109 protein-coding genes, 3 tRNA genes and 1 pseudogene (2 of these 113 only partly in view) are annotated in these 113707 nt (G+C 72.2%); 60 read left to right on the top strand and 53 right to left on the bottom strand.

The window, feature by feature from the left end:
* The 3 genes from HD601_RS11720 to HD601_RS11710 form a co-directional block, all read left to right on the top strand.
* A protein-coding gene (locus tag HD601_RS11720; protein ID WP_184822052.1) for a S8 family serine peptidase crosses the window boundary here: on the top strand, positions 1 to 539 show its 3' portion. The gene continues 3280 nt to the left of window position 1, outside the view; only the last 539 of its 3819 coding nucleotides appear in the window; the start codon falls outside the window, past its left edge; the stop codon is at positions 537 to 539.
* 68 nt (positions 540 to 607) lie between these two features.
* On the top strand, positions 608 to 1168 hold the full coding sequence (locus tag HD601_RS11715; protein ID WP_184822050.1) for a TetR/AcrR family transcriptional regulator: 561 nt from the start codon (positions 608 to 610) through the stop codon (positions 1166 to 1168).
* Positions 1165 to 2364: an MFS transporter gene (locus HD601_RS11710; protein ID WP_184822048.1), complete on the top strand. Its 1200-nt coding sequence runs from the start codon at positions 1165 to 1167 to the stop codon at positions 2362 to 2364. Before HD601_RS11715 ends, HD601_RS11710 begins: the two co-directional genes overlap by 4 nt.
* A 315-nt stretch (positions 2365 to 2679) precedes the next feature.
* On the opposite strand, the gene HD601_RS11705 is transcribed toward HD601_RS11710, so the two are convergent.
* From HD601_RS11705 to HD601_RS11685, 5 genes are all read right to left on the bottom strand, one after another.
* Positions 2680 to 3684 (bottom strand): PHP domain-containing protein, encoded by a 1005-nt coding sequence (locus HD601_RS11705; RefSeq protein ID WP_184829723.1) that lies wholly within the window; start codon positions 3682 to 3684, stop codon positions 2680 to 2682.
* 49 nt (positions 3685 to 3733) lie between these two features.
* Positions 3734 to 4483 (bottom strand): NPCBM/NEW2 domain-containing protein, encoded by a 750-nt coding sequence (locus tag HD601_RS35645; RefSeq protein ID WP_184822046.1) that lies wholly within the window; start codon positions 4481 to 4483, stop codon positions 3734 to 3736.
* Positions 4484 to 4574: 91 nt separating this feature from the next.
* Positions 4575 to 5462 (bottom strand): arginase family protein, encoded by an 888-nt coding sequence (locus HD601_RS11695; protein ID WP_184822044.1) that lies wholly within the window; start codon positions 5460 to 5462, stop codon positions 4575 to 4577.
* Position 5463: 1 nt separating this feature from the next.
* Positions 5464 to 6168, bottom strand: a complete 705-nt coding sequence (locus HD601_RS11690; RefSeq protein ID WP_184822042.1) for a VOC family protein — start codon at positions 6166 to 6168, stop codon at positions 5464 to 5466.
* Between the two features lie 208 nt (positions 6169 to 6376).
* On the bottom strand, positions 6377 to 7642 hold the full coding sequence (locus HD601_RS11685; RefSeq protein ID WP_184822040.1) for an MFS transporter: 1266 nt from the start codon (positions 7640 to 7642) through the stop codon (positions 6377 to 6379).
* Positions 7643 to 7740: 98 nt separating this feature from the next.
* On the opposite strand from HD601_RS11685, the gene HD601_RS11680 reads away from it, so the two are divergent.
* The 4 genes from HD601_RS11680 to HD601_RS11665 all read left to right on the top strand — a co-directional run bounded on the left by HD601_RS11680 (position 7741) and on the right by HD601_RS11665 (position 9772).
* The gene (locus tag HD601_RS11680; protein WP_184822038.1) at positions 7741 to 8295 is read left to right on the top strand and encodes a CGNR zinc finger domain-containing protein; all 555 of its coding nucleotides are present in this window, start codon (positions 7741 to 7743) and stop codon (positions 8293 to 8295) included.
* Between the two features lie 28 nt (positions 8296 to 8323).
* Positions 8324 to 8773, top strand: a complete 450-nt coding sequence (locus HD601_RS11675) for a DUF6597 domain-containing transcriptional factor (protein WP_184822036.1) — start codon at positions 8324 to 8326, stop codon at positions 8771 to 8773.
* Complete coding sequence (locus HD601_RS34735) at positions 8677 to 9240, top strand: helix-turn-helix domain-containing protein (protein WP_343076498.1); 564 nt, start codon at positions 8677 to 8679, stop codon at positions 9238 to 9240. Before HD601_RS11675 ends, HD601_RS34735 begins: the two co-directional genes overlap by 97 nt.
* 73 nt (positions 9241 to 9313) lie before the next feature.
* Positions 9314 to 9772 carry an SRPBCC family protein gene (locus tag HD601_RS11665; protein ID WP_184822032.1) on the top strand — a complete coding sequence of 153 codons (459 nt, stop codon included), beginning with the start codon at positions 9314 to 9316 and terminating at the stop codon, positions 9770 to 9772.
* On the opposite strand, the gene HD601_RS11660 is transcribed toward HD601_RS11665, so the two are convergent.
* Positions 9732 to 11105, bottom strand: a complete 1374-nt coding sequence (locus HD601_RS11660) for a M14 family zinc carboxypeptidase (RefSeq protein ID WP_184822030.1) — start codon at positions 11103 to 11105, stop codon at positions 9732 to 9734. The genes HD601_RS11665 and HD601_RS11660 overlap by 41 nt on opposite strands.
* A 159-nt stretch (positions 11106 to 11264) precedes the next feature.
* On the opposite strand from HD601_RS11660, the gene HD601_RS11655 reads away from it, so the two are divergent.
* The 7 genes from HD601_RS11655 (at position 11265) to HD601_RS11625 (ending at position 20781) form a co-directional block, all read left to right on the top strand.
* The gene (locus tag HD601_RS11655) at positions 11265 to 12158 is read left to right on the top strand and encodes a DUF4190 domain-containing protein (protein WP_184822028.1); all 894 of its coding nucleotides are present in this window, start codon (positions 11265 to 11267) and stop codon (positions 12156 to 12158) included.
* 76 nt (positions 12159 to 12234) lie between these two features.
* Entirely contained in the window at positions 12235 to 13623 is a 1389-nt protein-coding gene (locus tag HD601_RS11650; protein WP_343076402.1) for a diaminobutyrate--2-oxoglutarate transaminase family protein, read from the top strand.
* The gene (locus HD601_RS11645) at positions 13620 to 15197 is read left to right on the top strand and encodes a pyridoxal-dependent decarboxylase (protein ID WP_184822026.1); all 1578 of its coding nucleotides are present in this window, start codon (positions 13620 to 13622) and stop codon (positions 15195 to 15197) included. The genes HD601_RS11650 and HD601_RS11645 overlap by 4 nt, the downstream gene beginning before the upstream one ends.
* A 4-nt stretch (positions 15198 to 15201) precedes the next feature.
* A complete protein-coding gene (locus HD601_RS11640; protein ID WP_184822025.1) occupies positions 15202 to 16986 on the top strand; it encodes an IucA/IucC family protein in 1785 nt (594 codons plus the stop codon).
* A gap of 105 nt (positions 16987 to 17091) precedes the next feature.
* The gene (locus HD601_RS11635; protein ID WP_184822023.1) at positions 17092 to 17700 is read left to right on the top strand and encodes a GNAT family N-acetyltransferase; all 609 of its coding nucleotides are present in this window, start codon (positions 17092 to 17094) and stop codon (positions 17698 to 17700) included.
* Positions 17697 to 19019 carry a SidA/IucD/PvdA family monooxygenase gene (locus tag HD601_RS11630; RefSeq protein WP_184822021.1) on the top strand — a complete coding sequence of 441 codons (1323 nt, stop codon included), beginning with the start codon at positions 17697 to 17699 and terminating at the stop codon, positions 19017 to 19019. The genes HD601_RS11635 and HD601_RS11630 overlap by 4 nt, the downstream gene beginning before the upstream one ends.
* On the top strand, positions 19006 to 20781 hold the full coding sequence (locus HD601_RS11625; RefSeq protein ID WP_184822019.1) for an IucA/IucC family protein: 1776 nt from the start codon (positions 19006 to 19008) through the stop codon (positions 20779 to 20781). The genes HD601_RS11630 and HD601_RS11625 overlap by 14 nt, the downstream gene beginning before the upstream one ends.
* A 150-nt stretch (positions 20782 to 20931) precedes the next feature.
* Here the strand turns inward: HD601_RS11625 and HD601_RS11620 are convergent, their stop codons facing one another.
* The 3 genes from HD601_RS11620 to HD601_RS11610 are packed head-to-tail and all read right to left on the bottom strand — an operon-like array spanning position 20932 to position 22859.
* Positions 20932 to 21555, bottom strand: coding sequence for a hypothetical protein (locus HD601_RS11620; RefSeq protein ID WP_184822017.1), 624 nt, complete (start codon positions 21553 to 21555; stop codon positions 20932 to 20934).
* A gap of 37 nt (positions 21556 to 21592) precedes the next feature.
* Positions 21593 to 22222: an MBL fold metallo-hydrolase gene (locus HD601_RS11615; RefSeq protein ID WP_184822015.1), complete on the bottom strand. Its 630-nt coding sequence runs from the start codon at positions 22220 to 22222 to the stop codon at positions 21593 to 21595.
* A 10-nt stretch (positions 22223 to 22232) separates the two neighbouring features.
* Entirely contained in the window at positions 22233 to 22859 is a 627-nt protein-coding gene (locus HD601_RS11610) for a cob(I)yrinic acid a,c-diamide adenosyltransferase (RefSeq protein ID WP_184822013.1), read from the bottom strand.
* A gap of 33 nt (positions 22860 to 22892) precedes the next feature.
* On the opposite strand from HD601_RS11610, the gene HD601_RS11605 reads away from it, so the two are divergent.
* Positions 22893 to 23636, top strand: a complete 744-nt coding sequence (locus tag HD601_RS11605) for an ABC transporter permease (RefSeq protein WP_184822011.1) — start codon at positions 22893 to 22895, stop codon at positions 23634 to 23636.
* 223 nt (positions 23637 to 23859) lie between these two features.
* Here HD601_RS11605 and HD601_RS11600 read toward each other — a convergent pair whose 3' ends face one another.
* Entirely contained in the window at positions 23860 to 24210 is a 351-nt protein-coding gene (locus HD601_RS11600) for a metallopeptidase family protein (RefSeq protein WP_184822009.1), read from the bottom strand.
* 68 nt (positions 24211 to 24278) lie between these two features.
* Here HD601_RS11600 and HD601_RS11595 point away from each other — a divergent pair, with 68 nt between their 5' ends.
* From HD601_RS11595 to HD601_RS11585, 3 genes are all read left to right on the top strand, one after another.
* Positions 24279 to 25808, top strand: coding sequence for a metallophosphoesterase (locus HD601_RS11595; RefSeq protein ID WP_184822007.1), 1530 nt, complete (start codon positions 24279 to 24281; stop codon positions 25806 to 25808).
* Between the two features lie 69 nt (positions 25809 to 25877).
* Positions 25878 to 25950, top strand: a tRNA-Glu gene (locus tag HD601_RS11590).
* A gap of 56 nt (positions 25951 to 26006) precedes the next feature.
* Positions 26007 to 26084, top strand: a tRNA-Asp gene (locus HD601_RS11585).
* Positions 26085 to 26139: 55 nt separating this feature from the next.
* Here the strand turns inward: HD601_RS11585 and HD601_RS11580 are convergent.
* Complete coding sequence (locus HD601_RS11580) at positions 26140 to 26661, bottom strand: GNAT family N-acetyltransferase (RefSeq protein ID WP_221440847.1); 522 nt, start codon at positions 26659 to 26661, stop codon at positions 26140 to 26142.
* 87 nt (positions 26662 to 26748) lie between these two features.
* Here HD601_RS11580 and HD601_RS11575 point away from each other — a divergent pair, with 87 nt between their 5' ends.
* Positions 26749 to 27702 (top strand): NAD(P)-dependent alcohol dehydrogenase, encoded by a 954-nt coding sequence (locus HD601_RS11575; RefSeq protein ID WP_184822003.1) that lies wholly within the window; start codon positions 26749 to 26751, stop codon positions 27700 to 27702.
* A gap of 9 nt (positions 27703 to 27711) precedes the next feature.
* Here the strand turns inward: HD601_RS11575 and HD601_RS11570 are convergent, their stop codons facing one another.
* Positions 27712 to 28455, bottom strand: coding sequence for a helix-turn-helix domain-containing protein (locus HD601_RS11570; protein WP_184822002.1), 744 nt, complete (start codon positions 28453 to 28455; stop codon positions 27712 to 27714).
* An 80-nt stretch (positions 28456 to 28535) separates the two neighbouring features.
* Positions 28536 to 29483: a GlxA family transcriptional regulator gene (locus HD601_RS11565; protein WP_184822000.1), complete on the bottom strand. Its 948-nt coding sequence runs from the start codon at positions 29481 to 29483 to the stop codon at positions 28536 to 28538.
* Positions 29484 to 29717: 234 nt separating this feature from the next.
* On the opposite strand from HD601_RS11565, the gene HD601_RS11560 reads away from it, so the two are divergent.
* Positions 29718 to 30587: a saccharopine dehydrogenase family protein gene (locus tag HD601_RS11560; protein ID WP_221441573.1), complete on the top strand. Its 870-nt coding sequence runs from the start codon at positions 29718 to 29720 to the stop codon at positions 30585 to 30587.
* Between the two features lie 136 nt (positions 30588 to 30723).
* On the opposite strand, the gene HD601_RS11555 is transcribed toward HD601_RS11560, so the two are convergent.
* Positions 30724 to 32148 carry an MFS transporter gene (locus tag HD601_RS11555; RefSeq protein ID WP_184821998.1) on the bottom strand — a complete coding sequence of 475 codons (1425 nt, stop codon included), beginning with the start codon at positions 32146 to 32148 and terminating at the stop codon, positions 30724 to 30726.
* 164 nt (positions 32149 to 32312) lie between these two features.
* The gene (locus HD601_RS11550; RefSeq protein ID WP_184821995.1) at positions 32313 to 32711 is read right to left on the bottom strand and encodes a VOC family protein; all 399 of its coding nucleotides are present in this window, start codon (positions 32709 to 32711) and stop codon (positions 32313 to 32315) included.
* A 213-nt stretch (positions 32712 to 32924) separates the two neighbouring features.
* Between HD601_RS11550 and HD601_RS11545 the strand changes: the two genes are divergently transcribed.
* Both HD601_RS11545 and HD601_RS11540 read left to right on the top strand, forming a co-directional pair.
* Complete coding sequence (locus HD601_RS11545; protein WP_221440846.1) at positions 32925 to 33551, top strand: TetR/AcrR family transcriptional regulator C-terminal domain-containing protein; 627 nt, start codon at positions 32925 to 32927, stop codon at positions 33549 to 33551.
* Between the two features lie 64 nt (positions 33552 to 33615).
* On the top strand, positions 33616 to 34083 hold the full coding sequence (locus HD601_RS11540; protein ID WP_184821993.1) for a transcriptional repressor: 468 nt from the start codon (positions 33616 to 33618) through the stop codon (positions 34081 to 34083).
* Between the two features lie 15 nt (positions 34084 to 34098).
* Here HD601_RS11540 and HD601_RS11535 read toward each other — a convergent pair whose 3' ends face one another.
* Together HD601_RS11535 and HD601_RS11530 are read right to left on the bottom strand one after the other, a co-directional pair.
* Entirely contained in the window at positions 34099 to 34851 is a 753-nt protein-coding gene (locus HD601_RS11535; protein WP_184821991.1) for an endonuclease/exonuclease/phosphatase family protein, read from the bottom strand.
* A 16-nt stretch (positions 34852 to 34867) separates the two neighbouring features.
* The gene (locus tag HD601_RS11530) at positions 34868 to 35644 is read right to left on the bottom strand and encodes a DUF72 domain-containing protein (RefSeq protein WP_184821989.1); all 777 of its coding nucleotides are present in this window, start codon (positions 35642 to 35644) and stop codon (positions 34868 to 34870) included.
* A gap of 39 nt (positions 35645 to 35683) precedes the next feature.
* On the opposite strand from HD601_RS11530, the gene HD601_RS11525 reads away from it, so the two are divergent.
* Together HD601_RS11525 and HD601_RS11520 are read left to right on the top strand one after the other, a co-directional pair.
* Positions 35684 to 36853, top strand: coding sequence for an allantoate amidohydrolase (locus HD601_RS11525; RefSeq protein ID WP_221440844.1), 1170 nt, complete (start codon positions 35684 to 35686; stop codon positions 36851 to 36853).
* A complete protein-coding gene (locus HD601_RS11520) occupies positions 36850 to 38175 on the top strand; it encodes a formimidoylglutamate deiminase (protein ID WP_184821986.1) in 1326 nt (441 codons plus the stop codon). The genes HD601_RS11525 and HD601_RS11520 overlap by 4 nt, the downstream gene beginning before the upstream one ends.
* Before the next feature lie 10 nt (positions 38176 to 38185).
* On the opposite strand, the gene HD601_RS11515 is transcribed toward HD601_RS11520, so the two are convergent.
* Together HD601_RS11515 and HD601_RS11510 are read right to left on the bottom strand one after the other, a co-directional pair.
* Positions 38186 to 39547, bottom strand: a complete 1362-nt coding sequence (locus HD601_RS11515; protein ID WP_343076401.1) for an FtsX-like permease family protein — start codon at positions 39545 to 39547, stop codon at positions 38186 to 38188.
* A gap of 2 nt (positions 39548 to 39549) precedes the next feature.
* Entirely contained in the window at positions 39550 to 40329 is a 780-nt protein-coding gene (locus tag HD601_RS11510) for an ABC transporter ATP-binding protein (protein WP_184821985.1), read from the bottom strand.
* Positions 40330 to 40496: 167 nt separating this feature from the next.
* Between HD601_RS11510 and HD601_RS11505 the strand changes: the two genes are divergently transcribed.
* From HD601_RS11505 to HD601_RS11480, 6 genes are all read left to right on the top strand, one after another.
* Positions 40497 to 41048: a hypothetical protein gene (locus HD601_RS11505; RefSeq protein WP_184821983.1), complete on the top strand. Its 552-nt coding sequence runs from the start codon at positions 40497 to 40499 to the stop codon at positions 41046 to 41048.
* Positions 41049 to 41133: 85 nt separating this feature from the next.
* On the top strand, positions 41134 to 41880 hold the full coding sequence (locus HD601_RS11500) for a YcnI family copper-binding membrane protein (RefSeq protein WP_184821981.1): 747 nt from the start codon (positions 41134 to 41136) through the stop codon (positions 41878 to 41880).
* Complete coding sequence (locus HD601_RS11495; protein WP_184821979.1) at positions 41873 to 42532, top strand: copper resistance CopC family protein; 660 nt, start codon at positions 41873 to 41875, stop codon at positions 42530 to 42532. The genes HD601_RS11500 and HD601_RS11495 overlap by 8 nt, the downstream gene beginning before the upstream one ends.
* Complete coding sequence (locus HD601_RS11490) at positions 42532 to 44538, top strand: bifunctional copper resistance protein CopD/cytochrome c oxidase assembly protein (protein WP_184821977.1); 2007 nt, start codon at positions 42532 to 42534, stop codon at positions 44536 to 44538. The genes HD601_RS11495 and HD601_RS11490 overlap by 1 nt, the downstream gene beginning before the upstream one ends.
* A gap of 196 nt (positions 44539 to 44734) precedes the next feature.
* Positions 44735 to 44807: transfer RNA gene (locus HD601_RS11485), tRNA-Phe, on the top strand.
* Positions 44808 to 44936: 129 nt separating this feature from the next.
* Positions 44937 to 45368, top strand: coding sequence for a hypothetical protein (locus tag HD601_RS11480; protein WP_184821975.1), 432 nt, complete (start codon positions 44937 to 44939; stop codon positions 45366 to 45368).
* A gap of 73 nt (positions 45369 to 45441) precedes the next feature.
* On the opposite strand, the gene HD601_RS34730 is transcribed toward HD601_RS11480, so the two are convergent.
* On the bottom strand, positions 45442 to 46161 hold the full coding sequence (locus HD601_RS34730; RefSeq protein ID WP_184821973.1) for an LPXTG cell wall anchor domain-containing protein: 720 nt from the start codon (positions 46159 to 46161) through the stop codon (positions 45442 to 45444).
* Between the two features lie 99 nt (positions 46162 to 46260).
* Complete coding sequence (locus tag HD601_RS11470) at positions 46261 to 47157, bottom strand: alpha/beta fold hydrolase (protein ID WP_184821971.1); 897 nt, start codon at positions 47155 to 47157, stop codon at positions 46261 to 46263.
* Between the two features lie 77 nt (positions 47158 to 47234).
* Between HD601_RS11470 and HD601_RS11465 the strand changes: the two genes are divergently transcribed.
* Entirely contained in the window at positions 47235 to 48299 is a 1065-nt protein-coding gene (locus HD601_RS11465; protein ID WP_184821969.1) for an aldo/keto reductase, read from the top strand.
* 428 nt (positions 48300 to 48727) lie between these two features.
* On the opposite strand, the gene HD601_RS11460 is transcribed toward HD601_RS11465, so the two are convergent.
* Positions 48728 to 48949, bottom strand: coding sequence for a BldC family transcriptional regulator (locus HD601_RS11460; RefSeq protein ID WP_026874431.1), 222 nt, complete (start codon positions 48947 to 48949; stop codon positions 48728 to 48730).
* Between the two features lie 192 nt (positions 48950 to 49141).
* Entirely contained in the window at positions 49142 to 50944 is a 1803-nt protein-coding gene (locus HD601_RS11455) for a DHA2 family efflux MFS transporter permease subunit (protein ID WP_221440840.1), read from the bottom strand.
* Positions 50945 to 51034: 90 nt separating this feature from the next.
* Between HD601_RS11455 and HD601_RS11450 the strand changes: the two genes are divergently transcribed.
* On the top strand, positions 51035 to 52129 hold the full coding sequence (locus HD601_RS11450; RefSeq protein WP_184821967.1) for a Glu/Leu/Phe/Val dehydrogenase: 1095 nt from the start codon (positions 51035 to 51037) through the stop codon (positions 52127 to 52129).
* Positions 52130 to 52274: 145 nt separating this feature from the next.
* Positions 52275 to 52496 carry a DUF3073 domain-containing protein gene (locus tag HD601_RS11445; RefSeq protein ID WP_184821965.1) on the top strand — a complete coding sequence of 74 codons (222 nt, stop codon included), beginning with the start codon at positions 52275 to 52277 and terminating at the stop codon, positions 52494 to 52496.
* Between the two features lie 94 nt (positions 52497 to 52590).
* Here HD601_RS11445 and purM read toward each other — a convergent pair whose 3' ends face one another.
* Positions 52591 to 53661 (bottom strand): phosphoribosylformylglycinamidine cyclo-ligase, encoded by a 1071-nt coding sequence (purM, locus tag HD601_RS11440; protein ID WP_184821962.1) that lies wholly within the window; start codon positions 53659 to 53661, stop codon positions 52591 to 52593.
* Between the two features lie 146 nt (positions 53662 to 53807).
* Between purM and HD601_RS35640 the strand changes: the two genes are divergently transcribed.
* Entirely contained in the window at positions 53808 to 54776 is a 969-nt protein-coding gene (locus HD601_RS35640; RefSeq protein ID WP_184821960.1) for a GNAT family N-acetyltransferase, read from the top strand.
* 72 nt (positions 54777 to 54848) lie between these two features.
* Here the strand turns inward: HD601_RS35640 and HD601_RS11430 are convergent, their stop codons facing one another.
* Entirely contained in the window at positions 54849 to 55739 is an 891-nt protein-coding gene (locus HD601_RS11430; protein ID WP_221440839.1) for an SH3 domain-containing protein, read from the bottom strand.
* Positions 55740 to 55911: 172 nt separating this feature from the next.
* A complete protein-coding gene (purF, locus tag HD601_RS11425) occupies positions 55912 to 57444 on the bottom strand; it encodes an amidophosphoribosyltransferase (protein ID WP_246400993.1) in 1533 nt (510 codons plus the stop codon).
* Positions 57445 to 57580: 136 nt separating this feature from the next.
* Here purF and HD601_RS11420 point away from each other — a divergent pair, with 136 nt between their 5' ends.
* Positions 57581 to 58414, top strand: coding sequence for an SDR family oxidoreductase (locus HD601_RS11420; protein ID WP_184821956.1), 834 nt, complete (start codon positions 57581 to 57583; stop codon positions 58412 to 58414).
* 20 nt (positions 58415 to 58434) lie between these two features.
* On the opposite strand, the gene HD601_RS11415 is transcribed toward HD601_RS11420, so the two are convergent.
* The 5 genes from HD601_RS11415 to HD601_RS11395 all read right to left on the bottom strand — a co-directional run bounded on the left by HD601_RS11415 (position 58435) and on the right by HD601_RS11395 (position 66153).
* The gene (locus HD601_RS11415; protein ID WP_184821954.1) at positions 58435 to 58863 is read right to left on the bottom strand and encodes a hypothetical protein; all 429 of its coding nucleotides are present in this window, start codon (positions 58861 to 58863) and stop codon (positions 58435 to 58437) included.
* A gap of 174 nt (positions 58864 to 59037) precedes the next feature.
* Positions 59038 to 59577: a DUF1697 domain-containing protein gene (locus HD601_RS11410; RefSeq protein ID WP_184821952.1), complete on the bottom strand. Its 540-nt coding sequence runs from the start codon at positions 59575 to 59577 to the stop codon at positions 59038 to 59040.
* Between the two features lie 2 nt (positions 59578 to 59579).
* Positions 59580 to 60917, bottom strand: a complete 1338-nt coding sequence (locus tag HD601_RS11405; protein ID WP_184821950.1) for a dipeptidase — start codon at positions 60915 to 60917, stop codon at positions 59580 to 59582.
* A 169-nt stretch (positions 60918 to 61086) separates the two neighbouring features.
* Positions 61087 to 63693 (bottom strand): ExeM/NucH family extracellular endonuclease, encoded by a 2607-nt coding sequence (locus tag HD601_RS11400; protein WP_184821948.1) that lies wholly within the window; start codon positions 63691 to 63693, stop codon positions 61087 to 61089.
* Positions 63694 to 63807: 114 nt separating this feature from the next.
* The gene (locus HD601_RS11395; protein ID WP_221440837.1) at positions 63808 to 66153 is read right to left on the bottom strand and encodes a 5'-nucleotidase C-terminal domain-containing protein; all 2346 of its coding nucleotides are present in this window, start codon (positions 66151 to 66153) and stop codon (positions 63808 to 63810) included.
* A gap of 165 nt (positions 66154 to 66318) precedes the next feature.
* Here HD601_RS11395 and HD601_RS11390 point away from each other — a divergent pair, with 165 nt between their 5' ends.
* Complete coding sequence (locus tag HD601_RS11390) at positions 66319 to 66894, top strand: hypothetical protein (RefSeq protein ID WP_184821946.1); 576 nt, start codon at positions 66319 to 66321, stop codon at positions 66892 to 66894.
* Positions 66888 to 67826 carry a hypothetical protein gene (locus HD601_RS11385; protein WP_184821944.1) on the top strand — a complete coding sequence of 313 codons (939 nt, stop codon included), beginning with the start codon at positions 66888 to 66890 and terminating at the stop codon, positions 67824 to 67826. Before HD601_RS11390 ends, HD601_RS11385 begins: the two co-directional genes overlap by 7 nt.
* Positions 67827 to 68230: 404 nt before the next feature.
* On the opposite strand, the gene HD601_RS11380 is transcribed toward HD601_RS11385, so the two are convergent.
* Complete coding sequence (locus tag HD601_RS11380; protein WP_184821942.1) at positions 68231 to 69241, bottom strand: LacI family DNA-binding transcriptional regulator; 1011 nt, start codon at positions 69239 to 69241, stop codon at positions 68231 to 68233.
* Between the two features lie 114 nt (positions 69242 to 69355).
* Between HD601_RS11380 and rhaI the strand changes: the two genes are divergently transcribed.
* The 10 genes from rhaI to HD601_RS11330 all read left to right on the top strand — a co-directional run bounded on the left by rhaI (position 69356) and on the right by HD601_RS11330 (position 79471).
* Positions 69356 to 70522 carry an L-rhamnose isomerase gene (rhaI, locus tag HD601_RS11375; RefSeq protein WP_184821939.1) on the top strand — a complete coding sequence of 389 codons (1167 nt, stop codon included), beginning with the start codon at positions 69356 to 69358 and terminating at the stop codon, positions 70520 to 70522.
* Positions 70523 to 70524: 2 nt separating this feature from the next.
* Entirely contained in the window at positions 70525 to 70887 is a 363-nt protein-coding gene (locus HD601_RS11370; RefSeq protein WP_184821937.1) for an L-rhamnose mutarotase, read from the top strand.
* On the top strand, positions 70884 to 72920 hold the full coding sequence (locus HD601_RS11365) for a bifunctional aldolase/short-chain dehydrogenase (RefSeq protein ID WP_184821935.1): 2037 nt from the start codon (positions 70884 to 70886) through the stop codon (positions 72918 to 72920). Before HD601_RS11370 ends, HD601_RS11365 begins: the two co-directional genes overlap by 4 nt.
* Positions 72917 to 74353: a rhamnulokinase gene (locus tag HD601_RS11360; RefSeq protein WP_184821933.1), complete on the top strand. Its 1437-nt coding sequence runs from the start codon at positions 72917 to 72919 to the stop codon at positions 74351 to 74353. The genes HD601_RS11365 and HD601_RS11360 overlap by 4 nt, the downstream gene beginning before the upstream one ends.
* 4 nt (positions 74354 to 74357) lie before the next feature.
* Positions 74358 to 74657 (top strand): nitroreductase/quinone reductase family protein, encoded by a 300-nt coding sequence (locus HD601_RS11355; protein WP_184821931.1) that lies wholly within the window; start codon positions 74358 to 74360, stop codon positions 74655 to 74657.
* Between the two features lie 13 nt (positions 74658 to 74670).
* Positions 74671 to 76023, top strand: coding sequence for a serine hydrolase (locus HD601_RS11350; protein ID WP_184829708.1), 1353 nt, complete (start codon positions 74671 to 74673; stop codon positions 76021 to 76023).
* Positions 76024 to 76112: 89 nt separating this feature from the next.
* Positions 76113 to 77798, top strand: a complete 1686-nt coding sequence (locus HD601_RS11345) for a sodium:solute symporter family protein (protein WP_184821929.1) — start codon at positions 76113 to 76115, stop codon at positions 77796 to 77798.
* A gap of 14 nt (positions 77799 to 77812) precedes the next feature.
* Positions 77813 to 78094 (top strand): hypothetical protein, encoded by a 282-nt coding sequence (locus tag HD601_RS11340; protein ID WP_184821927.1) that lies wholly within the window; start codon positions 77813 to 77815, stop codon positions 78092 to 78094.
* A gap of 56 nt (positions 78095 to 78150) precedes the next feature.
* Positions 78151 to 78681, top strand: coding sequence for a sigma-70 family RNA polymerase sigma factor (locus HD601_RS11335; RefSeq protein WP_221440833.1), 531 nt, complete (start codon positions 78151 to 78153; stop codon positions 78679 to 78681).
* Positions 78674 to 79471 (top strand): anti-sigma factor family protein, encoded by a 798-nt coding sequence (locus tag HD601_RS11330; RefSeq protein WP_184821925.1) that lies wholly within the window; start codon positions 78674 to 78676, stop codon positions 79469 to 79471. The genes HD601_RS11335 and HD601_RS11330 overlap by 8 nt, the downstream gene beginning before the upstream one ends.
* Here the strand turns inward: HD601_RS11330 and HD601_RS11325 are convergent, their stop codons facing one another.
* The 7 genes from HD601_RS11325 to HD601_RS11295 form a co-directional block, all read right to left on the bottom strand.
* Positions 79472 to 80437, bottom strand: a complete 966-nt coding sequence (locus tag HD601_RS11325; protein ID WP_221440832.1) for a DUF916 domain-containing protein — start codon at positions 80435 to 80437, stop codon at positions 79472 to 79474.
* 82 nt (positions 80438 to 80519) lie between these two features.
* Positions 80520 to 81866, bottom strand: a complete 1347-nt coding sequence (locus HD601_RS11320) for a hypothetical protein (RefSeq protein ID WP_184821923.1) — start codon at positions 81864 to 81866, stop codon at positions 80520 to 80522.
* A gap of 117 nt (positions 81867 to 81983) precedes the next feature.
* Entirely contained in the window at positions 81984 to 82778 is a 795-nt protein-coding gene (locus tag HD601_RS11315) for a sterol carrier family protein (protein WP_184821921.1), read from the bottom strand.
* A gap of 25 nt (positions 82779 to 82803) precedes the next feature.
* The gene (locus HD601_RS11310) at positions 82804 to 83964 is read right to left on the bottom strand and encodes an AAA family ATPase (protein WP_184821919.1); all 1161 of its coding nucleotides are present in this window, start codon (positions 83962 to 83964) and stop codon (positions 82804 to 82806) included.
* A gap of 2 nt (positions 83965 to 83966) precedes the next feature.
* On the bottom strand, positions 83967 to 84398 hold the full coding sequence (locus tag HD601_RS11305) for a PIN domain-containing protein (protein WP_184821917.1): 432 nt from the start codon (positions 84396 to 84398) through the stop codon (positions 83967 to 83969).
* Positions 84395 to 84655: a type II toxin-antitoxin system Phd/YefM family antitoxin gene (locus HD601_RS11300; RefSeq protein WP_184821915.1), complete on the bottom strand. Its 261-nt coding sequence runs from the start codon at positions 84653 to 84655 to the stop codon at positions 84395 to 84397. Before HD601_RS11300 ends, HD601_RS11305 begins: the two co-directional genes overlap by 4 nt.
* Positions 84656 to 84696: 41 nt before the next feature.
* Complete coding sequence (locus tag HD601_RS11295; protein ID WP_184821913.1) at positions 84697 to 85329, bottom strand: TetR/AcrR family transcriptional regulator; 633 nt, start codon at positions 85327 to 85329, stop codon at positions 84697 to 84699.
* 70 nt (positions 85330 to 85399) lie between these two features.
* Between HD601_RS11295 and HD601_RS11290 the strand changes: the two genes are divergently transcribed.
* The 3 genes from HD601_RS11290 to HD601_RS11280 are packed head-to-tail and all read left to right on the top strand — an operon-like array spanning position 85400 to position 87818.
* Positions 85400 to 85825 carry a VOC family protein gene (locus tag HD601_RS11290; RefSeq protein ID WP_184821912.1) on the top strand — a complete coding sequence of 142 codons (426 nt, stop codon included), beginning with the start codon at positions 85400 to 85402 and terminating at the stop codon, positions 85823 to 85825.
* 32 nt (positions 85826 to 85857) lie between these two features.
* Complete coding sequence (locus tag HD601_RS11285; protein ID WP_184821911.1) at positions 85858 to 86451, top strand: ArsR/SmtB family transcription factor; 594 nt, start codon at positions 85858 to 85860, stop codon at positions 86449 to 86451.
* On the top strand, positions 86448 to 87818 hold the full coding sequence (locus tag HD601_RS11280; RefSeq protein ID WP_184821910.1) for an MFS transporter: 1371 nt from the start codon (positions 86448 to 86450) through the stop codon (positions 87816 to 87818). The genes HD601_RS11285 and HD601_RS11280 overlap by 4 nt, the downstream gene beginning before the upstream one ends.
* Here the strand turns inward: HD601_RS11280 and purL are convergent.
* The 4 genes from purL to HD601_RS11260 all read right to left on the bottom strand — a co-directional run bounded on the left by purL (position 87782) and on the right by HD601_RS11260 (position 91537).
* Positions 87782 to 90034, bottom strand: coding sequence for a phosphoribosylformylglycinamidine synthase subunit PurL (gene purL, locus HD601_RS11275; RefSeq protein WP_184821909.1), 2253 nt, complete (start codon positions 90032 to 90034; stop codon positions 87782 to 87784). The two genes, HD601_RS11280 and purL, sit on opposite strands and share 37 nt — an antisense overlap.
* Complete coding sequence (gene purQ / locus HD601_RS11270; RefSeq protein WP_184821908.1) at positions 90031 to 90702, bottom strand: phosphoribosylformylglycinamidine synthase subunit PurQ; 672 nt, start codon at positions 90700 to 90702, stop codon at positions 90031 to 90033. The genes purL and purQ overlap by 4 nt, the downstream gene beginning before the upstream one ends.
* A complete protein-coding gene (purS, locus tag HD601_RS11265) occupies positions 90702 to 90953 on the bottom strand; it encodes a phosphoribosylformylglycinamidine synthase subunit PurS (protein ID WP_184821907.1) in 252 nt (83 codons plus the stop codon). Before purS ends, purQ begins: the two co-directional genes overlap by 1 nt.
* Positions 90954 to 91027: 74 nt before the next feature.
* The gene (locus HD601_RS11260; RefSeq protein ID WP_184821905.1) at positions 91028 to 91537 is read right to left on the bottom strand and encodes a winged helix-turn-helix domain-containing protein; all 510 of its coding nucleotides are present in this window, start codon (positions 91535 to 91537) and stop codon (positions 91028 to 91030) included.
* Positions 91538 to 91878: 341 nt separating this feature from the next.
* Between HD601_RS11260 and HD601_RS11255 the strand changes: the two genes are divergently transcribed.
* A complete protein-coding gene (locus HD601_RS11255) occupies positions 91879 to 96207 on the top strand; it encodes a carboxypeptidase regulatory-like domain-containing protein (RefSeq protein ID WP_184821903.1) in 4329 nt (1442 codons plus the stop codon).
* Between the two features lie 124 nt (positions 96208 to 96331).
* On the opposite strand, the gene HD601_RS11250 is transcribed toward HD601_RS11255, so the two are convergent.
* On the bottom strand, positions 96332 to 96472 hold the full coding sequence (locus HD601_RS11250; protein ID WP_184821901.1) for a hypothetical protein: 141 nt from the start codon (positions 96470 to 96472) through the stop codon (positions 96332 to 96334).
* A 374-nt stretch (positions 96473 to 96846) separates the two neighbouring features.
* Positions 96847 to 98280 carry an adenylosuccinate lyase gene (gene purB, locus HD601_RS11245; protein ID WP_184821899.1) on the bottom strand — a complete coding sequence of 478 codons (1434 nt, stop codon included), beginning with the start codon at positions 98278 to 98280 and terminating at the stop codon, positions 96847 to 96849.
* A 144-nt stretch (positions 98281 to 98424) separates the two neighbouring features.
* Here purB and HD601_RS11240 point away from each other — a divergent pair, with 144 nt between their 5' ends.
* Positions 98425 to 98568: a GPGG-motif small membrane protein gene (locus tag HD601_RS11240; protein ID WP_184821897.1), complete on the top strand. Its 144-nt coding sequence runs from the start codon at positions 98425 to 98427 to the stop codon at positions 98566 to 98568.
* 34 nt (positions 98569 to 98602) lie between these two features.
* Here HD601_RS11240 and HD601_RS11235 read toward each other — a convergent pair whose 3' ends face one another.
* The gene (locus tag HD601_RS11235) at positions 98603 to 99253 is read right to left on the bottom strand and encodes a TetR/AcrR family transcriptional regulator (protein WP_184821895.1); all 651 of its coding nucleotides are present in this window, start codon (positions 99251 to 99253) and stop codon (positions 98603 to 98605) included.
* A gap of 68 nt (positions 99254 to 99321) precedes the next feature.
* Between HD601_RS11235 and HD601_RS11230 the strand changes: the two genes are divergently transcribed.
* From HD601_RS11230 to HD601_RS11210, 5 genes are all read left to right on the top strand, one after another.
* Complete coding sequence (locus tag HD601_RS11230) at positions 99322 to 99510, top strand: hypothetical protein (RefSeq protein ID WP_184821893.1); 189 nt, start codon at positions 99322 to 99324, stop codon at positions 99508 to 99510.
* 1 nt (position 99511) lies between these two features.
* On the top strand, positions 99512 to 100219 hold the full coding sequence (locus tag HD601_RS11225; RefSeq protein WP_184821891.1) for a GAP family protein: 708 nt from the start codon (positions 99512 to 99514) through the stop codon (positions 100217 to 100219).
* A gap of 2 nt (positions 100220 to 100221) precedes the next feature.
* Positions 100222 to 100377, top strand: coding sequence for a ribbon-helix-helix domain-containing protein (locus HD601_RS11220; RefSeq protein WP_184821889.1), 156 nt, complete (start codon positions 100222 to 100224; stop codon positions 100375 to 100377).
* Positions 100374 to 101090, top strand: coding sequence for a hypothetical protein (locus tag HD601_RS11215; RefSeq protein WP_184821887.1), 717 nt, complete (start codon positions 100374 to 100376; stop codon positions 101088 to 101090). The genes HD601_RS11220 and HD601_RS11215 overlap by 4 nt, the downstream gene beginning before the upstream one ends.
* Positions 101091 to 101166: 76 nt before the next feature.
* Positions 101167 to 101952: an LLM class F420-dependent oxidoreductase gene (locus tag HD601_RS11210; protein WP_184821885.1), complete on the top strand. Its 786-nt coding sequence runs from the start codon at positions 101167 to 101169 to the stop codon at positions 101950 to 101952.
* Between the two features lie 141 nt (positions 101953 to 102093).
* Here HD601_RS11210 and folE read toward each other — a convergent pair whose 3' ends face one another.
* From folE to dacB, 6 genes are all read right to left on the bottom strand, one after another.
* Positions 102094 to 102693, bottom strand: a complete 600-nt coding sequence (gene folE, locus HD601_RS11205; RefSeq protein ID WP_184821883.1) for a GTP cyclohydrolase I FolE — start codon at positions 102691 to 102693, stop codon at positions 102094 to 102096.
* Positions 102694 to 102698: 5 nt separating this feature from the next.
* Positions 102699 to 104720 (bottom strand): ATP-dependent zinc metalloprotease FtsH, encoded by a 2022-nt coding sequence (ftsH, locus tag HD601_RS11200; RefSeq protein WP_184821881.1) that lies wholly within the window; start codon positions 104718 to 104720, stop codon positions 102699 to 102701.
* Positions 104721 to 104937: 217 nt separating this feature from the next.
* On the bottom strand, positions 104938 to 105489 hold the full coding sequence (hpt, locus tag HD601_RS11195) for a hypoxanthine phosphoribosyltransferase (RefSeq protein WP_184821879.1): 552 nt from the start codon (positions 105487 to 105489) through the stop codon (positions 104938 to 104940).
* A 146-nt stretch (positions 105490 to 105635) separates the two neighbouring features.
* The gene (gene tilS / locus HD601_RS11190; protein ID WP_184821878.1) at positions 105636 to 106601 is read right to left on the bottom strand and encodes a tRNA lysidine(34) synthetase TilS; all 966 of its coding nucleotides are present in this window, start codon (positions 106599 to 106601) and stop codon (positions 105636 to 105638) included.
* Positions 106602 to 106623: 22 nt separating this feature from the next.
* Positions 106624 to 107712: a zinc-dependent metalloprotease gene (locus HD601_RS11185; protein ID WP_184829702.1), complete on the bottom strand. Its 1089-nt coding sequence runs from the start codon at positions 107710 to 107712 to the stop codon at positions 106624 to 106626.
* Positions 107713 to 107903: 191 nt separating this feature from the next.
* Complete coding sequence (gene dacB / locus HD601_RS11180; RefSeq protein ID WP_184821876.1) at positions 107904 to 109262, bottom strand: D-alanyl-D-alanine carboxypeptidase/D-alanyl-D-alanine endopeptidase; 1359 nt, start codon at positions 109260 to 109262, stop codon at positions 107904 to 107906.
* 98 nt (positions 109263 to 109360) lie between these two features.
* Here dacB and HD601_RS11175 point away from each other — a divergent pair, with 98 nt between their 5' ends.
* The 3 genes and pseudogenes from HD601_RS11175 (at position 109361) to HD601_RS11165 (ending at position 112354) form a co-directional block, all read left to right on the top strand.
* Positions 109361 to 109855 carry an inorganic diphosphatase gene (locus tag HD601_RS11175; protein ID WP_184821874.1) on the top strand — a complete coding sequence of 165 codons (495 nt, stop codon included), beginning with the start codon at positions 109361 to 109363 and terminating at the stop codon, positions 109853 to 109855.
* Positions 109856 to 110279: 424 nt separating this feature from the next.
* A complete protein-coding gene (locus HD601_RS11170; RefSeq protein ID WP_184821872.1) occupies positions 110280 to 111371 on the top strand; it encodes an IS630 family transposase in 1092 nt (363 codons plus the stop codon).
* A gap of 46 nt (positions 111372 to 111417) precedes the next feature.
* A pseudogene (locus HD601_RS11165) lies at positions 111418 to 112354 on the top strand (IS5 family transposase).
* A 25-nt stretch (positions 112355 to 112379) separates the two neighbouring features.
* Here HD601_RS11165 and HD601_RS11160 read toward each other — a convergent pair.
* Positions 112380 to 113707: the 3' portion of a C40 family peptidase gene (locus HD601_RS11160; protein WP_184821870.1), read on the bottom strand. The gene runs 22 nt beyond the window's last position; only the last 1328 of its 1350 coding nucleotides appear in the window; its start codon lies beyond the right edge, outside the window — the gene reads right to left on this strand; it ends in the stop codon at positions 112380 to 112382.

Below are 113707 nucleotides of genomic sequence, written 5' to 3'. Positions count from 1 at the left end.
GCCGTCGGACCGGCCGCGGCGTGCTGCCGGCGGTCGCGGCGGACTCGGAGTACCGGCTCGAGATCGACGCCTGGTCCGACGCGCCGTGGAGCTGGGGGACCCGGTCGACGACGGCGTGGACGTTCCGGTCGGCGGCCCCGTCCTCGGGGATGGGCGCGTTGCCGGACTGGTACCGCTGCACCGACGGCGGCCACCGCAACTGCGCGTTCGTGCCGCTGCTGTTCGCGTCGTACGACGTGGCGCTGGACTCGCTGAACCATGCCCCGTCGGGCCGCACGTTCCAGTTCGACCTCACCGTGGGCGGGCAGGTGGGCGCGCCGCCGCCGTCGCTGCGCCGGGTCCGCGTCGAGGTGTCGTTCGACGACGGCGACAGCTGGCGGCCCGCCGTGGTCCGGCCCAGCGGCCCCGCCGGGAGCGGGACGTACGCCGTCACCGTCAAGCACCCGAAGGACGCCGAGCACGTGTCGCTGCGCATCGATGCCGAGGGCGACGGGACCCGGCTCGAGCAGGAGGTGATCCGCGCCTACCCGCTGGACTGAGCCGTTGGATCACCTCTAGACGCTGTGAGCTGCGTCGTGATACACCTTGTATCGTGAATGATGTCAGGGTGTCTCACGACGTGCTCGCGGCGGCCAAACGGCTGGCCGAGCGGCAGGAGCTGGCCGGCGCCTCCATGGCCGACATCGCCAAGGAGGCCGGCATCACCCGCGTCACCCTGTACCGCCGCGGCGAGACGCGCACCGCCATCCTCGTGGCGCTGCGCGACGAGCTCGCCCGCGAGGAGCGCGAGCGGCTGCTCCCGGTCCTCGCCGGCGACGGCGACGCACGCACCCGGCTGACCGCGGCGTTCGAGGCGATCTGCGTCATCACCGACGAGCGGTCGGACCTGCTCACCGGGCTCGACGACCCCACGCTGAACGCGATCTACCACGACCCCGGCGACGACTCCCTGACCCGCTCCGAGTTCACCGCGCCGATCGTCCGGCTGCTGCGCGACGGCGCGCTGGACGGCTCGCTGCGCGCGTTCGCCGATCCCGAGGAGGCCGCGACCGTGCTGTACGTCCAGGTCACCGAGACCTACCTGCACCTGCGCCGCGAGCACCGGTGGTCCGCCGAGCGCTCGACCGGCGCCGTCCTCGACCTCACGCTGCACGGGCTGCTGCCGTGAGCGCCGCGACCGCTGTGACGTCCGTGCTCGAGCGGGTGATCCCGGGCGAGGGCGTGCACCGCGGCCGGGTCGCCCGGCTCACCGTCGCCCACGCCGGCGCCGACCTGTTCCAGGCGGCCGTGCCCGCGCTGATCCCGTTCTTCGTCGCCGAACGGGGCATGTCCTACGCCGACGCCGGGCTGCTCGTCCTGGCCGGCAGCCTCGCGTCGTCGGTCATGCAGCCGCTGGCCGGCGTCATCGGCGACCGCGTCCGCGCCGCCTGGCTGCAGCCGCTCGGGCTGCTGCTGGCCGGGTTCGGGCTGCTCGCGGCGACCATGCTGTCGTCGTTCCAGGCGATCGCCGTCGCGCTGCTGATCGGCGGGTTCGGCGTGGCCGTCTTCCACCCCGAGGCGTTCCGCGCGACCCGTGCGGCCGCCGCGGCCAGCCCCGGCGCCGCACTGGGCGTGTTCGCGCTCGGCGGCAACATCGGCTTCGCCGTCGGCCCGGCGCTCGCGGTCCCACTCGGCGCGGCGTACGGCATCGAGGCGGCCGGCGCCGTCGCCGTCCTGCCGCTGCTCGGGGCGCTGGTGCTGGGCCGCGGCATCTCGTCCGACGTGCCGGCCGGTTCCGCGGCCGCCGACGCCGATGCGGCCGGCGCGGTGCTGCCGAGCGACTGGCGGACGTTCACGTTCGCGACCCTCGGCGCGACGGCGGCCGCGGGCGTCCTGTTCGGGCTCATGGCGTTCGCCCCGGTCTGGTTCGACCAGACCCTCGGCTCCGGCGTCGGACTCGGCAGCGCCGCCGTCACCGCCATGCTGCTCGCCGGAGCCGTCGGGACCTACACCGCCGGCGCGCTCGGCGACCGCCACGGCCGCCGTCCCGTCGTCCTGGTGTCGGTGCTCGCTCTGCTCCCGCTGTCGCTGGTGCTGCCGGCGACGGGGCCGGTGCTCGCGGTGGTGCTGCTGATCGTCATCGGGTTCGTGCTCGAGGGCATCTTCTATCCGCTGGTCATCGTCGCCCAGGACGGCCTGCCGCGGCACGCCGGACTGGCCGCCGGCATGGCGCTGGGGCTGAGCGTCGGCATCGCCGCCGGCACCACCAGCCTGCTGGGCGTCCTGGTCGACGGTCACGGTCCGACGGCGGCGCTCTGGGGATGCGCCGTCCTCGCCGGCGTCGCCCTGGTCGCCGGGGCGCTCGCCGTCCGTCGCCCGCACTGACGGTGTTGGCGACGGCGCTGGGGCCTGGCGCGGGTTCCGTGGCGGTCTGGGGAGATGCCGTCCCCGACCGCCGCCGCCGTCATCGTCAGTGCGGGCGGGACGGCCCGGGCGCTGCGGCCGAGCCGCCCGGGCGAGAGAACCCGTTCGGCGTGTAGACGCTCAGGCCAACAGCTTGTTGGCATCAGCGTCTACATGTCGACGTCATTCATCCTCGACCGCGGGCGCGGCGGGCGTCGTCAGCAGGGGGTGGGCGGATCGGTGACGAGCTGGTGGACAACGTCGAGGATGGTGGTCCGGAACTGCTCGGCCTTTCGCCTACGAGCCGCGCCCGGTCCAGGCCAGCAGGTCGTCGACCGGCCAGGTGTTGACGATCTGCTCGATAGGGACGCCGCACGCGGCCGCGCGCTCGCACCCGTAGGGCTGCCAGTCGAGCTGGCCGGGCGCGTGCGCGTCGGTGTCGAGGGCGAACGAGCAGCCGGCCTCGACGGCGAGGCGGAGCAGCCGCTTGGGCGGGTCGAGCCGCTCGGGCCGCGAGTTGATCTCGACGGCGACGCCGAACCGCTCGCACGCGGCGAACACGATCTCGGGGTCGAAGGTCGACTCGGGGCGGGTGCCGCGGCCGCCCGTGATGAGCCGACCGGTGCAGTGCCCGAGGACGTCCGTGTGCGGGTTGGCGATGGCGGTGACCATGCGCTCGGTCAGCTCGTCGGACTTCATGCGCAGCTTCGAGTGCACGCTCGCGACGACGACGTCGAGGCGGCCGAGCAGCTCGTCGCTCTGGTCGAGCGAGCCGTCCTCGTTGATGTCGACCTCGATGCCGGTGAGGATCCGGATGCCGTGCTCGTTCCTCGCGTTCAGCTCGTCGACGATGTCGAGCTGCTTGCGCAGCCGCTCCGGCGACAGCCCGTTGGCGACGGTGAGCCGCGGCGAGTGGTCGGTGAGCGCGACGTACTCGTGCCCCAGCCCGGCCGCGGTCCGCACCATCTCCTCGATCGGGCTGCCGCCGTCGGACCAGTCGGAGTGCACGTGCAGGTCGCCGCGGAGCGCGGCACGAATCTCGGCCCCGCCCTCGGCGACCGGCCGCCCGCCCGTCGCCTCGAGCCGGCGCAGGTACACCGGGACCTCGCCGCCCAGCGCCTCGGTGATGACGGTCGCCGTCACCTTGCCGATGCCGGGCAGCTCGGTCAGCGTGCCCGCCTCGATCCGCTCGACCAGCTCTGCGATGCCGATGGAGTCGGCGGTGGCGGCGGCGGTCCGGAAGGCGCGCACGCGGTACGTGGGTTCGCGGGCGCGCTCCAGCAGGAACGCGATGCGCCGCATGAGGTCGCCCGGCGTGGGGTCGGCTGTCACGGACCCAGTGTCCCCCGGCTCAGGTGATCGCCGCGTCCCCCCATACCGCGGCGGCGCCGGAGCAGGTGTCCTCGCCCAGCGCGACGATCTCGAGGATGAGCCGGTGCCGGCCGGTGACGTCGACCTCGAACTCCTCGATGGTGCGCAGCCCGAGGTCCGCCTCCGCCAGCACCTCGTCCTGGTCCACCAGCACCCGGAACCGAGCGACAGCGTCGTTGTTCGCGGAGTCGGCGTCGAGCCCGGCACGAGCGGTGAACGTCCTGTAGTCGCCGCTCAGGTTCCACTCGATCCGCTTGGTGGGGTAGTTGCACGACAGGTTCTGGACCATCGACTGCGTCATCCGCTCCCCGAGCACCTCGGCCTCGCGAGAGTCGTAGTCACCGTCGTAGCCCGCCAGGTCGAGGTCGGCCAGATAGGTGAGCCCGGCCCGGCCGGCGACGACCTGCCCGCCACCTTCGTCGTCCTCGCCCTCCGCGGACACCGGCGTCGCCGTGGGTCGCGGCGTTACGGTTCGGGTGACGGTGACCGTCTCGGCCGGTTCCGTGACGGTGACGGTCTCGGGCTGCGCGACGACGGCGGAGTCGTCGCCGAAGTTGACGGTCATCTGGTCCGACTGCGTGAGCAGCGCGGTGCCGATCACCCCGATGACAGCCGCGCCGCCCGCCCCGATCAACCCGTTGAGCCACGGATGCTGGGCCCACCGGCGGCCGGTCCGCTCGTCCTGGATCCCGCCCTGGTCGTCGTCGTTCTGCGGCATGGTCTCAGCCACGTTCTCAGCCCCCCAGCTGACGGCCGACGCCCTCCGGCGCCGCCTGCACGGCGCCGGAGCCTAACGGCAGGGCCGGACACTTGGATAATCGTCAGCCGAGGGCGGTGGCCACGGCTTCGGCAAGGCGGCGGGCGGTGGAGCCGTCGGGCTCGCCGTGGTCGGGGTTGAACTCGGTGAGGACGAGGCCGGCGAAGCCGGGGTGCCGAGTCATGACCGCCACCGCCGCCATGACCTGGTCGAGGGAGAGGCCGCGGTACTGCGGGACGTCGGCGGCGGGGAGGTCGAGGAAGTTCACGACGTCGATGTCGAGGTGGACGAGGAAGCGGCCGGCGACGGAGGTGAGGGCGGCGAGCGCCAGCCCGGCCGAGGCGGCGGGGTCGGGCGCGACCGACGCCGCGGGGAAGCGCCAGCTGGGGACCCGGCCGTGCAGGTCCTCGTCGTCGTCGGCGTAGCCGAAGAAGCAGACGTGGTCGGCGGTGAGCAGCGGGCGCCGCGGGCCGAACGAGCTCAGCTCCGGCGCGGTGCCGGGGAGGTCGAGCAGGTGCGCGACCCCCATGCCGTCGGCGATGGGCTCGTGCGGATGGTCGGCGAGGTTCATGAGGTCCTGGCCGCCGTCGACGTACATGAGGCCCAGAGGCCGGCCGGCGTCGGCGAACGCGCTGAGGACCGCGATGGTCAGCGTGCACTCGCCGCCGACGACGAACGGCAGCCGGCCCGCGACCAACACCTCGGCGACCGCCGCACGGGTGTCGGCCAGCACGTCGAGCACGGCGGCGAGGTTGTTCAGCCCGCCGTCCGCGCGTTGCGCCGCGAACCGGCGCGCCGGCCGGTCGCCGTGGTCGGCGACGTCGAGGCCGGCGGCGCGCAGGAGTTCGACCAGGCCGGCCTCGCGGAGCGCGGCTGGGCCCCGCTCGATGCCGGGCCAGTGCGCGGCCGCGCTGGACGGGACTCCGAGCAGGCCGAACGTCGTCGCCGCCATGTCAGTCGCGCCCCTGCCAGGTGCAGATGCAGACCTCGTTGCCCTCGGGGTCGGCGAGCACCCAGAACGCCGGCGCCCGCCCGTCGCTGACGACGGTGCCGCCGGCGTCGACCGCGGCCCGCAGCCGTCGCTCGGCCTCGTCGTGCGGAAGGGTGAGATCGAAGTGGATGCGGTTGCGCTGCGGCCGCGGCGCAACCATCTGCTGGAACCAGACCGCGGGCCCCTGTCCGAGCGGGTCGACCAGCGCGTGGGTGGGACCGTCGCGCCCGGCCTCGCCGACGTAGCCGAGGACCGCCTTCCAGAACGGCCGCACCGCCGGGATGTCGAGCGCGTCGACGGCGATCTCGAGTGCCTGCTCGGCGCGTGGTTCCGGCGCGCCGACCGCGGGATCGGCGGTGCGCCCGGCCGCGCGCAACGCCGTCGTGATGCGGGCCGCCGCCGCGACCTCCTGTGCGGTGACGTCGGCGATCGACTCGTCCTGCAGGCTCAGCAGCACCCGCCCGGGCCGGAGGTCGACGCGCAGGTGAGCGCCGGCCCCGCCGGCCGCGCGCACCGCCGTCGCCGCGACGTCGACCGCCTGAGCCGGCGAGCCCACGGCGACACCCGTCTGGAACCGCGCCAGCAGGTAGCGCCAGCCGAGGTGCTCGACCGCCGCCGACGCCTCGGACCGACTCAGCGGCCGCTGCTCGCCCTCACCTCCACTCATGCCGGCCATCCTCACACGCGGGTCCGACAACGGCGTGACCTTCTCGGGCCTCCGAGCGATGGCACTGGTAGAAGGCCGGCCGGCCCTTCGCCTCCTACGGCAGCGCCGAGAAGGCCGCCCGCGGGCACGCCGACAAGTACGGCCACGTCACCCAGGTGATCGACCAGTACGGCATCCGGGTCGTCGGCTCGATCCAGAGGCCGAACCCCTAGCCCGCCGCCGACAGGGAGTCACCGGCGGGGCCGCGGACGGCGGCGTCGAGGTCGTTGCGCAGCGCGAACCGCACGAACGTCACCAGCACGACGACGCCCAGCACCGAGGCCGCCACGAACGCCGTCCGCAGGCTCCAGACCTCGGCCACGATGCCGGCCAGGGCGGCACTGGCCGGGATGACGCCCCAGCTGATCATCCGCGACGCCGAGTAGATACGGCCGAGCAGCTCCGGCGGCGAGAGGTTCTGCCGGACGGTCGCCGCCAGGATGCGCCAGATGCTCGACCCCGCCCCGGCGACGACGGCGCCCGCGGCGACCGCCCAGATGCCGGCCCCGACGGCGACCGGCAGCACGAACAGCACCGTCCCGACGGCGTCGGCGATCATCAGCCGCGTGGTTCCGGCCCACCGGCGCAGCGGCTCGACCAGCACCGACGCCAGCAGTCCGCCGACCGCCATGGCCGTGAGCAGCAGGCCGTACTGCGCCGCCGTCAGCCCCAGCGGCCCGGGCTCGACGGCGTAGACGACCAGCAGCGCCGTCGCCACGGCCCAGACGACGTTCATGGCGGCGGTGAAGAGCGTCAGCGTGCGGACCACCGGCTGGCCCCAGAGGAATCGGAACCCGGCGACCAACTCGCCCTTCGCCCGCCGCGCCCCGGCACCCGCGCCCGCCTCCGTTCCCGTCCGCCGCGAGGTCATCGCCAGCACCCCGCCGACGGCGAGCACGTAGAGCGCCGCGCTCGCCCCGGTCGCCAGCGCCAGCGTCGCCCCGGCCAGCAGCCCGGCGAGCGGCGGGCCGGCCAGCTGGTTCGTCACGTTGACGGTCGCCTCGATGCGCGCGTTGGCCCGGCTGCGCCCGGCCGGCTCGACCACCATGGGGATGGTCGACGTCAAGGCGGTGTCGACGAGGGTCTCGGCGACACCCAGCAGGACGGCGGCGACGAGGATCAGCGGCAGCGACAGCACGTCGGTCACGAACGCCGCGGTGACGCCGGCCAGCAGCAGCCCGCGCACGGCGCTGACCACCGCCAGCAGCGTGCGCCGGTCGACGCGGTCGACGATCCAGCCGGCGTGCAGCCCGAACACCGGCCAGGCCAGGGTGAGCGCCGCCGTCACCGCCGCGACCCCGCCGGCCGACGCGCCGACGGCGATGGCCAGGAGCGGCAGCACGAACAGCGCCATGCCGTCGCCGAGGTTGGCCGCGCCCGTCCCGAACCACAGCCCGTTGAACGACCGGCCCAGCGACACCGGCAGCACGCGCATCGGATTCTCACCCTTCATCAGCGTTTCACTGGTCAAGTAGTCCCATGAATCAACCTCACCTGTCAACACGCGATGAATGGTGAGATACCCTCGACGGCATGACCGACGTCGAACTGGTCGGCAACGCGCTCTGCCTCGACTTCGCGAACACCGTCAACGCGCGCCCGGTCGCCACGCGCGACTGGCTGGCGACGCCCGAGCAGGCACTCACCTGGGCCCGCGCAGTGGGGCACCCCGTCGACGGCGACCCGAGCCTCGACTACACGCTGCCGGCGGCCCGCGACCTGCGCGAGACGGTCTACCGGACGTTCCGGCCGCTCGCGCACGGCGAGCGCCCCGCCACCGACGACGTCGAGGACCTCCACGCGGTGCACGCCGAGGGGGTCGCGCACGCCCGGTTCATCGACGACGGCGCAGGCTTCCGGCTCTCGTGGGCGGCGCCGCAGACGATGCGCGTCCTGCTCTGGGAGGTCGCGGCCTCGGCGGTCGCGCTGCTCAGCGCGGGTCCGCTCGACCGGCTGGGCGAGTGCCCGTCGTGCCGCTGGGTGTTCCTCGACACCAGCAAGAACGGCCGGCGACGGTGGTGCAGCATGGCCACGTGCGGCAGCCGCGACAAGGCCCGCCGCTACTACGAGGCGCACACGACCCCCTGATCCGCGGCCGGGGCGCGACACTGGCCCCATGGAGTTCCGCTTCGTCTCGCGCCGGCCGGAGGGGCTGGAGCGCTTCGTGGAGTCGATCTGGTTCGCGCGCGGGCGCATCGACTACCCCGACGAGCGGATCGCGCCGACCGGCTCGACGGTCGCGGTCGTGGTGCTGGGGGACCCGATCCGCGAGACCCCGGCCGACGGCGCCGGCGAGCCGCTGGTCACCGGCACCGGGTTCCTCCTCGGACCGCACGACCGCCCGGTCGTCAACGAGCCGCTGGGCGAGACCCACTGCGTGGGGATCGTGACGACGCCGGTGGGCTGCGAGGCGGTGTTCGGGATCCGGCCGGCGACGATCCGCGGCCGGGTCGTGGACCTCCTGACGGCCTGGCCGGCGGCCACGCCGCTGCGACGACGACTCCTGCACCTCGACGCTCCGGCGCCGGCCCCGACTCCCTGCTCGACGCCCTCACCACGACCCTGACCACGGGCTCCGAACGCCGCGCACAGGAGCGGGACGGGACGCAGCCAGGAGGCGACACCCTCCGAGCGAGACCCCTCCCCCTCCCGCACCCAACCAGACCAGGACTCGAGCGCTGCGAACGAGCGGTCGCCGCCCTCGAAGCGGACCCGGCCCGCGCGATTGGCGCGCTCGCCGCGGAGCTCGGGGTGTCGCACGGTCACCTGGACCGCGAGTTCACCGAGGTCGTCGGGCTGAGTCCGCGGGTACTGGCCCGGATCCTGCGGCTGCGGGTGTTGCTCGCCCGGCTCGACGTCTACGCGCCGGTGCCGTGGCCGGCGCTGGCGGCGGAGCTGGGCTGGTTCGACCAGAGCCACTTCATCCGCGACTTCAAGCGGCACACCGGCGTGACGCCGTCGGAGTACGTCGCGGCCCAGCGCGGCAGCTTCACCCCCGACCAGGCGGCACCCGGCTTCGTTCCCCGCCGCTGACCGGGTCCCGCCTCTGACCGCCAGGTGAAATCCGTACAAGACCGCCGCCACCCGGCCGGAGCACGGTAGGCCCGTGACCGAGGCCTTCCACGCCACCACCGTCATCGACCAGCCCGCCGACGCCGTGTGGACGGCGCTCACCGACTGGTCCCGAGCAGCCGACTGGATGCCCGGCGTCGAGGCCGTGCAGGCCGGCGGGGCGACCGCCGTCGGCACCGAGCTGACCGTGCGCGCCCGCGGCAAGGACCGCACCAGCACGATCACCGCGCTGGACCCCGGCCGCTCGCTCACCCTCACGTCCGTGCAGGGCGGCGTCACCGCCGACTACGCGTACACCGTCGAGCCGAGCGCCGGCGACACCAGCGAGAGCACCACGGTCATGCTGGCCGCCGACGTCCGCACCCGCGGCTGGTGGACCATGTTCGGCCCACTGCTCCGGGCGGCGATCCGGCGGGCCGACGGCGGCCAGCTCGACGCGTTCAGGCACGCGGTTACGGGCGCGCCTGGTGGAACTCGCGGCGGCACTCCTTGAGGTCGACGGTCGCGGTCTCGCCGAGGTTCACGTTCACGGGGACGGTCTGCAGGACGGTGCCGTCGGGCAGCTCGCAGGTGAGGATCCACGGCTCCTCGTAGAACCCGGTCTGGAACCCGTGCACGCCGTCCTCCTGGTAGGCCGGGATGGGACGGTACGACGGGTTCACGGCCCACTCGAACTTGCCGTTGCGGCTGTCGATGGTCAGGTCCGACTCGAGCGTGGTGGTGAACGACGTGGGCCGGGTGCTGCCGTCGGGCTGCAGGTAGGGGCTGGTGTACATGTCGAACGCCTTGGTGATGCGCAGGACGGCGCCCTTGGGGCCCTTGCCGTCGATGACGGCGTACTGGCCGGGGTCCGCGGCGGTCTCGAGGGCGGTGAACATCGCCTCGCGGTGCTCGTCGTACACGTCCAGCACCTGGGTCTGGTAGGTCCGGGCGACGCCGGAGTCGGGGCAGGTCTCGGTCGTGATCGACAGCCCGCGCGTCGCGTAGTAGGCCCAGTCGATCGCCTCGCCGGTGGTCTCGTAGTCCTCGGCCGAGGGCAGCGCGTCGTAGCCCGGGCCGTAGATGGCGGCGATCTCGGACGCCAGCGCGTGCAGCCGGCCGACGTCCTGGGCGGGGCCGGCGGCGAGCTGCAGCGGCGGGTACAGCACGACCTGGATGCAGGTGTGCTGGGTGTTGAACACGACCGCCTGGCGGGTCGACAGCAGCCACTCGATGTTGCGCGTCTCGGGCTCCGACCACGGCGCCGCGCCGCCGGTCGAGATGGGCAGCCAGCCCATGCCGTAGTTGCGGTTCATGTCGGTGTTGGTGTCGGTCTGACGGCGGCCGCGGACGAACCCGTCGACGTTCACGATCGGCACGACGACGACCCGCGCGCGGTCGAGCAGGCGGGTGACGTACCGGTCGCCGGCCGCGGCGCTCTCGACGAGGTCGATGGCGTATTCCATGGTCAGCTCGCCGCTGGGGAACTCGTTGCCGTGGTGCATGCCGACGTCGACGAAGACCGGCTTGCCGTCGTCGGCCTGCACGTTCGTACTGATCTCGATGCCGCGGACCGTGCGGCCGGACGTCGTCGGGTAGGGCAGCGTGACCGGCTTGACCAGGTCCGGGTGCTCGGCGACCAGGGCGGCCATGTCGGCCTCGTAGTCGGCGAGCGTCCGGTACGCGGTGTTGCCGGACGGCAGCCCCGCGGCCTCGGCATCGGCCGACGACGGCGATGGCTCGGTCGCGACGGCGGCGGGGACGGCGACCGCGGGGACCGCCAGGACGGCGGCGGCCGCCAGGACCAGGGTGCGACGCCTCGGACGGGAGTGATCAGTACGCCTCATGAACGCATTCCTCTCCGCAGAACCGACAGGGGGGCTGAGCGGGGCCGGCCAAGATCGTCCGGCCTGACCCGAAGGTTATCGGTTTGTCACTATTCCCACGAGAGGTATGGCATGTCACGTTGCGCTGCATGAGTCATGGCCGTGCGGTAGCTTCCGGTCATGTCCGACCCCGGCGCCCAGCCGCCCACGCCGCCGGCCGACCCGTACCGGGCGCCGGTCACGCCGCCGCCGTCGTACGGCGAGCACCGGGCCGGGTCCGAGCAGCAGCAGTTCCCGCCGTACATCCAGTACCTGCGCGAACAGCAGGCCGCCCAGCAGCAGGCCGGCCATCCGCAGCAGCCTTACGGCGCCTACCCGCGCCCTCAGTACGGCCCGCCCTACGGCCCGTCGTACGGTCCGCCGGGCCCGTGGCCAGGTCAGCGGCCGCCCGAGCGCGTGCCGGGGACGAACGGCCTCGCGGTCGCGGCCCTGGTGTTCGGCATCATCGGCGGCATCCCGCTGGCCATCGCGTTCGGCGTCATCGCGTTGGGACGGACGGCGAACGGCCGGCAGGCGGGCCGCGGACTGGCCGTCGCGGGACTCGTCTGCGCCGGTGTCTGGGTGGCCGGGCTGATCGGCCTCGGCCTCGTCTCGAGCATCACCGAACCCGAGCGCGACGAGGCCGGTCAGCTCACCGAGGAGGGCGACCTGTCGGCGTACGACATCGAGATCGGCGACTGCCTCAACGGGCTGCGCGACGTCGAGGACGACACCAGCGTCGTGTCGCTGCCGGCCGTCCCGTGCTCCGAGCCGCACGAGGGCGAGGTGTATGCGACGTTCGAGCTCACCCGCGACGACTATCCCGGGCTCGACGGCATCATCGCCCAGGCGGACGAGCGCTGCTGGGAGGCGCTGCGCACGTACTCGACGCGGGCCTACGAGGATCAGAACATCGGCTTCCACTACCTGTACCCGGCGGAGGAGATGTGGCCGCAGGACCGTGCGATCGTCTGCATCGCCATGGCCATGGAGGGCACACTCACCGGGAGCCTGAAGGAGCAGACGGGGATCTGACGGGGAACTTGCAGTCTGAGTTAGGTTAGGCAAACCTAGTTGACTGCAGATCATTCTCCGCGAAAGGACCGCGTCCGTGGCGTACCACGAGGGTGTCAGGCTCGCCGAACCACCGGCAACCGGAACCACCGAACCCGCCGACGACCTGCTCGAACGCCAACGCGAACGAGAATCCTCCGCCCGCTCCTACCCGCGCCGCCTGCCGATCGCCCTGGTCGCCGGCCAGGGCAGCACCGTGCGCGACCGCCAGGGCCGCACCTACATCGACTGCCTGGCTGGCGCCGGTGCGCTGGCGCTCGGCCACCACCACCCCGTCGTCGTCCAGGCGCTGCGCGACGTGCTCGACGAGGGCACGCCGCTGTCGACGCTGGACCTGCCGACGCCGGTCCGCGACCGCTTCGTCACCCAGCTCTTCGAGGTGCTGCCGGAGCCGCTGCGCGACGGCCGCATCCTGTTCTGCGGGCCGACCGGGGCCGACGCCGTCGAGGCCGCCGTCAAGCTGGCCCGCACCGCCACCGGCCGGTCCGGGGTGGTCGCGTTCGGCGGCGCCTACCACGGCATGACCCAGGGCACGCTCGCGCTCACCGGCCGCAAGGCGGTCAAGGAGCCGCTCGGCTCGCTGCTGCCCGACGTGCACCACCTCCCGTTCCCGACGGCGTTCCGATCCCCGTTCGGGGCGGACGCCGGTGACGGCGCCGCGATGGCCGGCCGCCTGGTCGAGTGGGCCCTGACCGACGACCTCAGCGGCATCGTCACGCCGGCCGCCGTCATCGCCGAGCCGGTGCAGGGCGAGGGCGGCGTGCAGCCGATGCCGGCGTCGTTCGCCGCGACGGTCCGCCGGGCGACGCGTGCGGCCGGCACCGTCCTCATCGCCGACGAGGTGCAGACCGGTCTCGGCCGCACCGGCGATCTCTGGGCCGGTGACGCCATCGGGCTCGACCCGGACGTGCTGGTGCTGTCGAAGGCGATCGGCGGCGGGCTGCCGCTAGCGGTGGTCGTGTACCGGGGCGAGCTCGACGGCTGGCAGCCCGGCTCGCACGCGGGCACGTTCCGCGGCCAGACGCTGGCCCTCGCCGCGGGCGCCGCGACGATCCGCGAGGTGGTCCGCGCCGGACTGGCGCAGCGTGCGCGCGAGGCCGGCCGCCGGCTCACCGAGGGCCTGCTCACTGTGGCCGCCGACGACCCCCGGGTCGGGCACGTGCGCGGCCGCGGCCTCATGACCGGCGCCGAGCTGGTCGACCCGGTTGTCGTCGACGCCGACGGCGTGCCCGTGCCGGACGGCTGGCTCGCGGCCCGCGTGCAGCGGGCGATGCTCGAGAACGGCGTCATCGTCGAGGTCGGCGGCTCCCACGACGCCGTCGTCCGCTTCCTGCCGCCGCTGGTCATCACCGACGAGGAGATCGACCGGGTGGTCGACGCGTTCGGCGCCGCGCTGCTCGCCGTCCACGCGGAGACCGAGCGGTGAGCGCGCCGCTGTTCCTCGACGGCAGCCCGGCCGCGCACGAGGCACTGCGGGCGGCGGTCGCCGAGGTGCTCGACGTCCTGGCCGCGACCCACCCGGCCGGTAACCACAGTCCGTTCCCGTCCGTCGGCCCGGCCCGGCTGCGCGAGACGGCGAGCGCCATCGAACCGCTGCCCGACGACGGCGAGCCGCTCGGCGAGGTGCTCGCCGACGTCGGCCGGACGGTGCTGGCGCACGGCGCGCGCGTCACCGACCCGTGGTGCGCCGCCCACCTGCACCCGCCGACGCTGCTGACCGCGGCCGCCACGGAGCTGGCGATCGCCGCGACGAACCAGTCCATGGACTCCTACGACCAGGCGCCCATGGCGACCTACGTCGAGGACCGGCTCATCGGCCGGCTGAACGAGCTGATCGGGCTGCCGTTTGCGACGGCGTCGGGGGTACTGACCTCCGGCGGGACGGCGTCCAATCTCCTCGGGCTGCTGCTCGCCCGCGACCACGCCGCCGGCGGGGCCAACCTCAGCGGGCTGCCGGCCGGCGCCGGGCGCTGGCGCATCCTGGCCTCGGCCGGGGCGCACGTCAGCGTCCGCCAGGCCGCCGCCGTGCTCGGGCTGGGCCGTGGCGCCGTCGTCGCCGTCACCACCGACGACGACGGCCGCATGGACGTCGCCGCGCTGGACCGGACCCTGGACCAGCTGGCGCAGACCGGAGGGGCGCCGATCGCCGTCGTCGGGACCGCCGGCACGACCGACACCGGCGCCGTCGACCCCCTGAACGCGCTGGCCGACCGGGCCGCGGCCGCCGGGGCCTGGTTCCACGTCGACGCCGCCGTGGGGTCGGCGCTCGTGCTCAGCGACAGGCTGCGCCCGCTGGTCGCCGGGCTGGAGCGGGCCGACTCCATCACGGCCGACCTGCACAAGCTCTGGTGGCAGCCCATCGGCGCGAGCGCGTTGCTGGTCCGCGACGGGTCGACGTTGGGGAGCGTGCGCGAGCCGGCCGACTACCTCAACCGGACCGAGGACGACGACGTCCTCAACCTGGTCGACCGGTCGCTGGACACCTCGCGCCGGTTCGACGCGCTGAAGATCCTGGTATCACTGCGGGCCACCGGACGGCGGCGGATGGCGGGGCTGGTCGAGCACCTGGTCGACCTCGCGGCGAAGGCCGGCGAGGCTGCGCGGCGGGTGCCGGGCCTCGAGGTGCTGGCGCCGCCGCAGACCGTGACGGTGCTGTTCCGCTGCCGCCCCGACGGGGTCGACGAGGCGTTGCTGGATCGGCTGAACACGCAGGTCCAGCGGCGGTTGCTGGCGTCGGGCCGGGCCGTTGTCGGACGCACGCGCTACCGTGGCCGCGTTGTCCTCAAGATCACTTTCACCAACCCCATGACCACCCACGACGACGTCGCCGGCCTGCTCGCCGCCATCGCGGCCGAGGCGTCGGCCGGCATCGAGGAGGCGGCCAAGGAGGCTCATGCGGCACCGACGGCGACGCGGGGCCGGAGGTCCCGCCGAAACGTCGGTCGAGACCGAACGCCGAACAGTGCGAGGGAGGCTTCGCCGTATGAGCCGATCGACTGATGTCATGACCGGTGTGCTCGAGGCGACCGCGCCGTCGCCCACCACGGCCGCCGACGACGCGACGGCGCACGCGCTGCTGTCCTGCTGGCTGCGCGAGGTTCCCGGCTGGACGCTGGAGGGCGGCCCGGCCGGCCCGCGCATCGTCGTCGCGCTGCCGCACTGGAACGCCCGGCTGCTGGTCGGCGTGCGCCGCGTCTCGGCGACGTTCCGGCACCAGCTCGAGCTGCCGGCGCTGGTCCGGATCGGTGACGGCGAGCCGCGGCCGGTGGGGCTGGCGCAGCTGGCCGTGCTGCTCGCCGACGCGCTGCCCGGCACCGGCCTGCGCACCGAGCCGCTGCTCGCCCGGGTTCTCGACAGCGCCGCCGCCGTCGCCGGGTACCTCGACGGCCGGGCGGGCGAGGTCGACCGGCTCTGGTCCGCCGAGCCGCTGACGTTCATCGAGACCGAGCAGGCGCTGCTGCTGGGTCACCTCGTCCACCCCACGCCGAAGAGCCGGGGCGAGCTGGGCGCCGTCGAGCGGCTGCGGTTCTCCCCCGAGACCGGCGGCCGGTTCGCGCTGCGCTGGCTGGCGGCCGACCGCTCGCTCGTCCGGCACGGCAGCGCACTGGACACCCCGGCGCCCGAGCTGGCCGCAGCGCTGCTGCGCGGCGATCCCGCCGTCGACCTCGCGTCCCTGCGGGCGACCCTCGACGCGGTCGGCGGCGACCGCGTGCTGCTGCCGGCGCACCCGTACGAGGCCGACCGGCTCGCGGCCGACCCGCAGACGGCGGAGCTGTTCGACACCGGCGCGGTCGTCGACCTCGGCGCGTGGGGGTCGCCGTTCCTGCCGACCACCTCGGTGCGGACGGTGTACCGCGCCGACGCGCCCTGGCAGTTGAAGTTCAGCCTGCACGTGCGCGTGACCAACTCCATGCGGGTGACGCTGCCCAAGGAGCTCGACCGCGCGGTGGAGTCGGCGGCGTTGGAGCGCACCGTCGTCGGCGAGTGGACACGGGCGGCCGCGCCGCACTTCTCCCTCGTCCAGGACCCCGCCTACCTGACGGTGGCCCGCGACGGCGCAGTACTGAACGGGTTCTCCGTGCTGTTCAGGGCGAACCGGTGGGGGCCGGGCGGCTCGCGCGACGTCAGCGCGCTCACCACGCTCTGCCAGGACCACCCCTACGGCGGACGCAGCCGGCTCGGGGCCATCGTCGCGGGCATCGCGGCCCGCGAGGGACGCACCGAGGACGCCGTCGCCCGCGAGTGGTTCGGCCGGTTCTGCGACGTCGTCGTGCGCTCGCTGGCCCGGCTCTACCTCGACGTCGGGCTGTGCTTCGAGGCGCACCAGCAGAACACGCTGGTCGAGCTCGAGGACGGCTGGCCGGTGCGCGGTGTCTACCGCGACAGCCAGGGCTACTTCCACCGCGAGGCCGCCCATGGCGACCTCGTCGCCGTCGTGCCCGGGCTCGGCGAGGTCACCGAGTCGATCTTCCCCGAGGAGCTGGCCGACGAGCGGCTGGTCTACTACCTGTTCGTCAACCTCACCCTCGGCGTCGTCAACGCGCTCGGGCCGTCGATCGACGAGTCGGTGCTGCTGGGCGACCTGCGCCGGGTGCTGACCGAAGAACGCACGCGCGGCGGGCGCTACCCGGCCACGCTGCTCGACCGGCTGCTCGACGACGACCGCTGGCCCTGCAAGGCCAACCTCCTGACCCGGGCGCACGACATGGACGAGCTGGTCGGCGACATCGCGACGCAGTCGGTGTACGTGACGCTGCCGAACCCGCTGCTGGGGGTGGTGGGGACATGACGCCCAGGGAGGCTCATGCGGCACCGACGGCGACGCGGGGCCGGAGGTCCCGCCGAGTCGTTGGTCGAACCCGGCCGTCGAACGGTTTGAGTGAGGAATTGCCGCATGAGCCGATCGACTGATGTTGTGGCCTGGTCGGTCACGCTGCCCGGCACGACGGAGGAGCTGACATTCGCGCCGGTGCGGGCGGCCGAGGACGCCGAGCTGGTCCACGACTGGATGAACCGGTCGCACGTGGTGCCGTGGTGGCAGCTCGGGGTGTCGCTCGACGAGATCCGGTCGTATCTGACCGAGCTGACGCACCTGCGGCCGTGGCTGGTGTCGGCGCACGGAGTGCCGTTCGGCTACGTCGAGACCTATGTCGTCGCCGACGATCCGCTGGTCGGGTACTACCCCGCGCAGGCGGGCGACCAGGGGTTCCACCTCCTGGTCGGGCCGCTGTCCATGCTCGGCACCGGGGTGCCTCGGCTCATGGGCCGGGCCGTCCTGGCGTGGTCGCTGAACCGCGGCGACCGCGCCGTCTGCGAGCCCGACGTGCGCAACGGCCGCATGCTGGCCTACTGCGACCGGCTCGGGCTCTCGTCGCTGGGCGAGGTCGACCTGCCGGAGAAGCGGGCGGCGGTGCTGGCCTGCACGCGGGCCGAGTTCGACGCGCGCTGGCCCGGCGACCGCGCAGCAGTGGCGACGGCGTCTGCTGCGGGGGCGGTCTCGTGAGTGGGTACGAGCACGACGTCATCGGGGTCGGGCTGGGACCGTTCAACCTGGGGCTGGCCGCGCTGCTCTCGCCGGTGGACGTCGACGCCGTCTTCTTCGAGGCGTCGCCCCGGTTCGCCTGGCACCCCGGGCTCATGCTGCCCGGCACGACGCTGCAGGTGCCGTTCCTGGCCGACCTGGTGACGCTGGCCGACCCGACCAGCCGCTGGTCCTTCCTCAACTACCTGCACCAGCGCGGGCGGCTGTACCGGTTCTACTTCTACGAGCGGTTCCACGTGCCGCGGGCGGAGTTCGACGCCTACGCGCGCTGGGTCGCCGAGTCGCTGCCGTCCTGCCGGTTCGGCGCCCGGGTGTCGTCGGTGACGCCGCTCGGCGGGCCGGACGGCGGCTGGCGGGTCGCCGTCGTGACGGCGGACGGGTCGGCCGAGGAGCACACCGCGCGGTCGGTGGTGTTCGGCGTCGGCAGCCGGCCGTTCGTGCCGCAGATGGCCCGCGAGGTGCTGGGCGAGGACGTCTTCCACACCGAGGACTACCTGACCTATCGCGAGAAGGCGGTCACGGCGTCCGCCGTCACCGTCGTCGGGTCCGGGCAGAGCGCCGGCGAGGTGGTCGCCGACCTACTCGACGCCGGGCTGCCCAGCGGGCTGACACTCGACTGGTTCACGCGCTCGCGCGGCTTCCTGCCCATGGAGTACTCCAAGCTCGGGCTCGAGCACTTCACGCCCGAGTACACCGCGTACTTCCACGGGCTGCCGCCGGCGCGGCGCGACGAGCTCCGGGCCGGCCAGGACCTGCTCTACAAGGGCCTGTCGGCCGAGACCAGCGAGCGCATCTACGACCTGCTCTACGAGGCGACGGTCGATCGCGACGACCCGCCGGTGGCGTACGCGGGTTCCTGCGAGCTGCTGGCGATCGATCCGTCGCCGGTGCCCGGACGGCGGTGGCGGCTCACCTGGCGGCAGCGCGACCAGGACCGCACGTTCACCCGCGACACCGACGTCGTGGTGCTGGGGACGGGGCACGAGCCGGCGCCGCTGCCGGTGGAGTCCGGGCTGGTCGCGCTCGACGCGCTGGGCCGGCCCGAGGTCTCGCTGGACTACCGGCTCACGCTGGCGTCCGGCGCGCCGTCGACGCTGTTCGCCCAGAACGCCGAGCTGCACACCCACGGCGTCGGCGCCCCCGACCTCGGGCTCGGCGCGCACCGCAACGCCGTCATCGTCAACCAGCTGGCCGGTCGGCAGGTCTACGCCGTCCCCGACCGCACCGTCTACCAGAGCTTCGGCGTCCCCGAGGAGGCCCGTCCCCATGACCACCCCTGACCTGGAGCAGTGGGAGCGAGCCAGCCGCGAGCTGATCGCGAAGCTGCTCACCGAGTTCCGCTACGAAGAGATCATCGCGCCGGCGATCTCCGCGTCCGGAGCGTTCGCGGTGGAGTTGCCGGGCGGGACCCTGACGGGGCGAGCGGTGCGGCGGGCGCTGGACTGGTGGCGGGTGCTCCCCGAGTCGCTGTCCTGGTCCGGTGGCGGAGCCACCGACGGCGGGGCGCTGCCCGATGCCGTCGAGGTGTTCACGGCGGTGCTGACCGCGGCGGGCGCCGAGCCGTCCACCGTCGCCGGGGCCGTCTCGGAGCTGTCCTCGACGCTGCTGACCGACGCGCGGCAACTGGCGACGGCGCGTCCGGCGGCCGAGCTCGTCGACCTCGAACCGGTGCTGGTCGAGGCCGAGCTGACCGGGCACCCGTGGATCGTCGCCAACAAGGGCCGGGTCGGCTTCGGCGCCGACGACCTGCTCGCCTACCCGCCCGAGGCCCGGGCCGACGTCCGGCTGCTCTGGCTGGCCGCGTCGCCCTCCGTGGCCGACGCCGTCACCGTCGACGGGCTGGACCATCACGCCGTCGTACGCGAGCAGGTCGGCGACGCGGCGTTCGAGGCGCTGCGGGCGGGGGCGCAGCTGGGCGGGCTGGACCCGTCGACGTGCGTCTTCGTGCCCGTGCATCCGTGGCAGTGGGCGCACCGGATCCTGCCGCTGCACGCGGCGCAGCTGGCCCGGGGCGAGCTGGTCTTCCGCGGCGAGGGCCCGGCGCGGTACCGCCCGCAGCTGGCGATCCGCACCATGACCGACCTCGACGACCCCACGCGGCGCTACCTCAAGCTGCCGCTGTCGATCCTCAACACGTCGGTCTACCGCGGGCTGCCGCGCGAGCGGACGCTGGCCGCGCCGGCGCTGACGTCCTGGCTGTCGTCGGTGGTCGACGGCGACGACTTCCTGCGCGAGACCGGGCTGATCCTGCTCGGCGAGGTGGCCGGGGTCAGCGTGGCGCACCCGGTGTACTCCACCATGGCGGGGGCGCCGTACCAGTACACCGAGCTGCTCGGGGCCATCTGGCGCGAGCCGGTGCAGCCGTACCTGCGCGACGGCGAGCAGGCGGTCTCGCTGGCCGCCCTGATGCACGTCGACCCGTCCGGCGGGACGTTCGCGGGCGCCCTGGTCGAGCGCAGCGGGCTGACGGCGGCCGAGTGGGTCGAGCGGCTCCATCAGGCGGTCCTGCCGCCGCTGCTGCACGTGCTCTACAAGTACGGCGCGATGTTCTCGCCGCACGGCCAGAACTGCATGATCGTCCACCGCGACGGCGTCCCGACCCGGCTGGTCGTCAAGGACTTCGTCGACGACCTCGCGATCTGTTCCGAGTCGATCCCCGAGCACGCCGGCCTGACCCCCGCCGTCCGCGCCGCCCTGGCCGACGTGATCCTCGACGGCAAGACGCTGCGCAAGTACCTCCAGAACGGCCTGCTGATCTGCGTCTACCGCTACCTCGCCGAACTCCTCACCGACCGCATGGGCTTGTCAGAACGCGACTTCTGGACCTCAGCACGCACAGTGCTGACCACCTACCAGAACAGATTCCGCGGAGAACTCTCCGACCGCTTCCCCATCTTCGACCTCGAGTCCCCCACCTTCCCGAAACTCTGCTTGAACCGCCTGCGCCTCTTCGAACGCGGCTACGCCGACGACCCCGAACGCCCCGTCATCCAAGCCCAAGGCACCGTCCCCAACCCCCTCTCCCCACACTTCCCCCACTGAGCCGCCCCGGAGCGACAGAGCGCCGCACGAGCCGAGCCGCGGGGTGGGTGCGGCCGGAAGGCGGAGCCGGCGTCAAGAGCGCACGCGGCATGCTTCACCGCCGCGAAGCGGAGCCGGCGCAGCCTTCCGGCCGCACCCACCCACTCAGGCCTAGTGAAGTTCGTCCCGACGCCATAGCCCCGCGGCGTGCTCGAGCTCTTCCGCCATGCGGAGGTTCCCCTTCGCCAGCCGGGTCTGCCGCCGTCCTTCCTCTTCGGGGAGGTCGTCGGCGGAGTGGGCGCGGCCGGCGGCGACGACGCGGCAGAAGGCGCCGGCGCGTTCGAGGGCGACGGCGAAGTCGCCGGTGAAGGCGCTGGTGAGGACGGCGTCGCCGAGGGCGGCGACTTCGTCCGGGCCGGGCGGGTGCGCGACTCCTGCGACCGCCGTCGAGACCTCTGCGACGCGCTCGCCCACGGCGAAGACGCGCGCGGCCTCGGCGCCGTTGCGGTGCACCCAGCTGCGCAGCAGGTAGAGCGACCAGAGCGTGCCGGGCAGGGTGCCGGGGCCGGAGCCGCGCCAGAGTTCGGCGATCTCGTCGAGGCCGATGCGGTCGGCGAGCTCGAGGAGGCGGGGTGTGGTGCCGGGCTCGGCCCGGGCGGCCTGCAGGACGGCGGCTGCGGTGGCGTGCGCGACGGCGGTGCGGTCGGCGGGGTCGGGGTCGCCGAGCAGATCGGGCAGCTCGGAGCGCAGCTGCGGTCGCCGGTGGTGGTGGCGCTCGGATCTGCCTTCGGTCACGTCTCCATTGTCCCTTGTGTGCGCAGCGGCCCGCGACTCAGGCCTCGAACGTGTCGCCCGGCGCCAGGACCCGCAGCTCCGTCTCGTCGGGCGTCAGCCGGTCGTACAGGGCGAAGTAGAGGTCGGGGATGGCCAGCAGGGCGTCGTGGATGGGGATGGCGACGTCCGGCGTGAGGGCCCGGACGTAGTCGATGACCTCGCTGGCCTTCGACCACGGCGCGTTGGTGGGCATGCCGAGGATCTCGACGTCGACGTCGGGGATCGTGTAGGAGTCGCCGGGGTGCAGGAACCGGCCGCTGATCAGGTAGGCGACGTTCGGGATGACCGGCACGTCGGGGTGGATCACCGCGTGCTGCCCGCCGAACACGTCGACCGTGGTGCCGACGTGCAGCCGCTCACCCGGCTGGACGCCCGTGGCGGCGATGCCGGACTCGGCCAGCACGGTCGCGGTGCCGCCGTCGGCGTGCAGCACGGCTTCGGGGTTGCGCTCGAGCACCTGCCGCAATCGCTCGACGTCGACGTGGTCGGGGTGCTGATGGGTGACGAGCACGGCGGTCAGCCCGGTGAGCGTCTCGAACCCGCGCGAGAAGCTGCCCGGGTCGATGAGGATGCGGGCGTCGCCGTCCTCGACGAGGACGCAGGAGTGCTCGTACTTCGTCAGCCTCATGATCCCGAGGCTAGCGCTCCCGCGGCGGTTCCGCGCGTCCGCCGCCCGGCTGCCAGAGGACGTCGCCGTCGGCGCGGTTGGCGTAGCGGGACAGGATGAACAGCAGGTCCGAGAGCCGGTTCAGGTAGGTCGCGGTGAGCGGGTTGACGCCGCCGTCGTCGCCCGTGCCGTATTCCTCGATGGCCCGCCAGGCCGACCGCTCGGCCCGTCGCACGCCGGTGGTGGCGACGTGCAGCTGGGCGGCGGTGAGGCTGCCGCCGGGCAGGATGAACGAGGTCAGCTTGGGGACCTCGGCGTTGTAGCGGTCGCAGTCGGCCTCGAGCTCCTCGATCCAGCCGGCCTGGACCCGCAGCGGCGGGTACTCGTACTCGGGCTTCAGCGGCACGCAGAGGTCGGCGCCGACGTCGAAGAGGTCGTTCTGGACCCGCTGCAGGACGCCGAGGACATCGGGCTCCAGCCCGGCGCCGCCGGTGCCGCCGCGCTCGAGGGCGACGGCGACCCCGATGGCCGCGTTGGCCTCGTTGGCGTCGGCGTAGGCGGCCAGCCGCGGGTCGGTCTTGCGGGTGCGGCTGAAGTCGCCCAGCCCGGTGGTGCCGTCGTCGCCGGTGCGGGTGTAGATCCTCGTCAGCCTGACCACGTCTCCACCCTACGGGGTGGGATGCTCGGCAGGATGTCGTCGACGCTGCTGCCGGTCGGGCCGGCCCTGGGTGTCGCGATGGCGGTCCTCGTGGTGGTCGCCGTCGCGGTGAGCGTCGCGGCCCGGCTCGGGCACGACCGCGCCGTCGTCACGGCCGCGCTGCGGGCGGTGGTCCAGCTCACCGGCGTCGCGCTGGTGCTCGCCGCCGTCGTCGAGGTCGAGCCGCTGGTGGCCGCGTTCCTGCTGGTGATGCTGGCGACGGCGACCGTGACGGCCGGGCGGCGGATGACGCGCGACCGGTCCTGGCGGTGGGCGGCCGTGCCCGTGGCGAGCGGGCCGCTGCTGGTCGTGACGGCGCTGCTGGCGGTGGGAGTGCTGCCCACGACGCCGCTGGCCGTCATCGCCGTCGCCGGGATCCTCATCGGTGGCGCCATGACGTCGGCGGCCCTGGCCGGGCGGCGGGCACTGGACGAGCTGGCGGCCCGGCGGGGTGAGGTAGAGGCCGCGCTGTCGGTCGGCCTGCTGCCCCGCGACGCCGCCCTGGAGATCGGCCGGCCCCAGGCGGCGACCGCGCTGATCCCCGTCCTCGACCAGACCCGCACGGTCGGGCTGGTGGTCCTGCCGGGCGCGTTCGTCGGCATGCTCATCGGCGGCGCCGACCCGATCCAGGCGGGCGCCGTCCAGCTGTTCGTGCTGGTCGCGCTGCTGGCCATCGAGGCGATCGCCGTCGCCCTGACCATCGAGCTGGTGGCCCGGGGCGTGATCGTCCGGCCCTGACCGGTGATCGTCAAGGTGATCCTTCCCACGCGAGAAGGCTGGGAACAACCACGGACATCAGGTAGTTTCAGGTACTGGCGACGGCCCTTCGGGGCTCTCGCTGGGCGGCGGGCCGTGGTAACCCCGGGTCCCACTTATAGCCGCTACGAGCGGCCGTTGCGCCGAGAGGCGTTCCCGGCCCGTTGCCCGAACCACCCCCAGCCTCGTCCATCGGACGAGCACGTCACGACCACCCCAGCTCGTGCAGGCGGTCGTCATCGATGCCGAAGTGGTGCGCCACCTCGTGCACGACCGTGATCAGCACCTCCTCGACGGCGTCGTCGGGCGTGTCGCAGATGCGCAGGATCGGCAGCCGGAACAGCCTGATGGTGTCCGGCAGCACGCCGGTGTACCACTCGCCGCGCTCGGTCAGCGGGGTGCCCTCGTAGAGCCCGAGCACCTCCGGCGCGTCGTCCGGAGCCTCGTCCTCGATCAGGATCACCACGTTGTCCATCATCTGGGCGAGCTCCGGCGGGATCTCGTCGATCGCCTCGGACACCAGCCGTTCGAACTCCGTCTCGGTCAGCTCCAGCACGGGTCCAGTCTCGCCTGCCGAACCGGGACGGGCCGATTCAGGTCCGGGAAATGTGTTACCAACGAAGCGTGGACGTGGTGACGGAGACGAGCCCGCCGGGCGAACCGGTGCGGCGGCACACGTGGCGGGACCTCACGCGTCCCGCCACGTGGCCGTCGTGGCTGCGCCGGCTCTTCACCTGGGCGAGTCCGGTCGTGCTGGCGCTGGCCGGCGCGTGGGTCGCGCTCATGGTCGCCGGCACCACACAGGCCTACGTCGGGCCGCTGGCCATCGACGTCGCCTTCCGGCCGGCGTTCACCGGCGAGTCGGTCATCCATCTCGACCCCGTCGGCGCCGTCGTCCTCGACACCCACTCCGGGCCGGTGACGCTGGACATCTCGGTCCGCCAGGTCGACCTCGACGGGCTCAGCGGCTACGTCGCCGACCCGTACTCGCTGTCGAGCCTGGACGACCAGATCACCAACGGCATCCAGGACGTCCTGGTCGACGCCGCCGTGCGGGCGGCGCTCACCGCCGTCATCGGGGGCGCGCTGGCCGCGGCGCTGGTGCTGCGGTCGGTGCGGCGGACGCTGCTGGCGGCCGGCGTCGCGACGGGGGCCGTGCTGGGCTCGTACGGGCTGGCGGCCCTGACGTACGACCCCGAGTCCGTCCGCGAGCCCGCCTACACCGGGCCGCTGGCGGCGGCGCCGCAGCTGATCGGCAACGCCGAGGACATCGCGACCAACTTCGACGCCTACGCCGACCAGCTGGCCGGGTTCGTCGCCAACGTGGCCGCCGTCTACGACACCACCCTCAACCTGCAGACGTTCCAGCCCACCGACGGCACCATCCGCGTCCTGCACGTGTCGGACCTGCACCTCAATCCGGCCGCCTGGGACGTCATCGACTCCGTCGCCGACCAGTACGACGTCGACGTCATCGTCGACAGCGGCGACATCGTCGACCAGGGCACGCCGCTGGAGAACTCCTACGTGCGGCCCATCGCCGACCTCGGCCGGCCCTACGTGTTCGTCAAGGGCAACCACGACTCCGTCGCCACCGCCGCCGCCGTCGCCGCCGCACCCAACGCCGTCGTCCTGGACGGCGAGCCCGCCGAGGTGGGCGGGCTGCGGTTCATGGGCGCACCGGACCCGCGCTTCACCCCGGACAAGTCCGTCCGCGGCGTCTTCGACGAGCAGCTCCAGGAGGGCACCGAGGAGTTCGCCGACGAGGCGGCCGCGCTCGATCCGCCCCCGGACGTCATCGTCTTCCACGACCCCAGCAACGCCGAGCTGTTCGACGGGATCGCGCCACTGGTGCTCTCGGGTCACGCGCACAAACGCGACACCTACGTCCTCGACGAGGGCACCCGGGTCATGGTCCAGGGCTCCACCGGCGGCGCCGGGCTGCGTGGCCTACGTGACGAAGATCCCACTCCGGTCGATCTCTCGGTCCTGTACTTCGATCCGGAGACGAAAGCGCTCGTGGCCTGGGACGACCTCACCCTCGGCGGCCTCGGCCAGACCAGCGCGGAGATCGACCGGCACCAGGTCGGCGAGGACGACGGCGCCGCTCAGGGACCCGCAGACCCCTCGCAAGCTCCCGATTTGGAGAACTGAGCGCGTCCTTCTATGCTTTCAACGTCCCGAACGGCGACGAGCCATGGGCCCATGTCGTCACTCGATCTGGTCCCCATCGTCTAGCGGCCTAGGACTCCGCCCTTTCAAGGCGGCAACGCGGGTTCGAATCCCGTTGGGGATGCGGTGCCCTGCTTCGGCAGGAAACCGGGCAAGACAGCACGGCAGTAGTACCAGCAAGGTCCTGTGGAGCAGCTCGGAGTGCTCGCCGCCCTGTCAAGGCGGAGGTCGCGGGTTCAAGTCCCGTCAGGACCGCCAGCAACACCCACAGCTCAGAGGCCATCCTCTGAGCTGTTTTCATATCCGGACCCGGTCAGAACTCTCGCACGGTCAGAAGGCTGTAGCCGTGGACAGAGACGGGCTCCACCCGGCCCGTTTCCCGGAAACCGAGCTTCTCCAGGACCCGTCGCGATGCGACATTCCAGTTCCAGACCCCTGCCCACAGCCGCCGGTAGCCCAACTGATGCGCCCACGTCACCACGGCCCGGCCTGACTCAGTGGCGTAACCGCAGCCGTGCGCCGCACGCAGCAACTCGAAGGCCAACTCGGGCTCGTCGAGCGATCCGTTCCCATAAGGGGTCAGCCCGCAGTACCCGATGACGTCGGCCGTGTCCTTCCGCTCTACCGTCAGAATCCCTGGCCTCGACTCCTCACGTGCGGCACGTAGCTGCGCGGCGATGTCCTCCACGGTGGGTCGGCCCTCGGGATCGATCTGCCGATGCGGCGGGACCCGCGGGTCCCGCTCGGTCCACATCTGGCGATAGACCGCGGCATCCCCCACGCTGGTCCGCCGAAGGATGAGCCGATCGGTCTCCAAGCCGTCCAGAACGCGCACACGCGTCATGCTGGCATGTCGCTTACGGTGGGGGCGACCCGCCGAGCGGCGAGTCTGGACCCGGGGTGACCCGCCGAGGAGGCTGGTATGAGAGCCGTCGTCCGCGACCGATACGGCCTGCCGGACGTTCTGCGGGTCGAGGAGCTGCCGGTGCCGTCGCCGGGTCCCGGGCAGGTGCTGGTGCGGGTCCTCGCGACGTCGATCAACCTGTCCGACTGGGAAGGGTTGCGCGGGAGCCCGGCCTACGCACGGATCAACGGGCCGCGCCGGCCGCGCCAGCGGGTCCTCGGGTCCGACATCGCCGGGCGTATCGAGGCGGTCGGCCCCGGCGTCACCGCCTTCGCCCCGGGCGACGAGGTCTACGGCGACAACCTGGCGCTGATGGGCGGCTTCGCCGAGTACGCCGTCGCGCCCGTGAAGGCACTGGTGCACAAGCCGGCCGGGCTGTCGTTCGCTCAGGCAGCATCGCTGCCCCAGTCCGGGGCCATCGCGGTGACCGGGACGGCGCTCGCCCGGCCGGGACTGCGGATGCTCATCAATGGCGCCGGCGGCGGCTCGGGATCGTTCGCGATCCCGCTGGCCAAGCGCGCCGGCGCCCACGTCACCGGCGTCGACAACGGCGGCAAGCTCGAGTTCATGCGCTCGCTCGGCGCCGACGAGGTCATCGACTGCCGCCAGGACGACTTCACCCGGACCGGGCCCTACGACGCGATCCTCGACCTCGTCGCCCACCGGTCGGTGTTCGCGTACCGGCGTGCACTCGCCCCCGGCGGCCGGTACCGCTGCGCGGGCGGGCCGGTGCGGACACTGCTGCGGATCCTCACCGTGGGCACCGTGGCCGGCCTGCTCACGGGCCGGCGTCTGGGCGTCCTGGTGGTCCGGCAGGGACCGGCCACGTTCGAGCCGCTGGCCCGGCAGTGCCTCGCCGGCGACATCGGCATCCACATCGACCGCACGTTCACCCTCGACGAGGTCCCCGAGGCGCTCGCCCATGTCGGCGAGGGCCGCGCCCTCGGCAAGGTCGTCGTCGAGATGGGCTGACCACGAACGCTACGGGGACGAGATCATTGCGGTTCGGGCCTGGCCGCGATCGCTCGGACGACGTGCCGCCGCCTCGTTGAACTCCCTCAGCTGGGCATCATCGAGTTCGAGTGCGTCGGCCAGGCTCTGCACCGTCTCCGCGCGGGGCGACGAGGTCGTTCCACGCTCCAGCTGCCGAATCCGGATTCCGCTGATGCCTGTCCTCTGCGCCAGTTCTTCCATCGACAGGCCGGCGCTGATCCGATGCCATCTGAGCAGACTCGCGAAGTCAATGCGGGATCGCCGAAGCTCTTCGGCCTGCAGAGCCTCCCGGGTGCGAGAGTCGTAGACCTCCTCCGCCACGGTCGGAGGCTCACCCACCTTCGTGCTGCGCCAGTAGACAATCTGGGGTGCGTCGCCACCCCACGCGATCACCGGCTCCATATCGGTCGCGAATGCACGGATGTTTCCGATGTCGTATCCGGCGACGGCGGCGGCTCGCACGAGCGTTTCCACCTGCTCCCGTCCATATGCGGGCGTCTCGCTCCCGGCGGCCGCAGCCTCCTCGTTGAATTCGTCCGCTGCCGCCAGCGCCACGGCTACGGCCTCGTCAGCTCGAAACTTCGCGCCCATGATCTCGCCCTCGCGCATGCGGTGGATCAAGGTGGACACAGGCTTGCGGAAGACGATCAGGGCGACCGTGACGACGGCCGGCCAGGCGAGGACCGCCAGCGTCTCGATGGTCAGCTTCCACACCTGTTCCCAGGTTTCCATGCGACTGATGGTGTCGCACCGGCCAGATGAGTACCAGTCGAGCCCTGCGCGGCCGGGTCGCCGCGGGGGCTTCGCCCGGCTCAGGGACGGAAGGTGGCCCGGTACGCCGTCGGGCTGACGCCGAGGGAGGTGTGGAAGTGCCGGCGTAGGGTGGTCGCCGTGCCCATGCCGCAGCGGGCGGCGATCTGCTCGACCGACGCGTCGGTGCGTTCGAGCAGTTCCTGGGCCCGGGCGATCCGCTGCTGCTGCAGCCAGGCCAGCGGGGCGATCTGGAGCTCGGCCCGCATGCGGCGGGCGAGTTGGCGGCTGCTCAGCCCGGCCTCGCGGGCGAGGTCCTGCACGGTGAGCGGCCGGTCGAGCCGCCGCCTGGCCCACTCGAGGACGGGGCCGAGCCCGTCCGCCATGGCCGACCGCGGCGCCGCCGGCGGGGCGATGAACTGCGCCTGCCCACCCGGCCGGTGCGCGGGGACCACGAGCCGCCGGGCCAGGCCGTTGGCCGCCGCGGCGCCGAAGTCGCGCCGGACCAGGTGCAGGCAGAGGTCGAGCGCTGCCGTCTTGCCGGCCGAGGTGAGGATGTCGCCGTCGTCGATGTAGAGGACGTCGGCGCGGACGTCGATGCGCGGGTGCCGCCGGGCGAGGTCGTCGGCGTGCATCCAGTGCGTCGTCGCGGCGCGGCCGCCGAGCAGGCCGGCGGCGGCGAGCACGAACGCGCCCGTGCAGAGCGAGGCGATCCGGACGCCGTCGCCGCGGGCGGCGCGCAGGGCGGCGAGGAGACACGGGTCCGGTGCCGCGGCAGGGTCCGTGGTCGAGGGGACGACGACGGTGTCGGCCTGCCTGAGCGCGTCGAAGCCGGCGCTGCGCGCCGCCGGGAACCACGGGCTCGGCCCGCCCTCGGGCGTGCACACGACGAGGTCGTACCAGTCGTCCGACGGTGCCAGGTCCGAGCGGTCGACCCCGAAGATCTCGGCGGCGATGGCGGCCTCGTAGAGCATGGTCGTCTCGTGCGCCGCGAGCGCGACCCGATGCATGTCCGAAACTGTACGCCTGAAGGCAGATCGGACACTCACGGTCCGTCGTGCCGGCCGCCGACGATGGACGCATGGATGTTCTGGTCTACGGCGCTTACGGCCACACCGGTCGCTTCGTCGTCGACGAGCTGCTCCGCCGCGGGCTGACGCCCGTGCTGTCGGGGCGGAGCGCGGCCAGACTCGAGGTGGCCGGCGCTCGAGCTCCGCCCGGCGGCGGTCGACGACCCCGACGCGCTGGGTCGCGCGGTCGCCGGAGCTGCCGCCGTCGTCAACTGCGCCGGCCCGTTCCTCGACACCGCGCTGCCGCTGGCGACGGCGTCCGTGGCGGCCGGCGCGCACTACCTCGACCTGACCGCCGAGCAGCCCGCGGTGCAGGCACTCCACGACGCGCTCGGCGCCCCCGCGCAGGCCGCCGCCGTCGCCGTCGTGCCGGCGATGGCGTTCTTCGGTGGGCTCGCCGACCTGCTGGCGACGGCGGCGCTGGCGGAGTTGGGCGGCGACCGACCCGGCCCGCACCGGGCCGACGAGATCACCGTCGCTGTCGCGCTGGACCGCTGGTGGCCGACGGCCGGCACCCGCAGCACCGGCCGGCGCAACACGGCGCAGCGGCTGATCGTGAGCGGCGGCCGCCTGACCAGGGCCCCCGACCCCGCCCCGGCGACGACGTGGGTCTTCGGCCCGCCGTTCGGCGCGCAGCCAGTGGTCGCGCTGCCGTTCTCGGAGGTCGTCACGATCGCCCACCACGTGCGCGTCGGTGAGCTGCGCTCGTACCTCATGACGGCGCCACTCACCGAGCTGCGCGACCCGGGCACCCCACCGCCCACGGCGACGGACGAGTCCGGCCGGTCCGCCCAGCGCTTCGCCGTCGACGTCGCCGTACGCAGGGACGGCCGGGAGCGCCTGCTGGCCGCGTCGGGCCGCGACATCTATGCCGTCTCGGCCCCCATCGTCGCCGAGGGCGTGGTGCGCCTGCTCGACGGCGGTCTCCGCACGACCGGGGTCGCCTCACCCGGCCAGATCTTCCCCGCCGCCGACGTCCTGACCGCGCTCAGCGCGACACCGCACGGGCCCCGCATAGAGGAACGCTGGGCATGGACCCGGTGACGCGGCCGGCCATCGCGGAGCGAGCAGGCCCGGCGTGGTCGACCATGGAGAAGATCGGGTTCCGGCGTCGTTCAGAGCCGACCTTCTCCATGATCAACACCGGCCCCGTCGAGGGGCCGGGGCCGTCAGTAGAGCGTCAGGCGGGGTGGGGGACGGGGTCGAGGCGTTCGGCCTCGGGGCCCAGCGGCTCGTCGGGGTCGACGGCGGCCGCCGCGACCAGACCGCCGCCGTCGCCGTCACCCCCGGCACCGCCAGGACCGACGGGCTCGGGGTCGTCGCGCAGCGGGTGGGCGATCTCGTCGGCCGGGAGCTTGGCCCAGATGATCGCGATGATCGACACGACCACGGGGACCACACCGGCGATGATGAACGTGGCCCGCAGGCCGATGGCCTGGGACACCGGCCCGGCGACCGCCATGGAGATGGGCATGAGCGAGATCGAGACGAAGAAGTCGAGGCTGGCGACCCGGCCGAGCAGTGCCGGCGGCACCCGCCGCTGCAGCAGCGTGCCCCAGATGACCATGGGTGCAGAGAACAGTACGCCGAGGAAGAACGCCGCCGCGATGACCACCCACACGGAGCCGGCGAACCCGATGACGATCATCGGGAGGCAGCCGACGCCCCACATGAGGTTCATCCAGGTGAGGTAGCGGCGCGGCATCTTCATGGAGGCCATGACCATGGAGCCGACGGCGCCGCCGATGCCGAACGCGCCGAGCACCCAGGCGTGGTCGCCGGGGCCGCCGCCGAGTCGGTCCTTGATGATGAACGGCGTCAGCACCTCGAGCGGGCCCATGAGCACGAGGATCATGGCGCTGGCGAACAGCAGCGTGGCCAGCAGCCACGGCGTGCGCCACATGTAGACGAAGCCCTCGCGCATGTCGGCGAGCGCGGTGCGGACGGGGTGCGCGACGGCCTCGGCGGGGAGCTCGCGGCGGACCGGCGTCTTGGGCACCGCCGTCAGCGCCAGCAGGCCGAGCGCCGCGGCGCCGGCAGCGACCAGGACCGCCGAGCCGGGATTGGCCATGCCGACGACCGCACCCGCGACAGCCGGGCCGAGCGCCTGGCCGATGGTGGGGCGGACCATGCCCTCGAAGCCGTTGACGGCCATGAGGTCGGACTCGGGGACCAGCGCCGGCAGCCACGCGGAGTAGGCCGGGTAGTAGAACGCCATGCCGACACCGGTGACGAACGCCACCACCGCCAGATGCCACAAAGCGGTGACGCCGGTGAGCGAGAGCGCGGCGACCAGCGCCATGCCGCCGAGCTCGACGGCGGCGACGCACAGCAGGATGACCTTCTGCGGGACGCGGTCGGCCACGACGCCGGCCAGCAGCGCCGGCAACAGCACGCCGACCGCGGACGCCGTCGACACGACCGAGAGCTGGGCCGGGCCGCCGCCGATGCGGATGACCTCCCACACCTGGGCGACGATCCAGACGCCCGACGCGAAGGTCGACAGTACGAGCGCCATGGCCAGCCTGCGGTAGGCCGGCGTGCGGAACGGGGTCAGCGCGCGCGGCACCGGGCGACCGGTGGCTGCGGCCTGTGTGTCACTCATCGTGGGCTCTCCTCCGCGAACGATTCTGCCGGTACCGACTGACAAAGTCGCCTGAATTCATCGCCGCCCGAAGCGGCCGGGCCGCCCGACGCGGCCGAAGCGGCCGACCAGGCCGTCCGCCGGGTGCGCGCCGCTCCGGACGACGCGCACCCGGGGGTCCGGCGTCAGGAGAAGTCGGCGTTCGGGTCCATCCAGACCAGCTCCCAGTGGTGACCGTCGGGGTCGAGGAAGCTGCGGCCGTACATGAAGCCCTCGTCGAAGGGGTCCTTGGCCTTGTCGCCGCCGGACGCGAGCGCCTTGTCGGCCAGCTCGTCGACCTCCTCGCGGGTCTCGACGTTGAGCGCCAGCACGGTCTGCGTCCCGGAGGTGGAGATGCCGTTGGTGACGGACTCGGCGAAGAAGTCCTCGGTCAGCGACATGAGGTAGATCGTGTCGCTGACGACGAAGCACGCGGCCCGCTCGTTGGAGAACTCCTCCTGGAGCGTGAAGCCGATCGCCGTGTAGAAGTCGGTGGCCCGGCGAAGGTCCGTGGTGCGCACGTTGACGAAGAGCTTGCGGGACATGGTCGCGCCTCCTGAATCTGTGTCCACCGGTCAACTGTTTCCGGCTGAAGCTAACTGTGTCCTACAGATACTGTTTCCGCAAGACTCAATTTTGGTAGAGTTCGTGGCCTGTGGAGGTGAGGGCACGTGGTGACGGACTCGGAAGTGCCGGCTGACGGCACGATTCAGCTGCTTTGGGGGCTGCGCGACGGACCGACTCGAGGTCCGAAGCCGGTGCTCAGCCTCGAGCGGATCGCGCAGGCCGCGGTCGACATCGCCGACGCGGAGGGCCTGGCGGCCGTTTCGATGCAGCGGGTCGCGGCCGACCTCGACTTCACCAAGATGTCGTTGTACCGCTACGTCACGGGCAAGGACGAGCTGGTCGCGGCCATGATCGACCTCGCCGCCGGCGAGCCGCCGGTCATCGAGGAGCTGCCCGGAACGTCCTGGCGGCCACGCATCGAGGCCTGGGTCCGGCGGCTCGCCGAGGCCTGGGACGCGCACCCGTGGCTTCCCTGGGTGACCATGGGCGACCGCGTCATGGGTCCCAACGAGACCGGCTGGACGGAGGCGTCGGCCGCCATCCTCGCCGAGACGGGCCTGGACGTGCAGGAGCGCATGAGCCTCGCGCGCATGCTCGGCGGGCACGTGCGGGCGACCATGTCGGTGTCGACGGCGGGCACCCAGCCGTGGGTCAACCACCAGCAGGCCGGCCTCCTGCGCGAGCACGCCGACCGGTTCCCGACGCTCGTCGCCATGCTGTACGACGACCAGCCGGCCCCGCCGGACAACGGCCGCGAGTTCGGGCTGCGGCTCATCCTCGACGGCGTCGAACGGCTCGTCGCGGAGCGCACGAGCTGACGCCGTCGATCATTGCGCGGTACGGGGAGTGGCGATTCTCGTTCTCGCCAGTGACACTAGAGGGGTGAGTGTCCACGTCAGCGCCCATACGCACGACGACGACGCGCCCGTCGAGCGTGCGCTGGACCGTCTGCGCGCCCGCGGGCACCGCATCACGGGCGCCCGGCACGCGGTCATCGAGGCATTGGCGACCATCGACGGCCACCCGAGCGCCGACCAGCTCTCCGAGCAGGTGCGCGAGCTGCACCCCACGGTGCACCGCGCCACGGTCTACCGCACGCTCGAGACGCTGGCCACGCTCGGCGTCGTGACCCAGGTGCACGTCGGCGGCAGCGCGACCACCTACCACCTGGCCGCCGAGGCGACCGGCCACGAGGACCACCTGCACGCCAGCTGCCGGGTCTGCGGCCGCATCATCGACCTCCCGAGCGACCTGCTCGACCCCATCAAGCGGCGCATCGCCGAAGAGAGCGACTTCCAGCTCGACCCGCCGCACATCGCGCTGTCCGGCACCTGCCGCACCTGCCAGTAGCTGCCAGTAGACGGGTCAGAGTCGCAGCGTCGCCCGCACCGGCCAGTGGTCCGAGGGCAGCTTCCCGTCCGGGCGGTCGCGGACGACCTCGGCCTCGGCGATGGTCCACTGCGGCCCGGCGAGGATGTGGTCGATGCGCCGCCCGGCCGTCGTCCCGGTGAAGCGGTGCGCCGTGCCGCCAGTGACCGGGGCCAGCCGGAACCCGGCCTCGAGCAGCGGTCCCATGACGTCGGTGTCGCCGGGGACGGCGTTGAAGTCGCCCAGCACGACGGTCGGCACGGCGGGGTCGAGCCAGCCCACGAGCTGCCGGACGGAGGCGGCGCGGTTGGCGGCGTGCCGCTCGTCGAGGTGAGTGTTGACGACGGCGAACTCCTGCGCCGTACGCTGGTCGCGCAGCCGGAGCAGGGTCGCGATGCGCGGGAACGACGCGTCGGGCAGCCGGGTCCCGGGGAGGTCGGGAGTTTCCCCGAACCAGCGGGTGCGGTGGTCGAGGACCGCGAGGAATCCGCCCGCAACGGCGACCGGGCACTGCTCGCCGCTGGTGCCGCCGCCGCGCCCCTGCCCGAACCAGCGGACCCCAGGCAGCTTCCGGGCCAGGTAGGTGCGCTGGAACTCGTACGCCTCCTGCAGCCCCAGCACGTCGGCGCCCAGCGAGCGGATCGCCGTCACCGTCGCGCCGCGCCGGAACCACCACGAGCTCAGCCAGTCGAAGGCGCGGCCGTTGCGGATGTTGAACGTCGCGACCCGCAGCTCCAGACCCGGCTCCACGGCGGCAGCGTAGCGGTCACCGGGGACCAATGCTGGACGACGACGGCGTGCGCGTGGCGGTCCGCCCGTCCCGGCTCACCGCACCCGCGAACCGGGCGGCGTCGCGCACCGCCGCCCCGCCGGGGTCGTTGTTGAAGTACACGAACACGTCCTCGTCGTCGGTCCACGCCTCGGCCAGCCGCCCGGCCCAGGTGCGCAGCGCCCGGTCGCCGTAGGCCGGCCACGGGTGCGCCGCGCCCTCGTGGAACCGCAGGTACCCCCACGGCGCCGTCCGCCACAGCGGCGTCACCGGCCGTCCCAGCCGATCGGCCCAGCAGAGCGCGGCCCCGTGCCGCTCGAGGACCGAGCGGACCTCGTCGTTCCACCACGTCTCGTGCCGGGGCTCGACGGCGACCCGGACGTCCCGTGGGAACTGCGCCAGGCAGCGGTCCAGCAACACCGGGTCGGCCCGCAGCGTCGGCGGCAGCTGCACCAGCACCGGCCCGAGCCGGTCGCCCAGCCCGGCCGCCACGCCCAGCAGCCGGCGCACCGGCTCCTCGGGATCGCGCAGGCGCCGGATGTGGGTGAGGTAGCGACTGGCCTTCACCGTCATGACGAAGCCGGCCGGCACCCGCTCGCGCCACGACGAGAACGTCTCGCGCTTCGGCAGCCGGTAGAAGGCACTGTTGTTCTCGACCGTCGCGAACGCCTCGGCGTAGTGCTCCAGCCAGCGCCGCTGCGCCAGCCCGTCCGGGTAGAGCACGCCGCGCCAGTCGTCGTACTGCCAGCCCGACGTCCCGACGTGCACCACCATGCCCGGGTCCGTACCCGATCCCGCCTACCGTTGACCTCCATGAACCCTGGTTTCGACGCGATGTGGGCGGACCTCGAGCCGGTGGGCCGCGACCCGCGCGGCGGCTACCGGCGGTTCGCGTGGACCGACACCGACGCCGAGCTGCGCGCCTGGTTCGACGCCGAGGCGGCCCGGCGCGGCCTCGACACCACGGTCGACCGCGCCGGCAACCAGTGGGCCTGGTGGGGCTCGCCCGGACCGGACGCGAAGGGAGTGGTCGCCGGCAGCCACCTCGACTCCGTCCCGCACGGCGGCGCGTTCGACGGCCCGCTCGGCGTCGTGTCGGCCTTCGCCGCCGTCGACGAGCTCCGCGCCAGGAACCACACCCCGTCGCGACCCATCGGCGTCGTCAACTTCGGCGACGAGGAGGGCGCCCGGTTCGGCATCGCGTGCGCGGGCTCGCGGCTGCTCACCGGGGCGCTCCCCGTCGACCGTGCGCTCGCCCTCACGGATGCCGACGGGGTGAGCCTCGGCGCCGCGCTGGCCCACCAGGGCCGCTCGGCCCCCGCACCGGACCCGGAGGCACTCGAACGCGTCGGCACGTTCGTCGAGCTGCACGTCGAGCAGGGCCGCTGGCTGGTGGACCAGGGCGCGGCCATCGGCGTCGCCACCGAGATCTGGCCGCACGGGCGCTGGCGGGTGACGCTGGCCGGCGAGGCCAACCACGCCGGCACCACGCCGCTGGCCGACCGCCGCGACCCCATGCTCGAGCTCGCCGCGCTGGTCACCGAGGCCCGCGCCGCCGCGGCCCGGCACGACGTGCTGGCCACCGTCGGCAAGGTCGAGGTCGAGCCCAACGGCGTCAACGCCATCCCCTCCGAGGTCAGGGCCTGGCTGGACTGCCGCGGAGCCGACCCGGACGCCGTCGCCGCCGTCCTCGCCGATCTCGACGCCCGGTTCGCGCCCGCGAACGAGTCATGGACCGACGCGACGGTGTTCGACCCGGCCCTCGCGGCGCGGCTGAGCACCGTCCTGATGAACGCGCCGCTGCTGCCCACCGGCGCCGGGCACGACGCCGGCATCCTCAGCGCCGCCGGCATCCCGACCGCCATGCTCTTCGTCCGCAACCCGACCGGCGTCTCGCACTCCCCGGCCGAGCACGCCGAGCCGGCGGACTGCCACGCCGGCGTCGTCGCCCTGGCCGACGTGCTCGCGGAGCTGACCCGATGACGGCGTACTGGGCGGCGCACGCCTGGCTCCCCTCCGGAGTGGGTGAGAACGTGCGCATCGAGGTCGCCGACGGCGTGATCGTGGCGGTCACGCCGGGGTCGGCTCCGGCCGGCGGCGACACGAGGCTGCCCGGCGTCGTGCTCCCCGGGTTCGCCAACGCCCACTCGCACGCCTTCCACCGGGCGCTGCGCGGGCGCACGCACGACGGCCGCGGCTCGTTCTGGACCTGGCGCGAGGCGATGTACGCCCTGGCCGGCCGGCTCACCCCGGACACCTACTACGAGCTGGCGCTGGCCACGTACGCCGAGATGGCGCTGGCCGGGGTCAGCGTCGTCGGCGAGTTCCACTACCTGCACCACGGCCCCGGCGGCACCCCGTACGCCGACCCGAACGCCATGGCCGCGGCGCTGCGCCAGGCCGCCCGCGACGCCGGCGTCCGGCTCACGCTGCTCGACTCCTGCTACCTCGAGGGCGGCATCGGGCGGCCGCTCGACGGCGTGCAGCTGCGGTTCGGCGACGCGACGGCGGACGCCTGGGCCGAGCGGACCACCCGGCTGGCCGCTGACACCGTCGACGATCCGGACACCCGCGTCGGAGCCGCGATCCACTCCGTCCGGGCCGTCCCGCCGGCCGCGCTCGGCACCGTCGCCACCTGGGCCGGCGCCCACGACGCGCCGCTGCACGTCCACCTGTCCGAGCAGCCGGCCGAGAACCAGGCCGCCGTCACCGCGTACGGCCGCACCCCGGCCCGGCTGCTGGCCGACCACGGCGCCCTCACCGCTCGGACGACCGCGGTGCACGCCAACCACGTCACCGCCGACGACATCGCCCTGCTCGGCGCCGCCAGCGCCGCCGTCTGCGCCTGCCCGACCACCGAGCAGGACCTCGCCGACGGCCTCGCGCCCACCGGCCCGCTGCGCGCCGCCGGGTCGCCGCTGTGCGTCGGCAGCGACCAGCACGCCGTCGTCGACCTGCTGCTGGAGGCGCGGCTGCTCGAGCACCACGAGCGGCTGCGCACGGGCGAGCGCGGCACGTTCACGCCGGCCACCCTGGTCACGGCGCTGACCGAGGCCGGGCACGCGTCCCTGGGCTGGAACGGCAACGGCCGCATCGCACCCGGAGCGGCGGCCGACCTCGTCGCCGTCCGTACCGACACCGTCCGCACGGCCGGCGCCGATCCCGGTCAGCTCGTCCTGGCCGCCACGGCACCGGACGTCGACACCATCGTCACCGGCGGCCGCGTGGTGGTGCGCGACGGCACGCACGAGCGGGGCGACGTCGCGGCCCTGCTGGCCCGCGCCATCGCCCCGTTGTGGGGCTGATCCACCGTCGTCAGACGGCCACCGCCTGGACCGCCGGCATCCGGATCGCCTTGCGGGCCGCGCCGAGGCAGGACGCCAGGGTGAGCAGGGCCGCCGTCGACACGATGCCGAGGTAGATGGCCAGCGTGGTGTCCGGCAGCAGCTCGCCGGTGCGGGCCAGGCTGTACGGGAACACCGTCACGATCGAGCCGATGGACCCGAATAGCACGCCCGCCGCCGCCAGCACGACGCCCTCCATGCCGACCATGCCCATGACCTGGGGCGGCGTGGAGCCGACCAGCCGCTGCTGGCCGAACTCGCGCCGCCTGTAGGTGGTGGTCGCGACGAGCGTGTTGATGACCATGATGGCCGCGAACACCGACAGCATGCCGATCACGACGAAGTTCAGCGTCTCGATCGCCTGCGCCTCGTCCGGCGGGATGGACGAGCCGGCCACCGGCGGGGCGCCGTTCTCGATGCTCTGCATGTACAGCGTGCCGGTCGCGATGCCGGTGAACAGGATGATCGGCATCAGCGCGCCGGCCATCTGCTGCGTCCGGCGCCGCACGTTCTCGACCGCGAGGTAGCCGCTGGACCCGCCGACCAGCCGCAGCGGACCGGCCAGCAGCGCCGTCACCGGCCGCACCAGGACCGGCCCGAGCAGCGCCAGCCCGATCGAGAACCAGATCGACGCCTGCCCCGCGGTCTGCATGGCGTCGATGCCCTTGCCGTCGAAGATCGTGGCGGTGAGGACGCCGCAGTTGATGCCGGCCGCGATGAAGACGATCGCCGCGATGACGCGCTTGCGGCTCATCCGCCCCGACTCGATCGCGGCGGCCGTCATCGCGTCCTTGGCCCGCATCCGCAGCGTGCGGCGGGCGGTCGCGGCCGCACCGCCGATCGCGGCGAGCATGGTCACACCGATGCCGATCGACAGGGCCGCCGGGCCGAACGCGTAGTCGACCGAGGTCGCGACCTGGTCAGTGTCCTGCAGCATCTCGAGCAGGAACCAGCCACCGCCCGCGGCCAGCGAGACCGCCAGCAGCGACGCGACGACGCCGACCACCGCGGCCTCGCCGACGATCATCCGGCCGATCTGGAACGGGGTCGCCCCGACGCTCTTGAGCAGCGCCATCTCGCTGGCCCGCTGCCGCACCGACAGCGTCATGGTCGAGACGACCGCGGCCAGCACGATCACCAGCCCCCAGCCGCCCACGACCGACGCCATGGTGACCAGCGTCTCCTCGCTCACGTCGTCGACGCCGGCGCCGCCCGCCGTGTCGAGCATCGCCGCGAACGCCATGATCACCGTCGCGCCGAGGAACATCGACAGGAAGCTCGCGGCGAATCCGCCGGTGCGGTGCCGCAGCGTGCGCAGAGCCAAGCCGAACACCGTCACTCACCCACAGCCGCGTACTGGGCGACCTCGTCGCCAAGGTGCGTCATCCGCTCGGCGACGGCCTCCGCCGTCGGCCGGTCCAGCGAGCCCGCGAGCCGGCCGTCGGCCAGGAAGAGCACCGAGTCGGCGTGCGCGGCCGCCACCGGGTCGTGCGTCACCATGACCACCGTCTGGCCGAACTCGTGCACCGCCTCGCTCAGCAGCGTCAGGACGGTGCGCGCGCTACGGCTGTCCAGCGCGCCGGTCGGCTCGTCGGCGAAGATCACGCTCGGGTTCGTGACCAGCGCCCGGGCGATCGCGACCCGCTGCTGCTGGCCGCCGGAGAGCTCCGCCGGACGGTGGTCGATGCGCTCGCGCAGCCCGACCCGGCCGAGGATCTCGATGGCCCGCTTCCGGTCGGCCCGCTTGCCGGCCAGCCGCAGCGGCAGCGTCACGTTCTGCAGGACGGTCAGCGTCGGCAGCAGGTTGAACTGCTGGAAGATGAAGCCGATGCGCTGGCGGCGGAACTTCGTCAGCTTGGTCTCGCTGCCGCCCGTCAGCTCCGCGCCGTCGATGAACACCCGACCCGCGGTCGGCTGGTCCAGACCCGCCGCGCACTGCAGGAACGTGCTCTTGCCCGAGCCCGACGGGCCCATGATCGCGGTGAACGTGCCGGCGGCCAGGCTGACGGACACGTCGTCCAGCGCCCGGACCGGGTTCTCGCCGCTGCCGTAGGTCTTGCCGACCTGGACCAGCCGCAGGGCCTCGGCGGCCCGGGTGATGTCATGCCCAGCCATGTCTGTCTCCTGTGTCTCGGGGAGCGTCGTTTCTGCGTCTACGAGAAACCTAGGAATCGGAGCGGGTCCGGCACGATGGAGCAGACTCCCCGGTTGAGGTGGGGATAACCCCACGCTGACCCTCCCGCCCCTGAGGGTGGCCTTGACCTTCTCGGTACAGTGACGGCGTGTCGGGTCTCGGTCGCGGACGGGCGCGCGTCGCGCGCGGCCTGGTCATGTCCGCGGCCTGCCTGCTGCTCCCGACGCTGGCCCACGTGGCCGCCGGGGGCGACGTCTCGACGACGCCGGGCTTCATCGTCGTGGCGCTGCTGCTGTGCGGCGCCAGCGTCGCGCTGGCCGACCGGCGGCGCTCAGTCGCCGAGATCGCGGCCATGCTGGTCTTCACCCAGCCGGTGCTGCACATCCTGCTGACGTTCGACGGCCACCACGAGGCGCCGGTGTCCGCCGTCCCGTCGTCCGGCATGGTCGTCGCGCACGTGCTGTCGGCCGCGGCGCTGACGCTGCTGCTGGCCGGGGCCGAGAACGTCACATGGTCGCTGGCCGCGCTGTCGGCGACGGTGCTGCTCACACGGGTGCGCGAGCTGCTCGCTCTGCCGGCCCCGGTCGCGTCGCCGGTGCGGGTTCGCGACGGTGGACCCGTGGCAGCGGCGCCGCGTGGCGTCATGCTCGTCCGATCGACGCCGTGGAGAGGCCCGCCGGCGCTGCCGGCTCTGGGCTGAACGACGACACGGGGGACGCGGTGCCGGTTGCGGCGCCGTGGCGCTTCCCCGCATCTCCACGACTTCCGACAAAGGACGCAATTTCATGATCACACGTACCCTCGCCCGGGCGGGCCTCGCCGCCGGCGGCGCCCTCGCGCTGGGGCTGGTCCTCGCCGGACCCGCCTCGGCGCACGTCACCATCCGGCCCGACGTCGACACCGCGGGCTCCTACGCCAAGATCACCGTCCGGGTGCCGAACGAGTCCGACACCGCGGGGACGGTGCAGGTGAAGCTCGACCTGCCCGCCGACACCCCGATCCCGTCGGTCCGGGTGCAGCCGCATGCCGGCTGGACCGCCGAGCTCACCACCACCCAGTTCCCGGAGCCGGTGCAGGTCGGCGACCGCACGCTCGAAGAGGCGGTCACCGCCGTCACCTGGACCGCCGAGCCCGGTGTGCGGATCGGCCCGGGCGAGTTCGACGAGTTCGCCATCTCCGTCGGCCCGCTCCCCGACGCCGGCACCTATCTGTTCCCGGCCACCCAGACCTACGACGACGGCGAGATCGTCGCGTGGGCCGAGGAGACTGTCGAGGGTCAGGAGGAGCCGGACCGCCCGGCGCCGGTGCTCGAGGTCGTCGAGGCACCCGCCGAGGACGAGGTCGACACCGTCGCCGACGAGGAGCCCGCTGCCGACTCCGAGTCCGGCTCCGACGCGGAGGCGGCCTCGGCCGACGGGACGGACGATGACGGCTCCGACGGGCTCGCCCGCGGGGTCGGCATCGCGGGCCTGGTGGTCGGCGCGGCCGGCCTCGGCATCGGCGCCGCGGCGCTGCGGCGGCGCAATGCGTAGGGCTCGACGCCTGATCGGGGTCGCGGCGCTGGCCGCGGCCCCGGTCGCCGGGCTGTCCCTCTCGCTCGTGGCCGCGCCGGTCGCCGCCGCGCACGACCAGCTCGTCGGCAGCACGCCCGAGGAGGGCGGCACCGTCAGCACCCCGCTCACGTCGGTCGAGCTGGTCTTCAGCGCGGCGATCCCCGGCGAGTTCGTCCAGGTCGCGGTCACGGACGCGTCCGGGGCGACGTTCCAGGACGGCGCCCCGGAGACCGTCGGCGACACCGTCACGCAGGCCGTCGCCCAGCTGCCGGACGGCGCGTACACGATCGCCTACCGGGTGGTCTCCTCCGACGGCCACCCCATCGACGGCACCGTCGCCTTCACCGTGAGCGGCGTCGGCCCAGCCGAGCCGTCGACGCCGTCAGCCCCCAGCTCCACCGCCGCGGGGCCGCCGTCGACGCCGTCGCCCACCCCGTCGGCAGAGACCGAGACGCCGTCCGACGAGGCCACGGTGTCGGCGGGCGTCGACGACACCTCGTCCGACGACGGCGGACTCGGCACGACGGCGACCGTGCTGCTGATCGCGGGCGGCGCCGTCATCGTCGCGCTGCTCGCGTTCTGGGCGGCCGGTGGCCGGCGCCGCGGGACCGCGGAGGACACTGACAGCTGATGAGCACTTCCACACCGGCCACCGACGTCGTCCCGCCCACCCGCCAATGGGGTGCGGCGGCGGCCGCGGTCGCCCTCGTCACGCTGGTCGTCGCGATGGTCCTCGGCGGTGGCGGCGCGACGGCGGGCATCCCCGGCCTCGGCGAGCCCGGCGAGGTCACGAAGTGGGGCCTGCCGATCGCCAAGGTCGTGCTCGACGGGGCCGGTGCGGTCACCATCGGCATGCTCGGCCTGGCGGTGGTGCTGCCGGTGCGCAAGGGCGAACTGCAGGGCGACGCGCTGCGCGCGCTGCGCGGGGCGTCGATCTCGGCCCTGATCCTGGCCCTGGCCGCCGGTGCCGTGCACCTGCTGACGCTGTCCGACCTGGTCGGGCGGCCTCTGCCGGACGCGCTGGCGGGCGACTCGTTCGTCTCCTACACCTCGACCGTCGAGCAGGGCCGGGCGTACGCGGCCATGGTGGTGCTGGCGCTGGCGATCGTGCCGGCGGCGCGGCTGACCATCGGGCAGGGCGGGGCGATCGCGCTGTTCTGCCTCGGGGTGGCGACGCTGGTCCCGCTCAGCCTCATCGGGCACTCGTCGTCGGGCGACTACCACCACTCGGCGCGGGTGTCGCTGCTGGTGCACCTGATCGGGATGGCCGTCTGGGTCGGCGGGCTGGTGGCACTGTCGTGGTACGCGGGGCGGCGCGGTCGCGACCTGCCACGGGTGGCGGCCGCCTTCTCCGCCGTCGCCCTCGGCTGCTTTGTCATGGTGGCGGCGAGTGGCGTGCTCAACGCGTGGGTGCGGCTGGACAACCTGGGCGAGGTGTTCACGTCGGCGTACGGGCTCATCCTGTTCGGGAAGGTGCTCGCACTGGTGGGGCTGGGATGGCTGGGCTGGCAGCATCGGACCCGGACACTGCCGCTGCTCGAGGCGGGCAAGCCCGGCGCGTTCCGGCGGCTGGCGGTCGGCGAGGTCGTCATCATGGCGGTCGCCCTGGGCCTCGCCGTCGCGCTGAGCCGCACCGAGCCGCCGGGCCCGGAGATCCCCGAGGTGCGCACCGTCGTCCGCACCCTCATCGGCTTCCCGATCCCGCCCGAGTTCGGCTTTGGCCGGATCTTCACCGAGACCTACCCGGACGCGCTGTTCGCGCTCGGTGTGCTGGCCGGCTTCCTGTTGTATGTCGGCGGCATCTGGCGGCTGCACCGCCGCGGCGACCGCTGGCCCATCGGCCGCACGGTCGCCTGGATGGCCGGGCTGGCGACGGTCGCGTTCGTGGGCCTGTCGGGGATGCAGACCTACGGCATGGTGATGCTGTCGGTGCACATGGTCCAGCACATGGTGCTGATGATGATCAGCCCGATCCTGCTGGTGCTGGGCGGACCGGTCACGCTGGCGCTGCGCGCCCTGAAGCCGGCCCGACGGGGACAGCTCGGCCCCCGCGAGCTCATCGTCTCCGCCGTCAACAGCCCGGTCGCCCGTGTGCTCACCCACCCGCTGGTGGCGCTGGCGCTGTTCGTGTCCGGCGCGTACACGGTCTACTTCACCGGCCTGTTCGAGTCGGCGATGCGCTCGCACACCGGCCACATGCTGATGAGCGTCCACTTCCTCGTGGTCGGCTACATCTTCTTCGAGATGCTCATCGGCATCGACCCGCTCCCCAAGCGGCCGCCGTTCCCGGCCCGCGTGGTGCTGTTGCTGCTGGCCATGGCCTTCCACGCCGTGTTCGGGCTCGCACTGATGGAGTCGTCGCGCCTCATCGCCGGCGACTACTACCGCGAGATCGCCGTCGAGATTCCGTGGCTGCCCGATCCGCTGGACGACCAGATCCTGGCCGGGCAGATCACCTGGGGCTTCGGCGAGGTGCCGGGGTTGCTGGTCATCGGCGTGCTGTTCGTCCAGTGGTACCGCTCGGACGAACGCGAGGCGCGGCGCTTCGACCGGCGCGAGGGTTCCGAGGAGGCCGAGCGTGGCGCCTACAACGCCTACCTCGCCCAGCTCGACGAGCGCTCCCGCCGCGAGAAGTGAGGATGGGTTGCGCTCGGGTGCCGGCGGCAGCGGTGTGAGATCGCAGCACCGCCCGGGTGGCATTGCTGTCGCTCTGGCAACAGCGATCTACCACGGTTGCTGCAGCGATCTCACACCGTCGTGATCACCGACCGTTCTCGGAGGGCGCGATTTCACCCCAGCGGCGGCGTCGGTTAAACTCGTCCCGCCAACGCAAGGACAGGTAGCTCAGTTGGAAGAGCGTCCGCCTGAAAAGCGGAAGGTCGGCGGATCGAACCCGCCCCTGTCCACCCCTTCACCAGCGCGAACATCTCTGATTCGTCGCCACAGACGACCGTGATTCCCCTGTCGTATCCGCCCCGTGGGGCACGCTGGGGCCGCGGCCGCGACTGCACCGAATGCATGTGCACACTTGGACGGTGCGCACTGACGATTCGGAACTGGCACGGTGGCTCACCGAGCATGCTGGATCGATCCTGCCGGTCGAGTTCTCGTCGGCCTTCGACACGTATCTGTGCACAATGCGGTGGATGGGTGCTGGACTCGACTGGAGCGGAGTGCCCCACCGATACCTGCGCCTGACACCAGACGTGGGTGACGAAGATGTCGTGGCGTGGGCTCGCGAGACGGCGGTAGGCAGGCACGAGCACGTTCTGGTGACCGATAGCGCCCGAGAACCGTCGGTCCTCTGCCGCCTCGACGACGGCCTCCGCGACCTGGACCTTCTTTCGCATCGGCCCGACGTCTCCATCTGCGGCGTGGACCTGATCGATGGCCGGCCCATCCCGGCGTATCCGCACTTCATCGAGAGACGTTCGATCGAGCACCTCCGGTCGCCGGAGACACCCTGAGGCCAGGCCTGGACATGACTCTGCGCCGCCGGCCGGGAGGGACCGACGGGCGCAGAGCCAGGTCGAATAGCGGTCAGGCAGTCTCGGAACGACGGCGGCGCACCGCGATCGCCGCGCCGCCGGCGGCGGCCATGGCCAGGCCGCCCAGAGCGATCAGGGCCGAGTCCGAGCCGGTGTCGGGGAGTTCGTCACCGTTCTCGTCGCTCGCCGCGTCGTCCGTGCCGGTGCCGTCGTCATCGCCACCGTTCTCGGCGCCCGCGTCGTCGCCGTTCGCGTCGCCGGTGTCGGCGCCCACGTCCGAGCCGTTCTCGTCGGCACCATTGTCGTCGCCGCCGTCGTCGGCGCCGTTCTCGTCGGCGCCGTTCTCGTCGGCACCGTCGTCCGTGCCGTTCTCGTCAGCCCCGTTCTCGTCAGCCCCGTTCTCGTCAGCGCCGTTCTCGTCGCCGCCGTCGTCCGTGCCGTTCTCGTCAGCCCCGTTCTCGTCAGCGCCGTTCTCATCGGCACCGTTCTCATCGGCACCGTTGTCGTCGCCACCGTCGTCGTGACCGTTCTCATCGGCACCGTTGTCGTCGCCACCGTCGTCGTGACCGCCGTCGTCGTCGCCGTCCTGGTCGCCGTAGTCGCCGCCGTCGTCGTGACCGTCGTCGTCGCCGCCGTCATCGTCATGGCCGCCGTCGTCGCTGCCGTAGGAGGCGACAGCGTTCCCAGTGTCCTGGTCGTCCGCCAGTGCCGGCGCCGCTCCCGCGACCGTGAGTGCCAGCGCCCCGAACCCACCGATGATGGTCTTCCGCACGATTCAACCTCATATGGTCATAGAAGGGATTTAGCGCACATCGCGCCGGAACATACCGCACCTAGAGATCGACAAATCACCACAGAAGATGAGAGTTCTCTACTCTTCGCACCCCTTCGCGGGCGGGAGGAAGCCGAGCAACAGCCGGGCCAGATCGTCCGGCGCCTCCTCGGCCACGTGGTGGCCGGAGTCGATGATCGCCGCCCGGAGGTCACCCGCCCAGGGCCGCCAGACCGACAGGGCGTCGCCGTACAACCCGGGCAGGTCGTCGCGTGCGGACCAGACCACGAGGACCGGGCAGCCGATGCGCCGGCCGGCCGCGCGGTCGGCGTCGTCGGCGGCGCGGTCGACGGACAAGCCGGCCTGGTAGTCCTCGAGCATCGCCCGCACGGTCGCGGGGTCGTGGATCGCGCGCAGGAAGTCGGCGAAGTTCTCGGCACCCATCCGCTCGGGGGTGTTCGCCGAACCGGCTTCCCCGACCGAGTACCAGGCGTCCGGGTCGGCGTTGATCACCCGTTCCGGCCGCTCGGGCTGGGCGAAGAAGAACCAGTGGTACCAATCCTCCGCGAACCGCGCGTCGCAGCGGGCGAGGGCCTCGCCGATCGGGACGCAGTCGAGCACGGCCAGGGCGGTGACGGCGTCCGGGTGGTCCAGCGCGAGCCGGTAGGCGACGTAACTGCCACGATCGTGCCCGACGACGGCGAAGCGGTCGTGCCCGAGTGCCCGCATCAGCTCGACGCCGTCGGCGGCCATGGCGCGCTTCGAGTGCGCGGAGTGATCCGGTGCGGGCGCCGGCCCGCTGGACGAGCCGTAACCGCGCAGGTCCGGGCAGACGACGGTGTGCCGCTCCGCCAGCAGCGGCGCGACCCGGTGCCAAGTCGTGTGCGTGCGCGGATGCCCGTGCAGCAGCAGGACCGGCGGGCCGCTGCCGCCGTGGCGGACCCGCAGGTCCGCCTCGCTCGTGCGTACCCGCTCCAGCCGGAACCCGTCGAACATGGCCCCTACGTAGCCGGCAGACAGCACCCCAAACGCGCCTTGACTTCGAGCGCGCTCGAAAACGTAGCGTCGCTCCCATGCGCTATCGACCACTCGGCGGCACCGGCATCCACGTCAGCCCCTACGCCCTCGGCACCATGATGTTCGGCGCGATCGGCAACCCCGATCACGAGGACGGTGCCCGCATCATCCACGCCGCGCTCGACCGCGGCATCAACCTCGTCGACACCGCGGACATGTACTCCGGCGGCGAGTCGGAGGTGATCGTCGGCAAGGCGCTGCAGGGGCGGCGCGACGACGTCGTCCTGGCGACCAAGGTGCACTTTCCTGTAGGTGACGGGCCCAGGAGCGACGGGCCCAACCGCAGCGGCAACTCGCGGCGCTGGATCATGACCGCGGTCGAGGACAGCCTGCGCCGGCTGCAGACGGACTGGATCGACCTCTACCAGGTGCACCGGCCCGACCACACCACCGATGTCGAGGAGACGCTGTCCGCGCTGAGCGACCTCGTCCACCAGGGCAAGATCCGCGCGTTCGGCTGCTCCACGTTCCCGGCCGAGGAGATCGTCGAGGCGCATCAGGTCGCCGAACGACGGGGTCTGCTGCGATTCCGCACCGAGCAGCCGCCGTACTCGCTGCTGGCCCGCGAGATCGAGAGGTCGCTGCTGCCGACCTGCCACCGCTACGGCATGGGCGTCCTGACCTGGAGCCCGCTCGCCTCCGGCTTCCTGTCCGGCAGGAACCGCAGGGGCGAGCCCGTCGATCTCACCGCCGGACGGGCCAAGCTCACGCCTGGCCGGTTCGACCCCGCCCTGCCGCAGAACGCGGCCAAGTTCGACATCGTCGAGCACCTGGTCGAGGTCGCCGACGGCGTCGGCTGCAGTCTTCCGCAGCTCGCCATCGCGTTCACCCTCGCGCACCCGGCCGTCACGTCGACGATCATCGGACCGCGCACCATGGAGCAGCTGGAGTCGTTGCTCGACGGCGCCGAGCTCACGCTGGACGACGCGACGCTGGACCGTATCGACGCCATCGTGCCGCCGGGCAGCAACGCCTATCACCCCGACGGTGCGTGGACGCCGGTGTCGCTCTCGGACCCGGCCCGCCGGCGCCGGCCACTGCCGGATCGCCCGGCCGCCTGAGTCCCGCCGAACCGAGCGGAATTCACGCCGCCACAAAGCCCGATCTCGAATGCCGGACAATGATTGAGCATTGAAGGACGCACATCGTCAGGCCGAATGGCCGATGAGAAAGAGGATGTGCGAGAAAAGAAAATGATCGTTGAAAGTAGCGGACACGGGCGGCCTACCTGCTTACCGCCCGTGTCGACGCCTGGCGGCTGGTGCGGTGCGACTGAAGCAGCCCTGACTCCCACCCGGAGCGGACCGCATCGCACTCGCGACGCCGACCTCGTGTGATCCTGCCCCACAGGTCACACGACTTCTAGTTACGCGTTTCCGCGCAGCCCCCGCCGCAGGCCTGGCCCGCCGCCTACGGGCCCAGCCTTGACTTCCCCGTGTACCGCCCCCGCTCGGCAAGGTCGAGCGTATGCTGGGACGATTCTCACCCCTTAGAGCTCGCCGACCTCGACGCGCTCCACTGCGGACCCTTGCCCGTTGAGCAGCGCACGCACCTCGGACTCGCGGTACCGCCGGTGGCCACCGAGCGTCCGGATCGACGTGAGCTTGCCGGCCTTGGCCCACCGGGTCACCGTCTTCGGATCCACCCGGAACATGGCCGCCACCTCGGCAGGAGTGAGGAGGGGCTCGGCGTCTTGTGTCCTGGTCGCCATCGTCACCTCCTTAGATCCCATAGCGGGAGGTTTCCCGCCACACCGGATATTCCACCTTGTCACGCCCCTGAAGGACACCGCCCGTACGGCTCGACCGATGCCATCCATTCGGATGATGTCCACCCAGGGTGTCTCTAGCCTACGTAAGGTCCACGTAAGCCGCGAACCGACCCAAGTCGTGCCAGGTCGGGCTCAGCCGGCATCGGAGATCGTCCGAGCGCCGGCATCCTGAGCCTCCTCTTCTCGGCCCGTTCGCCCCCGCTTGACTGCAAGACACAGGAGCGCCCCACATGCCACGGCGGCGACCGGAACGATCAGCGTCGGCTTCATTGCATCAACATAGCCCTGTATGAACACATCGTGTGCCATTTCGGCGATCTTTCTTACGACTTCCTCAGAAACTCCGGGTGGCACAGGGATGTCAATTCCGTCTTGCGCGGCGCTGACCTGCAGTCCCCCTTGTGCGGCCCCGGCGAAACCGTCGATGAACGGTTGCCGGGTCTCCTCCGGTAATGAGGTTGCCGCCGCAACCGCCTCCGAATACAACCGGCCGACCAAGAGGCCCTGGAGGACCGCGCCGACCGCCGCACTGCCGATCACCTGGCCCAGTTGCCGGGTGGTGTTCAGCACCCCGGAAGCCGCACCGGCCACCCGCCCCGGTATGTCGCGCATCGCCACTGCGTTCATCGGAGCGAAGACCGCCCCCAGGCCGAGCCCCGCGACCAGCAGCGACGGCAGGAAGTGCCACCACTGCGAGTCGTCCGTCGCCACCAGGGCGAAGGTCAGGATGCCGGCGCCGTAGAGCAGCAGCCCGGCCATCAGTATGTACTTGCCGCCCACGCGGTCGGTGTACCGGCCCGCCAGCGGGGCCACGACCATGGACACCACGGACATCGGCGCCAGCGTCAGGCCGGCCGCCAGCGCGGTGTGCCCGAGCACCGACTGCAGGTAGATGGTGATCGGCAGGAACGTGCTGACCATGGCCACGGAGACCAGCGCCGCCACGCCGTTCATCACCGCGTAGTTGCGGTCGTCGAACAGGCCGAACGGGATCAGCGGCTCGCGGTCCTGGCGCCTGGCCTGCAGCGCCAGGAAGACCGCCAGCAGGACGCCGCCGGCGATCAGCAGCGCCGGGATCGACACGAACTCCCACACCTGCCCCCAGCCGAACCGCTCGCCCTCGACCAGGCCGAAGGTCAGGCACACCAGCGCCACGCTGGCCAGTGCGACGCCCGGCAGGTCCAGGGCGTGCCGCTCGCGCCGCGGCGACTCCGGGATGATCGTCCACGCCATGGCCAGGACGACGATGCCCACGGGAATGTTGACGAAGAAGATCCACCGCCAGTCGAACACCGTCACCAGCAGCCCGCCCAGCGTCGGCCCGGCCACCGTCGCCACGCCGGCCACCGCGCCCCAGATGCCGAAGGCCGTCCCGCGTTTCTCCGGCGGGAACGTGGTGATCAGCAGCGCCGACGTCTGCGGCATGAGGATCGCCGCGCCGATGCCCTGCACCACCCGGAACGCGATCAGCATGGCCGGCCCCTGCGCCAGCCCGCAGGCCAGCGACGCCGCCGTGAACACCGCGACGCCGATGATGAACATCGACCGCTGTCCGCGCAGGTCGCCCAGCCGCCCGGCCGTGATGACCAGCACCGCCAGCATGATCACGTAGGCGTTGATGACCCACAGGATCTCGTCGAGCGACGCGCCGAGGTCCTCCATCATGCTCGGGATCGCGATGTTGACGATCGTGACGTCGAGCAGCGTCATGAAGAATCCGAGACACAGAGTGAGCAGGATCGCCCAGGGATTGCCGTGCCAGCGCCTCACCGTGTTACCTCCCGGTCCCCCGCGTCGAGTCGCCCGTGTCGAGCGGCCCGCACATGCCGCGTACCCCGTCCGGCTGAACATGAAATGTCGGATCGGGCAAGCCCGTGTACAGCCACCCAGTCCTGCAGCTTGCACCGACGACTCGAGGGAGCCTTCGGCCCCCACTCGTCGCCGCTCTTGCCCGATCCCTCCTAGAGTGAGCGTGACACCCAGGCCCGCACACCCCGCGGGCCCTGACGTGAAAGGGTCACCACCATGACCAAGGCGTCGCCCCTGGTGTTCGGTCGTCACACCGGACACGAGCAGGTCGTCTTCTGCCACGATGCCGGCAGCGGCCTGAAAGCCATCATCGCTCTGCACTCCACCGCGCTGGGACCCGGCCTCGGCGGAACGCGTTTCTACCCCTATGAGTCCGAGGACGCCGCGCTCGAGGACGTGCTCCATCTGTCCCGCGGCATGACCTACAAGAACGCCCTCGCCGGGCTCGACCACGGTGGCGGCAAGGCCGTCATCATCGGCGACCCCGACCTCGACAAGACCGAGACGCTGCTGCGCGCCTACGGCCGGTTCGTCGCCTCGCTCGGCGGCCGCTACATCACCGCCTGCGACGTCGGCACCTACGTCGCCGACATGGATGTCGTGGCCCGCGAGAGCCGCTGGGTCACCGGCCGCTCCCCGGCCGAGGGCGGCGCCGGCGACTCCAGCGTGCTCACGGCCTTCGGCGTCTTCCAGGGCATGCGCGCCGTCGCCGAGCGGGTCTGGGGCGGCACCAGCCTGTCGGGCCGGCGGGTCGGCATCGCGGGCGTCGGCAAGGTCGGCTCGAAGCTCACCGGCCTGCTGCTCGACGAAGGCGCCTCGGTCGTCGTCACCGACGTGTCCGAGCACGCGGTCGAGCAGCTGCGTACCGCGCACCCGCAGGTCGACGTCGTCGGCGACGCCACCGAGCTGCTCCGTGCGGGCATCGACGTGTACGCGCCGTGCGCGCTCGGCGGGGCGCTCGACGACGACACCGTCACACTGCTCACCGAGGGCCGGGTCTCCGCCGTCTGCGGCGGGGCGAACAACCAGCTCGCCCACGCCGGCATCGAGAAGAGCCTCGACGACGCCGGCGTCCTGTACGCCCCGGATTACGTCGTGAACTCCGGCGGCGTCATCCAGGTGGCCGACGAGCTGCACGGATTCTCCTTCGAGCGGGCCAGGGCGAAGGCCACGAAGATCTACGACACGACGCGTGCGATCTTCCAGCTGGCCGCCGACGACGGCGTCCCCCCGGCGGTCGCGGCCGACCGCCTCGCCGAGCGCCGCATCGCCGCGGTCAGCCGATTGCGAGACGTCTACCTGGGACGATGACGCGCCACAGGGTCCGAGTTGGTACCGGATGAGGCGGAACAGCCTCGGACCCTGTACCGTTATCCCTACGAGTAGATGTCATTCGAACGGAAACGAGGGCGTCCAGTGAACTGGTCGCCCCGGTTTGTGCGAGGGGGTCGACCCTATGGGGCGCGGCCGGGCCAAGGCCAAGCAAACAAAGGTCGCCCGTCGGTTGAAGTACCAGCAGCTGGACACCGACTTCGGCGCTTTGCAGCGTGAGTTGGGCACCGACGGCAATGGCGGCAGTGACACGGACCTCGACGAGGAGAGCAACGAGGAGTACGACGAGTACTCCCGCTACCTCGCCGACGATGACGACGACGAATCCCGTCGTCACGCGGGTTGACCCGGTCCGATAGCTTCAGAGCATCGTCTGGACGGTCTGTTGGCTTCGGGTGTCCGGGGCCAACAGTCCGCCCGAGCCGATCACGGGCACACCCTCAGCCGCGATAGGCACCGTGCAGGGTCGCCGACCCGTCGCCTTCCTGCACCTCGCCGGCGATCCAGGCCGGCACTCCCCGCTCGGTCAGCACGCGCACGGCCTCGTCCGCCGCGTCCCGGGCCACCACGGCCACCATGCCGACGCCCATGTTGAGGGTCTTCTCCAGCTCTGGCTCGGCCACGCCGCCCACCTCGCCGACCATCCCGAACACCGGCTGCGGCGCCCAGGTGGAACGGTCCAGCCGCGCCGTGACCGTGGGCGGCAGCACCCGCGCCAGGTTGGCGGCAAGCCCCCCGCCGGTGACGTGCGACATGGCGTGCACCTCGACGGCGGCCGCCAGGGCCAGGCAGTCGCGGGCGTAGATGCGGGTCGGCTCGAGCAGCTCCTCGCCCAGCGTGCGGCCGAACTCCGGCACGTCGCGGTCCAGCGCCCAGCCGGCCCGCTCGAGGAGGACGTGGCGCACCAGCGAGTAGCCGTTGGAGTGCAGCCCCGACGACGCCATGGCCACGACGGCGTCGCCCGCGCGCACCCGCTCGGCGCCGAGCAGCGCGTCGGCCTCGACGACGCCCGTGACGGCACCGGCGACGTCGTACTCGTCGGGACCCAGCAGGCCCGGGTGCTCGGCGGTCTCGCCGCCGCTGAGGGCGCAGCCGGCCGCCACGCAGGCCTGGGCGATGCCCTTGACGATGGCCGCGGTGCGCTCAGGGACCACGCGGCCGCAGGCGATGTAGTCGGTCATGAACAGCGGCTCGGCCCCGCACACCACGATGTCGTCGACCACCATGCCGACGAGGTCGAAGCCGATGGTGTCGTGGACGTCCATGCGCTGCGACACCGCGACCTTGGTGCCGACGCCGTCGGTGCTGGTGGCCAGCAGCGGCCGCCGGTAGGCCTTGAGCGCGCTGGCGTCGAACAGCCCGGCGAAGCCGCCGAGGCCGCCGACGACCTCGGGGCGGCGGGTCTTGGCGACCCACTCCTTCATCAGCTCGACGGCGCGGTCACCGGCCTCGATGTCGACCCCGGCGCTGGCATAGGTGGCACCCGAGGGCGCGCTCTCGCTGCTCGACACGAGTAGAAGGGTATCCGGTAGGCTCGCGCACAGCGTCCGGGCCGGTAGGGGTCCGGCCCGACGGGAGAGGAGGTCGCGATGTACCGCCAGGTCTTCCGCGCCGCCCTCCGTCGAGGAGACGGCGGCTGACTCTCGAGGAGAGAGCCGTGCAGTTCAGCATCACCCGTCCCGCCACGCCCGAGCAGGCGGTCGCCCTGCTCCGCGGCGCCCGCTCCGAGCTGGGCACCCCCATCTCCGACCTCGTCGTCACCGACGAGCACCTCACCACCGCCTTCGCCAACCGCAACCGCCGGCCCGAGTGGGTCTGGGTCGCCGAACGCGGCGACGACGGCGGCCGCACCGTCGCCCGCCTGGCCGGCTGGGGCGCTCCCGCCAACGACCACCCGTGGATCCTCGACTTCTTCGACCTCGGCGCCGAGCCGGACCGCGTCGAGGTCATGGCCGCACTGCTGCGGCAGGCCGCGGCCGACCTGCGTGCCGCCGGGCTCGATCAGGTCGAGCTGAACCTGTTCCCGCCGGCCGGCTGGCGCGACGACCGGCCGCCGGCCCTCGACGACCTGCTGGCGGCGGCCAAGGCGGCCGGCTTCGAGATCCTCGTGACGCGGCGCCGGTTCCGCTGGACGCCGTCGGCGGGTCTGCCGGCTCTGAGCGACGACGGCGTGAGCCTGCGGTTCGCGCCCGTCACCGGTCCGGACGACCCCGTCCTGGCCGACGCGTACCGGCGCACCTTCGAGGGCAGCCTCGACGCCCACACGCGGCGGTCGTTGCGCACCCGTGACGCGGCGGAGCTCGCCGCCGAGGAACTGGCCGACATGGTGAACTACGCCGGCCCCGTCGACGGCTGGCGGGTCGCCTACGACGCCTCGGGGGCGCTGGTGGGGCTGGTCACCGGCAACCCCGGCACCAAGGTGTTCACCGGCTACGTGGGCGTCGTGCCGGAGCAGCGCGGCCGCGGCTACGCCCGCGAGCTGCTGGCCTGGATGACGCGCTGGCAGGCCGACCAGGGCGCCGAGAAGGTCGTCGGCGAGACCGACGACGAGAACGTCCCCATGCGCAGGGCGTTCGAGGCGGCTGGGTTCGTGGAGGAGAGCGCCCGCATCGACCTCGTCGGCTGACGCGCGACGGCGGGTGGTTCGGTGGCGTCAGAGCGCCACCGGACCACCCGCCATCAGCGGAGGCTCACCGGCTCAGGTGGTGCCCTCGTTGCCGTAGACGGTCACGTGGACGTGGTCGTAGTGGTTCGCGGTGTCGTCGCCGCGGTCCTCCATCCAGCGCCAGCCCTCGGAGGAGCGCTCGACCGTCCAGATGCGCTGCTGCCAGATGACCTCGCTGACGCCCAGCTCGCGGTAGTTCTCGCGAACGTAGGCCGCGATCTCGTCGCCGACGGAGCCGCGGATCATGATGTCGAGGGCCCGGCCGGTGCCGTGCTCGCCACCGTCGCCGGAGCGGACGCCGCCGTAGGAGGTGACCTGCGGGAAGAGCGCACAGACCGCGCGATGCACGCGGATGGCGTCCTGGGTGAGGCCGTTCTCGACGCTCGAGCCGGAGTCGCACTCGGCGGCGGAGATGCCACCCGACGGCTCCTCGGCCGGCTTCTCCTCGGACAGGTACTCCGTGGCGACCCAGTAGGGCTCGCCGTCGAGGAGGATCTGCGACCAGGTGCCCTCGGTGGTGCCGGTGATGTCGACCTCGGTGCCGGTGCCGAGCACCGTGACGACCTCGGACTCGAGGTCCGGGCTGGTGCGCACGTTCAGGCCCGCCGTCACGAACAGCTGCCCCGCCACCGTCGGCTCCGGGGTGGGAGTCGGGGTCGGGGTCGGGGTGGGAGTCGGCGTCGGTGTGGGGGTCGGCGTCGGCGTGGGGGTGGGAGTCGGCGTCGTCGTCTCGCTCGGGCCCGCGTTCGGCCTCACCGGGGGCAGCGGCGGCCGCTCCTCGCCACGACTGGCGTCCTGGTCGCGCTCGGGGATGCCCAGCGTCGTGGTGGTGCTGGCGGCGACGTCGGAACCGTCGTCGGGCCAGAGGGTGATGCCGGCGACGACGGCTCCGGCCAGCGCCACCGGCGCGGCGAGCAGAGCCATGCGACGTCGGGACAGCGCCGTCAGACGAGAGAGCGAGAGCACCCTGCTGCGTCGATGACGAGACCGTCCATGACGGGACCGCGGCACTACATCTCTCCCATACTCAGCTCGATACCGTTTCGTGACCGAGGAGCAGGCAACCACATTTCGGGCGATTTGTCACAACCCGGCCTCACGGACGCCGCAGCGCATCGGCGGCCCCACCCGCGCTGAGCAGGGTGTTCAGGCCGTCGGCGGGGTCGCCGAGAGATGCGGCCCGTTCGAGGCCGTCGCGGTCGGGCGTCTCGCAGCCGGGGATGGTCTCTTGCTCGAGCACGTCCTTGCCCGCGCGGACCGGCGGCTCGATGGGGTAGACGCCGTCGAAGCAGGCCCGGCAGAGGTCGTTCTTGCGCATCGTCGTCGCCTCGATGAGGGCGTCGAGCGAGACGTAGCCGAGGGAGTCGGCGCCGATGGAGCGGCAGATCTCGTCGGTCGACAGACCGGTGGCGATGAGCTCCGCGCGGGTGGCGAAGTCGATGCCGTAGAAGCACGGCCAGCTGACCGGCGGGCTGGAGATGCGCACGTGCACCTCGGCGGCGCCGGCCTCGCGCAGCATGCGCACCAGCGCCCGCTGGGTGTTGCCGCGCACGATGGAGTCGTCGACCACGACCAGCCGCTTGCCCGCGACGATCTCGCGCAGCGGGTTCAGCTTCAGCCGGATGCCCAGCTGGCGCAGCGTCTGCGACGGCTGGATGAACGTGCGCCCCACGTAGGCGTTCTTGACCAGGCCCATGCCGTAGGGGATGCCGGACTCCTCGGCGTAGCCGACGGCGGCCGGGGTGCCGGACTCGGGCACCGGGATGACGAGGTCGGCGTCGACGGGGTGCTCGCGCGCCAGCCGGCGGCCCACCTCGACGCGGGTCTGGTGCACCGAGCGGCCGGAGATGTGGGTGTCGGGCCGGGCGAGGTAGACGTACTCGAACAGACAGCCCTTGGGCTCCGGCGTGGCGAAGTGGTGCGAGCGCAGGCCGTCGGCGTCGATGGCCACGAGCTCGCCGGGCTCGACCTCGCGGATGAACGACGCGCCCACGATGTCGAGCGCCGCGGTCTCGCTGGCCACGACCCAGCCGCGCTCGAGCCGGCCGAGGACAAGAGGGCGGACGCCCTGAGGGTCGCGGGCGGCGTAGAGCGTGGACTCGTCGGAGAAGACCAGCGAGAACGCCCCGCGCGCCTGCGCCAGGACCTCGATGGCGCTCTCTTCGAGCGTGCGGTCGGCGTAGGAGCCCATGAGCGCCGTCATGAGCGCGGTGTCGGTGGTGTTGCCGTAGCGGAGCTCGCCGCTGGCCGCACCCACCCGCTCGTGTACGAGGTCGAACAGCTCCGCGGTGTTGGTGAGGTTGCCGTTGTGGGCCAGCGCGACGGTGCCGGCGGGCGTAGCGCCCAGCGTCGGCTGCGCGTTCTGCCAGTGGCTGCCGCCGGTGGTGGAGTAGCGGGTGTGCCCGACGGCGACGTGGCCGACCAGGGTGTTCAGCGTCGACTCGTCGAAGACCTGGCTGACCAGGCCCATGTCCTTGTAGACGAGGATCTGCTGCCCGTTGCCGACGGCGATGCCGGCGGACTCCTGACCACGGTGCTGCAGCGCGTACAGCCCGAAGTAGGTGAGCTTCGCGACCTCTTCGTCCGGCGCCCACACCCCGAAGATGCCGCAGGCGTCCTGCGGACCCATCTCTTGTGGGTTGATGTCGTGCGTGAGTCGTCCATCTCCCCGGGCCACGGCTCCCAGTGTACGGAGCGGCCCGCGGATTGCGAGCGGACCGGCGCGGTGGGAAGAACACCGGGGCACCGGGTGGTTGCCTTAGGACATGAGCCCAACGACGGTACTCATCACCGGCGCGACCGATGGCCTGGGCCGATGGCTCGCGCTACGGCTGGCGGCCGACGGCGTGGGCGTCGTCCTGCACGGCCGCAACCCGGCGCGTCTGGACGAAACCGCCCGCGAGATCCGCGCCGAGGGCGGCCGCGAGCCGCTCGGCGTCGTGCGCGCCGACCTCTCCGATCTCGGCCAGGTCGACCGGCTCGCCGACGAGGTGCTCGAACGCTTCCCCGGCCTCGATGTCCTGGTCAACAACGCCGCCGTCGGCTTCGGCGAACCCGGCGCCGGCCGCGAGCTGAGCCCCGACGGCATCGAGCTGCGGTTCGCGGTCAACTACCTGGCCGGCTACCACCTGACCCGGCGGCTGCTGCCGGCCCTGGTGAAGGCAGCGCCGGCGCGCATCGTCAACGTCACGTCCATCGGCCAGGCGCCCATCGACTTCGCCGACCCCATGCTCGACCACGACTACGACGGCTACCGCGCCTACCGGCAGAGCAAGCTCGCGCAGATCATGTTCACCCTCGACCTCGCCGAGGAGCTGCGCGGCACCGGCGTCACCGCCAACACGCTGCACCCGGCCACGCTCATGGCGACGTCCATGGTCCGCGAGGCCGAACTGACGCCGTTGAGCACCCTGCACGACGGCGGCGAGGCCACCCTGCGGCTCATCGCCGACCCCGCATTGGCCGACGTCAGCGGCGTCTACTTCGACCAGACCATGGAGGCGACGCCGAAGCCGCAGGCGCTGGACCCGGCTGCCCGGCGGCAGCTGCGCGAGCTGACCGACACGCTGGTCGGGCGGGCGCTGGCGGCCCGGCGCTGACCCTTCCGTCGACGACGGCGTCAGCCTGCGGCGGCGCCGTTGTGAGCGATCACTTCACCGACCATCCACTCGACGGCGGGAGCGACCGAGCCGTTGCCGGTCAGCAGCGCCGGCTGGTCGCCGACGTAGCGCTCGGACAGCAGGCCGCGCGCCTCGAGCCGGTCGACCAGAGCGGACTTGACCGCCGCACGGTCGAGCCGGCTCGGCACGGGGAACGCGAGCACGTCGAGGTCGTCCTGCTCGATGCCGGGATAGCGGGCCTTCATCCGGCCGACCTCGGGGTCGGTGTCGTGCAGGTGCAGCCAGATGCGCACCACCGCCGGCACCGCCGTGCTGCCGACGTAGACGACCGGGCGATCGGCGCCGGGTCGCAGCCACACGTAGACCCACTCGCTGACGCCCACCAGGTCGCCGCCGCGCACCTGCAGCAGGATGGCCTCGTTCTCCATGGCCGAAGTCTCTCAGTGTTGTCTTGATGTTCGGGCCGGGCAACGGAATCGCGCGCTTTGTCCACTTTGTGGGTCTGGACCGACGGCCCACGAGGACCTCCGGCCCCCGGTGTCCCGCCGGTGTTGCCCGGCCCTCACGGGGCGGACGCGCGGCGGCTCAGGAAAACCGTTGTTTCACGGTTCCTGTGACAGCTCGACCAGCTTGCGGACGGTGGCGAGGTTGCGCGCCGTTCCGACCGGCACCTTGGGCTTGCTCAGGGCCTCGGCCAGCTTGCTGCGCCCGATGCCGTCGGGACAGTGCAGGTACACCGTCGTGCCGTCGACCCGGAACTCGTCGGCGCCGGACTCGACCTTCTCGGCCGCCGCGTAGCCGTCGGGTTCCGGCGCCTCGCGCAGGAAGCTGAGCAGCAGCCGCGGCGGCTCGGCGGCGGGGAACGGGTTGGCGTCGACGGCGGCGGCCAGCTCGTCGTGGGTGCGCACCATGACGGCGACGTCGAGCCCCAGCTCGGCGTGGATGGCCTGCTCGAGCGCGCCCTCGTGTTCGGCCCGGCCGGCCTTCGGCGTGCCGCTGGTGAAGACGACGTTGCCGCTGTTGATGTAGGTGCGGACGTCGGTGTGGCCCAGCCCTTCGACGAGGGCGCGCAGGTCGGCCATGGCGACCTTCTTCTTGCCCCCGACGTTGATCCCGCGCAGCAGCGCGACCTGGCGCCCCATGCTCAGTCCTGGCGGGACAGCTTGTCGAGCAGCAGTGCCTCGGCCAGGACGCCCTTGCCGAACATGGCGAGGTCGAGGCTCTCGTTCAGGCCGTGCGGGCCGCTGCGGGGGTCGCCCATGCCGGTGACGAGCACGGTGGCGTCGGGGAAGGTCTGCTCGAACTCGGCGATGAACGGGATGGAGCCGCCCATGCCGGAGCGCACCGACGGCACGCCGAACGCCTCGGTGAGCGACTCTTCGGCCGCCTGGACCACCTGCCCGGACGTGGGCAGCGCGCAGCCGCCGCCGACCATGCCCTCGGTGATCTCGACCTGCACGCCGAACTCCGCGTGCTCGCGCAGGTGCGCCTCGAGCGCGTCGAGCGCGGCCCGCGGGTCCTGCTCGGGGGCGATGCGGACGCTGACCTTGGCGCGCGCCTCGTGTACCAGGATGTTGGCGGCGTCGGCCACCGCGGGCGCGTCGATGGCGAGCACGGACGCCGTCGGGCGGGTCCACAGTCGCTCGGGGAGCGAGCCGCTGCCGACCAGTTGGACGCCATCGAGCACGCCGGCCTCGGACCGGTAGCGCTCGTCCGGATAGTCGACGTCGGGAGCGTCGGTGGTGAGCAGCCCCGCGATGGCGACGTCGCCCTTGTCGTCGTGCAGCGTGGCCATGAGCCGGCACAGCGAGGTCAGGGCGTCGACGACCGGGCCGCCGAAGACGCCGGAGTGGACCGACTTCTCGAGCACCCGCAGCGTGACGAGGCAGTCGACCCCGCCGCGCAGGCTGGTGGTGAGCGCCGGCACCTCGGCGGTCCAGTTGGCGGAGTCGGCCACGACGATGACATCGGCGGCCAGGCGCTCGCGGTGGGCCTCGAGAAACGGGGTGAACGAGGGCGAGCCGATCTCCTCCTCGCCCTCGACGAACAGCACCACGCCGACCGGCGGGCGGCCGTCGAACGCGCGCAGCGCGCCGAGGTGCGTGGCGACGCCGGCCTTGTCGTCGGAGACGCCGCGGCCGAACAGCCGGCCGTCGTGCTCGACCGGCTCGAACGGGTCGCTGGTCCAGCCGTCACGCGGCCCCGTGGGCTGGACGTCGTGGTGGGCGTAGAGCAGGACCGTCGGCGCACCCTCGGGCGCGGGCCAGGAAGCGATGACCGCCGGGCGGCCGCCGCCGGCGCTGACGACGTCGGCCTGCGCGGCCCCGGCGCCGCGGGCCAGCTCGGCCACAGCCTCGGCGCTCGCCTGGACGTCGCCTGCCCGGGCGGGGTCGGCGCTGATGCTGGGGATGCGCACCAGCCGCTCGAGGTCGGCGCGGACGGACGGCAGGACGGCCTCGACGGCGGCGCGAATGTCGGTCATGGCGGACACTCTAGGACGCCCTGCCGACAGCCGGGTTCCGTGGCGGTCCGGGGGATGCCGTCATCGTCGGTAGGGCGGGCGGGGACGGCATCCGCTCCCGCCGGCGACCATGACCACGCGCGGAGCCGCCGCCCGGAGACGGGCGGCGGCTCCTCGTGGTGCAGGTGCGTCAGAGCTGCGCGCGCAGCGCCTCCGCGGCGTTCACCAGCGCCTCGCGGGCGTCCTCGTCCGCGATCCGCTCGGCGACCGCGACGAACCGGTCCAGCGACGTGCCGGCCGGGCCGGTGAGGCCCCGCTCGGCCAGCCGCTCGGCGGTCGACAGGTGCGCGAGCAGCTGGGCCGCCTGCGACCGGTTGACCGTGCCGTCCTCGGCGTGGTCCTCCACGACCGAGCGGACGCCGTCGAACGTGACCGGCGCCTGCAGGCCGACCAGGATCGGGTCGTGGTCGCTGGCGCGGTAGACGGTGCCCGGCTGGAACAGCTCGCTGGCGAAGTAGTTGATGCGCGAGTACTCGAACAGCACCGATTCCACCGAGTTGATGTTCCAGACGTCCACGCCGGTGACCAGGCCCTGCTCGACGATCGACGGGCTGGCGAGAACGTGGTCGAGCGAGCCGACCTTGCCGTCGAACACGTAGGTGTGCTCGCCGGCGTACTCGTTGTTCAGGTCGGTGTAGCCGGCGTCGTACAGCGCCTGCATCGGATTCTCACCGCTGTAGGAGTTGAAGTCGCCGAGCAGGAACGCGTCCTCGGTGCCGGTGGCCGCGGCCCGCGCCTCGGCGAACTCCGCCAGCGCGTTCGCCTGGTTGGTGCGGTCGCCGTCAAAGCAGCCCTCCGGCAGGTCGCCGCACTCGCCGCCCTTGGACTTGAAGTGGTTGACGATCGCGTTGAACTCCCAGCCGGTGGCCAGCGAGCGGAACTCCTGCGCCAGCGGCTCGCGGGCGTTGTGGAAGGCGGGGTGGTCGATGAGGATGACCGACTCGCCCACCGGCTCGACGGCCGCCGTCCGGTAGATGAACGCGCTGCGGATGACGTCCTCCTCGGACGGCAGCTGCGCCGGCGACGGCACGAACGCCCAGGTGCCCGCCCCGGCGTCCTCGTTCAGCGCGGCGACCAGCGTGGCCAGGGCCTCGTCGCGGTCGGTGCCGAACGCCGCCGAGTTCTCGATCTCCTGCAGCGAGACGACGTCGGCGCCGAGGCCGTTGACGGCCGCGACGATCTTCGCCTCCTGCCGCTCGAAGTTCTCGGTGTTCCACGCGCCACGGGCGTCGCAGCCCTCGGCGACGGTGATCGGGTTGCCGTCGCGGTCGGTGAACGGCTCGCAGCCGGGCAGGTTGGCGCCCAGATGCGTGAAGTAGTTGAGGACGTTGAACGCGGAGATCTTCAGGTCGCCGCCGACCTCCTGCGGGGCGGCGTTGGCCTCGCGGGTGTTGCCGGTGCCGAAGCTCACCACGTCCGGCGCCGGGCCGTCGACGGGCCGCGTCGGCTGGAAGTTCCACTGGAACCGATAGTCGAAGATCATGTCGTCCTGGAACGTGACGCCGGCGCCGGTGCGGGCCGGGTCGTCGTTCGTCAGGTACGGCACCAGGCTGCCGGTCGCCGTGCGGTTCGACTGGCCGTCGTCGAGCGTGACGGCGCGGGCGGCGTTCGCGGCGACGGCGGCGGCGTACTCGGGCGAGCCGGGCGCGGCGACCTCGGTCTCCTGCACCAGCGGGCCGCCGAAGCCCAGGCCGATGGAGCCGAACGCGGTGGCGCCGAAGCCGCCCAGCTGGAAGGTGTCGGAGACGACGAAGCCCTCGACCGGGCGGACCAGCATGCCCTCGTAGACCTCGCGGCCGGCGTTGGTGGCGGGCAGCGTGAAGGTCACCGGCTTGACGGCCTCGGCCGGCTCGGTGAGCTGCTCGAGCCCGTCGGCGTCGACCGAGACCTCGGTGAGCCCGAAGTACTCGCTGACCTCACCGGTGACGCGGACGTGGTCGCCGATCTCGACCTCGTCGGCCGTCGACGGCGAGAACACGAACACCGCGTCCGACGCCGTCCGGGCCGCGTCGCCGCCGCTGCCGGGGGTCTGGATGTAGTAGCCGCCGAAGCCGCCGGTCGGGTAGGCCGCGGTGACGACACCGCTGGTGACGACGGTGGTGCCGGCGAGCGGGGAGTCCGCGCCGGTGCCCTGGATCTCGTCGATCGTGGCCGGCTCCGGCTCCGGGTCGGGGTCCGGGTCGCCGCCACCGCCGTTGACGGCGCCGAACGTGCTGGCGAGCGGGCCGGTCCAGGCACCCTGGACCTTCTGCAGCGACTGGCCGATCGGCGTGGAGCCGGCCTGCGCGACACCGATGTCGACGCTGGTCATGCCGTTCGCCGGGCCGTTGGTCGCCGTCATGGGGCCCTCGTAGGAGAGGAACTCCGCGACGGTGGCGTCGGGGCGGACCAGCGCGATGCCGTCGGGCGAGCCGTTCTGGATGCCGTCGGTCGGGTAGGTCGCGACGACCACGCCGGCGGCCGGGACGGTGCCGGACAGCGTGCGCGTGTTGTACGTCGTGCCGTTGCTGCCGTTGTAGAGGACGATCTGCCAGCCGGTGAGGTCGGTGCCCGGGTCGGCCTGGATCTCGATCGACTCGCCGGTATCGGTGCCGGCGTTGTCGTAGTGGATCTCGCTGACGAAGGGGTCGCCTTCGGCCGCTCCGGCGGACAGCGCGGGCGCGGCGGCCAGGGTCGCCCCGGCCAGTCCGGCGGCGGCGACGGCGGCGAGCCATCGAAGGGGTCTGGTCGAGTGCATCGGTCGAACCTTTCGGGTCAGGGGTGGGACCTCGAGGGCGTCGCCGCCCAGAGACGTGGCGCCCCGCCGGGGTCGGCGAGGCGCCACGTCGTCATGCGCGATGCGTGTCGGTGGTCAGGCCGCCGAGCCGCCGGCACCGCCGTCGGGCGCGCTGCCCTTGCGCCGCGAGACGGCGAACAGCGCGCCGCCGATGGCGAGCACCGCGACGCCGCCGATGACCCACCAGATGACGCCGGACGAACCGGTGTCGGGCAGCTCGCCGCCGTCGTCGGTCCCGTTGTCGGCGCCGTTGTCGTCACCGTCGTCGGCGCCACCGTCGTCAGCGCCGTCGTCGGTCCCGTTGTCCGCACCGTTCTCGGTGCCGTCGTCGGTCCCGTTCTCGTCGCCGCCGTCGTCGGTGCCGTCGTCGCCCAGGTCGAGTGTGATCGGCAGCGTGACCGTGGTGCCGGTCTCGGCCAGCTCGACGACCAGCGCCGACTCCTCGGCCGCCTTGGCCCCGGCGGCCAGCGTCTCGGGAACCGTCACCCGGACCTCCGCGCGGCCGACCAGGTCGGTGGTGTCGACGATGGCCGGGTCGACGTCGACGGTGCCGACCTCGACGCCGCCGAGCGTCACCGTCGCGGTGGCGTCGGCCGGCTCGCCGTGGCTGAACAGCAGCGACGACAGGTCGACGGCGATCTCGTCGCCCGGCGTGTACACGGCGGCCGGGTCGGAGACCCAGGTGACGCCCACCGAGCGCTGCGCGTAGTCGGGCGATGCCGGCGAGTTGGCGCCGAGGTAGTCGACCATGCTCTGAAGGTCGATCTGGCCGCTGTCGGACGGGTTCGAGCCCTGCGCCAGCGTGGCGAAGTTGTCGCCGCCGGACGCGAGGAACGAGTTCACCACGACGCGGTACTCACCGGCCGGGTCGAGCGGAACGCCGTCGAGCTCGACGGAGGTGACACGCGCGCCCGCCGCGGCGGCCGGGTCGAACGTGTAGGTCAGGCCGGCCGAGACTCCGAGCTTCAGCTCCGGCCGCGCGGCGCCCTCGGGCTGCCACTGCTCTTCGAGCACCTGGTCGATCTGCTCGCCGGTCAGCGTCGTCGTCACCAGGGTGTTGGCGAACGGCTGGACCAGCGCCGCCTCCTGGTAGGTGACGTTGCCGTCCGGGTCGTTCTCGCCGTCGCTGGCGTAGGTGAGGTCGGCGCGCAGGCCGCCCGGGTTCATGAACGCGATCTGGGTCTCCGGATCGGTCACCTGGGCCGCCGCGAGCTGGACGTCCGCGACGAAGTTGCCCAGCGGCGACTCGCCGCCGCGGTTCTCCGGGTTCGCGTTGTCCTCGGTCGCGTTCTGGCTCGCGCGGAAGAAGTCGGCGGTGATGTCGCCGAGCTTCTGCGCACCCAGCTCCTCGGCCTCGTCCACCGCCGCCGCGACGATGCCCGACACCTCCGTGGCATTCGGACCGTCGACCGGGTAGATCGGGTTCGGGACGAAGTCGCCCTCGTCGTTCTCGATGGTCAGCGGCAGGATCTCGGACTCGACCCCGACCACGGCGCCGGCGCCCTCGTTGGCCTCGGTGTCCCAGGTGAAGCTGATCTTGTTGAGGTTGAAGCCGTACTGGCCGGCGCTCACGACCGGGCGGGTGGTGACCTCGCGGCCGGCCCACTCCGGGACCTCGATGCTGTGGTTGTAGGCGAGGTGCGTGTGGCCGGAGACGATGGCGTCGACGTCGGCGCTGACGCCGTTGACGATCGCGCCGAAGTCGCTGTCGGGGTCGGTGGCCGACTCGACGGCGGTGGTGGCCGCGCCCTCGTGCACGAGCAGGACGACGATGTCGGCGCCGTCGGCCTTCAGCTGGGCGGCCGACTCGTTGGTGGCCTCGACGATGTCACCGACCTCGAGCGCCGCGATGCCGCTGGGGCTGACCAGCTCGGGCAGGTGCTCGGTGACGGCTCCGACGAAGCCGACGGTGACGCCGCCGAGCTCCTCGGTCCAGGTGGGCGCGATCTCGGTGTCGGTGTCGCAGCCGGTGTCGGCGCCGTCGGCCACGGTGACGTTCGCGCCGATGTACTCCCAGTCCGCGCGCGGGATGACGCGGTCGATGAGGTCGCAGTAGCCCTGGTCGAACTCGTGGTTGCCGACCGCGCTGACATCCAGGCCGGCGGCGCTGAGCGCGTCGATGGTCGGGTTGTCCTGCTGGATGAACGAGGTGAACGTGGACGCCCCGATGAGGTCACCCGCCGCCGCGAACACCGTGTTCGGGTTCTCGGCCCGCAGGGACTCGACGGCACCGGCCAGCACAGCGGCGCCCGCGGCCTGCCCGTCCTGCTCGATGCGGCCGTGGAAGTCATTGGTGGCGAGGATGTCGATCTGGACCTCGGCCGCCTGGGCGGGTACGGCGCTGAGGCCGACTCCCGCGAGACCCAGGGCGGCCGCAGCGCCCAGGGAACGATGGAAACGCCTGTTCAGGCGCATATTCATACCCCCTGCTTCGCAGATAGACGGCGGCGACGCTACCTCCGATGGGTGAACGGAGGGCATACGCCACCGCACAGGCTGGTCGCGACCGGTGCCGGGCGTCAATGGCTCTGGGCGCCGAGATGCATTCGTGACACGTCGTCAGTGGGCTCCGTTATGGTCAAGGGTGTGACCTGGACCCGCCCCCCACGGCCGATGTCCCCGATCCTGCCGCGTTCACTGGCCGTCCTGGCCGCCGTCGCGGTGCTGTCCGCGTGCTCGTCCGCGGGCGAGGAGCCGGCCGGTCTCGACGACACCCCCACCGCCGCGCCCACCCAGGAGCCCACCACTGCCCCCACCGGGGCCGACGCCGAGGCGGCAGTCCTCGACGTCTACCAGCGCTACTGGGACGCCCGCATCGCCTCGGTCAACGGGCCCGACTCCAGCCCCGACGCGTTCGCGGGTGTGGCCATGGAGTCCACCATCGCGCTGCACCTGCAGACGGCGCGCACTTATGAGGACGAGGGCATCCAGTTCACCGGCGAGCCGCGTGTGTACGACACCACGGTTTCGATCGACGGCGATCGGGGCACCGTCACGTCGTGCGTCGACGACAGCGCGTGGGTGGGCACCCAGGACGGCGAGCCGCTGCCGGTCAACCCCGACAAGCCGACCGTCTACCCGGTCGAGTTCCAGGTCCTCCTGCTGAACGACGCCTGGCTCATCGGCGACCCCATCGAAGTGGAAGGCGACACCTCATGCTGACGCGCCGGCTCGCGCGCCTCCTCCTGGCGGCCGTCACCCTGGTGGGGACCACCGTCATCACCCTCGTGCAGGTGTCCCCCGCGGCCGCCGACGACTGCCTGCAGTACGTCGAGACCAGCCCCGGAGTGTGGGACTACGTCAACACCTGCACCGGCGACGACGGCGGCGATGACGGTGACGACGGCGGCAGCGGTGGCGACGACGGCGGCAGCACCGAGCCCGAGTGCTACCTGGGCCGCGAGGACATCTTCAACTACGACTGGTCCTACTGCGACGGCGACCTCAGCTGCTACGTCTACAGCCCGCCGCCCACGGCCCCCACGCCCGACGACTGGCCCGAGAAGCCGGCCGGCACGCCCGACGACGCCGTCTACGCCGTGCTCACGTGCTTCACGCAGCCGCCCGAGGAAGACGTCGTCATCTACGAGAACATGTGGCTCGAGCCGCCCGAGGACGTCATCAACTGGGAGCAGGAGGCCATCCAGGCCTTCGGCCAGCTGGTCGCGCCCGACTTCGACCTCGCGTTCAACCCGCCGGCGCGGAGCTACGTCACGCTCGACACCTGGTACTGGGCCGACGGCGCCTCGGACGCCGAGCTCACCGGCACCTCCGCGGCCGGCCTGGTGGCCATCGCGACGCCCGAGCGGCTCGAGGTGCAGCCCGGCGACGGCTCGTCGACGCTGAACTGCCCGTTCTCGGTTACCCAGAGCGACGCCTGCACCTACGTGTACGAGAAGGCGTCGGTCAACGGCACCGCGACGGTCGACGGCGACCCCGCGTACGCCGGCCAGGCGCGACTGGTCTACACGGTCCGGTTCGAGCTCAACGGCGAGGTCATGGAGATCGACGGTGCGCCGGCGGTCTTCGAGACCCCGTGGGAGGACACCCCCATCCCGGTCGCCGAGATCCAGGCCATCGTCGAGGACGAGTAACCCGGGGAGTCTGAGGTTTGATGGGGGGATGAGGTCGGCTCCCCGTTTCGCCCCGTTTGCCGGGCTGTGGACAGCGATGATCATCAACGATCCGCTACATCACCACGATTACCCGAGCCCCAACATGATTGCAGGCGTGATGAGGCTCGGGTAAACGTGGTGGGCGGCCCAGAAAACACCCCGAAATCCCACATCGCGGACACCACACCAGACCGCAGCCCGCCAGGACGCCCCACCCGTCGCCAGACTCCCCCCGTCCCCCTGATAACTGCCCGTTCTTAGGCCCCGGACGTGCGGGTCAAGCGGACCCCCAGGGCGCCCCGCGCCCGCCGGTCCGCTTGAGGCGCGCGTCCGGGGCTAAGAGAATGGGCAGCAGGGGGACGGGAAACCAACCCCGCCACCGCTTACGCCGACGACGAGTCGCGGACGATCAGCTCGGGCTCGAACACGACCTGGCGGTGCACGTGCTGCTCCTCCAGTGTCTCCGCGAGCAGCAGCTCCGCCGCCGTCCGGCCGAGCAGCTGCCGCGGCTGGCGCACGGAGGTCAGCGGCACCGCCGCGGCCGCCGCGAAGTCGATGTCGTCGTAGCCGACGATCGCGACGTCGGCCGGCACCCGGATGCCGGCGTGTGTCAGCGCCTGCAGCACGCCCAGTGCCAGCAGGTCGTTCGCACAGAAGATCGCCGACGGCAGGCCGCCCGCCGACGCCGTCGCCGCGATCCGGTCACCGGCCGCCCGCCCGGCCGCCACGTTGAGCGCCGTCGTCGTCAGGACGTCCATGGTGACGGCGCCGTCCGTCGCCGACACGACCGACGACGCGCCCTCGTGGCGCTCCTGCACCTGCCGCAGCGTCAGCGGCCCGCCGACGAACAGGATGGTGCGGTGGCCCGTCTCGACGAGGTGCGTCGCCGCCAGTCGCCCGCCCAGTACGTCGTCGACGGCGACCGAGCACTCGGTGTCGGGGTCGCCGAGCCGGTCGAACAGCACCACGGGGGTGCCGCGGCCGCGCAGCGCGGCGATGCGACCGTCGGTGTCGATGGGGTTGATCAGCACGCCCTGCACGCGCATCTCGGCGAGCAGGTCGAGATGCGAGGCCTCCTTGCGCGGGTCCTCGTCGGTGTTGCAGAGGATGACGGCGAGGCCGTGCTGGTTGGCGGTGTCCTCGACGCCGCGGGCGACGTCGGTGAAGAACGGGTTGGCGACGTCCAGCACGACGAGGCCGAGGGTGCGGCTGCGGCCGACGCGCAGTTGCCGGGCGGAGTCGTTGCGGACGAAGCCCAGTTCCTCGATGGCGGCATAGACGCGGTCGCGGGTGGGCTCGGCCACGAGCTCGGGACGGTTGAGGACGTTGGACACCGTCCCGACCGAGACACCGGCCCGCGTCGCCACCTCGCGAATGTTCGGGGCTCCTGCCATCGGCGCAGCTTACCGGCTGGCGGCGGGTCTGAACGCCGCCCCCGCCGGTTGACGCGCCGCGGCCGGACGGCGTAGCTTGACCGCATCACTGAATCGGTTCAAACAGGAGGCGGCATGAGGACGCACGACGAGGTGAAGGCCACGGTCCGCGCGTTGGGCGTCGAGACCGCCTCCTGGGCGTTCGCCAACTCCGGCACCCGGTTCAAGGTGTTCGGCCAGCCCGGAGTGCCCCGCGACCCGTTCGAGAAGATCGCCGACGCCGCCCAGGTGCACCGCTACACCGGCGCGGCGCCGCGCGTCTCGCTGCACATCCCGTGGGACCTCGTCGACGACTTCGCCGCCCTCGCCCGGCACGCCCGCGACCTCGGGGTCGAGATCGGCGCCATCAACAGCAACGTCTTCCAGGACGACGACTACAAGCTCGGCTCGCTGGCCAACCCCGACCCCGCCGTCCGGGCGAAGGCCGTCGACCACCACCTGCAGTGCATCGACGTCCTGCGCGCCACCGGCTCCACGGACCTCAAGATCTGGCTGGCCGACGGCCTCAACTACCCCGGCCAGGACTCCCTGCGCGACCGGCAGGAACGCCTCGCCGAGTCGCTCGCCACCATCTACGCCGCGCTCGACGACGACCACCGGCTGCTGCTGGAGTACAAGTTCTTCGAGCCGGCGTTCTACGCCACCGACATCCCCGACTGGGGCACGTCGCTGACGCACTGCCTGGCGCTCGGCGACCAGGCGCAGGTCGTCCTCGACACCGGCCACCACGCGCCGGGCACGAACATCGAGTTCATCGTCATGATGCTGCTGCGCGCCGGCCGGCTGGGCGCGTTCGACTTCAACTCCCGGTTCTACGCCGACGACGACCTCATGGTCGGCGCCGCGGACCCGTTCCAGCTCTTCCGCATCCTGCACGAGATCGTCAGCCAGGACGCGCACCAGCCGGCGTCGCGGGTCAACTTCATGCTCGACCAGTGCCACAACATCGAGCCGAAGATCCCGGCGGTCATCCGCTCGGTGCTCAACGTGCAGGAGGCGCTGGCCAAGGCGCTGCTGGTCGACTCCGGCGCGCTGGCGAAGGCGCAGGCCGACGGCGACGTGCTCGGCGCGAACGGCGCCCTGATGGACGCCTACAACACCGACGTCCGCCCGCTGCTCGCGTCGCTGCGCGAGGAGCAGGGCCTCGACCCCGACCCGATCGCCGCCTACCAGCGCTCCGGGTACTTCGAGACCATCAGCGCCGAGCGGGCCGACGGCGCCCAGGCCGGCTGGGGAGCCTGACGGTGCCGCGCTACTGCTTCGTCTCGCAGGTCCGCACCGACCGGCTCGACGAGTACCGTCGCCGGCACGCCGCGGTCTGGCCCGAGATGCTGCGGGCGCTGCGCGACACCGGCTGGCGCAACTACTCCATCTTCCTCGGCGACGACGGCCTGCTGGTCGGGTACGTCGAGTCCGACGACCTCGACGCGTCGCAGGCGGCCATGCAGGCCACCGACGTCAACCGCCGCTGGCAGGACGAGATGGCGCTGCTGTTCGCCGACGGCGGCCGCCCGGACGAGCACTGGCGGCTCGTCAGCGAAGTGTTCAACCTCGACGACCAGCTGGCCACCGTCTCCCGAGACGCCTCCCGAGATGAGGACCGATGACCGACCCCACCGTGACCGAGCTGATCGAGCGGAGCAATCGGCTCGGGTCCGATCCGCGCAACACGAACTACGCCGGCGGCAACACGTCGGCCAAGGGCGGCGCCGTCGATCCCGTCACCGGTGGTGAGGTCGAGCTGCTGTGGGTCAAGGGGTCCGGCGGCGACCTCGGCACACTGACGGAGGCCGGGCTGGCCGCGCTGCGGCTGGACCGGCTGCGCGCACTGGCCGACGTCTACCCGGGGGTCGAGCGCGAGGACGAGATGGTCGCCGCGTTCGACTACTGCCTGCACGGCAAGGGCGGGGCGGCGCCGTCCATCGACACCGCCATGCACGGCCTGGTCGACGCCCCTCACGTCGACCACCTGCATCCGGACTCCGGCATCGCGCTGGCGACGGCGGCCGACGGCGAGGCGCTGACGAAGGAGTGCTTCGGCGAGAAGGTCGTCTGGGTGCCGTGGCGCCGGCCCGGGTTCCAGCTGGGTCTTGATATAGCAGCCATCAAGGCCGCTCATCCCGAGGCCGTCGGCTGCGTGCTCGGCGGGCACGGCATCACCGCCTGGGGCGCCACGTCGCAGGAGTGCGAGGCGAACTCGCTGTGGATGATCCGCACGGCGGAGTCGTTCGTGGCCGAGCGCGGCAAGTCCGACCCGTTCGGCGCGGTGGTCGACGGGTTCGGCCCGCTTCCCGCTGACGAGCGGCGCGCACGTGCGGCCGCCCTCGCCCCCGTCGTCCGTGGCCTGGCGTCGACGGACAAGCCGCAGGTCGGGCACTTCACCGACAGCGACGTCGTGCTCGAGTTCCTGGCGCGCGAGCAGCTGGCCCGGCTGGCGGCGCTGGGCACGTCGTGTCCGGACCACTTCCTGCGCACCAAGGTGCGCCCGCTGGTGCTGGACCTGCCCGCGACGGCGCCGCTGGCTGACGCCGTCGCCCGGCTGCGGGAGCTGCACGCGGCCTACCGCGAGGAGTACGCGGCCTACTACTCCCGCCACGCGACGGCGGACAGCCCGGCCATGCGGGGGGCCGACCCGGCGATCGTGCTGGTCCCGGGTGTGGGGATGTTCTCGTTCGGCAAGGACGCGCAGACCGCGCGGGTGGCCGGCGAGTTCTACGTCAACGCCATCAACGTCATGCGGGGTGCGGAGGCCGTCTCCACGTACGCCCCGATCGACGAGGCCGAGAAGTTCCGCATCGAGTACTGGTCGCTGGAAGAGGCCAAGCTGCAGCGCATGCCGAAGCCGAAGCCGCTGGCCACCCGGGTCGCGCTGGTCACGGGCGCGGGGTCGGGCATCGGGAAGGCGATCGCGGAGCGGCTGGCCGCCGAGGGCGCGTGCGTCGTCGTGGCCGACCTCAACGGCGAGAACGCGGCCGCCGTCGCCGCCGGCATCGGGAGCACCGACGTGGCCGTGCCGGTCACCGTCGACGTCACGTCGGAGGAGCAGATCGCCGCCGCCTTCGAGCAGGCCGTGCTGGCCTTCGGCGGCGTCGACCTGGTGGTCAACAACGCGGGCCTGTCCATCTCGAAGCCGCTGCTCGAGACCACCGTTCAGGACTGGGACCTGCAGCACGACGTCATGGCCCGCGGGTCGTTCCTGGTGTCACGCGAGGCGGCCCGGGTCATGATCGAGCAGGGGCTGGGCGGCGACATCGTCTACATCGCCAGCAAGAACGGCGTGTTCGCCGGCCCGAACAACGTCGCCTACGGCGCCACCAAGGCCGACCAGGCGCACCAGGTCCGGCTGCTGGCCGCGGAACTGGGCGAGCACGGCATCCGGGTCAACGGCATCAACCCCGACGGCGTGGTCCGCGGCTCCGGGATCTTCGCCGCCGGCTGGGGCGCGCAGCGGGCCGCGGTCTACGGGGTGCCGGAGTCCGAGCTCGGCACGTTCTACGCCCAGCGCACCCTGCTCAAGCGCGAGGTGCTGCCCGAACACGTGGCCAACGCCGTCTTCGCGCTGACCGCGGGCGACCTCTCGCACACCACCGGGCTGCACGTCCCCGTCGACGCGGGGGTGGCGGCGGCCTTCCTGCGATGAACCCCGTGCTGACGGCGGCCGCCGTCGACCTCGGAGCATCGAGCGGACGGGTCATGCTGGCCCGGGTGGGCCCCGACCGGCTCGACCTCACCGAGGTGCACCGCTTCGCCAACGTCCCGGTGCGGCTGCCGGACGGACTGCACTGGGACGTGCTGCGGCTCTACCGCGACGTCCTCGACGGGCTCGGCCACGCCGTCCGGGCGTGCGCCGACGGCGAGGTGCTGGCCAGCGTCGGTATCGACTCGTGGGCGATCGACTACGGCCTGCTCGACGGCGACGGCGCGCTGCTGGGCCAGCCGTTCCACTACCGCGACACCCGCACGTCCGGCGTGGCGGAGGCGGTGCACGCGCGGGTCGGCGAGCGCGAGCTGTACCAGGTGAACGGCCTGCAGTTCCTGCCGTTCACGACGATCTACCAGCTGGCCACCGAGCGCGCCGGGCGACTCGACGCCGCCGCGCACGCGCTGCTGGTGCCGGACCTGCTGACGTCCTGGCTGACCGGCGTGCTGGGCACCGAGCTCACCAACGCCTCGACCACCGGGCTGCTCGACGTCCGCTCCGGCGACTGGGCGACGACGGTGTTCGCCCGGCTCGGGCTGCCGCCCGCGCTGTTCGGCCCGCTGCGCCGCCCCGGTGACGTCGTCGGCCCGCTGCTCCCCGAGGTGCGCGAGGACACCGGACTGGCCGCTGACACCGTCGTCACCGCCGTCGGGTCCCACGACACCGCGTCCGCGGTCGTGGGAGTGCCGGCTGCCGACCCGAACTTCGCCTACGTCTCCTGCGGCACCTGGTCGCTGGTCGGCGTCGAACTGGACGCACCCGTGCTGACCGAGGCCGGCCGGGCCGCCAACTTCACCAACGAGGGCGGCGTCGACGGCACCGTGCGCTACCTGCGCAACGTCATGGGGCTCTGGCTGCTCAGCGAGTCGATCGCCACCTGGAACCGCACCGGGCCGCCGGCCGACCTGCCGGCCCTGCTGAACGCTGCCGCCGACGTCCCTGCCGGCGGCCCCGTCTTCGACCCCGACGACCCGGTCTTCCTGCCGCCCGGCGACATGCCGGCCCGCATCGCCGCGGTCCTCGCACGGGCGGGCGCGCGGGCACCGGCGACGCGACCCGAACTCGTCCGCTGCATCCTCGACAGCCTCGCCGCGGCCTACGCCCGCACCGTCCGCGAGGCGTCCGAGCTGTCCGGTCGCACCGTCGACGTCGTCCACCTCGTCGGCGGCGGCGCCCGCAACGAGCTGCTGTGCCGGCTGACGGCGGACGCCTGCGGCCTGCCGGTGCTGGCCGGCCCGGTCGAGGCGACCGCGCTGGGCAACGTCCTCGTCCAGGCCCGCGCCCACGGCGCCCTCGACGGCGACCTCTGGACATTGCGCGCATTGCTGCGATCCACGCAGGTCACCAGGCGCTACGAACCCGCTGGCCTGTGACCCGATGCCCGCCGAGAAGCCCCCGCGCGTCCCGCCGCGCTGGTTCGTCCGCACCGCGTGGACGGTCCACCGCGCGGAGCCGGCCTGGTGGCTCAACCTGCAGGCGCACCCCGACGCGACGGCCGAGCTGGCCGGCCGGACCCTGCCGGTCCGCGCCCGCGCCGCCGAGGGCGCCGAGCGCGACCGGCTGTGGGCGCTGTGGCAGACCATCGACAAGGACCTCGACGCCTTCGCCGCCCGGCGCCCGGCCGAGACCGCGGTCGTCATCCTGGCCCCTCGAGCCGGGGGTCAGGGGGTGTCCTAGGCTCGGGCGCGTGATCCAGCCCTCCACCGCCAACGCCCTCACCCGCAGAGTCGCCGAGGAGCAGGCCGGCAGCCGGCTCCCGTCGCTCGCCGCCGGCGTCGTGCGCAACGGCACGCTCGTGTGGTTCGCCGCCCGCGGCACCCTCGACGGCCGGGCCACGGGCCGCGCGGCCGACGAGCACACGCAGTACCGCATGGGCTCGATCACGAAGACGTTCGTGGCCGTCGCGGTCATGCGGCTGCGCGACGAGGGCGCGCTCGACCTCGGCGACCCGCTCGAGAAGCACCTGCCCGACACCAGCATCGGCGACGCCACCATCGCTCAGCTGCTGTCGCACGGCGCCGGGCTGCAGGCCGAGACCGACGGCCCGTGGTGGGAGCGCACCGAGGGCGGGCCGTGGCGCTCGCTGTCGTCGCAGCTGGGCCGGCGGCACCCGGCCGGGCGGCTGTTCCACTACTCCAACGTCGGGTTCGGCGTGCTCGGCGAGCTGGTCGGCCGGCTGCGCGGCACCGCGTGGTCGAACGTCGTCGCCGAGGAGCTGCTCGAGCCGCTGGGCATGGACCGCACCACGAAGCGCCCGGTCGCGCCGCACGCGCACGGCCTGGCCGTCCACCCGTTCGCCGACCTCGTCCTGCGCGAGCCCGAGCACGACGGCGGCGCCATGGCCCCGGCCGGCCAGCTCTGGTCGACGGTGCGCGACCTCGGCCGGTGGGCCGCTTTCCTCGGCGGCGACACCGCCGGGCTGCTCTCGGCCGCGTCGCTGGCCGAAATGTGCAAGCCGCTGGTCGTCGTCGACGTGCCCGGGGCGCCGTGGACCGGCGCGCACGGGCTCGGTGTCCAGCTGTGGAACGACGGCGGCCGCCGCTTCACCGGCCACGGCGGCTCGATGCCGGGCTTCCTCGCCGAGGTCAGGGTCGACGTCGAGACCGGCGACGGCGTCGTCCTCGCCACCAACGCCACGTCCGGGCTGAGCCGCGGGTTCGCCGCAGGGTTGCTCGACGCGTTCGTCGCCGCCGAACCCCTCCCGCCGGCGGTCTGGCAGTCCGGCACCGTGTCGCCCGAGGTGCTCGCGCTGGTCGGCCACTGGTACTGGGGCTCGACGACGTTCGTGCTGCGGGCCATGGACGGCGGCTGGTTGCGGCTCGGCCCGGCCGACGGCGCCGGCAGGGCGTCGCGGTTCCGGCCCGACGGCGAGGGCGGCTGGGTCGGTCTCGACGGCTACTACGCGGGCGAGCCGCTGCGCGTCGTCCGGCGGGCCGACGGCGCCGTCAGCCACCTCGACCTCGCGTCGTTCGTCTTCACGCGGACGCCGTACGACCCGTCGGCGGACGTTCCCGGCGGCGTCGACCACGCCGGCTGGCACTGACGCCGTCCGGAAACGCCCTGTTCGTCACACGGAGTGTGACTCGTACTCGCGGGTAAGGTCACCGGGGATTCCGGCAACGGGAGGTACCGATGACCTTGGTGGCCGAGGCGAGCCTGCGGCTGGACGCGGGCTTCTGGGACTACTCGCTCATCGCCATCTACTTCGTGTTCGTCCTGGGCATCGGGCTGATGGCGCGCTATGCGGTGTCCGACAGCCTCGACTTCTTCCTGTCCGGGCGATCGCTGCCGGCGTGGGTGACCGGGCTGGCGTTCATCTCCGCGAACCTCGGTGCCATCGAGATCGTCGGCATGTCGGCCAACGGCGCGCAGTACGGCATGCCGACGATGCACTACTTCTGGATCGGCGCCGTGCCCGCGATGCTGTTCCTCGGCATCGTGATGATGCCGTTCTACTACGGCTCCAAGGTGCGCAGTGTGCCGGAGTTCATGCTGCGCCGGTTCGGCCCGACTGCCCACCTGGTCAACGCGATCAGCTTCGCGCTGGCGCAGGTGCTCATCGCCGGCGTCAACCTGTTCCTGCTCGCGACGCTGGTCAACGCGCTGCTGGGCTGGCCGCGCGAGGTGGCCATCGTCGTCGCCGCGATCATCGTGCTCAGCTACATCACGCTGGGCGGGCTGTCGGCGGCCATCTACAACGAGGTGCTGCAGTTCTTCGTCATCGTCGCCGCGCTGTTCCCGCTGACGGTGGTGGCACTGGACCGCGTCGGCGGCTGGGACGGCCTGACGCAGGGCGTGCGCGACTCGACCGGCTCGACCGAGCAGATGAGTCTCTGGCCGGGCAACGAGCTGGCCGGCTTCGACTCCAGCATCCTGTCGGTCGTCGGCATCGTGTTCGGCCTCGGATTCGTGCTCTCGTTCGGCTACTGGACGACGAACTTCGTCGAGGTGCAGCGGGCCATGGCCTCGAAGAGCATGTCGGCGGCCCGGCGCACGCCGATCATCGGCGCCTTCCCGAAGATGTTCATCCCGTTCCTCGTGGTGATCCCGGGCATGATCGCCGCGGTCATCGTGCCGGAGCTGGCCGAGTTCAAGGAGACGCAGTCCGCCGAGACCGGCGTCGACTACAACGACGCCATCTTGCTGCTGATGCGCGACCTGCTGCCCAACGGCCTGCTGGGCCTCGCGATCGCCGGCCTGCTGGCGTCGTTCATGGCCGGCATGGCGGCGAACATCAGCTCGTTCAACACCGTGTTCAGCTACGACATATGGCAGCGCTACGTCGTCAAGGACCGCGAGGACGGCTACTACCTGCGGGTCGGGCGCACCATCACCGTGGTCGCGACGGTGGCCGCGATCGGGACGGCGTTCATCGCGTCGGGCTACTCGAACCTCATGGACTATCTGCAGCAGCTGTTCTCGTTCTTCAACGCACCGCTGTTCGCGACGTTCATCCTGGGTATGTTCTGGAAGCGGATGACGGCCGCGGCCGGTTGGATCGGCCTCGTGGCGGGAACGCTGTCGGCCGTGACGGTGTTCGTGCTCTCCGAGACCGGGGTGCTCGACCTGCCCGGTCAGGGGTCGGCGTTCCTCGCCGCCGGGGCCGCGTTCGTCGTCGACATCGTCGTCAGCGTGCTGGTGAGTGTGCGGACGGCGCCCAAGCCGGCCGCCGAGCTGGTCGGCCTGGTGTACGGGCTGACACCGAAGGAGGACCTGCAGGATCCGCGCGATCGGGACGAGGCCTGGTACCAGCGGCCGGGGCTGATGGCGGGCATCGCGCTCGTCCTCATCATCGCCCTCAATATCATCTTCTTCTGACGGGAGGCGTGCACATGAGCATCAGCGGCAGTGGGCAGGGCGCCCGGGCGCACCGGGCCGGGGCCTTCGACATCCGCCTCGTCATCGCCACGCTCTTCGGCGTCTTCGGACTCATCCTCACCGGCATGGGCCTCTTCGGCACCAGCGACGCCGACCTGCAGAAGACCGACGGCATGAACATCAACCTCTGGACCGGTATCGGCCTGCTCGTGGCCGCCGTCCTCTTCGCCCTGTGGACCTGGCGGCGCCCCATCGTCGTCGACACCGAGGCGGCCGCGGGTGCCCGACGTGACTGATGCCACCTTCGGATCCAATCGATTCGCCGTCCGCGCGCGTATATGAGGGTGTGAGGGTGTCGGACGAGGCGCTGCTCGCCGGTATGGCCGCCGGTGACGCGGACGCGATGGCCGCGTTCGTCCGCCGCCACCAGGGACGCGTCTACGGGCTGGCACTGTCGGTCGTGGGCGTGCCCGCGATCGCCGAGGAGGTGGCACAGGAAGCGTTCGTCCGGGCCTGGCGGCACGCCGGCAACTACGACGCCCGCAAGGCGCAGGCGTCGACGTGGCTGCTGACCATCACCCGCAACGTCGCCATCGACGTCCTGCGGGTCCGGCGGGAGCTCGCCGTCGAGCCGGCCGTCGTCGCGGAGATGCTGATCTCCCCGACCAACGACAGCGACCGGGTCGCCGACAGCGAACGCATCACCACCGCACTGCGGGCGCTGCCCCGCGAGCAGGCGATGGCCGTCCTGCTGTCAGTACATTTCGGCTTGACCGCGCGGGAGATCAGCGAGCAGCAGCAGATCCCGCTCGGGACGGCCAAGACGCGCATCCGGACCGGACTGTCCCGGCTGCGTGCGATGCTCGAGGTGAGTCATGGTTGATCCGACGAGGTGCGGCGACGTCGCCGACGCTCTGGCCGAGGTGGCTACTGGTGCCGCCAGCGGCCCGGATCGCGCGCGCGTGCTGGCCCACCTGGCCGACTGCCCCGACTGCCGCCGCGAGCTCGAAGAGCTGACCCGCGTCGCCGACGAGGTCCTGCTGGTCGCGCCGGAGCACGACCCGCCGGCCGGGTTCGAGGGCGCGGTCCTGGCCCGCATCGCCGCACTCACCTCCGGGTCGCCCGCGGTTCCGGCACCGCCGCCCCCGCCCGCGCCTGAGTCCGCGCCCGGGTCCGCACCCCCCGCGGAGAGCGAGCCGGACGCCGTCGTGACCCCGCTGCGGCCGCGGCGCTGGCGACGGGTGCTGCCCTACGCCGCGGCCGCCGCCGTCGCCGGGCTGGTCGGCGCCGGGGTCGTCTGGCAGACGACGTCCGAGGAGCGCGACCTCGCCGCCAGCTACCGCGAGACGCTCGACGTCGCGAACGGCCGCTACTTCCATGCCGCGCCCATCGTCGACGACGGCGGCACGCAGGTCGGCCACGTGTTCCTCTACCAGGGCAAGCCGTCCTGGGTGTTCACCGTGCTCGACGACACCGTCGAGCCGGGCGAGTACCAGATCGTCGTCACCACCGAGGACGGGTCCGAGCCGATCGCCGACTGCGAGGCCGGCGACTCCGGCTGCGGGGCCGGCGCGACCGTCGACGCGGACATCTACCAGATCGACCGGGTCGAACTGGTCGGCTCCGGCGGCGTGACGTTCGCTGCCGACCTCACCGACCACTCGCCGCCGTGATCAGGCGGGCGCGACGGCGACGACGGCACGCGGGCGGCGGAACCGCCGCCTGACCAGCAGCGCCACCGCCAGGGCCAGCACGACGAGCACGGACCACGGGACCGCCCAGCCGCCGGAGCTGCGCTCGACCGGCGGGAGTTCGGTGGCGTCGTCGCCCGCGACGCGGGGCGTCAGTGTGACGGTCGCGGTCGCGCGCACCAGTGGCCGCATGCCGTCGACGACCACGCTGACCTCGTGCGTCGCGCCGGGAAGCAGCTCCGGCAGGTCGGGCGCTTCGGCACCGGTCCCGAGCAGCCCGAACGGGCCGGCCACGCGCACCGTCTGGCCGGCGGTCATCCGGGCGTTCCCGGTGTTGGCGACGGTGTAGCTGACGGTGGCCGTGCCCGTGGCGAACGGGTCGGCGCTGCCGTCGTAGTCGACGCGCAGGTCCTGGACCGCTAGCGACGGCGTCAGCTCGCCGCCGACGCGGACGTGGATGCGTGACCCCAGGCGGCGTTCGACGGTGATGCCGTCGGCGTTCGTCTCGCCGAGCAGCGACGCGACGATGCCGCCGGTGTGGTCGCCGGGCGTCGCGTCGTCCGGCACGGTCAGCGTGAACGGGACCTCCGCCGTCTCGCCCGGGCCGAGCAGCAGCAACTCGCCGGCGTCGACGGCCACCCAGGCGCCGACGCCGACCGGCTCCTCGCCGGCGGGGCGCAGGTCCAGCTGGCCGGAGCTGGTCGTGAATCCGTCGGCGGCGTAGACGCGCAGCGCCAGCTCGCCCTCGTCGTGGTTGGTGACGACGAGCGCGTCGCTCAGGCTGCCGCCCGGCTCGACGGCGTAGGCGTAGTTCGGCCGGCCGCTCCCGTGCCCGTTGTCGGCGGGCTTGACGCCCCACGTCACGGTGGTGTCGGCGGTGGCCGCGGCCGCGCCGGCCAGGACGAGGGCCGCGGCTGCCGCCGTCGCCGCCGCCGTCAGCACGGTCATGGAGCGCAGGATCCTCACGTGGTGCCCCCCGGGTCGAGAGTGCCGGGGCACCGCTCGTGGCGGTGCCCCGGCTGGTTCGGCGTCAGCTGAGCGCGGTGAGCGTCAGCGTGGCGGTGTAGCTGCCGGCCCCGACGCTCACCGGCAGCTTCAGCTGCAGGTCCGCGCCGAGCAGCGACGAGCCGAGCGTGTGCCCGGCCGCCGCGCTACCGAGCGTGGCGGACTCCTTCAGGCCGTTGCCGGAGTCGAGGCCGGAGGCGACGGCGGCGCCCGCGACCGCGCCGCCCTCGTTCTCCGTCACCGACGGCGTCCAGCCCAGGTACTTCCCGTCGAACGTCGCGCTGCCCGTCGAGAAATCACTGACATGCGCCGACACCGACCACGCGGGTGCCTCGGCGCGGGTGTCGGTGACCCGGACCGGGTTGATCGCGCCGCTCGCGGCGAGGTGGTCGCCGTTCCGCTCCGCGGTCCCGAGGTCGACCAGGTCGTTGCTGCCGTCGATGCTCCACACGAACTCGCCCGGCTCCACCTGCGGCTCCGGGACGACGACGGCGATGTCCTGCTCCTCGCCGTCGGCCGGCTCGGACGTCTGGACGGTGAACGCGACGTCGATGGGCAGTGGCGGCTTGAAGTCCTGCATGCCGCCGCAGCCGGTCGAGTAGAAGTGCGGGCGCACCGACGACGGCATGGTGGTGACGAACTCCGGGGCCCACGAGCCCCACCAGCCGGTCGCGCCGCCGTCCGTCGTGCAGGTGCGGGTCTGGGTGCCGCCGTCGGGCAGCGACACCTCGACGCCCTGGTAGTCCGGCGTGATCCGGTAGCCGGTCGCGTCCTGGTCACTGAGCGAGCCGGCGTCGAACGTGATCAGGGTGAGCCGGCCGAAGTCCTGCTGCTCGGTCGGGTTGCCGTTCATGTCGACGCCCGCGCCCAGGCTGAAGTCGAAGCTGAGCTCGCCCGAGCCGTCGGCGTTCACCGTCAGCAGAGGGTCGCGGTAGATCTCGTTCGGCGCGTTGAACTGGGCCGGGTAGGCGTTGACGGTGTAGCTGCCGTCCCAGCTCAGCTGGCCCGCGCCCGTCTCCGGGTCGATGGTCCCGCTGCCCGCGCTGAACTTGACCGCGTTCGGCGTGGCCTGCGGCGACGACGGCGGCATCGAGGTCGCCGGCACCGGCGCGACCACGTACTCCGTCTGACTGCCGCCGGACACGGAGCCCACCAGCTGCTCCGCGTCGCCGGTGAGGTCCTTGAACGTCCACGGCCCGAAGATGCCGCGCTGGGCGTAGCCGTTGAGGCCCCACACGAACGTGGCGTCGTCGACGTCGCTCGCACCGGCCTGGGCCGGCGCCGCGGTGACGGCGAGCAACCCGGCCGCCGTCAGTGCCGTCGCGGCCACGCCGGCGACCCAGCGCCGGCGCACCCCCCGAATCGTCTGCATCGTGCCCCTTTCATGATGAACAGAGATATTGGCAAGGCTTACCTTAGTTTGCTGAGGCTAGCCTTATCTAGACGTGATCACGGGTGAGCAATGCCACAGCGGTTCTCGCTGGGGCGTCTAGAAGAGCGGGAGGTGCGCCGACAGGTCGGCGCGCTGGCCGCTGGCCAGGACCGTGCCGGCGGCCACCTCGTCGGCCCAGGTGGAGCGGCCGCCGGCCAGCCGGAGCCAGAGGGCGGGCGTGAGGTCGACGGTGTTCGGGGGCGTGCCGCGGGTGTGCCGCGGCCCCTCGATGCACTGGACGGCGGCGAACGGCGCGACCCGCACCTCGACGCTGCGGCCCGGGGCGCGCTCGGCCAGCACCTCGAGCAGCGTGCGGACGGCGTGGCGGGTGGTGTCGCGCGGGATGGATGGCGGGCCGGCGTGCGGCGCCGCGGACCGGGCGAGGTCGTCGGCGTGGACGGCGATCTCGATGGTCCTGGTCAGCAGGTAGTCGCCCTGCCGGACCGGGATCCGCCGCGTCGTGAGGACGATGTCGTCCAGCCCGCGCTCGTCGACGGTGGCCTGCGCGGCGGCGAACCGCTCGTCGACGGCGGCGAGGATGCGGTCCTTGTCGTGCCCGGCCTCGGCGGAGATGGCCAGCGTCAGGTCGGACAGCCCGGCGGCGGCCGCGGCGTAGGTGCTCAGGTACTCGCTGAGGCCGCGCGCTGCCACCCCGCGAGGGGCGGCAGCCGTCGCCGTCACCGAGTCGGCCACCAGCGCGATGTGCGCCGCGAGGTCGCCGACCGTCCAGCCGGGCAGCACGCTCGGCTCCGTCCAGCGCTCGGCCGGGAGCGCGGCCAGCCAGTCGCGCAGCGCCTCGTGGCCGCTGCGGTACGCCGCCCACACCGTCGCCGGGTCGATCCGCTTCGCCACCCCGGCAGGCTACCCGCCGGCACCGTCAGCGCGAGCCCCAGTTCCACGACGGGCGGTCGAAGCGCTCCTGCCCGTCGATCATGGTCTCGCCGGTGTCCTTGACCAGCTCGATGCGGGCGGCCGCGGCGCCGATGTGGTCGATCAGCGCCCGTGCGTGCGTGACGACGACGAGCTGGGTGTCCTCGTGCGCCTTGACGATGAGCTCGGCGAGGGCCGGCACGAGCTGCGGGTGCAGGCTGGTCTCGGGCTCGTTCAGCACCATGAGGGCCGGCGGGCGCGGCGTCAGCAGCGCGGCCGCCCACAGCAGGAACCGCAGCGTGCCGTCGGAGAGCTCGGCCCCGCTCAGCGGGCGGAGCAGCCCGTGCTGCCGGAACGAGAGGTCGAGCCGGCCGCCGACCTCGGCGATCTCGAGCCGCGAGCCGGGGAAGGCGCGGTCGACGGCGGCGTCGAGCGCCTCGATCGCGCCGATCTCGCGGATGGTCTGCAGCGCGGCGGCGAGGTCGGCGCCGTCGTCGGCCAGGACCATGGTGCGGGTGCCGATGCGGGGCTGGCGAGCCGGAGCGACGGCGTCGGTGCGGAAGTGGTCGTAGAAGCGCCAGCTGCGCACCTGCTCGCGGACGGTCAGCAGCTCGGGCGCGCGGACCGGGTCGGTGACCTCGCTCAGCATGCTCTCGAACGTGCGCAGCCCCTGCGCCAGGTGGTCCCAGTCGCCGCCCGTGCGCACGCGGACCATCTCGTTGCGGCGGTCGGCCAGCCAGGTGCCCGGCCGCAGGACGGGGCCGCTCCAGACGGCCTCGCGCTTGATCTCGGGATCGAGCGCGAAGAACGTCGGGCCACCGCCGGGGCGGGGCAGGCCGAGGTCGATGAGGTAGCCGAAGTCGTCGCCGGCGAACCCCATGCGCACGCCCACCGGCCCGGACCGGACCGTGCCCTGGACCGGCTGCTCCCCCGACCGCATCTCGCGGCTGATCTTCTCGGGTCCGGCCCAGGTGACCGACGGCATGCCGCCCTCGCCGGCCAGCGAGGCGATGACGTCGCCGCGGGCGCAGTCGGCGAGCAGCCGCAGAGCGCGGTACAGACTGGACTTGCCCGTGCCGTTGGCGCCGGTGACGATGTCGAGCCCGGTCAGCGGCAGCACGACGTCGCGCAGCGACCGGTAGTTGGCGATGGCGACGGTCCGCAGCACGCTTACTCGGCCTCGCTGCGCCAGGGGTTGAACACCTCGACCCCCATGGGGGCGAAGTCGCGCACGTTCCTGGTGGCGAGGGTCAGCCCGTGCCAGAGGGCCGTGGCGCCGATCTGCGCGTCGATGGGATCGACCGGCCGGCCGTCGGACTCGCAGGCGGCAACCGTGCGGCCCCACAGGTCGGCGACCTCGGCGTCCAGAGCGAGGATCCGGCCCTCGAACCGAAGGACCAGTCCGTCGGTCAGCCAGGCCTCGAGGTTGCTGCGGCGACGGCCGAGCGGCAGCTTGGCGATGCCCTTGCGCACTTCGCCGACGGTGACGGCGCTGATGAACGTGGTGTCCTCGGGCACCTCGTCGAGCCAGTCGATGACCTCGGGATCGGGGAACCTGCGAAAGCCCTCGGAGATGACGTTGGTGTCGAGCAGGAAGGTCACAGATCGACCTCGCGCATCCGGGCGCCCTTGTCGCGCTCGAGGATCAGGTCCTCGGCGCCGACCGGTGCGGTGGCGAGGAACTCGGCGAGTGTGCCCTGACGGCGCTTGCGGCGCTCCCACTCGTCGACCGAGACGAGAACGGCCACAGGCCTGCCGCGGCGACTGATGGTCTGCGGGCCGTCGCGGCCGACGGTGTCGAGCAGCTCACTGAGCCGGGCCTTCGCCTCGGCAACGCTCCAGGTGTCGAGTGCCGTCATGGTCACTCACCTCCTCATGTTGACCATATTAGTCATCATGGTCATGCTCCGCCATCACGCACACTCACGCGCAGCGCCTCGAGCATGGTCAGCAAGGTGGCGACGGCGTCGTCGAGGTCGCGCGCGTCGCCGGAGCCGGCCAGCCACAGGGCGGCCTCGTTCATCGCACCGGACAGCAGGTGGGTGAGCGCCTCGACCGGGTGAGGCGCCATGACGCCGTCGTCGATGACGGCCTGCAGTGCCTCGCGCAGGTGGCGGCCGGACGACTCGTCGTCGAGCGCCCGCCACGCCTCCCAGCCGAGCACGGCCGGGCCGTCGACCAGCATGATGCGCTGGACGGCGGGGTCGGCGCTGGCGCGCAGGAACGCCTCGCACCCGGCGAGCAGCTGGGTCCAGGAGTCGGGCTGCTCCTCGGCCGCGGCCACCACGCGGGCCGCGACCTGCCGCTGGACCTGCCCGACGACGGCCTGGAACAGCTCGGCCTTCGAGGAGAAGTGGTGATAGAACGCGCCCTTGGTGAGCCCCAGGGCGTCGACGATGCCGGCCAGGCTGACGGCGGCGTAGCCGTCGCGGGCGAACTGCCGGCGCGCCTCGGCGGAGATGGCCGCGAGCGTGGCGAGGCGCTGCTCGGCCTTCGATGGGGACACCACACCTCCAGGAACCCGGATTGACATACCAGCGGTATGCATCCTAGCATCGACCCATAACATACCGACGGTAGGTATCTGAACTGGAGGACCCGACATGACCATCACCGGCTGCTATCCCGTCATCTGCAGCACCGACGTCGCCGCGGCGCGCGACTTCTACACCACGCACTTCGGCTTCGAGCCCACCTTCGAGGCCGACTGGTACGTCAGCCTGCGCCACCCCCGGACGCCGCACTTCGAGCTCGCGTTCGTCGACCACCGGCACCCGACCATCCCCGAGGGCTTCCGCCGTCCGGCCGCCGGTCTGCTCGTGAACATCGAGGTGCCCGACGTCGACGCCGTGCACCAACGCCTCGCCGGCGACGGTGGCGCCGGCCTGCCGGTCCGGCTCGAGCTGCGCAGCGAGGCGTTCGGCCAGCGGCACTTCATCGTCGAGGGTCCCGGCGGCGTGCTGGTCGACGTCATCACGGTCATCGAGCCGACGGGCGAGTTCGTGGACCAGTACGCCGCTACATCTTGACAGAATGGTCGGGATCAGCCGACCATACGGGAATGGCAGACCAGTCGGCCGTTCCAGACTATGAACTCCCCGACGAGCTCGAGCTGACCGAGCCGGCCCAGTACCGGGCCCTGTTCGACGACACCCGCATGAAGATCGTCCACCTGCTGCTCGAGCGCGCCGCCACGACGTCGGAGCTGGCGGTCGCGCTCGACAAGCCCAAGGGGACGGTCGGCCACCACCTCAAGGTCCTCGAGTACGCGGGGCTCGTGCACGTGGTCCGCACCAAGCAGGTCCGCGCCATCGAGGCCCGCTACTACGGCCGCACCGCGCGAGTGTTCCTGTACCACGACTGGGACAAGGCGGCGTTCGAGGGCATCGGACTGGATCCCAAGGGCCTGCTGGCCGAGACGATGGCCGAGATCGCCCAGATCCCGGCGGCGTACAAGAACCTGCCCACGCTGACGAACAGCCGTTTCGCGCGCATCCCGGTCGAGCGTGCCGCCGAGTGGGAGCAGCGGCTGCTCGACCTGCTCGACGAGTTCTCCCGCCAGCCACGCGGTGGCGAGGTGACGTTCGGCCTGCTGGTGGGCGTGTACCCGACGGGACGGGGCCACCTTCCCGAACCGAAGGGCGACGACGCATGACGACCACCGAAGCACCCGCGAAGGCCGGGCTGGGCCGCAACTACTGGAAGCTGTGGAGCGCGTCGGTCGTCTCGAACTTCGGTGACGGCCTCTCGGCGGTCGCCATCCCGTGGCTGGCCACGGCCGTCACCCGCGACCCGTTGCAGATCGCGCTGGTCACGCTGGTCACCCGGCTGCCGTGGCTGCTGTTCTCGCTGCCGGCCGGCGTCATCACCGATCGCCTCGACCGCCGCAAACTGGTCGCCGCCATGGACGTCCTGCGGTTCGTGGTCATGGGCGCCTTCGCCGTCGCGGTACTGGCCTGGCAGTCCGATCTGGCGACCCCGGACGAGATCGCCGGCGGCACCGCGGACCTGCCCGCGAACGGCACCGTCCTGCTGGTCCTGCTGTACCTGATGGCGTTCCTCCTCGGCACCGCCGAGGTGCTGCGCGACAACACCGCGCAGACACTGCTGCCGTCGATCGTCGAGAAGGACCGGCTCGAGAAGGCCAACGGGCGCATGTGGGGCGCCGAGGTCGTCGTCAACAACTTCGTCGGGCCGCCGCTGGCCGGCCTGCTGCTCGGCCTGGCGTTCGCGCTGCCGTTCTTTGTCAACGCCGGCACCTTCGCCATCGCGGCCGGGCTGGTGTTCATGCTGGCCGGGCAGTTCGCCCCGAAGGGCAAGGTCACCAGTGGCCGGATCAACTGGCGGACTGAGATCGGCGAGGGCCTGCGCTGGCTGTGGAACCACCACCTGCTGCGCTCGCTGGCCTTCCTGCTCGGTGCCGCGAACGGCCTGAGCGCCGCGGCCATGGCCATCTACGTGCTGGTCGCGCAGGAGATCCTCGACCTGAACGCGACGGAGTTCGGCATCCTGATGTCCGGGACGGCGGTCGGCGCGGTGCTCGGGTCACTGGTCGCCCACCGCGTCAGCGCCCGCATCGGCCCCGGCACGTCACTGTTCGTGTCGCTGATCGCGCTCGGCGGCAGCCTGGGCGCCATCGGGCTGGTGTCGTCGCCGTTCGTGGTCTATGCGGTGTTCGTCGTCGAGGGCTTCTTCATCGTGCTGTGGAACGTCATCACGGTATCGATGCGGCAGAGCATCATCCCCGACCACCTGCTCGGCCGGGTCAACTCCGTCTACCGGTTCTTCGGCTGGGGCGCCATCTCGCTCGGCACCCTGCTCGGCGGCGTGCTGGTGACCGTCGGCGACACCTGGCTCGGCCGCGAGTGGGCGCTACGACTGCCGTTCCTGGTCGCAGCGGCGGCGCACGTGGTGATGGTGCTCTACGCGCTGCCGCGGCTCACCAACGCCCGCATCGCGGCGGCCAAGGCCGCGGCGGACGACGCTCAGGCCTCGAAGGTGGAGGACAGTGTCGACTCGTGAGCCGTGCGCAGCTCGCCGACCGGCACCGTGAACAGTCCCTGCAGGTCGAGCTCGCCGCCGTCGTCGACCACGCCGATGCGCTGGTGCGGGTACCGCCGCGCCGAGCACATGTCGGTGAAGCGCACCTCCTCGGACCGCGGCACCGCCACGATGGCGCGGGCCTGCGACTCCGAGAACAGGAACACGAACGGGTCGATGCCGTCGGGCACCCACACCCGCGCGCCCACGCCGTGGCGCAGCACCGACTCGACCAGCGCCACGGCCAGCCCGCCGTCGGAGAGGTCGTGCGCGGCGTCGATCAGCCCGTCGCGTGAGGCGTTGACCAGGATCTCGGCCAGCTCGCGCTCGGCGGCGAGGTCGACCGACGGCGGCAGCCCGCCCAGGTGCTGGTGCTCGGCCCAGGCCCACTCGGAGCCGCCGAACTCGTCGCGGGTCTCGCCGAGCAGGTAGATGACCTGACCGGACTCGCGGAAGCCCTGCGGCGTGCGCCGGGCGACGTCGTCGAGCACGCCGAGCACGCCCACGATGGCCGTCGGCAGGATCGCGGTGTCGCCGGTCTGGTTGTACAGCGACACGTTGCCGCCGGTGACAGGGGTGCCGAGCGCCTGGCAGCCGTCGGCCAGGCCGCGGATCGCCTCAGCGAACTGCCACATGACGGCGGGGTCCTCGGGCGAGCCGAAGTTGAGGCCGTCGGTGACGGCGATGGGCGTGGCGCCCGTGGTGGCGACGTTGCGGTAGGCCTCGGCCAGCGCCAGCTGCGCCCCGGTGTACGGGTCGAGCTTGGCGTAGCGGCCGTTGCCGTCGGTGGCGATGGCCACGCCCAGCCCGGTCGCCTCGTCGATGCGCAGCACGCCGGCGTCCTCGGGCTGCGCGAGCACGGTGTTGCCGAGCACGTAGCGGTCGTACTGGTCGGTGATCCAGGCCTTCGAGGCGAGGTTCGGCGACGCCAGCAGCCGCAGCAGGGTGCCGCGCAGCTCGTCACCGGTGCTCGGTCGGGGCAGCTCGTCCGGCCGGTCCGCCTGCAGCGAGTCCTGCCAGTCCGGACGCGCGAACGGCCGCTCGTAGACCGGGCCGTCGTGCGCCACGGTGCGCGGGTCGACGTCGACGATGGTCTCGCCGTGCCAGTCGATGATCAGCCGGCCGGTGCCGGTGACCTCGCCGATGACGGCGGTCTCGACGTCCCACTTGGCGGTGATGGCGAGGAACGCGTCGAGGTTCTCGGGCGTGACGACGCCCATCATGCGCTCCTGCGACTCCGACATCATGATCTCGCCGGGCGTCAGGCTGGGGTCGCGCAGCAGCACCTTCTCGAGCTGGACGTACATGCCGCCGTCACCGTTGCTGGCCAGCTCGGACGTCGCGCAGGAGATGCCGGCCGCGCCGAGGTCCTGGATGGCCTCGACGACGCGCGCCTCGAACAGCTCGAGGCAGCACTCGATGAGCACCTTCTCCATGAACGGGTCGCCGACCTGCACCGCCGGGCGCTTCGACGGCTTGCTGTCGTCGAAGGACTCCGAGGCCAGGATGGACGCGCCGCCGATGCCGTCGCCGCCGGTGCGCGCCCCGAACAGCACCACCTTGTTGCCGACGCCGGTGGCGTTGGCCAGGTGGATGTCCTCGTGCTTCATGACGCCGACGCACAGGGCGTTGACCAGTGGGTTCGCGGCGTACGACGGGTCGAAGACCACCTCGCCGCCGATGTTGGGCAGGCCCAGGCAGTTGCCGTAGCCGCCGACGCCGGCCACCACGCCGGGCAGCACCCGGTGCGTGTCGTCGGCGTCGAGCGGGCCGAAGCGCAGGGAGTCCATGACGGCGACCGGCCGGGCGCCCATGGCGAGGATGTCGCGGACGATGCCGCCGACGCCCGTGGCCGCGCCCTGGTACGGCTCGACATAGGACGGGTGGTTGTGCGACTCGATCTTGAACGTGACCGCGTAGCCGTGGCCGATGTCGACGACGCCGGCGTTCTGCCCCATGCCGACGAGCAGCGCGTCGGACTGCGGCGCCTTCTCGCCGAACTGGCGCAGGTGCACCTTGGACGACTTGTACGAGCAGTGCTCGGACCACATGACGCTGTACATGGCCAGCTCGGCGTTGGTGGGCCGGCGGGCGAGGATGTCGCGGATGCGCTGGTACTCGTCGGCCTTGAGGCCGAGCTCGTCCCAGGGCTGCGGCTGGTCGGGCGTCTTGGCCGCCAGCTCGACGGTGTCGATCACGAACGGACCAGTCCTTCCAGGACGGACGTGAAGAAGCCGAGGCCGTCGGTGCCGGGCCCGGTCAGCGACTCGACCGCGTGCTCGGGGTGCGGCATGAGCCCGACGACGTTGCCGCGGGCGTTGGTGACGCCGGCGATGTCGCGGTAGGACCCGTTGGGGTTGTCGCCGAGGTAGCGAACGACGACCCGGCCCTCGCCCTCGAGCTCGTCGAGAGTGCGCTCGTCGGCCACGTAGCCGCCCTCGCCGTTCTTCAGCGGGATGACGACCTGCTGCCCCGCCTCGTAGCCGGACGTCCACGCCGTCGACACCGACTCGACCCGCAGCGGCTGGTCGCGGCAGACGAACTTGCGGTGGTCGTTGCGGATCAGCGCGCCCGGCAGCAGGTGCGACTCGCAGAGGATCTGGAAGCCGTTGCAGATGCCCAGCACCGGCAGCCCGCCGCGGGCGGCGTCGACGACGCGCTCCATGACGGGGGCGAACCGGGCGATGGCGCCGCAGCGCAGGTAGTCGCCGTAGGAGAAGCCGCCCGGCAGCACCACGGCATCGACCCCGTGCAGGTCGGCGTCACCGTGCCAGAGCGAGACCGCCTCGCCGCCGGCGACCCGCACGGCGCGGGCGGCGTCGCGGTCGTCGAGGGAGCCGGGGAACGTGACGACGCCGATGCGCATCAGACGCCGGCCTCCACGTGGACGGTGAAGTCCTCGATGACCGGGTTGGCCAGCAGCGTGGCGGCGGCGCGCTCGATCTCGGCCACCGCCTCGGGCGTGGCCTCGCCGTCGAGCTCGATCTCGAACCGCTTGCCTTGCCGGACCGAGGCGACGCCGTCGAAGCCCAGGCGGCCGAACGCCCCCTGCACGGCTTTGCCCTGCGGGTCGAGAATCTCGGGTTTGAGCATGACGTCGACAACGACGCGGGCCACGGGCACGCTCCTCGCGCGGCAGAAGTACCAGGGAACGTGCCCCAGGATACCTATTCGCCGCCGTCGGACGCGGATCAGTCCGGGACGACCAGCCGGAAGCCCACGCCGCGCACCGAGACCACCCGCAGCTCGTCGACCACGAGCGCCAGCCGCCGGCGCAGCCGCTTCACCGCCGACACGACGGGGTCGGAGTCGCCGAGGTAGCGGGTCTTCCAGATGCGGGCCATGAGCTCCTCGAACGTCCACACCCGGCCGGCCTCGGTGGCCAGCGTCGCCAGCAGGTCGAACTCGCGGGCGCTGAGCGCGATGTCGACGTCGCCCCAGGTGACCTGACGCGACACCAGGTCGACGCGCAGACACCCGCGTTCGATGACGCGCTGGTCGAGGTCCTCGACGCCGGCCGGGCTGTCCGGGACGGTGGCCTCGCCGACCAGCAGCCGGCGGGCCGCCTCGGGGTCGGGGGCCACCATCACGATGGCGCGCCGGTCGATCGCCTGGGCGATCGCGGTCGAGTCCTCGAGTGTCGTGCCGACACAGATGACGAATGGCGTGATCGTTTCAATGTATGGCGCTGCGGACACCATGCACCAACTCCCTGCAAACCGCCCCACCGATTGCTTGGCAGCATGACAGGTTTCACGACGGTTTGGTATGTCTCGCGGAATATTTCCGGTTAAATCCCGGGCATCCTGCAGTCAATCCGCCAGACAGCGCCCATCAACGGCCTCGGTCTTGCCCATGAACCGACCTTGTAGCGCTAGCCGGACGTAGCGAGGATGGCGCCACCGCATTTCGGACAAGTGTGACATGGCGCCCCGGTCACCTGCCTTCGTCATGTCGCACGCCGACCCTGGAGGTCCCCGTGCAGCTCCAATCCCCTCGAAGGTGGCGATATCTCGCCGCCGTACTCTCGGTCTTCGCCTTGGTGTCGGCCGTTCTGGCCACCACTCCGGCGCAGGCCGGATTCGGCCGGCCGGCCCAGCCGGCCTCGAAGATCGAGCCCGGCATGTTCGACCCGGACGCCGTCAAGGACAGCGCCGACTTCTGGGTCCGGTTCGCCTCGTCCGCCCGGACCACCTCCGCGACGGACATCGCGGACTGGGCCGAACGTGGTCAGTTCGTGGTCGACCAGCTGAAGGCGACCGCCGACCAGTCGCAGGCCACCGTCCGCAAACTGCTGGACGAACGCGGCATCGGCTACGAGGCCCACTGGATCACCAACGCGATCCTCGTCGAGGACGGCTCCCGCGCCCTTGCCGAGGAGCTCGCCGCGCTCGACGCCGTCGAGCAGATCCGGGCGCCGCGCACCTACGAGCTGCCCGAGCCCGTCGACGCGAAGCCGTCCTCCGGCATGAGCACGAACGCGGTCGAGTGGGGGATCTCCAACATCAACGCCGACGACGTCTGGTCGCAGTTCGGCGTCCGCGGTGAGGGCATCGTCGTCGCGAACATCGACAGCGGCGTCGACTACGACCACCCCGCGCTGGTCGAGCAGTACCGCGGCAACACCGGGACCGGGTTCGATCACGATTACAACTGGTTCGACGCCACCGGCTCCAGCGACACCCCGTTCGACGGGGCCGGCAGCTCGCACGGCACCCACACGATGGGCACCATGGTGGGCGACGACGGCGCCGGCAACCAGATCGGCGTGGCGCCCGGCGCGTCGTGGATCGCGGCCAACGGCTGCAACACCTGCTCCGACGCCGACCTCATCGCGTCGGGCGAGTGGATGCTCGCGCCGACCGACCTCAACGGCGACAACCCGGACGTGACGAAGCGCCCGCACATCGTCAACAACTCGTGGGGGTCGATCTTCCCGTCGAACGACCCGTTCATGGAGGACATCCTCATCGAGTGGGCGAACGCCGGCATCTTCGGCGTGTGGTCCAACGGCAACAGCGGCGACGCCTGCGAGACCAGCGGCTCGCCCGGCAGCCGGACCGTCAACTTCTCCGTCGGCGCGTACGACCAGAACAACAACATCGCCGACTTCTCCGGCCGGGGCCCGGGCCAGGACGGCGAGATCAAGCCGAGCATCGCAGCGCCCGGCGTGAACGTCCGCTCGTCGATCAACAACGGCGCCTACGGCTCGCTCTCCGGCACCTCCATGGCGGCACCGCACACCGCGGGCGCCATCGCCCTGCTGTGGTCGGCCGCCCCGACGCTGGTCGGCGACATCGCCGGCACGCGTGCGCTGCTCGAGGAGACGGCCATCGACGTCGAGGACCTGCAGTGCGGCGGCACGGCCGACGACAACAACGTCTGGGGTGAGGGCCGGCTCGACGCGCTGGCGCTGCTCGAGGCGGCTCCGACCGGTGAGACCGGCACGCTGTCGGGCACCGTCACCGCGGCCGGCGCCCCGGTCGAGGGTGCCACCGTCACCGTCGCCGGCCCGATCGAGCGCGAGACCACCACCGGCGCGGACGGCACCTACTCGCTCGTCCTCTCCGCCGGCGACTACGACGTGGCGGTGTCCGCGTTCGGCTACGCGACGGCGACCGCCACGGCCACTGTCACCGCCGAGACCACCACCACGCTCGACGTCGCACTCGAGGCGGCCGACAGCCATCCCGTCACCGGCACCGTCACCGACGCGCAGTCCGGCGACCCCGTGGCCGGCGCCACCGTCACCATCGAGGGCGCGCCGGTCGAGCCCGCGACGACGGGCGCCGACGGCACCTACACGTTCGCCGCGGTTCCGGCCGGGACGTACGAGCTGACCGCCGACGGCGGCCGCTGCAGCGACCCGCTCACGCAGTCGCTGACGGTCAGCGGTCCGTCGACGCTGGACTTCGCGCTCCCGGCGCGCAGCGACGGCTACGGCTACTTCTGCACCACGGGCCCGTCGGGCTACGCCGAGGGCACCACCCAGGTGGCCCTGACCGGGGACGAGTCGACGGCGTCGGTCGCGCTGCCGTTCGACTTCCCGTTCTACGGCGAGAGCTACGACACCGCGTACCTGTCCTCGAACGGGCACGTGAACTTCCTCGCGCCGATCACCAACTACACCAACACCGCCATCCCCGGTGCCGCGGCGCCCAACGCCACCATCGCGCCGCTCTGGGACGACCTGCACATCCAGGCCGACGGCGGCGTCTACACCGGCACCGTCGACGGCGGGTTCGTCATCGAGTACCGCAACGTCGCGTTCTACAACGTGGCGAACCTCCGGGTCGACTTCAGCGTGACCCTGCACGAGGACGGCACCATCACCGTCGGCTACCGCAACCTCGACCCGGCCCAGGCGCGCGAGCTCGGCAACAGCGCCACCGTCGGCATCGAGAACGCCACCGGCACCGACGGCCTGCAGTACTCGTTCAACGAGGCCGCGCTGGCCGACGGCACCGGCATCACGTTCTCCCTGCCGCCGAACGGCATCGTCCAGGGCACCGTCACCGACGCCAACGACGACCTGCCGGTCGAGGGCGCGACGGTGGCCGCGGTGGCCGCCGACGGCACCGTCGTCCGCTCGGTCAGCACCGGCGCCGACGGCGCCTACCGCATGCAGCTGTTCTTCGGCGCCTACTCGATCCAGGCCAGCAGGGACGGCTACACGACCGGCAGCGACGACGTCGTCATCAACCAGGACGGCGAGGTCAACACGATCGACTTCGCGCTGCCCACCGGCATCGCCGTCGTCGAGTCCGACGACCTGTCCTGGACGATCACCGAGGGCCAGACCCGCTCCGGCGAGGTGACCATCACCAACGCCGGCTCGGCGGACCTGGCCTGGGAGGCGACCGAGGTCAACCGCGGCTCCGGCCGGCAGACGGCGATGACCCCGGCGCTCATGGGCAGCTCCAAGGTCGACGCGAATGCCATGACGGCGCTCGGCACCTACTCCGAGGAGCAGCTGGCCGAGCTGGCGTCGCGCGACATGGCGCCGAACGCGCCCGGCGACGTCCTGGCCCAGTGGGACACCGCCGGCCTGAGCGTCGCCTGGGGTGTCGGCTACGACGGCGACGTCTGGGTGTCCGACCCCGACGCCATCACCAACCACCAGTTCTCCACGTCCGGCGAGCCGGGCGAGGTGTTCTCGGGCAACTGGGGCGGCGTCTGGAACGGCGACATGGCACTGGACGCCAGCAGCGGCGCGATGTGCCAGGTCAACGTCGGCGGCGACAACGCGATCCACTGCTTCGACACCGCCGACGGGTCCGAGCAGTACGTGATCTCGGGCTCGCCGTGGAACGGCATCTCGCAGCGCGGCCTCGCCTACAACCCCGTCGACGACGTCTTCTACATCGGCGGCTGGAACGAGGGCATCATCTACACCGTCGCGGGCCAGTCCCACGACGACCCGGGTGCCACCCTCGCCCAGTGCTCGACGGAGGACGCCTCCATCGCCGGCCTCGCCTACAACCCGACGGCGAACGTGCTCTGGATGGTCAACAGCTCGCTGACCACGTTCATCTACCAGATCGACCCGTCGACCTGCGACACCATCTCGACGATCGAGTTCCCGGAGCAGGGCAACGGCCCGGGCGCCGGCCTGGAGATGAACGACACCGGCGAGCTCTGGGCGACCAGCCAGCTCACGAACACGGCGTACCTCGTCGACACCGGCGTCCCGAACGCCAGTGACGTGCCGTGGCTCTCGGAGGACCCGTCGTCCGGGACGCTCGCTCCGGGTGAGTCGGTGACGGTGACGGTCACGGCCGACAGCACCGGCCTCGAGCCGGGCCTCTACGAGGCGACGCTGACGATCGCGACCAACGCCGGACGGGTCCCGGACCACCAGATCCCGGTCTCGCTGCTCGTGCCCGCGTACCAGGTCGGCGTCAACGCCGGCGGGGCCGCGTACACCGACAGGGACCAGGACGTCTGGATGGCGGACAAGCAGTACTCCGCCGGGTCCTGGGGCTGGGTCGGCCAGCGCGTCGAGACCTCCTCGACCAACCGGGCGATCGGCGGCACCGAGGACGACCCGCTGTTCAAGGACCGGCGCTCCGGCATCTTCAGCTACCGGTTCGACAACGTGCCGGCCGGCACCTACGAGGTGGAGCTCGGGTTCGCGGAGTTCCAGGCCAACATGCTGCCCGGGCGGCGCGTATTCGACGTCAGCGTCAACGGGGACTATGTCCTGGTCAACCATGACGTCGCCGCCGAGGTCCGCGGGCTCTGGGCCGACCAGCACACCATCGTCGTCGAGCACGACGGCGGCGCGATGAACATCCAGTTCCACGACCGCTTCGGCTACCAGCTGCCGATCGTCAACGCCCTGCGCGTGACCGACCGGCCCGACCTGTAGGAGGGTGCTCGTCCGGGGGCGGTGCCGTTGCGGCGCCGCCCCCGGCGGCATGTCCGGCGGCTGCCCACGACGCACGACGGGGCCGGCTCTCGCCAGCCCCGTTCGTTCCCTACGGGTTCGCCCGCTACCTCAGCAGCGTCACGAGCTCCATCAGGGGAACACCCAGGAGGAGGAGCACCACCACGATCACGATCGGCGCGACATCACGTACCATCTCGCCGACGATCTTGGTGTACTTGCGGGCCGTCTCCAGCCGCGCCAGCATGCTTCCTCGCCTGTTGCTGTGACTCACTAGAGCCCCTTCCCTCAGGGGCCACCCAGTGAACCGCTCCAACAGTCCGCCCGGTGGCCCATCCACTTTCGATGAACCACACACAGGCGGATCCCGTATGTAGTTAGCCCTTCAGGATGACATCTGGTCACGGTGTGGTCAATGGCTGTAGGCTGATTCATGGCCTGGGGAGGTGCTCCAACACCGACGATCCAGGCCAAGGCCCCGGCGCGCCCTTCGTTGCTGTGGCTCCGCGCCGGGGCCGCTTTGTCGGGGGAGGTGCTGCTAACACCGTCGATCCCGACCTAGAACCCCGGCGCGCCTCCTTGTTGCTTGGACTCCGAGCCGGGGTTTCTGCTGCTCAGCTCTCAGAGAATCGGCGACGGGGTGTAGGCCGCGGCCACCGGGTGGGCGGCGGCGATCTCGTCGACCCGGGCGACGACGGCGCCGACCTGGGCCCGCGCGGCGCCGGTGAACTCCAGCGGTGCCCGGACCAGCGAGTCCAGGTGCGCCTGGTCGAGCCCCAGCCGCTCGTCGCCGGCCAGCCGCTCGAACAGGTCGTTGCGCTCCGCGCCCTGCTCGCGCATGGACAGTGCGACGGCGACGGCGTGCTCCTTGATGGCCTCGTGCGCCGTCTCGCGCCCGACCCCGGCCTTGACCGCGGCCATGAGCACCGACGTCGTGGCGAGGAAGGGCAGGTACCGGTCCAGCTCACGGGAGATGACCGCCGGGTAGGCCCCGAACTCGTCGAGCACGGTGAGGAAGGTCTCGAACAGGCCGTCCAGCGCGAAGAAGGCGTCCGGCAGCGCGACCCGGCGCACGACCGAGCAGAACACGTCGCCCTCGTTCCACTGGGCGCCGGCCAGCTCGGCCGCCATGGAGGCGTAGCCGCGCAGGACGACGGCGAGGCCGTTGACCCGCTCGCAGGACCGGGTGTTCATCTTGTGCGGCATGGCGCTCGAGCCGACCTGGCCGGCCTTGAACCCCTCGGTGACCAGCTCCTGCCCCGCCATGAGCCGGATGGTGGTGGCCAGCGACGACGGCCCGGCGGCGACCTGGACCAGCGCCGACACGACGTCGTGGTCCAACGACCGCGGGTAGACCTGGCCGACGCTGGTGAACACCCGCTCGAAGCCGAGATGCCCGGCGATGCGCCGCTCCAGCTCGGCCAGCCGGGCGTCGTCGCCGCCGAGGAGGTCGAGCATGTCCTGCGCGGTGCCGACCGGGCCCTTGATGCCGCGCAGCGGGTACCGGGCCAGCAGGTCCGACACCCGCTCGAACGCCACCACCAGCTCGTCGGCGGCCGACGCGAACCGCTTGCCGAGCGTCGTGGCCTGCGCCGGCACGTTGTGGCTGCGCCCGGCCATGACGGTGTCGGCGTGCTCCGCCGCGCGGGCGGCCAGCCGGACGAGGACGGCCACCATGCGGTCGCGGACGTGCTCGAGCGAGAGGCGGATCTGCAGCTGCTCGACGTTCTCGGTGAGGTCGCGGCTGGTCATGCCCTTGTGGACGTGCTCGTGGCCGGCGAGCGCGTTGAACTCCTCGATGCGCGCCTTGACGTCGTGGCGGGTCACCCGCTCGCGGGCGGCGATGGAGTCGAGGTCGACGTCCTCGAGGACGGCCTGGTAGGCCTCGACGACGCCGTCAGGCACGTCGACGCCGAGATCGCGCTGGGCCTGCAGCACGGCCAGCCAGAGCCGCCGTTCGAGGACGATCTTGTTCTGCTGCGACCAGAGCCGGGTGAGCTCCGGCGAGGCGTAGCGGGCGGCGAGGACGTCGGGAATCGAGGGCTTGTCAGGCACGACGCCCATTCTCCCGCACGCCGCGACCCCACGTGCCGGTCGGCACCACCCGTTTGGAAATCGGGCGTTCGGGCATCAACTGATCACCGAGCTCAGCCGCCGCCGGCACCCCCGGTGGCCTGGGAGTGAAGGGAAGAGAAGCAAATGGAATTCCTCCTGTGGATCCTGGCCGTCATCCTGGTCATCGCGGGCATCGTCTCGCTGGTGCGCGGCCAGATGCTGTGGGGCATCGTGCTCATCGTCGTCGGCCTGCTCGTCGGCCCTGGCGGTGTGAGCATCTTCACCTGACCCGCGCGGTGGTGCCGAGGCGCCACCGCGCACGTCAGGCGCCGCCGTCGCTTGCGGACCGGGACCGGTCCGCGAGCGACGGCACTTCGGCGAGGAACGCCCGCAGCACCGCACGGACGCGGTCCGGCGGCATGTCCGCGGGCACGAACATCGCCTGGGCGGCCAGCCCGTCGACGAAGACGTGCAGGTACTCCGCCCACGCCGCGACGCGCGGATCCAGGCCGTCGGCCGGCACCGGTTCGTTCGGGTAGCCCGAGAGCCGGTACACGATCTGCAGGTAGATGTCGCGCTGCTCGGCCCACATGCGGGCCGACTCCTCCACGTGGTCGGTCCGCGACCACTCCCCGATGGCCAGCCACAGCTGGTACTCCTCGCGCCGCTGCTCGTCCAGCGGGATCAGCTGTTCCAGGATGCCCGCCGCCAGTTCCGGCAGCGGCAGGGCGAACTCATGCTCGCCGACGTACGCGCGGATCCGCGCCCCCACCCGCTCGGTGACCATGCGCGCGGTGAACTCGCGCAGCTCGCGCTGGGTGGCGAAGTAGTGCCGCAGCGCGCCCGTGGACCACCCGGCCTCGGCCGCGACCGTCCGCACGGACGCCCCGGCGGCGCCGTCGCGCACGACCACCCGCAGCACCGCGTCGACGATCTCGCGGCGGCGCTGCTCGTGGTCGACCACCTTCGGCATGGGGCCTTTCTATCACGACTGTGCTAATTTATTTCGCACAGTCGTGTTGGAACAGGGGAAGGATCATCATGAAGGACCGCTGGGCGCCCTGGTGGGTGTACGTCATCGCCATCGCGGGCGCGAACTACTTGCGGCAGGTGATCGTGCCGACCGGCGAGACCGCCGTCGACGTCGCCCCGTTCGCCGCGGTCGTCGTCGTGGTCGCGGTCGTCGTGACCGTCGTCTTCCGGGCGACCCGCGCGAGCAGGAGCCGGTGACATGGGTCTCGACGTCGTCCTGCCGGTCTACGGCCTGGCGCTGCTCGACACCCTGAGCCCGGCGACGATCGGCATCTCGATCTACCTGCTGCTCACCGGCGGCCTGCGCACGGCCCGCCTGCTGACCAGCTACCTCGCGACGGTCGCGGCGTTCTACTTCTGCCTCGGCGTCGCCCTCATGGCCGGGCTCGGCGCCGTCACCGACTCCCTCGGCGACGCGATGCACGGCCGCACCGCCTACCTCGTCCAGGCCGGCATCGGCGCGGCGCTCTTCGTCGGCTGCTGGTTCGTGCCCACGAAGAAGAAGGAGCGGGAGGACGGCGACGGCGCCAGCGGTGCGGCCGGGCGGTCGGAGCGGCGGGCCGGGCGGGCACAGACGATTCCGGCGATGGTCGGCCTCGGCGTCACCACCGGGCTGCTCGAGGCGGCGACGGCGCTGCCCTACCTCGCAGCGATCGGGCTGATGACCTCCGCCGGACTGAGCCCGGCTCAGTGGGCGCCGCTGCTGGCCGGCTACACCGTCGTCATGGTGCTGCCGGGCCTGCTGCTGTACGTGGTCTGGCGGGTCGCCGGCGAGCGGGTGCGGTCGCGGTTCGAGCGGTTCCGCGACTGGCTGCGGGCCAACTCCGGCGAGACTCTGGCCTGGATCATGGGCATCGCCGGCGTGCTCCTGGTCCGTGACGCGGTCCCGAGCTTGCTAGCATTCTAGCCATGCCCGACAAGGTGCAGTTCAACGTCTACCTGCCGCCCGACGTCGTCCGCGCGGTCAAGCACCGCAGCATCGACGAGGGCCTGAGCCTGTCGGCGTTCGTCGAGAAGGCACTCACGCAGTATCTCGCCGCGGCCCAGGAGGAGGATCCCCGATGACCGAGCCCGTGCTCACCGCACGCCCGGTCCGGCGCACGCCGCACGTCGAGCAGTGGGTCCTGATCATCGAGGCCCTCGGCGGCGTGGCGACGGGGTCCGGCGTGGCGGCGGGGTCCGACGGCGTCGAGCTCGCCCTGGGCGGCGGGCGGGTCGCCGTCGTCCGTGCCGACGAGCCCGGCACCGAGCTCGGGTTCACCGCGCCCGACCTGCTCGCCCTGGCCGAGCAGTGCGAGCGCAACGGGCTGGCGACGGTGTCGGCCGGCGGCCGCCTCGAGGTCACCGGGCCCGACGGCCTGCGCCTGCACGTCGACGAGCGCCCTGACACGGCGCCGGTCCCGGGCGCCGACCCGGCGTTGTCGGCACTGCCGCTCTGGTACACGCCGGACGTGCCGGGCGCGGCCGGCGTCCTGGACCGGCTCGGGCTGACGGTGCGCATCGCGGCGCACTCCGGCACGTGGGTCGACTTCACGGCGCCGGGCGGCGGGCTGGTGGCGGCGCACGGCCCCGAGCCGACCGGCGTCCAGCTGTCCTTCGAGTACGACGGCGACGTGCGCGCCCTGGCGGAGCGGCTGGTGCGTCACGGGCTCGGCGCCACCGTCGTCGACGAGAACTACGGGCTCACCGTCCGGCTCCCCGATCCCGACGGCGGACGCGACATCTACGTGAACCAGACCCAGTCCGACCTGCACGGATTCCGCCGGGCCGGCTCGTAGTCCGTGCCGGGCGGAATGCCGGGGCGGCGCCGCGGGGTTGTCCCTGTGGTCATCCCCCGACACGAACGAGGCACGCATGTCCCGACCGATTCGCATCGGTGTCCAGATCCAGCCGCAGCACGCCGACTACAAGGAGATCCGCCGTGCCGCTGCCGAGGCCGAGGACCTCGGTGTCGACATCGTCTTCAACTGGGACCACTTCTTCCCGCTGCGCGGTGAGCCCGACGGCAAGCACTTCGAGTCGTGGACCATGCTCGGCGCCTGGGCGGAGCAGACCTCCCGGGTCGAGATCGGCGCGCTGGTGAGCAGCGTCGGCTACCGCAACCCCGAGCTGCTGGCCGACATGGCCCGCACCGTCGACCACATCAGCGACGGCCGGCTCATCCTGGGCATCGGCGGCGGCTGGTTCCAGCGCGACTACGACGAGTACGGCTACGAGTTCGGCACTGCCGGCAGCCGGCTGGACGAGCTCGGCGAGGCGCTGCTGCGCATCAAGAGCCGCTGGTCGAAGCTGAACCCGCCACCCACGCGCGACATCCCGATCCTCATCGGCGGTGGCGGCGAGAAGAAGACGCTGCGCCACGTCGCCGAGCACGGCACCATCTGGCACGCCTTCGGCGACGCCCGCATCCTGCGGCACAAGTCCGAGGTGCTGGACGGCTGGTGCGCGACGGTCGGCCGCGACCCGAACGAGATCGAGCGCTCGACGGCAGTGAGCGGCCACCCCGGCCCCGCCGCCGAAGACCTCCTCGACCTCGGCATCACCCTCTTCACCCTCAGCGCGTCCGGCCCGCTGTACGATCTCGGCTCCATCGCCGCCTGGACCGCCTGGCGCGACAACCACAACTCCAACCGAGCCTGAGCCGAGCCGACGAGGCCGAGCCGACCCCACGGGAGCCGGTGGGAGGGGATGCCGTCAGGGGTAGGCGCGGGCGTCCGAGCGAGGAACGAGCGAGGCGGGCGGGGACGGCATCCCCTCCCACCGGCGACCCGAGGTGACCGTCTACCGGCCGATGATCAGGCTCATGGCCTCAGCGCGAGTGGTCGCGTCACGCAGCTGGCCCCGGACGGCGCTGGTGACCGTCTTCGCACCGGGCTTCCGGACGCCCCGCATCGTCATGCAGAGGTGCTCCGCTTCGACGACGACGATGACCCCGGCCGGCTTCAGCAGCTCGACCAGGGAGTTCGCGACCTGCGACGTCAGCCGCTCCTGCACCTGCGGCCGCTTGGCGTAGACGTCGACGAGCCGGGCCAGCTTGGACAGCCCGGCGATGCGGCCCGTGGGGCCGGGGATGTAGCCGACGTGCGCGTAGCCGTAGAACGGGACCAGGTGGTGTTCGCACATGGAGGCCAGCTCGATGTCCTTGACCAGCACCATCTCATCGTGGCCGAGCTCGAACGTCGTGGTCAGGACATCGGCGGGGTTCTGGCGCAGGCCGCGGAACATCTCTTCGTACGCCCGCGCCACTCGTGACGGGGTCTCGAGCAGGCCGTCGCGCTCGGGGTCTTCGCCGACGGCGATCAGCAGCTCGCGGACCGCCGCCTCCACCCGGGCGTGGTCGAACTGCCCGGGTGGCTCCGGCAGCACCGGCTCCGCGTTCACGCCCCTCAGCCCTCGACCGGGCCCTCGGGCCGCGGCACCGGCGTGATGACCGGCGTCGGGTCGGGCGCGACGGTGATGGCGGCCTTCTCCTCAGCGTGGTGGCCGTTGGTCGACACCTTGATGGGGAAGGCGACCGGGCCGCGCTCGGACGGCTTGCGCGTGGCCGAGCCCGTCCAGGCCGGCCGGCGGCCGTGCTTGCGGATGGGCGCGAAGACCTCGGCGACCTCTTCCTTGTTCAGCGTCTCGCGCTCGAGCAGCTCCAGGACGAGGTTGTCGAGCACCTCGCGGTTCTCGACCAGGATGTCGAACGCCTCTTGGTGCGCGGTCTCGATGAGCTTGCGGACCTCTTCGTCGACGACGCCGGCCACGTTCTCGGAGTAGTCGCGCTCGTGGCCCATGTCGCGGCCCAGGAACGGCTCGGACCGGTCGGAGCCGAACTTGATGGCGCCGAGCCGCTCGGTCATGCCGTACTGGGTGACCATGCGACGGGCCAGCGTGGTGGCCTTGTCGATGTCGTTGGCCGCGCCCGTGGTGGGGTCGTGGAAGACGAGCTCCTCGGCCGCCCGGCCGCCCATCATGTAGGCGAGCTGGTCGAGCATCTCGTTGCGCGTGGTGGAGTACTTGTCCTCGTCGGGCAGCACCATGGTGTAGCCCAGGGCACCGCCGCGCGGCAGGATCGTCACCTTGTGCACCGGATCTGTGTGGTGCAGCGCCGCGGCCACCAGGGCGTGCCCGCCCTCGTGGTAGGCCGTGATGCGCTTCTCGGCGTCCTTCATGAGGCGCGAGCTCTTCTGCGGGCCGGCGACCACGCGGTCGATGGCCTCGTCGAGCGCCTGCGGCGAGATCATCTTCTCGTTCTTGCGCGCCGTCAGCAGCGCCGCCTCGTTCAGCACGTTGGCGAGGTCGGCACCAGTGAAGCCCGGCGTCCGGCGCGCCACGGCGCGGAGGTCGGCGTCCTCGGTCAACGGCTTGCCGCGGGCGTGCACGCCGAGGATCTTCTCGCGGCCCTCGAGGTCGGGCGGCTCGACGGCGATCTGCCGGTCGAAGCGGCCCGGGCGCAGCAGCGCGGGGTCGAGGATGTCGGGGCGGTTGGTCGCCGCGATGAGGATGACGTTGGTCTTGACGTCGAAGCCGTCCATCTCGACCAGCAGCTGGTTCAGCGTCTGCTCGCGCTCGTCGTGACCGCCGCCCATGCCGGCGCCACGGTGGCGGCCGACGGCGTCGATCTCGTCGACGAACACGATGGCGGGCGCGTTCTCCTTGGCCTCCTTGAACAGGTCGCGGACCCGGGAGGCGCCGACGCCGACGAACATCTCGACGAAGTCGGAACCGGAGATGGAGTAGAACGGCACCCCGGCCTCGCCGGCGACCGCGCGGGCCAGCAGCGTCTTGCCGGTACCGGGCGAGCCGTAGAGCAGCACGCCCTTGGGGATCTTGGCGCCGACCGCCTGGAACTTGCCCGGCTCCTGCAGGAACTCCTTGATCTCGTGGAGCTCCTCGATGGCCTCGTTGGCGCCGGCGACGTCGGCGAACGTCGTCTTCGGGGCGTCCTTGCTGGCCAGCTTGGCGCGGGACTTGCCGAACTGCATGACCCGGCCGCCACCGCCCTGCATCTGGGTCATGAAGAAGAAGATGAGCGCGCCGAGGATCAGGAACGGCAGCAACGTGCCGAGGATGCCCCAGAGGATGCTCGGCTGCGGGATGTCGACGTTGTAGCTCTCGAGGCTGGTGCCGCTCTCGTCGTAGAGGTTCTGCAGCGACTCCTGCAGCTGCAGGCCCTGCCCCTCGACGTACTGCGAGACGATCTTGGTGTCGTCGCCGTCGGCCAGCGTGAGCTCGATCTCCTGCGTCTCGCCGCCGGTGATCTTCGCGGACTTGACGTTGCCGGCCTCGATCTCGTGAACGACGCGGGCGGTGTCGACCTCTTCCGCGCCCCCGGCACGGTCCAGCACGCTGCTCAGCACGACGGCCGCGAGCACGAAGACGAGCAACCAGATGAGTGGTCGCGTGAATCGCTTGGCGTTCATGATGCGAGACCTTGCGGCCCCGTACCTCCTGATGATCGGCTGCCTTCAGCACATGCCGCGAACGCCCGGCACGTCCACCGAAGGTGTCGGATCGTCCGACGATACCTTGCGCGGGCCTGCGCGACCATTCCGGCAGGTCTGTTACATGGTAGGAACGTCGCAGGTGAGCCGCCGTGTTCCCGGGGCGGCCCACCGAGTCCGTCACATCGCATGCTCGTCAGCTGTACACGTGCGGCGCCAGAGTACCGACGACCCGCAGGTTGCGGTAGCGCTCGGCGAAGTCGAGGCCGTAGCCGACCACGAACGCGTTGGGGATGTCGTAGCCGACGTAGCGCACCTCGACGGCCGTCTTCGCGGCCTCGGGCTTGCGCAGCAGCGTGCACACCTCGACCGACGCCGGCCCGCGCGAGCGCAGGTTCGAGACCAGCCACGACAGCGTCAGCCCGGTGTCGATGATGTCCTCGACCACCAGCACGTGCCGGTCGGTGATGTCGGTGTCGAGGTCCTTGACGATGCGCACCACGCCGCTGGACCGCGTGCCCGAGCCGTACGACGAGATGGCCATCCAGTCCTGCTCGACATGCCGCGACAGGTGCCGGCTGAGGTCCGCCATGACCATGATCGCGCCCTTGAGCACGCCGACGAGCAGCAGGTCCTTGCCCTCGTAGTCGCGCTCGATGGAACGCGCCATCTCGGCGAGCTTGCTCTGGATCTCCTCCTCCGTGAAGAGGATCTTCTCGAGGTCGCCATCGACGTGTTCTGGATCCACGACGGCAGCCTTTCACACGCCGCTTCGGTGGGGTGTGGTGAGGCAGAAGATGCTGCGCCGGCTCCGCTTCGCGGCGGTGAAGCATGCCGCGTGCGCTCTTGACGCCGGCTCCACATCTTCTGCCTCCCCGCACCGCTCCGCTCGGCTCAGCCGGCTTCCGTCCCCTTGCGGGGGGTGAAGTGGAGGGCGCCTTCGGCGCGGGTGGCGCGGAGGGCGCCGGGGAGGTCCACTCCGATCTGGCCTCGCCAGGCGGTCACCAGGGTGTCGACGGCGGCGACGTGTGCGGCCGTGAGGTCGGTAGCCGGGCTGCCCGCGGCGATCGCCGCCCGGCGCAGCACTCGCCACCGGACCGCCCGCGGCAGCACCGCCAGCTCGGCGACGGCCAGGGTGTCGACGGCGGCTGCCTGCGCGTCCAGGGCGTCGGCGTCGGCGCGGGCGAGGTCGGCGGTGCGGGCCAGCGCCTCGGCGACCCCCGGCCCCAGCTCCGCCTCGAGCACGGGCAGCACCCGATGCCGCACCCGCGCCCGCGCGTACGCCGCGTCCTCGTTGTGCGGGTCGTCCCAGGCTTCGAGCCCAGCGGGCAACGCGGCCCGGACCACGGAACGGCGCAGCCCGAGCAGCGGCCGCCGGAACGCACCGGAGCGTTCGGCCATGCCCGACAGCGACCGCGGACCCGAGCCGCGGGCGAGCCCCAGCAGAACGGTCTCGGCCTGGTCGTCGAGGGTGTGCCCGAGCAGGACCACGCAGGCGCCCGCACGATCGGCCGCCGCCGTCAGCGCCGCGTACCGGGCCGCGCGCGCGTTGCCCTCGGGACCGTCGGGCCCGCGCGAGGCGTTGACGTGGACCGTGGCGACGGGGTCGAGGCCCAGCCGGCTCAGCGCGGCCGCCGTCGCCCGGGCCCGCTCGGCCGAACCCGGCTGCAACCCGTGGTCGACGCACACGCCGCCGGCCCGCAGCCGGCCGCCGGACCGGGCCGCCACCCACGCCGTCGCGGCGGCCAGGGACAGCGAGTCGGCCCCGCCGGAGCAGGCGACCAGCACCGTCGACCCGTCGGGCACCTCGGTGAGGGCCGCGCGGACGGCCCGCCGGACGTCGAGGTGCGGGTGCCCCATGGCCGCGGAGCCGCGCGCGCCGTCAGGCGCCGTCGCGGCCGAGCGCCGGCGTGCCGTGGACGCGGCGCACCCAGGCGACGGGGTCGGCGATCTCGGCCTTGGTCGGCAGCGACTCCGGGGAGTCCCAGATGCGGTTGAACCCGCTCATGCCGACGCGGTCGACGACGGCGTTCACGAACGCGGCGCCGTCGCGGTACTGGCGCATCTTGGCGTCGAGGCCGAGCAGCCGGCGGAACGTGCGGTCGAGGCCGACCGAGGAGTAGCGGCGGCGCTGGAACCGGCGGCGGATGGTCTCGACGGACGGGATGACCTCGGGGCCGACGCCGTCCATGACGACGTCGGCGTGCCCTTCGAGCAGCGACATGAACGCCGTCACGCGGTCGATGACGGCCTTCTGCGCGGGCGTCTGCACGAGATCGAGGACCGAGCCACCGCCGTCGCCGCCGGACTTGGCGCTCTCGGCCAGGACACGGACGGCGTCGCGGGCGCGGGTGACGAACGCGCCGGGGTCGACGTCGGTGGCCGCGACGAACGCCTCGATCTCGCCGCGGAGGTGGTCGCGCAGCCAGGGCACCGCGGTGAACTGCACGCGGTGGGTCTCTTCGTGCAGCGTGACCCAGAGCCGGAAGTCGTGGGGGTCGACGCCCAGCTCGCGCTCGACGTGGACGATGTTGGGCGCGACCAGCAGCAGCCGGCCGTGGGCGCCGTCGTCGGGACCGCCGAACCGGCCGGACCAGAACGGGTCGAACTGGCCGAGCACCTTGCTGGCCAGGAACGCGAGCAGCGCGCCGGTCTGCAGCCCGGTGACCTTGGGGCCGACCCGCTGGAACGGGGTGCGCTCGCGGCCCTTCTGCAGCTTGCGCTCGAGCGGCGCGATGATGGTGCGCATGCTCTGGGCGTTGGCCCGGGCCCAGTTGCCGCGGTCGACCACGACCAGCGGAGCGGTCGCCGTCGACGCGTCGAGGCCGGTGAACCGGTAGACGTGCGACTCGGCCTCGGCCGCCAGCCGGCGCAGCTCCGACACCGCGTCGCGGGCCTCGGAGTCGGTGACGGCCGGTCCCGGCCCGGCGAGGCGTTGCGCCGTCGCGACCGCGAGGTCCCAGTCGACCATTTCGGGAGCACTGTCAGCGGTCGTCATCAACACTCCTTACGTCTCGGGCCGTGCATGTGGATCTCCCTTACCCCGGTCCGGTCGTTCACCCTCCGGACCGACGACTCGTGGAGGCCTTCGGCCCCCAGTCGCCGCCGGTATGCACGGCCCTCCACAGGTGTCCACGCTACGTCAACGACTGCCGTGCCGCCTCAGGCACAGCCACAGGCGGCCAGCGCCGCGGCGACGTCGTCGAGCGCGGCCCGCGCCGACAACGTGTTGCCGACGTCGTCGGCGAGCACCGCGAAGGCGTAGCCCACGCCGTCGGCGGCCACGACCACTCCGGCCAGCGCGCTCACGCCCGTGAGCGTGCCGGTCTTCGCCCGGACCAGCCCGGCCGCGGCGGAGTCGTCGAAGCGGTCGGCGAGCGTGCCGGTGAACGCGGCGACGGGGAGCCCGGTGACGACAGCGCGCAGCTCCGGATGGTCCGGGCCCGCGGCCAGGGTGAGCGCGCCGGTGATCAGCGTCGCCGGGACCGCGCTCCCGCGGGCCAGCCCGCTGCCGTCGAGCAGGGTCGCGCCCGACGCGTCGAGCCCGAGCTCCGTGAGCGCGGCCTGGACGGCCGGGCCGGCGTCGGCGGACGTGCCGGGGGCGCCGGCCGCGAGGGCGACGTGCCGGGCGAGCACCTCGGCGCCGTCGTTGTCGCTGGTGGTGAGGATGTCCTCGACGACAGTGGCCAGCGGGGCCGACGCGACGGACGCGAGCTCGGTGCCGTCGGCCGGCGCGGCTGCCGCCACCGGGTCGCCGTCGACGCTGATGCCCTGGTCGCCGAGCAGGGCGGCGAACTCCTCAGCCGCGTCGAGCGACGGGTCGGACGGCCGGTCGAGGATGTCGACGGCGAGCGCGGTGGTCGGCGAGACGACGCTGGGGACGTAGCCGGGGCTCCAGTCCGGGTCGACGGCCGGGCCGGTGAACAGCGTCGCGTCGTAGGAGAGCGTGACGGAGCCGACGCCGGCCTCAGTGAGCGCGGCCGCCGTCGCCGCGGCGAGGTCGGCCAGCCGGGTGCCGGGGCCGTCGTCGCCGGCCGTGAGCGTCGGGTCGCCGCCGCCGACGAGCGTGACGGCGGACGGGTCCGGCCCGCTGACGACGCGGGTGGTGAAGGTGTGGTCCGGGCCGAGCGCGTGCAGCGCGGCGGCGCCGGTGAGGATCTTCAGCGTGCTGGCCGGGGTGTGCGGGTCGGCGCCGGCGGTCTCGTAGGACGTCACGCCGGTGGTGAGGTCGACGACGCTGACGCCCACCCGCCCGCCCAGCCCGGCCGCACCGAGGGTGGGCGCGAGCACCTCGCCGACCGCGGGCTCGCCCGCCGCGCCGGCCGTCGCGGGCGCGTCGAGGACTCCGGGTGCGGCCGACCACGTCGGGGACGGCCCGGTGGCGGGCGTGACGAGCGTGAATCCCTGCGTGGCCTCGGCCTGCGACCAGGGCAGCTCACCCCGTCGTTCGAGCACGACCCCCGCGCCCGCGGCGAGGACGACCACGCAGCCGGCCGCCACGACCCCGGCCCGCCTCCACATCGTCGCCCCCTCCGAGCCTGTTTACCTGGCCGTCGTCACGGTACGGGAGACTGGACACGATCAGCACATCGGGACGCTTATGGGGGAAGGACCTACAGGTGGAGTTCGACGTCACCATCGAGATTCCGGCGGGGAGTCGGAACAAGTACGAAATGGACCACGAGACCGGCCGGATCAAACTCGATCGGCGGCTCTTCACGTCGACTCGCTACCCCCACGACTACGGGTTCATCGACGACACCCTGGGCCTCGACGGCGACCCCCTCGACGCCCTGGTGCTCATCGAGGAGCCGACCTTCCCCGGCTGCCTCATCCGCTGCCGCGCCATCGGCATGTTCCGCATGAAGGACGAGGCCGGCGGCGACGACAAGGTGCTGTGCGTGCCCGCCGAGGACCCGCGGAAGGTCACGTTCCAGGACATCGGCGACGTGCCGGAGTTCGACCGCCTCGAGATCCAGCACTTCTTCGAGGTCTACAAGGACCTCGAGCCCGGCAAGTCGGTCGAGGGCGCCACCTGGGTCGACCGCGCCGCCGCCGAGGAGGAGATCGAGGCCTCCCGCCGCCGGCTCGTGGAGTCCGGCGGGCACCACTGAGGCGCCAGGGCGTGTCTGACGGATCAATGGGTCCGCGGCCCCGGATCCCGGTTGATCATGGAGAAGAGCGGGTTTCCAGGGCCCTGGAAGCCGCACTTCTCCATGATCAACAACAGATGGTCACGATCCACCACGACGATTCCGGACTGCCGGGGTTCGGGCGCCATCCGCGCGGCCGCGGCCTGGAGCGTGTCTGACGGACACCCCCGTGGCCGCCTCGTGTCTCGCGGGCTTCGGCCTGGCACCCTCATGCGCGTGGGGAGGTCCGCCGATGACAGTCGTCGTACCGGTGATCAGGTCCCCTCGCGCCACAGCGACCGCGAGGGAACCTGATCACGAACGGCTACGAAGGGCGCGTCGATCCGTCAGACACGCCCTAGTCTCCTGAGTCAGGAATTCTATTCAGATGTATAGGCTGGCTGGTATGGCGAGAACTGGACGGCCGAAGGCTGAGCTGGTGCTGACCGACGGCGAGCGCGCGGCCCTGGAGGGGTGGGTTCGCAGGGGGTCGACGCCGCAGTCGTGGGCGCTGCGGTGCCGGATCATTCTGGAGTCCGCGGCGGGTGCGTCGAACAAGGACGTGGCCGCGGTGGTGGGTTCGACACCGCATGCGGTGGGGCGGTGGCGCAGGCGGTTCGTGGAGCATCGGATCGCTGGGCTGGGCGACATGCCCCGCTCGGGTGGCCCGCGGTCGGTGACCGATGAGCAGGTCGCCGCGCTGGTGGCCCGGACGCTGGAGACGAAGCCGAAGAACGCCACGCACTGGTCGACCAGGGCGATGGCGTCGCAGACGGGCATGTCGCAGTCGACGGTCTCAAGGGTGTGGCGGGCGTTCGGCCTGGCCCCGCACCGCGTTGAGGGGTTCAAGCTGTCCACCGACCCGTTCTTCGTCGACAAGGTCCACGACGTGGTCGGGCTCTACCTGGACCCGCCCGAGCGGGCGTTGGTGTTCTGTGTGGACGAGAAGTCCCAGATCCAGGCCCTGGACCGCTCTCAGCCGGTCCTGCCGATGATGCCCGGGGTGCCCGAGCGCGTGACCCATGACTACGTGCGCGCCGGCACCACGACGCTGTTCGCCGCACTGGAGGTCGCCACCGGCAAGGTCATCGGTTCTCTGCACCGCCGTCACCGCGCCGAGGAGTTCAAGAAGTTCCTGGCCACGCTCAACAAGCAGGTCCCCGATGACCTCGACGTGCACCTCGTGCTGGACAACTACGCCACGCACAAGACTCCCGCGATCAAGAACTGGCTGCTGGCCCATCCACGGTTCCACCTGCACTTCACGCCCACCGGGTCGTCCTGGCTCAACCTCGTCGAGCGCTGGTTCGCCGAACTGACCAACAAGCAACTGCGCCGCGGCGTGCACAAGTCCGTCCAGGCCCTCGAGAAAGACATCCGCGACTGGATCGCCACCTGGAACACCGACCCGCGTCCCTACATCTGGGTCAAGACCGCCGACGAGATCCTCGAACAACTCGCCACATATCTGAACAGAATTCCTGACTCAGGAGACTAGGGCGTGTCTCCTAAGTCCGGGCGTGTACGGCTGATTTGCTGTTGGCATGTCTCGCGAGCGAGTCCTCACCGACGCTCAATGGGAGCGGATCGCGGCGTTGATGCCCTCGACCGACGGGGTGAGGTCGCGGCCCTTCCGCGACCACCGGCAGGTGGTCGAGGGCGTGATCTACCGGTTCCGCACCGGGATCGCGTGGCGTGACCTGCCGGCCGCGTTCGGGCCGTGGCAGACAGCATGGAAGCGACACAACCGCTTCTCCGTCGATGGCACCTGGGACAAGATCCATGCCCGGCTGCTGGCCGAGGCCGACGCGGTCGGGGACATCGACTGGATGGTCAGCGTGGACGCCACCATCAACCGTGCCCACCAGCACGCCACCAACGCCGGCAGACTCGAGCATCCGGCCGGGGACTCCCGGGCGGCGCGCGCGGCGCGCGCCGCGGCCCGCACAGGGGGCTGAGTCGAGTTACATCTTCGGGCTCGCCGAACCGCTCGATCACGCGATCGGCCGGTCCCGCGGCGGGTTGTCGACCAAGATCCACCAGCTCGTCGACGGCCGTGGCCGGCCACTGGTCATCGCGGTGACAGCCGGCCAGGCCGGTGATTCCACGATGCTCAAGCCGCTGCTGGCCCAGCTCGCGGTCCGGCGCCTGGGGCCCGGTCGACCACGCACCCGCCCGCTCGCCCTCCTGGGTGACAAGGCCTATTCCTCCCGAGCCACACGAGCACTGCTGCGCGCTCGTGGCATCAAGGCCGTGATCCCGCAGCGCGCCGACGAGATCGGCCACCGCAAACGCCGCGGCACAGCCGGCGGCCGCCCACCCAACTTCGACCCCGTCGCCTACAAGCGCCGCAACGTCATCGAGCGTTCCTTCAACACCCACAAGCAATGGCGCGGCATCGCCACCCGCTACGACAAACACGCCGTCAACTACCGCGGAGGCGTCGTCCTACGCGCCATCACCATCTGGCTGGCGACTTAAGAGACACGCCCTAGGGCGACCGCAGCTAGACGCGGCCGTAGAAGGACGGGTCGATCCAGTAGAAGACGCTCTGGACCTCGACGTCCTTGCCCGGTCGCGGCGCGTGGATCATCTGCCCGCCGCCGATGTACAGGCCCACGTGGTACACCCCGGAGGCCTGGCCGTTGTCGGACCAGAAGATGAGGTCGCCCGGGCGTAGGTTCGCGTACGACACGCGGTCCACGCGCTGCGCCTGGGCGACGCTCCAGTGCGGCAGGTCGACGCCGCCGGCCTGCCACGCCCGCATGGTCAGACCGGAGCAGTCGAAGCTGTTCGGCCCGTCGGCGCCCCACTGGTACGGCTTGCCGAGCTGCGCGAACGCGTAGTTCACGGCCGCTTGGGCGCCGTCGCCCGGCGGGTCCGGCTGCTCGGGCTCCTCCGGCTCGGGCGGCCGGGTCTGGGTCGGCGACGGCTCCGGCTCGGGCTCCGGGGGCGGTTCCGGCTCGGTCGTCGGCTGCGGCGGCGCCGTCGGCTGGGGCGGAGTGGTCGGCTCCGGTGGCGCCGTCGGCTCGGTTGGGACCGTCGGGTCGTCCGGCGGGCCGAGCGTGGGCGGCGTGGTGACCGGCGGTGCGACCGGCGGCTCCGGCTGCTGCTCCTCCTCCGCCTGCTCCTGCGCGGCCTGCTCGGCGGCGAGACCCTCCTGGCGCTGCCGCTCGAGGTCGACGGTGGTGCCGCGGGCGACCGCGAGCTGGGCGATCGCGGCGCTGCGCTGTTCCTCGACGGCGGCGACCGCCTGCTCCTGACCGGCGACGGCGGCCTCGGCGGCCGCCCGTGCGGCGTCGGCCTGCTCGGCCGCGGCGGACCGCTCGGCCAGCGCGTCGGCGGCCACCGCCGCGGCGTCGTCGGCCTCGTGCTGGGCGTCGCGGGCGCGCTGCGCGATGGTCGTCTGCGAGCGGGTGACGGCGCGCAGTGCGCCGAGCCCGTCGTACAACGCCTGCCCATCCTCGGCGCCGAGCACCATGCCGACGCCGGCGAGCTGGCCGCCCTGGCTGTAGGTGGCCGCGGCCATGCGGCCCAGGTCGACCCGGGCCTGCTCCGCCTCGGCCGCCCGCTGCCGGGCCGCCTCGCGCGCCGTCGACTCCGCCTCGGTCGCCTGCTCGAGCTGCAGCCGGGCGCCGTTGTAGGCCTCGATCGCCTTGGCCGCCTGGATGTACAGCGCGTCGACCTGGGCGGACAGCGTGGCCAGCCGGGCCTCGAGGGCGGCCACGCCCCCGGCGGCGGCCCGCTCCGCGTCGCGCGCGTCTTGGATCTCGGACTCGGTGGGAAAGGTCGGGTCGGCGAACGCCGGCCCGACCACGCCGGCTGCCAGAGCTG

The sequence above is a fragment of the Jiangella mangrovi genome (assembly GCF_014204975.1).
In the GTDB taxonomy this organism is placed as follows: Bacteria; Actinomycetota; Actinomycetes; order Jiangellales; family Jiangellaceae; genus Jiangella; species Jiangella mangrovi.
Note: the sequence above shows the minus strand (reverse complement) of the source record. Positions and strands in the feature narration are given on the sequence as shown.

Coding starts and splice junctions, on each gene's coding strand:
- HD601_RS11555 (WP_184821998.1), bottom strand. CDS start 32,148: ATGAGTGACACACAGGCCGCAGCCACCGGTCGCCCGGTGCCGCGCGCG.
- HD601_RS11490 (WP_184821977.1), top strand. CDS start 42,532: ATGAGCACTTCCACACCGGCCACCGACGTCGTCCCGCCCACCCGCCAA.
- HD601_RS11465 (WP_184821969.1), top strand. CDS start 47,235: ATGCGCTATCGACCACTCGGCGGCACCGGCATCCACGTCAGCCCCTAC.
- HD601_RS11220 (WP_184821889.1), top strand. CDS start 100,222: ATGCCCGACAAGGTGCAGTTCAACGTCTACCTGCCGCCCGACGTCGTC.
- HD601_RS11500 (WP_184821981.1), top strand. CDS start 41,134: ATGATCACACGTACCCTCGCCCGGGCGGGCCTCGCCGCCGGCGGCGCC.
- HD601_RS11680 (WP_184822038.1), top strand. CDS start 7,741: ATGACCGACGTCGAACTGGTCGGCAACGCGCTCTGCCTCGACTTCGCG.
- HD601_RS11675 (WP_184822036.1), top strand. CDS start 8,324: ATGGAGTTCCGCTTCGTCTCGCGCCGGCCGGAGGGGCTGGAGCGCTTC.
- HD601_RS11215 (WP_184821887.1), top strand. CDS start 100,374: ATGACCGAGCCCGTGCTCACCGCACGCCCGGTCCGGCGCACGCCGCAC.
- HD601_RS11655 (WP_184822028.1), top strand. CDS start 11,265: ATGTCCGACCCCGGCGCCCAGCCGCCCACGCCGCCGGCCGACCCGTAC.
- HD601_RS11430 (WP_221440839.1), bottom strand. CDS start 55,739: ATGGCTCTGCTCGCCGCGCCGGTGGCGCTGGCCGGAGCCGTCGTCGCC.
- HD601_RS11640 (WP_184822025.1), top strand. CDS start 15,202: ATGACCGGTGTGCTCGAGGCGACCGCGCCGTCGCCCACCACGGCCGCC.
- HD601_RS11520 (WP_184821986.1), top strand. CDS start 36,850: ATGACGGCGTACTGGGCGGCGCACGCCTGGCTCCCCTCCGGAGTGGGT.
- HD601_RS11410 (WP_184821952.1), bottom strand. CDS start 59,577: ATGGGGCGCCAGGTCGCGCTGCTGCGCGGGATCAACGTCGGGGGCAAG.
- HD601_RS11400 (WP_184821948.1), bottom strand. CDS start 63,693: ATGCACTCGACCAGACCCCTTCGATGGCTCGCCGCCGTCGCCGCCGCC.
- HD601_RS11170 (WP_184821872.1), top strand. CDS start 110,280: ATGGCGAGAACTGGACGGCCGAAGGCTGAGCTGGTGCTGACCGACGGC.
- HD601_RS11325 (WP_221440832.1), bottom strand. CDS start 80,437: ATGACCGTGCTGACGGCGGCGGCGACGGCGGCAGCCGCGGCCCTCGTC.
- purQ (WP_184821908.1), bottom strand. CDS start 90,702: ATGCGCATCGGCGTCGTCACGTTCCCCGGCTCCCTCGACGACCGCGAC.
- HD601_RS11290 (WP_184821912.1), top strand. CDS start 85,400: ATGACCATCACCGGCTGCTATCCCGTCATCTGCAGCACCGACGTCGCC.
- HD601_RS11550 (WP_184821995.1), bottom strand. CDS start 32,711: ATGTCCCGCAAGCTCTTCGTCAACGTGCGCACCACGGACCTTCGCCGG.
- HD601_RS11235 (WP_184821895.1), bottom strand. CDS start 99,253: ATGCCGAAGGTGGTCGACCACGAGCAGCGCCGCCGCGAGATCGTCGAC.
- HD601_RS11405 (WP_184821950.1), bottom strand. CDS start 60,917: ATGACCGACATTCGCGCCGCCGTCGAGGCCGTCCTGCCGTCCGTCCGC.
- HD601_RS11660 (WP_184822030.1), bottom strand. CDS start 11,105: ATGAGGCGTACTGATCACTCCCGTCCGAGGCGTCGCACCCTGGTCCTG.
- HD601_RS11210 (WP_184821885.1), top strand. CDS start 101,167: ATGTCCCGACCGATTCGCATCGGTGTCCAGATCCAGCCGCAGCACGCC.
- HD601_RS11460 (WP_026874431.1), bottom strand. CDS start 48,949: ATGGCGACCAGGACACAAGACGCCGAGCCCCTCCTCACTCCTGCCGAG.
- HD601_RS11295 (WP_184821913.1), bottom strand. CDS start 85,329: ATGTCAATCCGGGTTCCTGGAGGTGTGGTGTCCCCATCGAAGGCCGAG.
- HD601_RS11365 (WP_184821935.1), top strand. CDS start 70,884: ATGACCGACCCCACCGTGACCGAGCTGATCGAGCGGAGCAATCGGCTC.
- HD601_RS11250 (WP_184821901.1), bottom strand. CDS start 96,472: ATGCTGGCGCGGCTGGAGACGGCCCGCAAGTACACCAAGATCGTCGGC.
- HD601_RS11470 (WP_184821971.1), bottom strand. CDS start 47,157: ATGTTCGACGGGTTCCGGCTGGAGCGGGTACGCACGAGCGAGGCGGAC.
- HD601_RS11340 (WP_184821927.1), top strand. CDS start 77,813: ATGAGCATCAGCGGCAGTGGGCAGGGCGCCCGGGCGCACCGGGCCGGG.
- HD601_RS11695 (WP_184822044.1), bottom strand. CDS start 5,462: ATGGCGGCGACGACGTTCGGCCTGCTCGGAGTCCCGTCCAGCGCGGCC.
- HD601_RS11525 (WP_221440844.1), top strand. CDS start 35,684: ATGAACCCTGGTTTCGACGCGATGTGGGCGGACCTCGAGCCGGTGGGC.
- HD601_RS11450 (WP_184821967.1), top strand. CDS start 51,035: ATGACCAAGGCGTCGCCCCTGGTGTTCGGTCGTCACACCGGACACGAG.
- HD601_RS11420 (WP_184821956.1), top strand. CDS start 57,581: ATGAGCCCAACGACGGTACTCATCACCGGCGCGACCGATGGCCTGGGC.
- HD601_RS11395 (WP_221440837.1), bottom strand. CDS start 66,153: ATGAATATGCGCCTGAACAGGCGTTTCCATCGTTCCCTGGGCGCTGCG.
- HD601_RS11575 (WP_184822003.1), top strand. CDS start 26,749: ATGAGAGCCGTCGTCCGCGACCGATACGGCCTGCCGGACGTTCTGCGG.
- HD601_RS11260 (WP_184821905.1), bottom strand. CDS start 91,537: ATGGTGTCCGCAGCGCCATACATTGAAACGATCACGCCATTCGTCATC.
- purF (WP_246400993.1), bottom strand. CDS start 57,444: ATGGGTCCGCAGGACGCCTGCGGCATCTTCGGGGTGTGGGCGCCGGAC.
- HD601_RS11355 (WP_184821931.1), top strand. CDS start 74,358: ATGCCCGCCGAGAAGCCCCCGCGCGTCCCGCCGCGCTGGTTCGTCCGC.
- HD601_RS11530 (WP_184821989.1), bottom strand. CDS start 35,644: ATGGTGGTGCACGTCGGGACGTCGGGCTGGCAGTACGACGACTGGCGC.
- HD601_RS11605 (WP_184822011.1), top strand. CDS start 22,893: ATGTCGTCGACGCTGCTGCCGGTCGGGCCGGCCCTGGGTGTCGCGATG.
- HD601_RS11445 (WP_184821965.1), top strand. CDS start 52,275: ATGGGGCGCGGCCGGGCCAAGGCCAAGCAAACAAAGGTCGCCCGTCGG.
- HD601_RS11230 (WP_184821893.1), top strand. CDS start 99,322: ATGAAGGACCGCTGGGCGCCCTGGTGGGTGTACGTCATCGCCATCGCG.
- HD601_RS11690 (WP_184822042.1), bottom strand. CDS start 6,168: ATGAGTGGAGGTGAGGGCGAGCAGCGGCCGCTGAGTCGGTCCGAGGCG.
- HD601_RS11300 (WP_184821915.1), bottom strand. CDS start 84,655: ATGACGGCACTCGACACCTGGAGCGTTGCCGAGGCGAAGGCCCGGCTC.
- HD601_RS11635 (WP_184822023.1), top strand. CDS start 17,092: ATGAGCCGATCGACTGATGTTGTGGCCTGGTCGGTCACGCTGCCCGGC.
- HD601_RS11570 (WP_184822002.1), bottom strand. CDS start 28,455: ATGGAAACCTGGGAACAGGTGTGGAAGCTGACCATCGAGACGCTGGCG.
- ftsH (WP_184821881.1), bottom strand. CDS start 104,720: ATGAACGCCAAGCGATTCACGCGACCACTCATCTGGTTGCTCGTCTTC.
- HD601_RS11225 (WP_184821891.1), top strand. CDS start 99,512: ATGGGTCTCGACGTCGTCCTGCCGGTCTACGGCCTGGCGCTGCTCGAC.
- HD601_RS11285 (WP_184821911.1), top strand. CDS start 85,858: ATGGCAGACCAGTCGGCCGTTCCAGACTATGAACTCCCCGACGAGCTC.
- HD601_RS11380 (WP_184821942.1), bottom strand. CDS start 69,241: ATGGCAGGAGCCCCGAACATTCGCGAGGTGGCGACGCGGGCCGGTGTC.
- HD601_RS11495 (WP_184821979.1), top strand. CDS start 41,873: ATGCGTAGGGCTCGACGCCTGATCGGGGTCGCGGCGCTGGCCGCGGCC.
- HD601_RS11685 (WP_184822040.1), bottom strand. CDS start 7,642: ATGCGCGTGCTGCCGGTGTCGCTGGGCCGGTCGTTCAACGGGCTGTGG.
- HD601_RS11185 (WP_184829702.1), bottom strand. CDS start 107,712: ATGGTCGACTGGGACCTCGCGGTCGCGACGGCGCAACGCCTCGCCGGG.
- tilS (WP_184821878.1), bottom strand. CDS start 106,601: ATGGGGCACCCGCACCTCGACGTCCGGCGGGCCGTCCGCGCGGCCCTC.
- HD601_RS11280 (WP_184821910.1), top strand. CDS start 86,448: ATGACGACCACCGAAGCACCCGCGAAGGCCGGGCTGGGCCGCAACTAC.
- HD601_RS11360 (WP_184821933.1), top strand. CDS start 72,917: ATGAACCCCGTGCTGACGGCGGCCGCCGTCGACCTCGGAGCATCGAGC.
- HD601_RS11625 (WP_184822019.1), top strand. CDS start 19,006: ATGACCACCCCTGACCTGGAGCAGTGGGAGCGAGCCAGCCGCGAGCTG.
- rhaI (WP_184821939.1), top strand. CDS start 69,356: ATGAGGACGCACGACGAGGTGAAGGCCACGGTCCGCGCGTTGGGCGTC.
- HD601_RS11240 (WP_184821897.1), top strand. CDS start 98,425: ATGGAATTCCTCCTGTGGATCCTGGCCGTCATCCTGGTCATCGCGGGC.
- HD601_RS11385 (WP_184821944.1), top strand. CDS start 66,888: ATGCTGACGCGCCGGCTCGCGCGCCTCCTCCTGGCGGCCGTCACCCTG.
- dacB (WP_184821876.1), bottom strand. CDS start 109,262: ATGTGGAGGCGGGCCGGGGTCGTGGCGGCCGGCTGCGTGGTCGTCCTC.
- HD601_RS11330 (WP_184821925.1), top strand. CDS start 78,674: ATGGTTGATCCGACGAGGTGCGGCGACGTCGCCGACGCTCTGGCCGAG.
- HD601_RS11705 (WP_184829723.1), bottom strand. CDS start 3,684: ATGCGGCGCATCGCGTTCCTGCTGGAGCGCGCCCGCGAACCCACGTAC.
- HD601_RS11615 (WP_184822015.1), bottom strand. CDS start 22,222: ATGAGGCTGACGAAGTACGAGCACTCCTGCGTCCTCGTCGAGGACGGC.
- HD601_RS11415 (WP_184821954.1), bottom strand. CDS start 58,863: ATGGAGAACGAGGCCATCCTGCTGCAGGTGCGCGGCGGCGACCTGGTG.
- HD601_RS11345 (WP_184821929.1), top strand. CDS start 76,113: ATGACCTTGGTGGCCGAGGCGAGCCTGCGGCTGGACGCGGGCTTCTGG.
- HD601_RS11510 (WP_184821985.1), bottom strand. CDS start 40,329: ATGGCTGGGCATGACATCACCCGGGCCGCCGAGGCCCTGCGGCTGGTC.
- HD601_RS11565 (WP_184822000.1), bottom strand. CDS start 29,483: ATGCATCGGGTCGCGCTCGCGGCGCACGAGACGACCATGCTCTACGAG.
- HD601_RS11320 (WP_184821923.1), bottom strand. CDS start 81,866: ATGCAGACGATTCGGGGGGTGCGCCGGCGCTGGGTCGCCGGCGTGGCC.